Annotated in this window: 105 protein-coding genes, 3 tRNA genes, 1 pseudogene and 1 riboswitch (2 of these 110 only partly in view); of the genes and pseudogenes, 62 read left to right on the top strand and 47 right to left on the bottom strand. The window is 67.1% G+C overall.

Annotated features, from left to right (window positions below; all coding sequences use genetic code 11):
- The 3 genes from mtgA to MIC98_RS13260 all read left to right on the top strand — a co-directional run.
- On the top strand, positions 1-704 hold the 3' portion of the coding sequence (gene mtgA, locus MIC98_RS13270) for a monofunctional biosynthetic peptidoglycan transglycosylase (protein WP_239737447.1). 28 nt of this gene lie to the left of the window's left edge; only the last 704 of its 732 coding nucleotides appear in the window; its start codon lies off the left edge, out of view; it ends in the stop codon at positions 702-704.
- A gap of 125 nt (positions 705-829) precedes the next feature.
- On the top strand, positions 830-1849 hold the full coding sequence (locus MIC98_RS13265; protein WP_239737446.1) for a glycosyltransferase family 2 protein: 1020 nt from the start codon (positions 830-832) through the stop codon (positions 1847-1849).
- The gene (locus MIC98_RS13260) at positions 1809-2240 is read left to right on the top strand and encodes a CBS domain-containing protein (protein ID WP_239737445.1); all 432 of its coding nucleotides are present in this window, start codon (positions 1809-1811) and stop codon (positions 2238-2240) included. The genes MIC98_RS13265 and MIC98_RS13260 overlap by 41 nt, the downstream gene beginning before the upstream one ends.
- 24 nt (positions 2241-2264) lie before the next feature.
- Here MIC98_RS13260 and MIC98_RS13255 read toward each other — a convergent pair whose 3' ends face one another.
- From MIC98_RS13255 to MIC98_RS13240, 4 genes are all read right to left on the bottom strand, one after another.
- A complete protein-coding gene (locus MIC98_RS13255; RefSeq protein ID WP_239737444.1) occupies positions 2265-4223 on the bottom strand; it encodes an AsmA family protein in 1959 nt (652 codons plus the stop codon).
- A gap of 106 nt (positions 4224-4329) precedes the next feature.
- The gene (locus MIC98_RS13250) at positions 4330-4980 is read right to left on the bottom strand and encodes a hemolysin III family protein (protein WP_239737443.1); all 651 of its coding nucleotides are present in this window, start codon (positions 4978-4980) and stop codon (positions 4330-4332) included.
- Positions 4981-5059: 79 nt separating this feature from the next.
- Positions 5060-6664: a peptide chain release factor 3 gene (locus MIC98_RS13245; RefSeq protein ID WP_239737442.1), complete on the bottom strand. Its 1605-nt coding sequence runs from the start codon at positions 6662-6664 to the stop codon at positions 5060-5062.
- Positions 6665-6721: 57 nt separating this feature from the next.
- Entirely contained in the window at positions 6722-7546 is an 825-nt protein-coding gene (locus MIC98_RS13240; RefSeq protein WP_239737441.1) for a M23 family metallopeptidase, read from the bottom strand.
- Positions 7547-7660: 114 nt separating this feature from the next.
- Positions 7661-7780, top strand: a riboswitch (SAM riboswitch).
- Positions 7781-7847: 67 nt separating this feature from the next.
- On the opposite strand from MIC98_RS13240, the gene MIC98_RS13235 reads away from it, so the two are divergent.
- Genes MIC98_RS13235 through MIC98_RS13225 form a run of 3 tightly spaced genes read left to right on the top strand, consistent with a single transcriptional unit; the run spans position 7848 to position 11181 of the window.
- Positions 7848-8876: a homoserine O-succinyltransferase gene (locus MIC98_RS13235; protein WP_239737440.1), complete on the top strand. Its 1029-nt coding sequence runs from the start codon at positions 7848-7850 to the stop codon at positions 8874-8876.
- Entirely contained in the window at positions 8873-10120 is a 1248-nt protein-coding gene (locus MIC98_RS13230) for an O-succinylhomoserine (thiol)-lyase (RefSeq protein WP_239737439.1), read from the top strand. Before MIC98_RS13235 ends, MIC98_RS13230 begins: the two co-directional genes overlap by 4 nt.
- Entirely contained in the window at positions 10117-11181 is a 1065-nt protein-coding gene (locus MIC98_RS13225) for a homoserine dehydrogenase (protein ID WP_239737438.1), read from the top strand. Before MIC98_RS13230 ends, MIC98_RS13225 begins: the two co-directional genes overlap by 4 nt.
- Positions 11182-11446: 265 nt before the next feature.
- On the opposite strand, the gene MIC98_RS13220 is transcribed toward MIC98_RS13225, so the two are convergent.
- From MIC98_RS13220 to MIC98_RS13210, 3 genes are all read right to left on the bottom strand, one after another.
- A complete protein-coding gene (locus MIC98_RS13220) occupies positions 11447-14464 on the bottom strand; it encodes a ligand-binding sensor domain-containing diguanylate cyclase (RefSeq protein ID WP_239737437.1) in 3018 nt (1005 codons plus the stop codon).
- Positions 14465-14640: 176 nt separating this feature from the next.
- Positions 14641-15510 (bottom strand): hypothetical protein, encoded by an 870-nt coding sequence (locus MIC98_RS13215; protein ID WP_239737436.1) that lies wholly within the window; start codon positions 15508-15510, stop codon positions 14641-14643.
- 46 nt (positions 15511-15556) lie between these two features.
- Positions 15557-16939, bottom strand: a complete 1383-nt coding sequence (locus tag MIC98_RS13210) for an L-serine ammonia-lyase (protein ID WP_239737435.1) — start codon at positions 16937-16939, stop codon at positions 15557-15559.
- A 99-nt stretch (positions 16940-17038) separates the two neighbouring features.
- On the opposite strand from MIC98_RS13210, the gene MIC98_RS13205 reads away from it, so the two are divergent.
- Positions 17039-17266 (top strand): glutaredoxin family protein, encoded by a 228-nt coding sequence (locus MIC98_RS13205; RefSeq protein WP_239737434.1) that lies wholly within the window; start codon positions 17039-17041, stop codon positions 17264-17266.
- A 197-nt stretch (positions 17267-17463) separates the two neighbouring features.
- On the opposite strand, the gene MIC98_RS13200 is transcribed toward MIC98_RS13205, so the two are convergent.
- Genes MIC98_RS13200 through MIC98_RS13190 form a run of 3 tightly spaced genes read right to left on the bottom strand, consistent with a single transcriptional unit; the run spans position 17464 to position 19240 of the window.
- Positions 17464-18030 carry a YceI family protein gene (locus tag MIC98_RS13200; protein ID WP_239737433.1) on the bottom strand — a complete coding sequence of 189 codons (567 nt, stop codon included), beginning with the start codon at positions 18028-18030 and terminating at the stop codon, positions 17464-17466.
- Positions 18027-18605 (bottom strand): cytochrome b, encoded by a 579-nt coding sequence (locus MIC98_RS13195; protein ID WP_239737432.1) that lies wholly within the window; start codon positions 18603-18605, stop codon positions 18027-18029. The genes MIC98_RS13200 and MIC98_RS13195 overlap by 4 nt, the downstream gene beginning before the upstream one ends.
- Positions 18602-19240, bottom strand: a complete 639-nt coding sequence (locus MIC98_RS13190) for a YceI family protein (protein WP_239737431.1) — start codon at positions 19238-19240, stop codon at positions 18602-18604. Before MIC98_RS13190 ends, MIC98_RS13195 begins: the two co-directional genes overlap by 4 nt.
- A 241-nt stretch (positions 19241-19481) precedes the next feature.
- Here MIC98_RS13190 and MIC98_RS13185 point away from each other — a divergent pair, with 241 nt between their 5' ends.
- Entirely contained in the window at positions 19482-23024 is a 3543-nt protein-coding gene (locus MIC98_RS13185) for a two-component regulator propeller domain-containing protein (protein WP_239737430.1), read from the top strand.
- 142 nt (positions 23025-23166) lie between these two features.
- On the opposite strand, the gene MIC98_RS13180 is transcribed toward MIC98_RS13185, so the two are convergent.
- Entirely contained in the window at positions 23167-24063 is an 897-nt protein-coding gene (locus tag MIC98_RS13180; RefSeq protein ID WP_239737429.1) for a LysR family transcriptional regulator, read from the bottom strand.
- 94 nt (positions 24064-24157) lie between these two features.
- Here MIC98_RS13180 and trpB point away from each other — a divergent pair, with 94 nt between their 5' ends.
- The 3 genes from trpB to trpA are packed head-to-tail and all read left to right on the top strand — an operon-like array spanning position 24158 to position 26791.
- A complete protein-coding gene (trpB, locus tag MIC98_RS13175; RefSeq protein ID WP_239737428.1) occupies positions 24158-25375 on the top strand; it encodes a tryptophan synthase subunit beta in 1218 nt (405 codons plus the stop codon).
- A gap of 8 nt (positions 25376-25383) precedes the next feature.
- Positions 25384-25980 (top strand): hypothetical protein, encoded by a 597-nt coding sequence (locus tag MIC98_RS13170; RefSeq protein WP_239737427.1) that lies wholly within the window; start codon positions 25384-25386, stop codon positions 25978-25980.
- Between the two features lie 7 nt (positions 25981-25987).
- Positions 25988-26791 (top strand): tryptophan synthase subunit alpha, encoded by an 804-nt coding sequence (trpA, locus tag MIC98_RS13165; protein WP_239738179.1) that lies wholly within the window; start codon positions 25988-25990, stop codon positions 26789-26791.
- A gap of 123 nt (positions 26792-26914) precedes the next feature.
- Here the strand turns inward: trpA and MIC98_RS13160 are convergent, their stop codons facing one another.
- Entirely contained in the window at positions 26915-27427 is a 513-nt protein-coding gene (locus tag MIC98_RS13160) for a methylated-DNA--[protein]-cysteine S-methyltransferase (RefSeq protein WP_239737426.1), read from the bottom strand.
- A 126-nt stretch (positions 27428-27553) separates the two neighbouring features.
- Here MIC98_RS13160 and accD point away from each other — a divergent pair, with 126 nt between their 5' ends.
- From accD to MIC98_RS12960, 40 genes and pseudogenes are all read left to right on the top strand, one after another.
- Positions 27554-28441, top strand: coding sequence for an acetyl-CoA carboxylase, carboxyltransferase subunit beta (accD, locus tag MIC98_RS13155; RefSeq protein ID WP_239737425.1), 888 nt, complete (start codon positions 27554-27556; stop codon positions 28439-28441).
- Positions 28441-29817 (top strand): phosphoglucosamine mutase, encoded by a 1377-nt coding sequence (glmM, locus tag MIC98_RS13150; RefSeq protein ID WP_239737424.1) that lies wholly within the window; start codon positions 28441-28443, stop codon positions 29815-29817. The genes accD and glmM overlap by 1 nt, the downstream gene beginning before the upstream one ends.
- A gap of 70 nt (positions 29818-29887) precedes the next feature.
- Complete coding sequence (locus MIC98_RS13145; protein ID WP_239737423.1) at positions 29888-30826, top strand: 2-oxoglutarate and iron-dependent oxygenase domain-containing protein; 939 nt, start codon at positions 29888-29890, stop codon at positions 30824-30826.
- Positions 30827-31117: 291 nt separating this feature from the next.
- Positions 31118-31873 carry a triose-phosphate isomerase gene (gene tpiA, locus MIC98_RS13140; protein WP_239737422.1) on the top strand — a complete coding sequence of 252 codons (756 nt, stop codon included), beginning with the start codon at positions 31118-31120 and terminating at the stop codon, positions 31871-31873.
- A gap of 24 nt (positions 31874-31897) precedes the next feature.
- Positions 31898-32323, top strand: coding sequence for a preprotein translocase subunit SecG (gene secG, locus MIC98_RS13135; RefSeq protein ID WP_239737421.1), 426 nt, complete (start codon positions 31898-31900; stop codon positions 32321-32323).
- A 50-nt stretch (positions 32324-32373) separates the two neighbouring features.
- Positions 32374-32458 (top strand) — tRNA-Leu (locus MIC98_RS13130).
- Between the two features lie 109 nt (positions 32459-32567).
- Positions 32568-32924, top strand: a complete 357-nt coding sequence (locus MIC98_RS13125; protein ID WP_239738177.1) for an NADH-quinone oxidoreductase subunit A — start codon at positions 32568-32570, stop codon at positions 32922-32924.
- Entirely contained in the window at positions 32915-33469 is a 555-nt protein-coding gene (locus MIC98_RS13120) for an NADH-quinone oxidoreductase subunit B (protein ID WP_057640706.1), read from the top strand. The genes MIC98_RS13125 and MIC98_RS13120 overlap by 10 nt, the downstream gene beginning before the upstream one ends.
- Positions 33470-33501: 32 nt before the next feature.
- A complete protein-coding gene (locus tag MIC98_RS13115; RefSeq protein WP_057640709.1) occupies positions 33502-34257 on the top strand; it encodes an NADH-quinone oxidoreductase subunit C in 756 nt (251 codons plus the stop codon).
- Positions 34254-35561 (top strand): NADH-quinone oxidoreductase subunit D, encoded by a 1308-nt coding sequence (locus tag MIC98_RS13110; protein WP_057640712.1) that lies wholly within the window; start codon positions 34254-34256, stop codon positions 35559-35561. The genes MIC98_RS13115 and MIC98_RS13110 overlap by 4 nt, the downstream gene beginning before the upstream one ends.
- A gap of 91 nt (positions 35562-35652) precedes the next feature.
- Entirely contained in the window at positions 35653-36180 is a 528-nt protein-coding gene (gene nuoE / locus MIC98_RS13105; protein ID WP_239737420.1) for an NADH-quinone oxidoreductase subunit NuoE, read from the top strand.
- A gap of 3 nt (positions 36181-36183) precedes the next feature.
- The gene (nuoF, locus tag MIC98_RS13100) at positions 36184-37521 is read left to right on the top strand and encodes an NADH-quinone oxidoreductase subunit NuoF (RefSeq protein WP_057640716.1); all 1338 of its coding nucleotides are present in this window, start codon (positions 36184-36186) and stop codon (positions 37519-37521) included.
- Positions 37518-39764 (top strand): NADH-quinone oxidoreductase subunit NuoG, encoded by a 2247-nt coding sequence (nuoG, locus tag MIC98_RS13095; protein ID WP_239737419.1) that lies wholly within the window; start codon positions 37518-37520, stop codon positions 39762-39764. Before nuoF ends, nuoG begins: the two co-directional genes overlap by 4 nt.
- Positions 39761-40852, top strand: coding sequence for an NADH-quinone oxidoreductase subunit NuoH (nuoH, locus tag MIC98_RS13090; protein WP_239737418.1), 1092 nt, complete (start codon positions 39761-39763; stop codon positions 40850-40852). Before nuoG ends, nuoH begins: the two co-directional genes overlap by 4 nt.
- 3 nt (positions 40853-40855) lie before the next feature.
- Positions 40856-41344, top strand: coding sequence for an NADH-quinone oxidoreductase subunit NuoI (nuoI, locus tag MIC98_RS13085; protein WP_057640722.1), 489 nt, complete (start codon positions 40856-40858; stop codon positions 41342-41344).
- Positions 41345-41354: 10 nt separating this feature from the next.
- Complete coding sequence (locus tag MIC98_RS13080; protein ID WP_239737417.1) at positions 41355-42011, top strand: NADH-quinone oxidoreductase subunit J; 657 nt, start codon at positions 41355-41357, stop codon at positions 42009-42011.
- Positions 42008-42313 carry an NADH-quinone oxidoreductase subunit NuoK gene (gene nuoK / locus MIC98_RS13075; RefSeq protein ID WP_057640727.1) on the top strand — a complete coding sequence of 102 codons (306 nt, stop codon included), beginning with the start codon at positions 42008-42010 and terminating at the stop codon, positions 42311-42313. Before MIC98_RS13080 ends, nuoK begins: the two co-directional genes overlap by 4 nt.
- A 7-nt stretch (positions 42314-42320) precedes the next feature.
- Complete coding sequence (gene nuoL, locus MIC98_RS13070) at positions 42321-44432, top strand: NADH-quinone oxidoreductase subunit L (RefSeq protein ID WP_239737416.1); 2112 nt, start codon at positions 42321-42323, stop codon at positions 44430-44432.
- A gap of 19 nt (positions 44433-44451) precedes the next feature.
- On the top strand, positions 44452-45963 hold the full coding sequence (locus MIC98_RS13065; RefSeq protein WP_057640731.1) for an NADH-quinone oxidoreductase subunit M: 1512 nt from the start codon (positions 44452-44454) through the stop codon (positions 45961-45963).
- 37 nt (positions 45964-46000) lie between these two features.
- Positions 46001-47461: an NADH-quinone oxidoreductase subunit NuoN gene (gene nuoN, locus MIC98_RS13060; RefSeq protein ID WP_057640753.1), complete on the top strand. Its 1461-nt coding sequence runs from the start codon at positions 46001-46003 to the stop codon at positions 47459-47461.
- Positions 47462-47669: 208 nt separating this feature from the next.
- Positions 47670-47746: transfer RNA gene (locus tag MIC98_RS13055), tRNA-Met, on the top strand.
- A gap of 200 nt (positions 47747-47946) precedes the next feature.
- Positions 47947-48534 carry a ribosome maturation factor RimP gene (gene rimP, locus MIC98_RS13050; protein ID WP_239737415.1) on the top strand — a complete coding sequence of 196 codons (588 nt, stop codon included), beginning with the start codon at positions 47947-47949 and terminating at the stop codon, positions 48532-48534.
- A 4-nt stretch (positions 48535-48538) separates the two neighbouring features.
- Entirely contained in the window at positions 48539-50047 is a 1509-nt protein-coding gene (nusA, locus tag MIC98_RS13045) for a transcription termination factor NusA (RefSeq protein WP_057640734.1), read from the top strand.
- 130 nt (positions 50048-50177) lie between these two features.
- The gene (infB, locus tag MIC98_RS13040) at positions 50178-52796 is read left to right on the top strand and encodes a translation initiation factor IF-2 (protein ID WP_239737414.1); all 2619 of its coding nucleotides are present in this window, start codon (positions 50178-50180) and stop codon (positions 52794-52796) included.
- Between the two features lie 75 nt (positions 52797-52871).
- Entirely contained in the window at positions 52872-53249 is a 378-nt protein-coding gene (rbfA, locus tag MIC98_RS13035) for a 30S ribosome-binding factor RbfA (protein ID WP_057640738.1), read from the top strand.
- A 103-nt stretch (positions 53250-53352) separates the two neighbouring features.
- Positions 53353-54261 (top strand): tRNA pseudouridine(55) synthase TruB, encoded by a 909-nt coding sequence (gene truB / locus MIC98_RS13030; protein WP_239737413.1) that lies wholly within the window; start codon positions 53353-53355, stop codon positions 54259-54261.
- A gap of 192 nt (positions 54262-54453) precedes the next feature.
- Positions 54454-54714 (top strand): 30S ribosomal protein S15, encoded by a 261-nt coding sequence (rpsO, locus tag MIC98_RS13025; protein ID WP_057640742.1) that lies wholly within the window; start codon positions 54454-54456, stop codon positions 54712-54714.
- Between the two features lie 147 nt (positions 54715-54861).
- Entirely contained in the window at positions 54862-56970 is a 2109-nt protein-coding gene (pnp, locus tag MIC98_RS13020) for a polyribonucleotide nucleotidyltransferase (RefSeq protein ID WP_239737412.1), read from the top strand.
- Between the two features lie 228 nt (positions 56971-57198).
- A pseudogene (locus MIC98_RS13015) lies at positions 57199-59726 on the top strand (DNA internalization-related competence protein ComEC/Rec2); the annotation flags it as partial.
- Positions 59620-60279, top strand: a complete 660-nt coding sequence (locus MIC98_RS13010) for a MotA/TolQ/ExbB proton channel family protein (protein WP_057640745.1) — start codon at positions 59620-59622, stop codon at positions 60277-60279. The pseudogene MIC98_RS13015 and the gene MIC98_RS13010, both read left to right, overlap by 107 nt.
- Before the next feature lie 6 nt (positions 60280-60285).
- Positions 60286-60708 (top strand): biopolymer transporter ExbD, encoded by a 423-nt coding sequence (locus MIC98_RS13005; RefSeq protein WP_057640747.1) that lies wholly within the window; start codon positions 60286-60288, stop codon positions 60706-60708.
- Positions 60705-62450, top strand: coding sequence for a lipid A export permease/ATP-binding protein MsbA (gene msbA, locus MIC98_RS13000; protein ID WP_239737411.1), 1746 nt, complete (start codon positions 60705-60707; stop codon positions 62448-62450). The genes MIC98_RS13005 and msbA overlap by 4 nt, the downstream gene beginning before the upstream one ends.
- Positions 62450-63472: a tetraacyldisaccharide 4'-kinase gene (gene lpxK / locus MIC98_RS12995; protein WP_239737410.1), complete on the top strand. Its 1023-nt coding sequence runs from the start codon at positions 62450-62452 to the stop codon at positions 63470-63472. Before msbA ends, lpxK begins: the two co-directional genes overlap by 1 nt.
- 321 nt (positions 63473-63793) lie before the next feature.
- Entirely contained in the window at positions 63794-64567 is a 774-nt protein-coding gene (gene kdsB / locus MIC98_RS12990) for a 3-deoxy-manno-octulosonate cytidylyltransferase (RefSeq protein WP_239737409.1), read from the top strand.
- Positions 64564-65052: a low molecular weight protein-tyrosine-phosphatase gene (locus tag MIC98_RS12985; protein WP_239737408.1), complete on the top strand. Its 489-nt coding sequence runs from the start codon at positions 64564-64566 to the stop codon at positions 65050-65052. The genes kdsB and MIC98_RS12985 overlap by 4 nt, the downstream gene beginning before the upstream one ends.
- Positions 65049-66464 carry a hypothetical protein gene (locus tag MIC98_RS12980; protein ID WP_239737407.1) on the top strand — a complete coding sequence of 472 codons (1416 nt, stop codon included), beginning with the start codon at positions 65049-65051 and terminating at the stop codon, positions 66462-66464. The genes MIC98_RS12985 and MIC98_RS12980 overlap by 4 nt, the downstream gene beginning before the upstream one ends.
- A complete protein-coding gene (gene uvrC, locus MIC98_RS12975; RefSeq protein ID WP_239737406.1) occupies positions 66461-68389 on the top strand; it encodes an excinuclease ABC subunit UvrC in 1929 nt (642 codons plus the stop codon). Before MIC98_RS12980 ends, uvrC begins: the two co-directional genes overlap by 4 nt.
- A 4-nt stretch (positions 68390-68393) precedes the next feature.
- Positions 68394-69008: a CDP-diacylglycerol--glycerol-3-phosphate 3-phosphatidyltransferase gene (gene pgsA / locus MIC98_RS12970; protein ID WP_057641666.1), complete on the top strand. Its 615-nt coding sequence runs from the start codon at positions 68394-68396 to the stop codon at positions 69006-69008.
- A gap of 50 nt (positions 69009-69058) precedes the next feature.
- Positions 69059-69134, top strand: a tRNA-Gly gene (locus MIC98_RS12965).
- Positions 69135-69360: 226 nt separating this feature from the next.
- The gene (locus MIC98_RS12960) at positions 69361-71304 is read left to right on the top strand and encodes an integrase arm-type DNA-binding domain-containing protein (protein WP_011347495.1); all 1944 of its coding nucleotides are present in this window, start codon (positions 69361-69363) and stop codon (positions 71302-71304) included.
- A gap of 49 nt (positions 71305-71353) precedes the next feature.
- Here MIC98_RS12960 and MIC98_RS12955 read toward each other — a convergent pair whose 3' ends face one another.
- A complete protein-coding gene (locus MIC98_RS12955; RefSeq protein WP_239737405.1) occupies positions 71354-71995 on the bottom strand; it encodes a substrate-binding domain-containing protein in 642 nt (213 codons plus the stop codon).
- A 104-nt stretch (positions 71996-72099) separates the two neighbouring features.
- On the opposite strand from MIC98_RS12955, the gene MIC98_RS12950 reads away from it, so the two are divergent.
- Positions 72100-72393: a helix-turn-helix transcriptional regulator gene (locus tag MIC98_RS12950; RefSeq protein WP_011347497.1), complete on the top strand. Its 294-nt coding sequence runs from the start codon at positions 72100-72102 to the stop codon at positions 72391-72393.
- Between the two features lie 6 nt (positions 72394-72399).
- On the opposite strand, the gene MIC98_RS12945 is transcribed toward MIC98_RS12950, so the two are convergent.
- From MIC98_RS12945 to dsbD, 8 genes are all read right to left on the bottom strand, one after another.
- Positions 72400-73290, bottom strand: a complete 891-nt coding sequence (locus tag MIC98_RS12945) for a LysR family transcriptional regulator (RefSeq protein ID WP_011347498.1) — start codon at positions 73288-73290, stop codon at positions 72400-72402.
- A 36-nt stretch (positions 73291-73326) separates the two neighbouring features.
- The gene (locus MIC98_RS12940; protein ID WP_011347499.1) at positions 73327-73650 is read right to left on the bottom strand and encodes a hypothetical protein; all 324 of its coding nucleotides are present in this window, start codon (positions 73648-73650) and stop codon (positions 73327-73329) included.
- A 37-nt stretch (positions 73651-73687) separates the two neighbouring features.
- Entirely contained in the window at positions 73688-75055 is a 1368-nt protein-coding gene (locus MIC98_RS12935) for a dihydrolipoyl dehydrogenase (RefSeq protein WP_011347500.1), read from the bottom strand.
- 40 nt (positions 75056-75095) lie between these two features.
- On the bottom strand, positions 75096-75902 hold the full coding sequence (locus MIC98_RS12930; RefSeq protein WP_011347501.1) for a sulfite exporter TauE/SafE family protein: 807 nt from the start codon (positions 75900-75902) through the stop codon (positions 75096-75098).
- Positions 75903-75920: 18 nt separating this feature from the next.
- The gene (locus MIC98_RS12925) at positions 75921-76433 is read right to left on the bottom strand and encodes a DUF302 domain-containing protein (RefSeq protein ID WP_011347502.1); all 513 of its coding nucleotides are present in this window, start codon (positions 76431-76433) and stop codon (positions 75921-75923) included.
- Between the two features lie 95 nt (positions 76434-76528).
- Entirely contained in the window at positions 76529-77302 is a 774-nt protein-coding gene (gene dsbG / locus MIC98_RS12920) for a thiol:disulfide interchange protein DsbG (protein WP_011347503.1), read from the bottom strand.
- 2 nt (positions 77303-77304) lie between these two features.
- On the bottom strand, positions 77305-78141 hold the full coding sequence (locus MIC98_RS12915) for a TlpA disulfide reductase family protein (RefSeq protein WP_011347504.1): 837 nt from the start codon (positions 78139-78141) through the stop codon (positions 77305-77307).
- A complete protein-coding gene (gene dsbD / locus MIC98_RS12910) occupies positions 78141-79994 on the bottom strand; it encodes a protein-disulfide reductase DsbD (RefSeq protein ID WP_228903360.1) in 1854 nt (617 codons plus the stop codon). The genes MIC98_RS12915 and dsbD overlap by 1 nt, the downstream gene beginning before the upstream one ends.
- Before the next feature lie 131 nt (positions 79995-80125).
- Between dsbD and MIC98_RS12905 the strand changes: the two genes are divergently transcribed.
- Positions 80126-80794: a response regulator transcription factor gene (locus tag MIC98_RS12905; protein WP_011347506.1), complete on the top strand. Its 669-nt coding sequence runs from the start codon at positions 80126-80128 to the stop codon at positions 80792-80794.
- On the top strand, positions 80791-82149 hold the full coding sequence (locus tag MIC98_RS12900; RefSeq protein WP_011347507.1) for an ATP-binding protein: 1359 nt from the start codon (positions 80791-80793) through the stop codon (positions 82147-82149). The genes MIC98_RS12905 and MIC98_RS12900 overlap by 4 nt, the downstream gene beginning before the upstream one ends.
- Before the next feature lie 63 nt (positions 82150-82212).
- On the opposite strand, the gene trxB is transcribed toward MIC98_RS12900, so the two are convergent.
- The 3 genes from trxB to trxA all read right to left on the bottom strand — a co-directional run bounded on the left by trxB (position 82213) and on the right by trxA (position 84136).
- Positions 82213-83172 (bottom strand): thioredoxin-disulfide reductase, encoded by a 960-nt coding sequence (gene trxB / locus MIC98_RS12895; protein ID WP_011347508.1) that lies wholly within the window; start codon positions 83170-83172, stop codon positions 82213-82215.
- Positions 83173-83213: 41 nt separating this feature from the next.
- Positions 83214-83732, bottom strand: a complete 519-nt coding sequence (locus MIC98_RS12890) for a carboxymuconolactone decarboxylase family protein (RefSeq protein ID WP_011804723.1) — start codon at positions 83730-83732, stop codon at positions 83214-83216.
- An 83-nt stretch (positions 83733-83815) separates the two neighbouring features.
- Positions 83816-84136, bottom strand: coding sequence for a thioredoxin (gene trxA, locus MIC98_RS12885; protein ID WP_011347510.1), 321 nt, complete (start codon positions 84134-84136; stop codon positions 83816-83818).
- A gap of 190 nt (positions 84137-84326) precedes the next feature.
- On the opposite strand from trxA, the gene MIC98_RS12880 reads away from it, so the two are divergent.
- A complete protein-coding gene (locus MIC98_RS12880) occupies positions 84327-85010 on the top strand; it encodes a metalloregulator ArsR/SmtB family transcription factor (RefSeq protein WP_011347511.1) in 684 nt (227 codons plus the stop codon).
- 17 nt (positions 85011-85027) lie between these two features.
- On the opposite strand, the gene MIC98_RS12875 is transcribed toward MIC98_RS12880, so the two are convergent.
- The 8 genes from MIC98_RS12875 to MIC98_RS12840 form a co-directional block, all read right to left on the bottom strand.
- Entirely contained in the window at positions 85028-85672 is a 645-nt protein-coding gene (locus tag MIC98_RS12875; protein ID WP_011347512.1) for a thiol:disulfide interchange protein DsbA/DsbL, read from the bottom strand.
- A gap of 63 nt (positions 85673-85735) precedes the next feature.
- Complete coding sequence (locus tag MIC98_RS12870) at positions 85736-86635, bottom strand: MBL fold metallo-hydrolase (protein ID WP_011347513.1); 900 nt, start codon at positions 86633-86635, stop codon at positions 85736-85738.
- Between the two features lie 138 nt (positions 86636-86773).
- The gene (locus tag MIC98_RS12865) at positions 86774-87238 is read right to left on the bottom strand and encodes a DsrE family protein (protein WP_011347514.1); all 465 of its coding nucleotides are present in this window, start codon (positions 87236-87238) and stop codon (positions 86774-86776) included.
- Between the two features lie 109 nt (positions 87239-87347).
- Complete coding sequence (tehA, locus tag MIC98_RS12860) at positions 87348-88406, bottom strand: dicarboxylate transporter/tellurite-resistance protein TehA (protein ID WP_239737404.1); 1059 nt, start codon at positions 88404-88406, stop codon at positions 87348-87350.
- A 6-nt stretch (positions 88407-88412) separates the two neighbouring features.
- Positions 88413-88670, bottom strand: a complete 258-nt coding sequence (locus MIC98_RS12855) for a heavy-metal-associated domain-containing protein (RefSeq protein ID WP_011347516.1) — start codon at positions 88668-88670, stop codon at positions 88413-88415.
- A 158-nt stretch (positions 88671-88828) separates the two neighbouring features.
- Positions 88829-89992: an MFS transporter gene (locus MIC98_RS12850; protein ID WP_200143507.1), complete on the bottom strand. Its 1164-nt coding sequence runs from the start codon at positions 89990-89992 to the stop codon at positions 88829-88831.
- A gap of 243 nt (positions 89993-90235) precedes the next feature.
- Positions 90236-91237, bottom strand: coding sequence for a cation diffusion facilitator family transporter (locus tag MIC98_RS12845; RefSeq protein WP_011347529.1), 1002 nt, complete (start codon positions 91235-91237; stop codon positions 90236-90238).
- Between the two features lie 188 nt (positions 91238-91425).
- On the bottom strand, positions 91426-91779 hold the full coding sequence (locus tag MIC98_RS12840; protein ID WP_011347528.1) for a metalloregulator ArsR/SmtB family transcription factor: 354 nt from the start codon (positions 91777-91779) through the stop codon (positions 91426-91428).
- Positions 91780-91946: 167 nt separating this feature from the next.
- Here MIC98_RS12840 and MIC98_RS12835 point away from each other — a divergent pair, with 167 nt between their 5' ends.
- Both MIC98_RS12835 and cueR read left to right on the top strand, forming a co-directional pair.
- Positions 91947-94448 carry a heavy metal translocating P-type ATPase gene (locus tag MIC98_RS12835; protein WP_011347527.1) on the top strand — a complete coding sequence of 834 codons (2502 nt, stop codon included), beginning with the start codon at positions 91947-91949 and terminating at the stop codon, positions 94446-94448.
- Positions 94449-94463: 15 nt separating this feature from the next.
- Positions 94464-94943 carry a Cu(I)-responsive transcriptional regulator gene (gene cueR, locus MIC98_RS12830; RefSeq protein ID WP_011347526.1) on the top strand — a complete coding sequence of 160 codons (480 nt, stop codon included), beginning with the start codon at positions 94464-94466 and terminating at the stop codon, positions 94941-94943.
- 73 nt (positions 94944-95016) lie between these two features.
- On the opposite strand, the gene MIC98_RS12825 is transcribed toward cueR, so the two are convergent.
- The 8 genes from MIC98_RS12825 to MIC98_RS12790 form a co-directional block, all read right to left on the bottom strand.
- A complete protein-coding gene (locus tag MIC98_RS12825; protein ID WP_011347525.1) occupies positions 95017-96246 on the bottom strand; it encodes an MFS transporter in 1230 nt (409 codons plus the stop codon).
- A gap of 52 nt (positions 96247-96298) precedes the next feature.
- The gene (locus MIC98_RS12820) at positions 96299-97327 is read right to left on the bottom strand and encodes an alcohol dehydrogenase (RefSeq protein WP_011347524.1); all 1029 of its coding nucleotides are present in this window, start codon (positions 97325-97327) and stop codon (positions 96299-96301) included.
- 36 nt (positions 97328-97363) lie between these two features.
- Positions 97364-98542, bottom strand: coding sequence for a MalY/PatB family protein (locus MIC98_RS12815; RefSeq protein WP_239737403.1), 1179 nt, complete (start codon positions 98540-98542; stop codon positions 97364-97366).
- Positions 98543-98560: 18 nt separating this feature from the next.
- Positions 98561-99709: an FAD-dependent oxidoreductase gene (locus MIC98_RS12810; protein ID WP_011347522.1), complete on the bottom strand. Its 1149-nt coding sequence runs from the start codon at positions 99707-99709 to the stop codon at positions 98561-98563.
- A 2-nt stretch (positions 99710-99711) separates the two neighbouring features.
- The gene (locus MIC98_RS12805) at positions 99712-100380 is read right to left on the bottom strand and encodes a cupin domain-containing protein (protein WP_046934841.1); all 669 of its coding nucleotides are present in this window, start codon (positions 100378-100380) and stop codon (positions 99712-99714) included.
- Positions 100381-100453: 73 nt separating this feature from the next.
- The gene (locus MIC98_RS12800; RefSeq protein ID WP_206540221.1) at positions 100454-100795 is read right to left on the bottom strand and encodes a carboxymuconolactone decarboxylase family protein; all 342 of its coding nucleotides are present in this window, start codon (positions 100793-100795) and stop codon (positions 100454-100456) included.
- Positions 100796-100863: 68 nt separating this feature from the next.
- On the bottom strand, positions 100864-101145 hold the full coding sequence (locus tag MIC98_RS12795) for a hypothetical protein (protein WP_041836231.1): 282 nt from the start codon (positions 101143-101145) through the stop codon (positions 100864-100866).
- A 72-nt stretch (positions 101146-101217) separates the two neighbouring features.
- Positions 101218-101991, bottom strand: a complete 774-nt coding sequence (locus MIC98_RS12790; RefSeq protein WP_011804727.1) for an SDR family oxidoreductase — start codon at positions 101989-101991, stop codon at positions 101218-101220.
- A gap of 200 nt (positions 101992-102191) precedes the next feature.
- Here MIC98_RS12790 and gcvA point away from each other — a divergent pair, with 200 nt between their 5' ends.
- Positions 102192-103127 (top strand): transcriptional regulator GcvA, encoded by a 936-nt coding sequence (gene gcvA / locus MIC98_RS12785; RefSeq protein ID WP_011347541.1) that lies wholly within the window; start codon positions 102192-102194, stop codon positions 103125-103127.
- A gap of 181 nt (positions 103128-103308) precedes the next feature.
- On the top strand, positions 103309-103881 hold the full coding sequence (locus MIC98_RS12780) for a DsrE family protein (protein WP_228903378.1): 573 nt from the start codon (positions 103309-103311) through the stop codon (positions 103879-103881).
- A gap of 64 nt (positions 103882-103945) precedes the next feature.
- Here the strand turns inward: MIC98_RS12780 and mobH are convergent, their stop codons facing one another.
- A complete protein-coding gene (gene mobH, locus MIC98_RS12775) occupies positions 103946-105778 on the bottom strand; it encodes a MobH family relaxase (RefSeq protein ID WP_239737402.1) in 1833 nt (610 codons plus the stop codon).
- A 313-nt stretch (positions 105779-106091) separates the two neighbouring features.
- On the opposite strand from mobH, the gene MIC98_RS12770 reads away from it, so the two are divergent.
- From MIC98_RS12770 to MIC98_RS12760, 3 genes are all read left to right on the top strand, one after another.
- Positions 106092-106718: a hypothetical protein gene (locus tag MIC98_RS12770; RefSeq protein WP_011347544.1), complete on the top strand. Its 627-nt coding sequence runs from the start codon at positions 106092-106094 to the stop codon at positions 106716-106718.
- A gap of 12 nt (positions 106719-106730) precedes the next feature.
- The gene (locus tag MIC98_RS12765) at positions 106731-107348 is read left to right on the top strand and encodes an RES family NAD+ phosphorylase (protein WP_011347545.1); all 618 of its coding nucleotides are present in this window, start codon (positions 106731-106733) and stop codon (positions 107346-107348) included.
- 99 nt (positions 107349-107447) lie between these two features.
- Complete coding sequence (locus MIC98_RS12760; protein WP_011347546.1) at positions 107448-107810, top strand: DUF3742 family protein; 363 nt, start codon at positions 107448-107450, stop codon at positions 107808-107810.
- A gap of 6 nt (positions 107811-107816) precedes the next feature.
- On the opposite strand, the gene MIC98_RS12755 is transcribed toward MIC98_RS12760, so the two are convergent.
- The 6 genes from MIC98_RS12755 to MIC98_RS12730 form a co-directional block, all read right to left on the bottom strand.
- The gene (locus MIC98_RS12755) at positions 107817-109340 is read right to left on the bottom strand and encodes a conjugal transfer protein TraG N-terminal domain-containing protein (protein WP_011347547.1); all 1524 of its coding nucleotides are present in this window, start codon (positions 109338-109340) and stop codon (positions 107817-107819) included.
- A gap of 14 nt (positions 109341-109354) precedes the next feature.
- Positions 109355-109726: a hypothetical protein gene (locus MIC98_RS12750; RefSeq protein ID WP_011347548.1), complete on the bottom strand. Its 372-nt coding sequence runs from the start codon at positions 109724-109726 to the stop codon at positions 109355-109357.
- Positions 109723-111120, bottom strand: a complete 1398-nt coding sequence (locus MIC98_RS12745; protein ID WP_011347549.1) for an integrating conjugative element protein — start codon at positions 111118-111120, stop codon at positions 109723-109725. The genes MIC98_RS12750 and MIC98_RS12745 overlap by 4 nt, the downstream gene beginning before the upstream one ends.
- A 9-nt stretch (positions 111121-111129) precedes the next feature.
- Complete coding sequence (locus MIC98_RS12740; protein ID WP_011347550.1) at positions 111130-112077, bottom strand: TIGR03756 family integrating conjugative element protein; 948 nt, start codon at positions 112075-112077, stop codon at positions 111130-111132.
- Positions 112074-112520 (bottom strand): TIGR03757 family integrating conjugative element protein, encoded by a 447-nt coding sequence (locus MIC98_RS12735; protein ID WP_011347551.1) that lies wholly within the window; start codon positions 112518-112520, stop codon positions 112074-112076. Before MIC98_RS12735 ends, MIC98_RS12740 begins: the two co-directional genes overlap by 4 nt.
- Before the next feature lie 162 nt (positions 112521-112682).
- Positions 112683-112802, bottom strand: the end of a protein-coding gene (locus MIC98_RS12730; RefSeq protein WP_011347552.1) for a JAB domain-containing protein. The gene runs 375 nt beyond the window's last position; only the last 120 of its 495 coding nucleotides appear in the window; the start codon falls outside the window, past its right edge; it ends in the stop codon at positions 112683-112685.

Raw genomic sequence — 112802 nt, 5'->3', positions numbered from 1 at the left:
CGGACGGGGGGCGGCCACGCCGTCGCTGGTGGCGCTGGTTGTGGCGGATTCCCTGCGCGTTGCTGGTGTTCAGCATCGTGCAGGTGGGGGTGCTGCGCGTCGTCGATCCGCCGTTTTCCAGCGTGATGGCACTGCGCCAGCTGGAAGCCTGGGGGCAGGGCGACTGGGCGTACCGCATCCATTACCAGTGGCGCGACCTCGATGCGATGGCCGCCAGCGTGCCGATTTCGCTGGTGGCGGCCGAGGACCAGCGCTTTCCGTTGCACAACGGCTTCGACCTGGATGCGATCGAAAAGGCGCTGGACCACAACGCCAAGGGCAAGCGCCTGCGCGGCGGCAGCACCATCAGCCAGCAGGTCGCCAAGAACCTGTTCCTGTGGCAGGGCCGCAGTTGGCTGCGCAAGGGGTTGGAAGCCTGGTACACGGTGCTGATCGAGGCGTTGTGGCCGAAGCAGCGGATATTGGAGATATACGCCAACGTGGCCGAGTTCGGTGATGGCGTCTATGGCGTGCAGGCGGCGGCGCAGCGTTTCTGGCACAAGGATGCGGCGCGTTTGAGCGCGGGCGAGAGCGCGCGGCTGGCCGCGGTGCTGCCGTCGCCGCGGCGTTACAGCGCGACCCGGCCCGGTCCCTTCGTGCAGCGCCGCGCGGACTGGATACAGCGGCAGGCGCGGCAGCTGGGCGGGCCGGGGTATGTCGAGTAGGTCGGGGTTACATCCCCGACGCGATTGTGCAAGGCGTCGGGGATGTAACCCCGACCTGCCGCGACAGGGTGTTCCCGGCAATGCCCCGTCGCGCGCCAAGGCGCGCTCCTCCGTAGAATCGATGCATGACTTCCCGTGAACGCCTGACCATCGTCGTCGCCGCCTGCAACGAGCAGGACACCCTGCCGTTGCTGCACCCGCGCATCCGTGCCGAACTGGAGCGCATGCCCGACATCGACGGCCGCGTGCTGTACGTGGACGATGGCAGCGGCGATGGCACCTGGGCATTGATGCAACGACTGGCGGCCGACGATCCGCAGGTGGCGGCGCTGCGCCTGTCGCGCAACTTCGGCAAGGAGGCCGCGCTCAGCGCCGGGCTGGATTTCGTCGACGACGGCGCGGTGCTGATCCTCGACGCCGACGGCCAGGACCCGCCGGAACTGATCCCGCAGTTCGTCGCGTTGTGGCGGCAGGGGTACGACGACGTGTATGGCACGCGCCTGGCGCGCGATGGCGAGGGCTGGCTGAAGCGTGCCACCGCGGCGGCGTTCTACCGGGTGATCGGGCGCCTGTCGAAAACGCCGATCCCGGCCGACACCGGTGATTTCCGCCTGCTCTCGCCGCGTGCGCTGGCCGCGCTGCGGCAGTTGCGCGAGCGCCAGCGCTTCATGAAGGGGCTGTTCGGCTGGGTCGGTTTCCGCCGCGTCGCCTTGCCCTACCGGCGCGCGCCGCGCATGGCCGGGCGCAGCAAGTTCGGTTTCTGGAAACTGTGGAATTTCGCGCTGGAAGGCATCACCAGTTTTTCCACCGCGCCGTTGCGGGTGGCGACCTACCTGGGCCTGTTCACCGCCGCCTCGGCATTCGGTTTCGGTGCCTGGGTGGTGGGCAAGGCGGCGCTGTACGGCGACCGCGTGGCGGGTTGGCCGACGATGATGGCGGTGATCCTGTTCCTCGGCGGCGTGCAGCTGATCGCGCTGGGCCTGATCGGCGAATACCTCGGCCGCCTCTACATGGAGGCCAAGCAGCGGCCGCTGTACCTGGTTGACACCTGGCGGCCGGCGGACGTGGCAGTATCGGTTCCATCGACCAACACGGGAGAACGCCATGCAGACCGTTCGACAGTTGCTCGGGAACAAGACGCCTGAGATCCATGCGGTGACGCCGCAGGCCGCGGTGATCGACGCGATCCGGCTGATGGCCGAGAAGGGCATCGGCGCGGTGCTGGTGATGGAAGGGGCGCGGCTGGCCGGCATCCTGTCCGAGCGCGATTACGCGCGCAAGATCGTGCTGCGCGAGCGCTCCTCGCGCGACACGCCGGTGGCGGAAATCATGACCGCCGAAGTGGTCACGGTGGCGCCTTCGGCCACGGTGGAGCACTGCCTGCAACTGGTGACCGACCGCCGCATCCGCCACCTGCCGGTGGTCGAGGAGGGCGGCGTGGTCGGCGTGATCTCGATCGGCGATCTGGTCAAGGCGGTGATCGAGGAGCAGCGCCAGGAACTGGGGCAACTGCAGCAATACATCACCGGCGGCTGAGCCGGTCGCTTCGCCGCGGCGGCGCTATTTCGCGTAGTGGCCGCCGCAGTCCGCATCCTTGCCGGGGCCGGTTTCGATGGTGGCCAGCAGTGCCGCCGGCGGGGCGATGCTGCCCAGGGTCAGGGCGACCGCGCCGCGCAGGCCCAGTGCCTTGAAGTCGGGACGGAACGAGGGATCCTTGAAAGTGCCGCCGATGCGCAGCGGCGAGCGCAGGGCGAGGATGCTCTTGTCCTTGGGCCGTGGCCGCAGCAGCAGGTCCAGCTCCTCGCGCTTGAGGCTGACGCTGCCTTCGCCCACCACCAGCGTGTCGGTGGTGTCGAAAGCCAGCGACTGCGCCTGCATCAGGCCGTCGCGCACGCCGAAATCGGCGAAGGTGCAGCGCAGCGGGATCTGCTTGTCGCCGGTGAACAGGAACTTCAACGATTCGGCCACGTCCAGCCCGGCCAGTTCCATCAGCAGGTTGCCGACGTGGCCGCGGCCCATGCCGAGGGCCACGTTGCCGTTGCTGCCGCCGAGCATGGCGGCGATGGAGTTGCCGGTGCCCGACAGCCGTACCTGCCCGCCGATGCCGCCGGAGGCCTGTTCGGCCAGTTTCGCATCGGGAAACAACTGGCCGAGCTGCACGCCGCGCACGCTGGCGTCGAGCGCAGTGGCGATGCGTGGCCGGCGCGCGTCCATGCGGATGGTGCTGCGGATGTCGCCGCCGGCCACGCCGAAGTCCAGCGGCTCCAGCCGCAACAGGCCGTCGTCGAGCAGCAGGTGCGCGTCCATGTCGTCCAGCGGCAGCGACGGTGAATTGATGCGGTGGGCCTTCCAGCGCACGTCGGCATCCATCGCCCGCAGCTTGCCGAGGTCGTACGGCGTGTCGGGCAGGACCGTGGGCCTGGCCGCCTGCGCGGTGGCCCTGGCCTTCTGTTCGGGATTGGCGGTTTCGCCGCCGCCGGTACCGGGCTGGGCGCCGACGAAGCCGGCAAGGTCGTCGAAATCCAGCCGGCGCGACACCAGATTGGCGGTCAGGCGCGGGCGTTCGCCGGCCACGTCGATGCGCACGTCGCCGGCCAGGTCGCTGTCGCCCACCTGCCCGCTGAAGCCTTCGTAGCGCCAGACTTCATGGTCGCGCTTGAGCCGGCCGTCGAGCCGGTAGGGGGGCGAGGAAGGGATCGCGATGCCGATCAGCGGATACAGGTCCTCCAGATCCTGCCCGCTGAGGCGGAACTCCAGGTCGAACACCTGCAGCTGGAACGGGTTGGTCAACGTGCCGCTGGCCACGGCGTGGGTGGCGCCGGCATGGCCGTCGAGGTGGAGGCGGAAGGGGTGTCCGCTGTCGGCCAGCTGCAGCGGCGACTCGGTGCCGCCGCGCACGGTGAAGGAGGCACCGCGCCAGCGGCCCTCGCCTTCCAGCAGCAGGGGCGGCGCGGCGCCGGGCTGCTTCGCCTTGCCGCTGCGGACGTCGAGCCGGACGTCGGTGCGGCCGGCCTCGTCGAGGAACTGCAGCTTGCCGTCGTCGACGCGCAGGCGCTTGAGCTGCAGCGGCTGGCCGCCACCGCCGCCGGGGAAATTCCAGTTGCCCGGTTCCCCCGGTTGCGGGGCGGCCTGCAGCAGTATGTCGGGGCGGACAAGGCGTATCTCCGGCAACTGCACGCTGCCGCGCAGCAGTGGCCACAGGCGCAGGTCGATCTCCACCCGGTCGGCGCGGGCCATGTCCGGTCGCTTCGCCCAGCCGGCATTGGCGAAAGTGATGCGATCGGCGCGGAGGGTGCTGGTGCGGCCGAGATCGACGTCGAGGTTGCCGATGTGCAGGGCGCGTCCGGTGCGTGCCTGCACCATGCGTTCCACCGGGCCCTTGAACCAGTTCCAGTCCCACAGTGCCAGCAGCACGAGGAGGGCCGCGAGCAGCACGGCGGCAGCCACCAGCCAGCGCTTGCCGGGGCGATGGCGCCGGCGCGACACACGCGGCGCGGAGGGAGCGGCCGGAGTATTCATGCGGCCATGATTGCCGCTGCACCGTGGACGCGGCGCGAAGCGTTCATTCGTGCCGCGTGCAGGTTCCGTTGCCGCCATGCATGAAACGGCGGCGATGGAGCGTTCGCTAGAGGATCTGCGCCGTCACCGAGACGAAGTGGCAGACGCTGCCGGCGATGACGAACAGGTGCCAGATGGCGTGCGAATAGCGCACCGATTCGCGGTGGTAGAAATACGTGCCCAGCGTGTAGAACACGCCGCCGGTGAACAGCCAGCCGAGGGTGAAGCCATCCAGTTCGCGCCACATCGGCTTGATCGCCACGATCACCAGCCAGCCCATCGCGATGTAGATCAGCGTCGAAAGGCGCTTGAAGCGGCCGGTGTAGAACAGCTTGAACACCACCCCGGCCACGGCCAGCGTCCAGATCGCGGCGAACAGCCCCCAGCCCCACGGGCCGCGCAGGCCGATCAGGGTGAAGGGTGTGTAGGTGCCGGCGATCAGGATGTAGATCGCGCAGTGGTCGAAGATCTTCAGCCGGCCCTTGGCGACCGGGTGCTGGATGGCGTGGTACAGGGTGGAGGCGGTGTAGAGCAGCAGCAGGGCGACGCCGAAGACGATGGCGCTGGCCAGCTGCCAGCCGTCGCCGTAGATCGCGGCCAGCGTTATCAGCACTGCGCCGGCGCCCAGTGCAGTGACCGCACCGAGGCCGTGGGTGAGGGCGCTGGCGATTTCCTCGCGGATGTCGGCGACGCGCTGTTGCAGGCTGGAAGGAGGCATGGCGGGCACGTTACCGCAACGCAGCATGCGGCGCATCCGTGCGCTTGGGGCTGATTCCGGATGGTGCGCTCCTACGGGGTCACTCGACCGAGATGCTGTGCGCGGCCTCGCGGGTGGCGGCGAAGCGCACGTCCGGCGCGCGTTCCTGCGCCAGTTGCAGGTTGACCCGGGTCGGGGCCAGATAGACCAGATGGCCGGCGGCATCGACGGCGAGGTTGTTGGCGTTCTTCTCGCGGAACTCTTCCAGCTTCTTCTCGTTGCCGCAGCTGACCCAGCGTGCGGTGACCACGCCGACAGGCTCGAACACCGCCTCCACGCCGTATTCGTCCTTCAGCCGGTAGGCGGCCACGTCGAACTGCAGCACGCCGACCGCGCCGAGGATCAGGTCGTTGCTCATGATCGGGCGGAAGAACTGGGTGGCGCCCTCCTCGGACAGCTGCGCCAGGCCCTTCTGCAACTGCTTGAGCTTGAGCGGGTCCTTCAGGCGCGCGCGGCGGAACAGTTCCGGGGCGAAGTTGGGGATGCCGGTGAAGGTCACCTGCTCGCCTTCGGTGAAGGTGTCGCCGATGGAGATGGTGCCGTGGTTGTGGATGCCGATGACGTCGCCCGGCCAGGCCTCGGCGGCGATCTCGCGGTCGGAGGCCATGAAGGTCAGCGCGTTGGCCAGCTTCATTTCCTTGCCGGTGCGCACGTGGAAGGTCTTCATGCCGGCGGAGAACCTGCCCGAGCACACGCGCATGAACGCCACGCGGTCGCGGTGCTGCGGGTCCATGTTGGCCTGGATCTTGAACACGAAGCCGGTGAGCTTTTCTTCCTGCGGGGCGACGTCGCGGCCGGTGGTGGCGCGCGCTTGCGGCGCAGGCGCGTGTTCGACGAAGAAGTCCAGCAGCGGCTGCACGCCGAAGTTGTTGACGCCCGAACCGAAGAACACCGGGGTCTGCTCGCCGCGCAGGTAGGCGTCCTTGTCGAACGGGTGGCTGGCACCCTGCACCAGTTCCAGTTCCTCGCGCAGGTCGGCCAGCATCTTCTCGCCGATCTTTTCGGCCAGGCCGGGGGCATCCAGCGACGGGAAGATGGTCGAATCCTGGCGGGTGAAGTTGCGGCCCGGTTCGTACAGGTGCACCTCGCCGGTCAGCAGGTGCACCACGCCCTTCAGGCGCTGGCCCATGCCGATCGGCCAGGTCACCGGCGCGCACTGGATGCCGAGCACGGTCTCGACCTCGTCCAGCAGCTCGATCGGGTCCTTGCCCTCGCGGTCGAGCTTGTTGATGAAGGTCATGATCGGCGTGGTGCGCAGCCGGCACACCTCCATCAGCTTGATGGTGCGCTCCTCGACGCCCTTGGCGACGTCGATGACCATGAGCGCGCTGTCCACCGCGGTGAGCACGCGGTAGGTGTCCTCGCCGAAGTCGGCGTGGCCGGGGGTGTCGAGCAGGTTGACGATCTTGCCCTCGTAGGGGAACTGCATCACCGACGAAGTGACCGAGATGCCGCGCTCCTTTTCCAGCGCCATCCAGTCCGAGGTGGCGTGGCGCGCGGCCTTGCGGCCCTTGACCGAGCCGGCCATCTGGATCGCGCCGCCGAACAGCAGCAGCTTTTCGGTCAGCGTGGTCTTGCCCGCGTCGGGGTGGGAAATAATGGCGAAGGTGCGGCGGCGCGCGGCTTCGGTGGCGACTTCGGGCATGGCGGCTGCGCCTGCGACGGGCGCGCTGAGGGAAGGGAAGCCGGCGATTATAGCGGGTCAGGGCAGGGCGCCTGTTTCCCGTGGAAAGCGCAGCTCGCCCTGCGGGCCGGCCATGCGGAACGGGATCGAGGCCAGCGCCAGCCCGGTGTTGGCCTGTACCGCGAAGTGCAGGTGCGGGCCGCTGCTGCGGCCGCTGTTGCCGGAGCGGGCGAGCGTATGCCCGGCCTCCACGCGTTGGCCGGGGCGGACGCGGAAACTGCCGGCCTGCAGGTGGGCGTACACGGCCATGCTGCCGTCGGCGTGCAGCACCCTCAGCAGGCTGCCGTCGTCCGGGGCGTCTTCCACCACCTGCATCACCGTGCCGGCGCGCGCGGCGAGGACCGGCGTGCCCTCGGCCAGCGGGAAATCGACGGCGTGGCGGTTCTGCGCGTCGGTGTGGCTGTAATGGCCGCCGAAGCCCTGGCTCACGCGCACGCGCATGGCGTCGAACGGCAGGCGGTAGAGGTGGTCGTCGGGACGGGCGGCCGGGTCGCCGGGGAAGGCGTCGAGCAGCCAGCGGACCGGGCCGGCCCCGTCGTCGCGCCAGAGCAGTTCGCGTTGCCCGCCGGCGGCCAGCAGTGTCGCCGGCGCGGCCTCGCCGCCGCTGGCGGCGTCGCGCAGCCGGACCTGCACCGGGCCGGCCAGCAGGTTGCGTACCCGGGCCGCGTGGCCGCCGCCGCGCACCTGCAGTTGCAGGAGGACGAAGCGGGAGTCGTGGCGGGTTTCCGCAGCAGGTGCCGTACCCGCCAGCCCCCAGCCCTGCCGCCATTGCGGACCGGACGCGCCGCCGGAGGCCGGCAGTACGAGCAACGCGGACAGGAACAGGAACGGCAGCCGGGGCATGGCGGGTCGGGGAGCGGGGACGCGCGGATTATGCCGGGGTGGTTGCAGCGGAAACTCCATCGCTCCATCCGAATAAAGAGATTGACATTGGCGGAAGGGGCTGGCATCGTGGCGCCACCATCGAGACCGGCAGAGGGACAGGCCCTTTGAAGCCGGGGCAACCAGCAGACGCGAAAGCGCCTGTGCTTGGTGCCAAATCCTGCGGTGACCTCTGTGTCCGCCGAAAGATGGTTCGATCCGTGCCACGCACGGCGAACACGGGCCCGCGAAGCTCGATGGCTGCTCCTCACCGGATACCGCCATGCGTTTCGCCACTGCCACCGCCGCCCGAGAATTCCCGGCCGTCCCCCTCGACAGCGCCCCGCGTGCGCTTCCCGCCGTGCGCGGGGAAATCGAGCTGCGGCTGGCGATGCGCCATGCCGGCGAGCGCAGCCTGCGCCTGCGCTACGAGCTGGTGGGCGCGGCCGAGGCGCCGGTGGTGCTGGTGGCCGGCGGCATCTCCGCGCACCGCCACGTCGCGGCCAATGCGGTGTTCGACGAGAAGGGCTGGGCCGAAGGGCTGGTCGGCGTCGGCCGTGCGCTGGACCCGCAGCGCCGTCGCCTGCTCGGTTTCGACTTCATCGGCGCCGACGGCGAGCTGGACGTGCCCATCGACACCGCCGACCAGGCCGAGGCCGTCGCCCTGCTGCTAGATGCGCTGGGCATCGAGCGCCTGCACGGTTACGTCGGCTATTCCTATGGCGCGCTGGTCGGCATGCAACTGGCCATCCGCCACCCGCGGCGCCTGCACAGGCTGGTCGCGGTCAGCGGTGCGCACCGCCCGCATCCCTATGCCTCGGCGTGGCGTGCGCTGCAACGCCGCGCGGTGGCGCTGGGCCAGCTGCAGTGCGCCGAAACCCACGGGCTGGCGCTGGCCCGCCAGTTCGCCATGCTCAGCTACCGCACGCCGGAAGAATTCGGCGAACGCTTCGACGCCGCTCCGGAAGTGGTCAACGGCCGCGTGCGCGTGGCCGCCGAGGACTACCTCGACGCCGCCGGCGCGCAATACGTTGCCCGCACCCGCGTCAATGCCTACCTGCGCCTGTCCGAATCCATCGACCTGCACCGCATCGACCCGGCCGCCATCGACGTGCCGACGCTGGTGGTCGCCGTCGAGGGCGACCGGCTGGTGCCGCTGTCCGACCTCGTCTCGCTGGTCGAAGGGCTGGGCACGCGCGGCAGCCTGCGCGTGCTGCGCTCGCCCTACGGCCACGATGCCTTCCTCAAAGAAACCGATCGCATCGACGCGATCCTCGCCAACGCCCTGAGCCTTCCCGGAGAAACCGCATGAGCCTGTCCAACGCTTCCGACGTGTCCTGTTGCCGCGCCACCGCCGCGGTGCGCGCCGGCATCGACCGCGATACCGCCTTTGGCGCGGTGACGCCGCCGATCGTGCTGTCGTCCAATTTCAGCTTCGACGGCTTCGGCAACAAGCGCCAGTACGACTACACCCGCAGCGGCAACCCCACCCGCGACCTGCTGGGCGAGGCGCTGGCCGAGCTGGAAGGCGGTGCCGGCGGCGTCATCACCTCCACCGGCATGGGCGCGATCAACCTGGTGCTCAACGCGCTGTTGCAGCCGGGCGACAAGCTGGTGGTGCCGCACGACGCCTACGGCGGCAGCTGGCGCCTGTTCAACGCGCTGGCGACCAAGGGCCATTTCGAGCTGATCACCGCCGACCTGACCCAGCCGCAGTCGCTGGCCGACGCGCTGGCGCAGTCGCCGGCACTGGTGCTGGTGGAAACCCCGTCCAACCCGCTGCTGCGCATCACCGACCTGCGCTTCGTCATCGACGCCGCGCACAAGGCCGGGGCCAAGGTGGTGGTGGACAACACCTTCTTGTCGCCGGCGCTGCAGAACCCGATCGCCTTCGGCGCCGACGTCGTGCTGCATTCGACCACCAAGTACGTCAACGGCCACAGCGACGTGGTCGGTGGCGCGGTGATCGCGCGCGATGCAGAACTGCACCAGCAGCTGACGTGGTGGGCCAACGCGCTGGGCCTGACCGGCTCGCCGTTCGATGCCTTCCTGACCCTGCGCGGCCTGCGCACGCTGGACGCGCGCCTGCGCGTGCATCAGGAAAACACCCGCACGCTGGTCGATGTGCTGGCCGCCAGTGATGCGGTCGCCAAGGTCTATTACCCCGGGCTGGAATCGCACCCCGGCCATGCGGTGGCCGCGCGCCAGCAGAAGGGCTTCGGCGCCATGCTGTCCTTCGAGCTGGCCGAGTGCGCCGGCGCCGATCCGCAGGGGGCGGTGCGCGCCTTCGTCGACGGCCTGCGCTACTTCACCCTGGCCGAGTCGCTGGGCGGCGTGGAAAGCCTGGTCGCGCACCCGGCGACCATGACCCATGCGGCGATGACCGCCGAAGCGCGGGCCAAGGCCGGCATCAGCGATGGCCTGCTGCGCCTGTCCGTCGGCATCGAGGCCAGCGAGGACCTGGTGGCCGACCTGCAGGCCGGGCTGGCGCGGGCCGCGCAGGTGCTGGCCGATGCCGGCAATGGCGGGGCCGCACGCAAAACGGTGGAGGCGTGAGCGCCTGTCTGAACGAGGTGCAGGTGGCGCAGCCGCGGCTGCTGCTGCTCGGCACCGGCACGGTCGGCTCGGCCTTCGTCGCGCGCTACCAGGCATTGCGGCAGCGGCAGCTGGCGTTGCCCAGCCTTGAGGTCGTCGCCAATTCGCGCATCGCGCTGGCCTGCACCGATGCGCCGGACGCGGCGTTGGCGCAGGCGCGCGACGCGCAGGGCGGCGGCGCGCAACAGTGCCGGGAAATCGGCCGCCTGCATGCCGGCGACATCGTCGTCGACGCCACCGCCAGCGAGGACGTGGCCGCCGAGCATGCGCAGTGGCTGGCGCAGGGCGTCCACGTGGTCACCGCCAACAAGCTGGGCAATGGCACCACGCTGGCGCGCGCGCGGCGGATCGACGGCATCGTCGCCTCCGGCACCGCGTGCTATGGCGATGCGGCCACCGTCGGCGCCGGCCTACCGCTGCTGTCGAGCATCCGCGCGCTGGTGGCCGGCGGCGACCACATCCACGCGATAGAAGGCGTGTTGTCCGGCTCGCTGGCATGGCTGTTCCACCGCTTCGACGGCAGCCAGCCGTTCTCGGCCTGCGTGCGCGAAGCGGCGGCGGCCGGCTACACCGAGCCGGACCCGCGCATCGACCTGTCCGGCGAGGACGTGCGCCGCAAGCTGCTGATCCTCGCCCGTGCCGCCGGCGTGGCGCTGGAGCCGGCGCAGGTGCAGGTCGAATCGCTGGTGCCGCCGGCACTGGCTGCGCTGCCTGCGGCGCAGGTCGGTGCGGAACTGGAGCAACTGGACGCGCCGCTGCACGAAAGGCTGCGGCAGGCGCGCGGGCAGGGGCAGGTGCTGTGCTTCCTCGGCCGCTTCGACATGCGCGGGGCCAGCGTCGGCCTGCGCGCGCTGCCGGCCGACCATCCGCTGGCCGGCGGCCGCGGCACCGACAACCGCGTGGCGATCCACAGCGACCGCTACAGCCGGCAGCCGCTGCTGATCCAGGGGCCGGGCGCGGGCGCGGAAGTCACCGCGGCGGCGCTGCTGGATGACGTGCTGCGCATCGCCGCGGGCAGGTAGCCCGCTCCGCCGACCTTTCGTCGCGCCGGGTTTCATCGGGACGACCCCATGCGGGGCGAGCCCCGCATCTACAACAGATGGCCTCGCGACTGGTAGGTGCCGGGCTTGCCCGGCACAGAGGTTTTCCCGGCACGGCTCCATACGAGGTGAGCTCCGCATCCATGGCAGGTGGCCCCGCATTTCGTAGCGTCGGGTTCGCCCGGCAAGGGGCATTCCCGAGATTGCCGCCCGCAGGGGAAACGCCCGTGCGGGGCATGCCCCGCACCTACGTGATCGTGCAGCGGGTTTCGCCGTCGAACATTTCCAGCAGGCCGTTTTCCACCAGCCACCATGGGTCGCCGCTGCTGGCGGTCAGGTCTTCCGGCAACTGCGCGCCTGGTGCCGGGCGGTAGGCGACCCAGCCGTTGCGGCCGCTGCTCTTGGCGCGGTACAGGGCGCGGTCGGCTAGGGTGACCAGTTGCTCCCAGCCGAGCAGTTGCGGGTAGGCGGGGAACAGCGGGCACTCGATCAGGCCGACCGACACGGTGATGCGGTGGTGCAGGCCGTTGCCGAGCTCGAAGTCGTGTTCGGCGATGCGGCTGCACAGGCGCTGCCCGATCTGCCCGAGGTCGCCGCGCGGCAGCGGGCGCAACACCAGCAGGAACTCCTCGCCGCCCCAGCGCGCCACGTAGTCGCCGCTGCGCTTGAGTTCGTTCAGCAGTTGCCCGAGCTGCTCCAGCACGCGGTCGCCGGCGGCGTGGCCGTGGGTGTCGTTGATCGTCTTGAAGTGGTCCACGTCGAGCAGCGCGAACACCACCGCCTCGCTGCCGTCGCGGTAGCTTTCGTCGCGCTCGTAGAAGGCCAGGTCGGCGGGGATCTGCTGGGCCAGGTAGCGCCGGTTGTGCAGGCCGGTGAGCGGGTCGGTGAAGCTGATGACTTCCAGCCGCGCGTTGGCGGCCTGCAGGTCGCGGGTGCGTTCCTGCACCAGCCGCTCCAGTGCGGCGCGCTGGCGCTTGTAGCGGTGCTTCAGGCCGAGGTAGCCCAGCCATATCGAGCCGGCCAGCAGCAGGACCGCCAGCAGCCGGAAGGCCAGGGTTTCGTGCGGGCGCGGCGGGATCTCCAGCTGCAGGCGGGCCATGCCGGCCTGCGGGTCGCTGCTGCCGAAGTCGGCCACCTCGAAGGTGTAGCGGCCCGGCGGCAGGTTGCTGTAGCTGACCGAACGCATGGCCGGGCTTTCCGGCTCGCGCCAGCCGTCGTCGTAGCCGCGCAGGCGGTAGCGCAGCTGCGGGGTGTGCATCGCCTCGAAGGTGGGCAGGGAAAACTCGATGCGCGGGCTGCGGGCGTTGAGCGGCAGCTGGAACTTGCCGGTACTCGGGTGGACCCACTGGCCCTGCACCTGCAGGCCCTCGATCCGCACCTTGCGGGTGAAGGGCTGCTGCGGGGTGACCACGTCCACCAGCAGGGCGCCGTCGCGGGTGGGCAGCCACAGGCGGCCGTCGCGCAGCAGGCCGCGGCTGTTGCCGGAGCCGTTGCAGCACTTGTCCTGCTGGCCGCCGCCCTGGTCGGCGCCGGAGTTGATGACCATCTGCACCGCCAGCGGGATTTTCGGGTCGGCCAGCGACTGGTCGATCGAGGCCAGCGGCAGGCGGTAGACGCCCTGCATGCCGGCCACCCACAGGTCGCCGTCCTTCTCGGCCAGGTGGAACGGGATGTTGGCCGGCAGGCCGCGGTCGTGGCTCAGGTGGTGCCAGCGCCGGCCATCGAACACGCGCAGGCTTTCGTCGGTATTGCTGCCGAGCACCCAGCGGCCGTCCTGCAGTTCCAGCAGGGCGGTGACGGCGATGCCTTCGCCCAGCCCGGTGTCCTCGCCGGTGGCAAGGAGGTGGCCGTCGCGCCATTCGTACAGGCCGTCGTAGGTGCCGACCAGCAGCCGGTTGCCGCGGGTTTCCAGCACCAGCCGGATGCGTGCGTCGGCCAGCCCGTCCTTCTCGTCGTAGTGGGTGAGCCGGTTGTCGGCATCCAGCAGGTACAGCCCCTGGGTGGTGGCGAACCAGTGGCGGCCGCTGTGGTCGCGGACGATGCCGTTGATCTGCGCGTTGCGCAGCGGGGCCAGCACCGCCGGTTGCTCGACCCTGCCCTGGCGCAGCACGGCCACGCCGGCGCGGGTGCCGATCCAGGTCTGCTCGCGCTCGGGCAGCAGGCTGTAGGCCTCCGGTTGCGGCAGCTGGGCGCCGCCGACGCGGTGCTGGAAGCGCCCGCCCTGCCATTCGTACACGCCGTTGTTGCTGCCGACCCAGATGTTGCCGTCGGGCCCGGCGGCGATCGACCACAGCAGCGGGTCGTTCAGGCCCTCGGGCTGGCTCAGGCGCCGGGTCCAGCCGTTCCACACGCGGGTGACGCCCTCGATCATGCTGCCCAGCCAGAGGTTGCCGGTGTCGTCCTCGTGGATGGAGCGGATGGCGATGCTGCCGGCCATGTTCTGGATGCGCTCGGCGGGCATGCCGTCGTGCAGCCGCTGCAGGTATTGCTGGGTCGCCACCCACAGGTTGCCGTCGCGGTCGGCGGCCAGGGCTTCCACCGCCTGCGGTGCCTCGCCGGGGCGGTTGCCGGCCGCTTTCCAGGTATGGCCCTGAAGCCGGAACAGGCCGTGGCGGGTGCCCGCCCACAGCTTGTCGCCGATTTTGGCCAGCGCGGTCACCGAGGTATCGCGCACCGTGGCCGGCAGCGGATATTTCTCGATCCCGTCGCCGGTGACGTGGAAGACGCTGCCGGTGCTGCCGGCCCACAGGCCATCGTCCGCGTGCAGCAGGCTCAGCGTGGGGCCGGGCAGGGCGTGCAGGCATTGCAGGTGCTTGTCGGCGACCACGTAGATGCCGTCCGGGCCGGTGACCAGCACCTGCCCGTCGGCTCCCCGGGCCAGTGCGTTGACCGGGAAGCTGCGTTCGGGCGCGTCGGCGGTGGCGCTGGCGGGAATGGACTGGAAGTGGCCGTCCTCGAACAGCACCAGCCCGCGCGCGGTGCCCACCCACAGCCGCTGCGGCCCGTCGGCCTGCAACGCCAGGATGTTGTTGCCCAGTTCCGAGGCGTCGTGCCGGGTGTAGCGCTGGAAGTGCACGCCGTCGAAGCGCGCCAGCCCGGCCTGGGTGCCGAACCAGAGGTAGCCGGCCGGGTCCTGGGTGATGGCCAGCACGCTGATCTGCGGCAGGCCCTGCTCCACGCCCCAGTTGTCGGTGACGTAGTCGCGGAACGGCTTGTCCGGGTCCAGCGCGGCCGCCGGGTGCGCCAGCGACAGCGAAAGGAGCAAAGCGGCACACCACCGCTGGATGGTGCGCCGGAATGGCCGCTGGCAACTGGCAAACGACGGGTCGATCAGGACTCCCCCCGGATCCTTGATGAATGTCAGATTACAACGAGATCGTTAACGGCCTTCGTGCGGGCAACTTGAGAGGTATCAGACAAACCCGCATGGCGTGGTCGGCATCAGCCGCGGCCCGCCCTGCGGTATTTCGCGGCCAGGAAATCGCGTACCTGTTCGCGGCTCATGCGCCGGCCTTCGGCGTCGACGGCGGTGAAGTCCACGCCGTTGTCCCACAGCTGCGGCGCGGTGAGCACGGCGATGTCGTCGGCCGAGGTGGTTTCCTGCAGCGCGAGCAGGCGTGCGTTGAAGCCGGCGCTGCGCAACCAGGCGTCGTAGGCGGCGTCGTGCTGGGTCAGGAACTGCACGGTGTATTCGCATTCCCGGCGGTCCTCGGGCGGCAGCGTGGCGCAGGGTGCGCGCCACTGATGCAGGCCGATGACCGCGTCCGGCTCCAGTTCGCGGGCCGCGGCCGCCGCCCACAGGCCCACGCACATGCTGGCGCAGTGCGAGCGGACCCGGACGATCAGGTTGCGGCGGCTGATCTGCCGCGCTGCTTCCAGCCCGGGGCCGGCATAGCCGCCGCCGCTGGTGATGACGATGCGCTGCAGTGATGGATGGGCGGCCAGTGCCGCATTCAGGTCGGTGGCGAAACGGCGGCCGACGTCGCCGTCAATGCGCAGCTCCCGCCCGTCGCTGCTGACCGAGAAGCTCGCGTCCCGTGGTGCCGAAGGCGGTGGCGGGGTGCCGCCCCGCGGCTTGAGGATCATGGCCGCGGTGGGCGTGGCCTGCGCGGTTTCCTCCACGGCGGTGTCCACGGTATCGGCGCGGGCAGGCTTGCGCTGGCCGATGTAGGCGGCCAGCACCAGCAGGCAGGCCACGGCGGCCAGCAGCTTGAACAGGCCGCCGTGGCCGCGGTTGCGGCGTGTGGCGGCAACCGGGCGCCGCGGTGGCGAGGGGGGCGGCAGTGGCGGGGTGTCGGGAGACGGGTTCATCGTCCGGAAGCTCCTTGCGCGGGACATGGGGGCGGGGTGTGGCCGCTCAGCACTCGATGACGTTGACGGCCAACCCGCCGCGGCTGGTTTCCTTGTACTTGTCCTGCATGTCGCGGCCGGTGTCGCGCATGGTCTTGATGACCTTGTCGAGGCTGACCTTGTGCTTGCCGTCGCCGCGGCTGGCCATGCGCGCGGCGTTGATCGCCTTCACCGAGCCCATCGCGTTGCGCTCGATGCAGGGGATCTGCACCAGCCCGCCGATCGGGTCGCAGGTCAGGCCGAGGTTGTGCTCCATGCCGATCTCGGCGGCGTTCTCGATCTGCCCGGGGTTGCCGCCCAGCGCCGCCATCAGCCCACCGGCGGCCATCGAGCAGGCCACGCCGACCTCGCCCTGGCAGCCGACCTCGGCGCCGGAGATGGAGGCGTTCTCCTTGTAGAGGATGCCGATGGCGGCGGCGGTGAGCAGGAAGTCGAACACGCCCTGCTCGTTGCTGCCGGGGCAGAAGCGGTCGTAGTAGTGCAGTACCGACGGGATGATGCCGGCCGCGCCGTTGGTGGGCGCGGTGACCACGCGGCCGCCGGCGGCGTTTTCCTCGTTGACCGCCAGTGCATACAGGTTGACCCAGTCCAGCGTGGTCAGCGGGTCGCGCATGGCCGCTTCCGGGCGCGAGGACAGCTCGCGGTACAGCATCGGCGCGCGGCGGCCCACGTGCAGGCCGCCGGGCAGGGTGCCTTCGGAGCGGATGCCGCGCGCCACGCAGGCCTGCATCGCCGCCCACAGCTCGCGCAGGCCGTCCCTGATCTCGTCCTCGCCACGCCAGCACTTTTCATTCTCGAACATCATCTGCGCGATGCTCAGGCCGCTGCGCGCGGCCTGCGCCAGCAGCTCGTCGCCGCTCTTGAACGGGTACGGGAGCGGGGTCTGGTCGGGGACGATGCGGTCGTCGGCGGCATCGTCGGCATTGACCACGAAGCCGCCGCCGACCGAGTAGTAGTCGCGGGTGGCGATGACGTCGTCGTTGCCGTCGAACGCGGTGAAGCGCATGCCGTTGGTGTGGTAGGGCAGCTTCTGGCGCTTGTTCAGCGCGAGGTCGCGCTTCTCGTCGAAGGCGATCTCGTGCCGGCCCATCAGCTTGATGCGCTTTGACGAGCGGATGCGGGCCAGCGTGTCCGGGATGATGTCCGGGTCGATCAGGTTGGGGCGGTTGCCCTCCAGTCCGAGCAGCACCGCGGTGTCGGTGCCGTGGCCGCGGCCGGTCAGGGCCAGCGAGCCGAACACCTCGGCGCGGATGCGCGCCACCTCGGGCAGGCGGCCGGGGTCGAGCAGCCAGCGGTGGACGAAACGCTCGGCCGCGCGCATCGGCCCGACGGTGTGCGAGGAACTGGGGCCGATGCCGATCTTGAACAGGTCGAACGTGCTGACGGACATGCTGCTTCTATGGTTGCGGCTGAAACGGAGCGGCTATTCTACGGACTTGCCGTTGCCGGCCATGTCCGCAGCGCAGCAATTCCCCCGATGGAGCGATGGATGAACGGCCTGGTCCTCTACCAGCGTGACGATTGCCACCTGTGCGACCAGGCGCTGGCGGTGCTGGCGCAGGCGCGCGCGCCCGATTTCGACAGCATCTTCATCGACGATGACGACGCACTGGAGGCGCGCTACGGCGTGCGCGTGCCGGTGTTGCGCGATGCCGCCGGGCGCGAGCTGGACTGGCCATTCGATGCGGCTGCGCTGGCGGGTTGGCTGGCCCGGTGATGCCCTCGACGGGGCAAGCCCCGTCGCTACAACCTGCTTGGCACGGTTTTCCCGGGAAAGCCCGATGCGGGGCAAAGGGCTCTGCGTCCCGTAGGTACCGGGCTTGCCCGGTACGGGGCTTCACCGGGAAGGCTTCATGCGGGGCAAGCCCCGCATCTACGGCAAAGGGGCCTGCATCCGCGGGGCACCCTCCTGCTTTACCTGGTGTTGAAGCGGACGATGGTGCTGATCGCGGTCTCGTCGGGAATGGTCTTGGTATCGCTCCAGTCGCCGCCGCCGATGCCGAAGTCCAGCCGCTTCACCGTCGCCCGGCCGGTCAGCACCGGCTGCGCGCCGGGCGTCCAGGTAAAGGTCAGGGTGACCGGCTTGCTGACGCCGTGCAGCTCCAGCGCGCCGTCGGCGGCGTACTGGTTGTCGCCCAGCGCGCGGAAGCCGTTGGCGGTGTAGCGCGCCTGCGCGAAGCGGGCGACGTCGAAGAAGTCCTTGCCCTGCAGGGTCGAGTCGCGGTCGCTGTTGCCGCTGCTGGCGCCGGCCAGCGGGATGGTCACGTCGAGCCTGCCGGCGGCCGGGTCGGCCGGGTCGAAGCTCAGTTCGGTGCGGAAGCCGGGGAAGCTGCCGGTGAAGATCTCGCCATCGTATTTGCTGGCGAAGGTCAGCGCCGAGCCGGGGGCCTGTTCGTAGTCCGCGGCCAGTACGGGCGTGGCGGCGAGCATGCCGGCCAGGGCGGCGGCCACGGCGGCCGGGGTGGTGAGCTTGATGTTCATGCGGATTCCTTCTGGGGGGCGGCGAGCCAGCCTCGCGGCAGCATGCGCGACAAGGTGGCATCGCCTTGGTGAACGTGGTGGTAGAACGCGGCACCGGCATGCGCCAGCACCGCCAGGATCAGCAGCCAGAAGCCCCACTCGTGCAGTACGTGCGAGAGCTGCGCGGCCCGTTCGTCGGGCGCCACCAGCTTGGGCATCTCGACCAGGCCGAACAGCTTGAACGGTCGCAGCCCGCTGGCCGAGTCGTACAGCCAGCCCGACAGCGGGATGGCGAACATCAGCACGTACAGCAGCCCGTGCGTGGCGCCGGCGATGCGCTCCTGCCAGCCGGGCGTGCCCGGGACCGGCTGCGGCGCGCCGGCGTACAGCCGCCAGCCCAGCCGCAGCGCCACCAGCGCCAGCACGGTGATGCCGAGCGACTTGTGCGCGGTGTAGACCCAGAAATACTTCGGCGTCTTCGGCAGCTCGCCCATGAGCAGGCCGACGATGCCCAGGGCGAGGATCAGCAGGGCGATCAGCCAGTGCAGGGTCTTGCTGACGCTGCCCCAATGCTGGGGCGTGTTCTTCAGGTTCATGGACGCGGTTCCGGTTCGGGAGAGGTGGGCTCGGCGGGAGCCGGAGGAGTGCCGGCGGCGGCGCCGTGGTTGTCGAGCACTGCTTCGGCCTCGATGCGCAGCTGCACGCTGTCGCCGATCATCGATTTCCATGCGTCGATGCCGAAATCGGCGCGGCTCAGCGTGGCGGTGGCGGAGAAGCCGGCGGTGCGGCGGAACGGCGGCAGCGGGTGGCGCTTGATCGCGTTGAGGGTGACGTCGAGCACGACTTCGCGGCTGACCCCGCGCAGGGTCAGCAGGCCGTGGACGCGGGCGTGTCGAGGATCCAGCGGTTCGACGCGGGTGGAGACGAAGCGCGCTTGTGGGAAGCGCTCGCCGTCGAGCAGGTTGCGCGCCAGCGTGGCGCGGTTCCACTTGTCGTCGCCCAGCTCCAGCCGTGCGATGGGGATGATGACGTCGAGCTGCGCGCCGGCCCAGTCGTCCGGGTCGAAGTCGAGCATGCCCTCGCTGCCGGACAGCGTGCCCAGCGCCTGCGAGAAGCCGGCGTGCTCGACGGCGAACAGCACGCGCGTGTGCACCGGGTCGAGCCGGTAGCGCTCGGCGCCGGCCGACAGCGGCAGCAGGCACAGCAGGAGCAGGGCGAGGCAGCGTGGCAAGGTTCGGCTCCGCGACGGGTTGCGGGGATTCTAGACATGTCGCCGCCGCGGTTTGTTCCTGCGCCGCGCAATGGATTGTTGCGCGGGCGCCGGTGGCCTTCGCGTCGCGGAGGTTGAAGCCCCGCGGTGACTTCGGTCTAATCGGGCGGTCCCGTGGGGGCGCGTGCGCCGGGGCGAGGGGATTCCGGATGGTTCGGGAGAGGGTGCCGACATCGGGCTGCCTCTGCGAGGAGGTCGTGCGGTGAAACGCGGGTGGCTTGCATTGTTGTGGCTGTTGCCGGTCTTCGGCACGGTCGCGCGCGCCGAAGTTCCGGCCACCCCGCAGCCGCGCCAGCTGGAAGTGGTCGATGGCCTGCCTTCCACCGGCATCAACGCGTTCGCCGAAGACCACCTGGGTTACCTGTGGCTGGCCAGCCGCGATGGCCTGGCGCGTTTCGACGGGCGCAACTACCGCATCTGGCGGGCCGAGGACGGCCTGCGCGACAACCTGGTCTGGAGCCTGCACGTCGATGCGCAGAACCGGCTGTGGATGGGCACGCAGAGCGCGGGGCTGGTGATGCTGTCGGCCGACCGCCGCAGCTTCCGCTATTTCGACCGGGACACGCTGCCGCAACTGGGCAGCAACACGATATGGAGCATCACTTCCACGCAGGACGGCAGCGTCTGGTTCGGCACGCCGACCGCCGGCCTGTACCGCCTGGCGGCCGATGGCGGGCTCCGGCATTTCATGCCCACGCCGGGCCGGAGCGGCGGCCTGCCGTCGGCGTCGGTGGCGTACCTGGCGGTCACCCCTGACGGCGTGCTCTGGGTGGGCACCAAGGGCGGCCTCGCGCGCTGGACCGGCAGCGGCTTTGAGTGCGAGGGGCTGGACGTGCTGCCTTCGCCGCGCATCAACGGCTTGAAGGTGGACCGCGAGGGCCGCCTGTGGATCGCCACCAACGACGGCGTGGTGGTGCGCCAGGCCAATGGCCGCTTCGAGCGCATGGCCTGGCCGGGCGCGCAGCCGGCCGACGTGCTGAACATGATGCAGTTCGCGGCCGACGGCAATTACTGGCTGGACACGCGGCAGGGCCTGGGCCGCAGCCGTGACGGCGGGCCGGTGCGCGACGTGGCGCTGTACAGCGTGCAGGAACGCGGGCGGGTCCGGCCCAACTGGGTCACCGCCCACGAGGATCGCGACGGCGGCCTGTGGTTCGCCAGCACCAACGCCGGGTTGTGGCACCTGCCGCCGAACTGGCGGCAGTTCTCGGTGCTGACCCGGCGCCTGGACGACCCGGCCTCGCTGCGCAATCCCTACGCGTTGGCGCTGGCCGCTTCCGCATCGGGCGGGATATGGATGGTGGGCACCCGCGGCGCGCTGGACCGGCTGGATCCGGAGACAGGCGAGGTCGAGCACCACCTGCAGCCGGTCGACGGCAGCAACTGGCCGCAGTCGGTGGTCGAGGATGCGAACGGGCGGGTGTGGATCGGCAGCCTCGACGCGCTGGTGCGCTATGACCCGCGCGACCGCAGCGTGCGCCGCTGGCACGACGGCGATGCGGCGGATGCGGCGATGCCCGGCGACAGCGACATGCTGCGCTCGTGCAACGGCGGGCGGCTGTGGGTGTATTCGGAGGATGGCGGCCTGCAGCAGCGCGATGCCGGGGGGCGCGTGCTGCTGCGTGTCCATCCTGGCCAGCAGGGCCTGCCCGTCGCGGCGCTGGAGGACATGCAGTGCGGACCGGACGGCCACCTGTGGCTGTCCAGCGCCGCCGGGCTTGTGTCGTGGCAGCCGCAGGCACGGCGCTTCCTGCCGGTGCGCGGCGGGCCGTCCGACCATGCCTACGCCTTCGATGCCACTGCCGCCGGCGTGGTCTGGGTTGCGGCGCTCGGCCGGCTCGACCGCTATCGCTGGAATGACGGCAGATTGCTGCGCGAAGCCAGCATCGGCGCCGGACAGGGCTTCCCGGGATTGGCGGCCAACGGGCTGGCGGTGGATGCCGACGGCGTGGCCTGGGCCAGCAGCGCCCGCGGCCTGATCCGGGTCGATCCGGCCAGCCGCTCGGTGCGCCTGTACGGCGTGCACGACGGCCTGCCGGGGCAGGAATTCCGCCGCCGCAGCCTGGTGCGGGCGCGTACCGGGCAGATGGCCGGCGGCACTCCGGAAGGCGTGGTGCTGTTCGAGCCGGCCCTGGTCAGGCCGTCGGGCCGGCAACCGCCGCTGGTGATCGAGCGGGTGAGCGTGCGCCGCGGCGACGTGGAGCACGACCTGACCTGGCAGAGCCCGCTGGAAATCAGGGATGGCGACCGCGACCTGCACATCGTCACGCGCCTGCTGTCCTTCGCCGATTCGGCCAACAACAGCTATCGCTTCCGGCTCAACGGCTACGACACCGGCTGGGTGGAGGTGGGGTCCAGCGGCGAGCGCGTGTTCTCGCGGTTGCCGCCGGGGCATTACCGGCTGGAGGTGCAGGCGGCCACCTCCGACAGGGTCTGGTCGCAGGTGCAGACGCTGGCGTTCGACGTGCAGCCGCCGTGGTGGCGCAGCGCGTGGGCGCTGGTGTTCTGGCTGGCGCTGGCTGGAGTGGCGATCACGGCGCTGGTGGCCGTTTACCGCGCGCGACTGCGGCGCCGCAACGAATGGCAACTGGCGGTGCAGAAGCGGCAGCTGGCCGAGCAGGCATCGCTGGCCAAGACCCGCTTCCTGGCCACGCTCGGCCATGAGGTGCGCACACCGATGACCGGCGTGTTGGGCATGACCGAGCTGCTGCTGGACACCCCGCTGGACACCACCCAGCGCCGCTACGCCGATTCGATCCAGCAGGCCGGCACCCATCTGCTGCGGTTGGTCAACGATACCCTCGACCTCGCGCGCATTGAGGCCGGCCGGCTGGAACTGGAGGCGCGCCCGTTCGAGCTGACGCCGCTGCTGGACGGCATCGCCGGGTTGATGGCGCCGGTCGCGGAAAAGCGTGGCCTGCACTTCGTGCGCGAACGGCTGCCGCCGATGCCGGTGGTCGTCACCGGCGACGCGACGCGTCTGCGGCAGATCCTGATGAACCTGCTGAACAACGCGATCAAGTTCACCGAGCGCGGGCAGGTCGGGCTGGACGCCGAACTGCTGCCCGACGGCGCCGGCCTGCGGCTGGTGGTCAGCGATACCGGCCCCGGCATCCATCCCGACCAGCAGAAGCGGCTGTTCCACCGCTTCGAGCAGGCCGATGGGCCGCGTACCGCGTCGCGCTACGGTGGCAGTGGGCTGGGGCTGGCGATCTGCCAGGAGCTGGCGGTGGCGATGGGCGGGCGTATCCGCATCGACAGCCGGCTGGGGGCCGGCGCCCGTTTCATCGTAGAGTTGCCGCTGCCGTGGCGGCTGCAACCCGCCGCGGCCAGTGCGGCGGCCACGCCGGTCGCGGCCCCGAAGCAGGCCCTGCGGATCCTGCTGGTCGAGGACGACCCCACCGTGGCCGACGTGATCTCGCACCTGCTGCACGCCCGCGGCCACGAGGTCGTGCACGTGCTGCACGGGCTGGCGGCCTTGTCGGAGGTGGCCGCGCAATCCTTCGACGTCGGCCTGCTCGACCTGGACCTGCCGCTGCTGGACGGGCTGGCACTGGCCCGGCAGTTGCGCGAGCTCGGCTGTAGCTTCCCGCTGATAGCGGTGACGGCGCGTTCGGATGCCGATGCCGAGCGGCAGGCATCGGCCGCCGGTTTCGACGGCTTCCTGCGCAAGCCGGTCACCGGCGAAATGCTGGTGGAGGCGATCGGCGCGGCGTGCGCACAGGCAGCGCAGGAACATCCGTAGATGCGGGGCTTGCCCCGCATGGGGCTTTCCCGGTGAAGCCCGTACCGGGCAAGCCCGGTACCTACAACGGAGAGGCCGTAGATGCGGGGCTTGCCCCGCATGGGGCTTTCCCGGCGAAGCCCGTACCGGGCAAGCCCGGTACCTACGGCGGAGTAACAAGCTGCTGGCGCAGCCAGCCCGCCAGCGCCTCGATCCGCGGGTGCCCGTCGCCGGCGGTGCACAACGCCCATTGCCCTTCGGTATCGACGAAGCCCCACGGTGCGACCAGCCGCCCGTTGGCGAGGTCGCCGGCCACCAGCGGTTCCGGCGCGATGGCGATGCCCAGCCCGGCGACGGCGGCTTCCAGCAGATAATACAGGTGCTCGAAACCGGTGCCGTAGCGCAGCTCGCCGGCATCGATGCCGTAGCGCGCCGCCCAGGTCGGCCATGCCTGCGGGCGCGAGCGGGTGTGCAGCAGCGGCTGCTCGCACAGGGCGGCGGCCGGTTGCCGTGCCAGCGCCGTGGCGCCGGGCAGCGCGGGGCTGAACACCGGGCCGATGCGCTCGGCCGCCAGCGGATGCACGCGCCAGTTGGCGGGCCACGGTGCCTGGCCCAGCATCAATGCAGCATCCAGCCCATCCAGGCGCGGGGTGAAATCGCCTTCCTGCGCGGCCAGGTGCAGGGTCAGGCCGGGCAGGTCGCTTTGCAGCACTTGCAGGCGCGGGATCATCCAGCGTGCCAGCACGCTGCCGGGGCAGCCGAGCACGAGGGCGTCGCCATGCTGGCCCCGGCGCAGCGCGGCCACGCAGTCACGCAGCTGCGAGAACGCGCCCGAAGCCGCTTCGAGCAGGCGCCTGCCGGCGGCGGTGGGGCGGATGCCGCGGCCGTCGCGCTCGAACAGGGCGAGGCCGAGTTCTTCCTCCAGCGCCCGCAATTGGCGGCTGACCGCGCCGTGGGTCACGTGCAGTTCCTCGGCGGCCAGGCTGACGCTGCGCAGCCGCGCGGCCGCCTCGAAGGCACGCAGGGCATTGAGCGAGGGCAGGGCGCGTTCATCGTTCATGTGAGTTTTTCTAACACATGAAGGCGTATTTATCGATTTTCATCGCATGGCATGTGCGTTACGGTGCGTGCCTGTCCTGCTTGTCCGTGATGCCATGACCGCCGCGCCGACCACCGATTTCCACGCCTATCCCGATGCCCGTGGCCATTTCGGCCGCTACGGCGGCAGTTTCGTCGCCGAGACGCTGGTCGGGCCGTTGCAGGAACTGGCCGCCGCCTATGACCAGGCGCGGGTCGATCCAGCCTTCATCGCCGCCTACGACAAGGACCTGAAGCACTACGTCGGCCGCCCCAGCCCGATCTACCACGCCGAGCGGCTGAGCCGCGACGTCGGCGGCGCGCAGATCCTGCTCAAGCGCGAGGACTTGAACCATACCGGCGCGCACAAGGTGAACAACACCATCGGCCAGGCGCTGCTGGCCGCGCGCATGGGCAAGACCCGGATCATCGCCGAGACCGGCGCCGGCCAGCACGGCGTGGCCAGCGCCACCGTGGCCGCGCGGCTGGGGCTGGAATGCGTGGTCTACATGGGCGCCACCGACATCGAGCGGCAGAAGATCAACGTCTACCGGATGAAGCTGCTCGGCGCCACGGTGGTGCCGGTGAGCAGCGGCTCGGCCACGCTCAAGGACGCGCTCAACGAGGCCATGCGCGACTGGGTGACCAACGTGCGCGACACCTTCTACATCATCGGCACCGTCGCCGGCCCCGACCCGTACCCGCGCATGGTGCGCGACTTCAACGCCATCGTCGGCCGCGAGGCGCGCGCGCAGATGCTGGAGGACTACGGCCGCCTGCCCGATGCGATCACCGCCTGCGTCGGCGGTGGCTCCAATGCCATCGGCCTGTTCCACGCCTTCCTCAACGACCGCGAGGTGAAGATCTACGGTGCCGAGGCGGCGGGCGACGGCATCCATACCGGCCGTCACGCCGCGTCGATCTCGGCCGGCCGCCCCGGCGTGCTGCACGGCAACCGCACCTACGTGCTGTGCGACGACGACGGCCAGATCACCGAAACCCATTCGATTTCCGCCGGCCTGGACTACCCCGGCGTCGGCCCCGAGCATGCGTTCCTGTCCGACAGCGGCCGCGCGCAGTACGTCGGCATCACTGATGACGAAGCGCTGGCCGCGTTCCACCGCCTGACCCGCACCGAGGGCATCCTGCCGGCGCTGGAATCCAGCCACGCGGTGGCGCAGGCGATCAAGCTGGCGCGCGAGCTGCCGAAGGACGCGCTGGTGTTGTGCAACCTGTCCGGCCGCGGCGACAAGGACGTGCACACCATCGCCGCGCGCGAAGGGCTGTCGCTGTGAACGGGCGCTTGTTCCGCATGGGCGCGCTGGCCTGCCTGGGCATGGCGTTGACGGCCTGCAAGCCGCCCGAGCCCGAGGTGCGGCCGCTGCCGGCAGGCGCGCAGGCAACGCCGCCGGAAGCCACGCAACCGGCCCCGGCGACGGATGCGGCAGCGCAACTGGCCGGCGTGGGCGAACTGCAGGTCGGCGCGGCGTTCGGCCAGGGGCCGGGCGACGACGCCTTCGCCTCCGCCGGCATGCGCGAGCTGATGGAAGGCGACTGCGAATACTACGAAGGCGGCACGCTGCCGGCGGGCCTGTCGATGATGGTCATCGCCGACCATATCGCCCGTTTCGACGCCCACGACGAGCGCGCGCCGGACGCCGACGGGCCGCCGCTGCCGTTCGGGTTGTGGGTCGGCATGACCGAAGCCGAGGCACGCGGACGCCTGCCCGCCGGCGTGGTGGCCAGCCCGCACGCTTACGCCTCGCCCGATGGCGAGTACCTGACCTGGACCGACCCGCAGGCCCGGCTGGCCCTGCGCCTGGAAACCCTCGATGGCGTGGTGACCGCGATCTACTGGGGCCAGCCCGAAGCGGTCGAACTGATCGAAGGATGTGCCTGAGATGCCCGTGACCCGAATCGACGAATGCTTCGCCCGCCTGCGCGCTTCCGGCCGCAAGGCGCTGATCCCCTTCATCACCGCCGGCGACCCGGCGCTGGAAGCCACCGTGCCGGTGATGCACGCGCTGGTTGCCGCCGGCGCCGACGTCCTCGAACTGGGCGTGCCGTTCTCCGACCCGATGGCCGACGGCCCGACCATCCAGCGCAGCTCCGAGCGCGCGCTGGGGCGGGGCGCCGGGCTGCGCTACGTGTTCGACAGCGTGGCCGCGTTCCGGCAGCGGGATACGGCCACGCCGGTGGTGCTGATGGGCTACCTCAACCCGGTGGAAATCCGCGGCGCGGCACGGTTCGCCACCGAGGCGGTGGCCGCCGGCGTGGATGGCGTGCTGCTGGTGGACCTGCCGCCGGAAGAAGCCGCCGAAACCCGCGCCGCGTTCACCGCCGCCGGGCTGGCGCTGGTCCTGCTGGCCTCGCCGACCAGCAGCGAGCAACGGCTCGCCGGACTGTGCGAGGCGGCGCAGGGCTACCTCTATTACGTCAGCTTCGCCGGCGTCACCGGCGCCTCGGAGCGGCTGGACAGCGCCGCCGCCGGCGAGCGCCTGCGGCTGCTGCGCAGCCGGGCGAAAACGCCGGTGGTGGCCGGTTTCGGCATCAAGGACGCGGCCAGCGCCGCGGCGATGGCGGTCGATGCCGATGGCGTGGTGGTCGGCAGCGCACTGGTCGCGGCGATGGCCGAGGCCGGCACGGTCGAAGCCGCCGTGCGCGATGCCAGCGAGTTCCTCGCCCCGTTGCGGCAAGCATTGGATGCCTGATTTATGCGGGGTCGCTCGCAGGTTACGTCGTCGTGCAAACCAGCCGCCGCCCAACCGTAGCTGCCGGGCTTGCCCGGCAGGGAACTTCACCGGGCAAGCACCCGTGCGGGGCAAGCCCCGCATCTACGTTGTCTGCTCGAACAGATCGGCTGCCGGTCGTGGCAATGCCCCTTCCAGCTCCAGCAAAAACCGCTTGGCCTCCAGCCCGCCGCTGAACCCGGTCAACGCGCCATTGGCGCCGACCACGCGGTGGCAGGGCAGGAGGATGCCCAGCGGGTTGCGGCCATTGGCCGCGCCCACCGCGCGGCTGGCGCCGGGGCGTCCCAGCCGTGCGGCCAGCTGCGCGTAGGTACTGGTCTGTCCATAGGGAATGTCCGCCAGCGCGAACCAGACTTCGCGCTGGAACGGCGTGCCCTGCGGCGCCAGCGGCAGGTCGAAGGCGCGCCTGCGCCCGGCGAAGTATTCGTCCAGCTGCACCCGCGTCCGTGACAGCAGCGGGTGGTCGGCCTCGCGCCAGCCGTCGCGGGGCAGGAACCAGCTGTCCTGCGGGAATTCGAGCGCATGCAGCCCGTGTTCGGACGCGGACACGGTGAGCGGCCCCAGCGGGCTGTCGATCTGGCGGAAATGGATGGTCACGGCGGTTTTCGGGCGATACGGGGCAGGGGCGCCGGACTCTGTACGCTACCGTCGGTTTGCCGCCGCGCGCTAGACTGTCGGCCTTCTCGCGGCCCCCGGCCGCCCTGAACGGAACCGTCATCCCGCATGAGCTGGATCAGCAAATTGATGCCGTCCGGCATCCGCACCGACAACTCGCCGACCAAGAAGCGCAGCGTCCCCGAGGGCCTGTGGGAAAAGTGCAGCAGCTGCGGCGCGGCGCTGTACCGGCCGGAGCTGGAGGAGAACCTGGAGGTCTGCCCGAAGTGCGGCCACCACATGGCGATCCGCGCCCGCGCCCGCCTGGCGGCGCTGTTCGATGCCGACAGCACCACCGAGATCGCGGCCCGGCTGGGGCCGACCGACCTGCTCAAGTTCAAGGACCAGAAGAAGTACGCCGAGCGGATCAAGGCCGCGCAGAAGAACACCGGCGAGTACGACGCGCTGGTGGCGATGCGCGGCACCCTCAAGGGCCGCCCGCTGGTGGCGTCCTCGTTCGACTTCGCCTTCATGGGCGGCTCGATGGGCTCGGTGGTCGGCGAGCGCTTCGCGCTGGCCGCCGAAACCGCGCTGGAGCTGGGCTGCCCGTTCGTCAACTTCTCCGCCAGCGGCGGCGCGCGCATGCAGGAAGGCCTGTTCTCGCTGATGCAGATGGCCAAGACCTCGGCCGCGCTGGCCAAGCTGCGCGAGGCCGGGCTGCCGTACATCTCGGTGCTCACCCACCCGACCACCGGCGGCGTGTCGGCCTCGTTCGCGATGCTGGGCGACATCAACATCGCCGAGCCGCAGGCGCTGATCGGCTTCGCCGGCCCGCGCGTGATCGAGCAGACCGTGCGCGAGAAGCTGCCCGAAGGCTTCCAGCGCTCGGAGTTCCTGCTCGAACACGGCGCCATCGACCAGATCTGCGACCGCCGCCAGATGCGCGAGCGCCTGGCCGAGCTGCTGGCGATGCTGATGCGCCAGTCGCGCCCGGGCGACGACACGGCGGCAGCCTGATGGCCGCGCGCAGGTATTTCGGCACCGACGGCATCCGTGGCCGGGTCGGCGAAGGGGCGATTTCCGCCGATTTCGTGCTGCGCCTGGGCAACGCCTACGGGCAGACGCTGGTGAAGGCGCTGCAGGCGCGGGGCACCGGCCGCAAGCCGCTGGTGGTGATCGGCAAGGACACCCGCATCTCCAACTACATGTTCGAGGCCGCGCTGGAAGCCGGGCTGGTCGCCGCCGGCGTGCACGTGCAGCTGATGGGGCCGATGCCGACCCCGGCGGTGGCGCACCTGACCCGCTCGCTGCGCGCCGACGGCGGCATCGTCATCTCCGCCTCGCACAACCCGCACCACGACAACGGCATCAAGTTCTTCTCCGCGCAGGGCGAGAAGCTCGACGACGCCACCGAGCTGTCGATCGAGGCCGCGCTCGACCTGCCGTTCTCGACCGTGCCGTCCGAGCAGCTGGGCAAGGCGGTGCGTACCCGCGACGCCATCGGGCGCTACGTCGAGGCCTGCAAGAACTCGGTGCCGCGCGACTTCGACCTGTCCGGCATGCGCATCGCGGTGGACTGCGCGCATGGCGCGACCTACCAGGTGGCCCCGCTGGTGCTGCGCGAACTGGGTGCCAGCGTCGATGCCATCGGCGTCGAGCCCAATGGCGTGAACATCAACGACGGCGTCGGTTCGCTGCATCCGGAGGCGTTGGCCGAACGCGTGCGCGCGGTTGGCGCGCACCTGGGCATCGCCTTCGACGGCGACGGCGACCGCCTGCTGTTCGTGGACGGTGACGGCAACGTCCACGACGGCGACGACCTGCTGTACCTGCTGGCGCTGGACTGGCAGGCCAGCGGCCGCCTGCGCGGCCCGGTGGTGGGCACGCTGATGACCAACTTCGGCTTCGAGCAGGCATTGGCGAAGGCGGGCATCGGCTTCATCCGCGCCAACGTCGGCGACCGCTACGTCCACCAGGCGCTGCTGGAGCACGACGGCGTGCTCGGCGGCGAAGCCTCCGGCCACCTGCTGTGCCTGGACCGGGCGACCACCGGCGACGGCATCATCAGCGCCCTGCAGGTGCTGGAAGTGCTCAAACACCGCGGCATCACCCTGCAGCAGGCGCTGGCCGGCCTGAGCCGGGTGCCGCAGCAGACCGTCAACGTGCGGGTCGGGCAGGGCGTGCCGGCCAAGGCGATGGTGCAGTCCGACGCGGTGGTGGCGGCGCTGGCGGCCGCGCAGCAGGCGGTGGCCGGCCGCGGCCGCGCCTTCCTGCGCCCGTCCGGCACCGAGCCGGTGGTGCGGGTGACGGTGGAGGCCGACGATGCCGGGCTGGTGCAGGCCACGCTCGAGCGCCTCGCCGACGCGGTCAGGGCCGCCGCAGGGGCGGCCTGAGCCGGATCAATGCATTCCCCGGGGCGCGGCGGCAACGTCGGCGCCCTGAACCTTTCCCAGGAGTAGTCCCGTGAGTTCCCGCATTCCCACCCTCGACATCACCCGCTTCGACAGCGACCGCGAGGCCTTCGTGGCCGAGCTGGGCGCGGCCTACCGCCAGTGGGGCTTTGCCGGCATCCGCAACCACGGCATCGCCCAGGCCGACATCGACGCCGCCTACGACGTGTTCAAGGCGTTCTTCGCCCTGCCCGAGGAAGTGAAGAAGCAGTACCACGTCCCCGGCGGCGGTGGCGCCCGTGGCTACACTCCGTTCGGCGTGGAAACCGCCAAGGGTTCCAAGCACTTCGACCTCAAGGAGTTCTGGCACATCGGCCGCGAGATCGCCGACGACTCGAAGTACCGCGCGGTGATGCCGCCGAACCTGTGGCCGGCCGAAGTGCCGGGCTTCCGCGAGCATGGCTACGGCCTGTACCAGAAGCTCGATGCGCTGGGTTCGCGGGTGCTGTCGGCGCTGGCGCTGCACATCGGCCTGCCGCAGGATTATTTCGCCGACAAGACCAACAACGGCAACTCGATCCTGCGCCCGATCCACTACCCGCCGATCACCACCGACGACATCCCCAACGTGCGCGCCGGCGCGCATGGCGACATCAACTTCATCACCCTGCTGGTCGGCGCCAGCGCCGCCGGGCTGGAGGTGCAGTCGCACGAGGGCGAGTGGGTGCCGTTCACCTCGGACGCGGACACCATCGTGGTCAACATCGGCGACATGCTGCAGCGCCTGACCAACCATGTGTACCCGTCCACCATCCACCGCGTGGTCAACCCGCCGGGCGACCTGGCGCGGCAGCCGCGCTACTCGGTGCCGTTCTTCCTGCACCCGAACCCGGATTTCCTGATCGACGTGCTGCCCTCGTGCATCAGCGCCGACAACCCCAGCCGCTACCCGGAGCCGATCACCGCCCACGGCTTCCTCGAAGAGCGCCTGCGCGAGATCAAGCTGAAGTAAGCAACGGAGGCCGCTGCGAGGCGGCCTTTGTACTTGCGGGTAGTGCCGGCCGCTGGCCGGCAACCTCGCACTCCTCGCCATCCGCAGGTCGGGGCTACGTCCCCGACGCTCCATGCATTCGACATCAAGCGTCGGGGACGCAGCCCCGACCTACCCTGTCATTGTTGCGGTTGCCGGCCAGCGGCCGGCACTACCCGGAATATCGGGTTTGTCCCGGGTTGTCCGCCGCTTGTCCTGCGGCTGTCTGTAGTGGGCTATCCTTCGCCCACTTTTCATGGGAGTCGTTCCTGAATGCGCCGCAAGATCGTTGCCGGTAACTGGAAGCTGCATGGCAGCCGTCAATTCGCCAGCGAGCTGGTGGGGCAGGTGGCCGCCGGCCTGCCGCTGGAAGGGGTGGAACTGGTGATCCTGCCGCCGCTGCCCTACCTGGGCGACCTCGTCGAGGATTTCGAGGGCACGGCGCTGGCCTTCGGCGCGCAGGATGTCAGCAGCAACGAAAAGGGCGCCTATACCGGCGAGGTGTCGGCGTCGATGCTGGTGGACGTGGGCGCCGGCTACGGTCTGGTCGGCCATTCCGAGCGCCGCCAGTACCACCATGAAAGCAACGAACTGGTGGCGCGCAAGTTCGTCGCCGCGGCCAATGCCGGGCTGGTCCCGGTGCTGTGCGTGGGCGAGACGCTGCAGCAGCGCGAGGCCGGGGCGACCGAGCAGGTCATCGCCGCGCAGCTGGCGCCGGTGCTGGAACTGGCCGGCGTGGCCGCCTTCGCGCGGGCGGTGGTGGCCTACGAGCCGGTCTGGGCCATCGGCACCGGCCGCACCGCCACCCCGGGGCAGGCGCAGGCGGTGCATGCGTTCATCCGTGGCGAAGTTGCCGGGCGCGATGCTAGAATCGCCGATTCGTTGCCGATCCTGTATGGCGGCAGCGTCAAGCCCGACAACGCCGCCGAGCTGTTTGCGCAGCCGGACGTCGATGGCGGGCTGGTGGGCGGCGCCTCGCTGGTGGCTGCCGATTTCCTGGCCATCGCACAGGCGGCGGCCAGCCGCTAACGAAATGTCCGGGACGGTTTTGCGATGTTGATGACGATCCTCAATGTGATCTATGTGCTGGTGGCGATCGCGATGATCGCGCTGATCCTGATGCAGCGCGGTTCCGGTGCGGCCGCCGGTTCGGGGTTCGGTGCCGGTGCCTCGGGCACGGTGTTCGGCGCGCGCGGCGCGTCCAACTTCATGTCCAAGAGCACCAAGTGGCTGGCCGTGGTGTTCTTCGGCATCAGCCTGTTCATGGCCTGGTACGCCAGCCGCGGCAACCGCCCCGCCGACGAGGGCCTGGGCGTGATGTCGCAGATCGAAGCGCCGGCGGCGCCGGTGAGCGAACTGCAGGCCGTGCCGCAGGCGGCCGTGCCTGCCGAGGTCGAAGTGCCGCAGGCCGCGGCGCCGGCCGCCGACGTGCCGCAACAGGGCGAAGAAAAGCCCGCCGAAAGCGCACACAAAGACTGAAGACGGTTACAATGCGCGGCGCACTGCGCAGGCAGATGCGCGGATGCAAAGCCCAGGTGGCGGAATTGGTAGACGCACTACCTTGAGGTGGTAGCGACGAGAGTCGTAGGGGTTCGAGTCCCCTCTTGGGCACCATTGTTCGTACGCGGGTACGCGGGTTGCGGCAGCGCCCGCCGTGGCAAATCCCGTCAACCCCATGCCTTGGCACCCGCAGGTGCCCGGGCAGAGGCAAGAGAGAATCGCTGTGCTGGCCGAATATTTGCCGTCCCTGCTGTTCCTGATCGTCGCCACCGGCATTGGCATCGCCCTGATGCTGGTCGGTCGCTTCCTTGGTCCCCGCAGCCCCGACGAGCAGAAACTCTCGCCGTATGAATGCGGCTTCGAGGCGTTCGAGAACGCGCGCATGAAGTTCGACGTGCGCTACTACCTGATCGCCATCCAGTTCATCGTCTTCGACCTGGAAATCATCTTCATCGTGCCCTGGACCCAGGTCTTCATGGAACTGGGCGCCCGCTCGCTCGTCACCATGGGCCTGTTCGTGGGCATGTTGTTCCTCGGCTTTGTCTACGTGTGGAAGAAGGGAGCGCTGGAATGGGAGTGATTCAGACGCTCGATGGCCTGATGAACAACCCCATCCCGGAAGGGCGGGTTGACGACATCCTGCGCCCCGAAGGCGACAACCCGCTGCTCGACAAGGGCTACGTGACCACCAGCGTCGACGCCCTGCTGAACTGGGCGCGCACCGGCTCGATGTGGCCGATGACTTTCGGCCTGGCCTGCTGCGCGGTGGAAATGATGCACGCCGGCGCCTCGCGCCTGGACCTGGACCGCTACGGCGTGGTGTTCCGCCCGTCGCCGCGCCAGTCCGACGTGATGATCGTCGCCGGCACCTTGGTCAACAAGATGGCCCCGGCGCTGCGCAAGGTCTACGACCAGATGCCCGACCCGAAGTGGGTGATCTCGATGGGCAGCTGCGCCAACGGCGGCGGCTACTACCACTATTCCTATTCGGTGGTGCGCGGCTGCGACCGCGTGGTGCCGGTGGACGTGTACGTCCCGGGTTGCCCGCCGACCGCCGAGGCGCTGGTCTACGGCATCCTGCAGCTGCAGAAGAAGATCTGGCGCACCCAGACCATCGCCCGCTGATTTCCCTTCAAGTTCAAGAGCACGCCAGCCTCATGGCCCAGCAAGCAGCACCACTCATCGACCGACTTCGCGCGCGCTTCGCCGGTGCGCAGATCACCGTGGTCGAACCGCGCGGCGAAGTGACGCTGGAGGTTCCCGCGGCCGATTGGCATGCCACGGCGCTGGCGCTGCGCGACGAGCTCGGCTTCGAGCACGCCACCGACCTGTGCGGCGTCGATTACCTCGGCTACGGCAGCGACGAGTGGGACACCGCCGACGTGTCCTCGCAGGGCTTCAGCCGCGGCGTCGAGGGCAAGGCCACCGGCCGCTTCGCCTGGGGCGAGTTCCCCAGCCACGAGGAAGGCGGCGAAGGGGCGCAGCCCGACACGATGCCGCAGCAGCGCTTCGCCGTCGTCGTCCAGCTGCGCTCCTATAAGCACAACCAGCTGCTGCGCATCCGCTGCTTCGCGCCGAGCGAGTCGCTGCCGGTGGTGGCTTCGCTGACCGGCGTGTGGCCGGGCCTGAACTGGTTCGAGCGCGAGGCGTTCGACCTGTACGGCGTGATCTTCGAGGGCCACCCGGACCTGCGCCGGATCCTGACCGACTACGGCTTCGTCGGCCACCCGTTCCGCAAGGATTTCCCGCTGATCGGCAACGTCGAAGTGCGTTACGACGAAGAGAAGAAGCGCGTGGTCTACGAGCCGGTGACCTCGGTCGAGCCGCGCGTCGGCGTGGCCCGCGTGATCCGCGACGACGCCCGCTACCAGACCGCCGAAGGCGAGCGCGCGCAGACGGAGGCAAGCAAGTGAACGAGTTCCAGCAGGCGCACGAAGCGTTCGCCAGCAATCCCGCCGAAGCCCGGCAGGAGATCCGCAACTACACCATGAACTTCGGCCCGCAGCATCCGGCCGCGCACGGCGTGCTGCGCCTGATCCTGGAGATGGACGGCGAAACCATCGTTCGCGCCGATCCGCACGTCGGCCTGCTGCACCGTGCCACCGAGAAGCTGGCCGAGTCCAAGCCGTTCAACCAGTCCATCGGCTACATGGACCGGCTGGACTACTGCTCGATGATGTGCAACGAGCACGCCTACGTGCGCGCCATCGAAACCCTGATGGGCATCGAGGCGCCGGAGCGCGCGCAGTACATCCGCACCCTGTTCGACGAGGTCACCCGCATCCTGAACCACCTGATGTGGCTGGGTTCGAACGCGCTCGACCTCGGCGCGATGGCGGTGATGCTGTATGCATTCCGCGAGCGCGAGGAGCTGATGGACTGCTACGAAGCGGTGTCCGGCGCGCGCATGCACGCGACCTACTACCGTCCGGGCGGCGTCTATCGTGACCTGCCGGACGCGATGCCGAAGTACAAGGAGTCGCGCTGGCACAAGGGCGGCGCGCTCAAGCGCCTGAACGCCGCCCGCGAAGGCTCGCTGCTGGACTTCCTGGAGAACTTCACCAACGAGTTCCCCAAGCGCGTCGACGAATACGAAACACTGCTCACCGACAACCGCATCTGGAAGCAACGCACCGTCGGCATCGGCGTGGTCACCCCGGAACATGCGCTGGCATGGGGCATGACCGGCGTGATGCTGCGTGGCTCGGGCATCGAGTGGGACCTGCGCAAGAAGCAGCCCTACGCCAAGTACGACGCGGTGGACTTCGACATCCCGCTGGGCAAGGAAGGCGACTGCTACGACCGCTACCTGGTCCGCGTCGCCGAGATGCGCGAATCCAACCGCATCGTCAAGCAGTGCGTGCAGTGGCTGAAGGCCAACCCCGGCCCGGTCATGGTCAGGAACTTCAAGGTCGCGCCGCCGAAGCGGGCGGAAATGAAGGAAGACATGGAAGCCCTGATCCACCACTTCAAGCTGTTCAGCGAAGGCTATTGCGTGCCGGCCGGCGAAACCTACGCCGCGGTGGAAGCCCCCAAGGGCGAGTTCGGCTGCTACCTGGTGTCCGACGGTGCCAACAAGCCGTTCCGCGCGCACCTGCGCGCGCCCGGCTTCGCCCACCTGTCGTCGATCGACTCGGTGGTGCGTGGCCACATGCTGGCCGACGTGGTGGCGATGGTCGGCACCTACGACCTCGTGTTCGGCGAGGTCGACCGGTAATGCCGGGCCATCGCACAACGCCCGGTGCCTGCGCGGCTTCGCTGCCGCGGGCATCGGTTTCCAAGAATCCGGTATTCGTTGAGGTCGGCCGATGAAGGCGACAGGCAATTTCGAGGCGGCGCGCGACGTCGACCCGATGGTGGTGTTGAGCGACAAGACCCGTGCTCACATCGATCACTGGCTGGCGAAGTTCCCGCCTGAGCGCAAGCGCTCGGCGGTGCTGCAGGGCCTGCATGCCGCGCAGGAGCAGAACCAGGGCTGGCTCAACGACGAGCTGATCGCCGCGGTGGCCAAGTACCTGGACCTGCCGTTCGTGTGGGCCTACGAGGTCGCCAGCTTCTACTCGATGTTCGAGACCGGGAAGGTCGGCCGCAACAACGTCGCCATCTGCACCAACATCAGCTGCTGGCTCAACGGCGCCGAGGACATCGTGCGCCACTGCGAGAAGAAGCTGGGCATCAAGCACGGCGAATCGACCGCGGACGGCCGCATCTACCTCAAGCGCGAGGAGGAGTGCCTGGCCGGCTGCGCGGGCGCGCCGATGATGGTCATCAACGGCCACTACCACGAGCGCCTGACGCTGGACCAGGTCGACGCGCTGCTGGACGGGCTGGAGTAAGGCATGGCACACCACGAATCCAAGGGCCCGGTCGGACCGGCGCCGCTTCCGCACCAGGTGGTCTACACCACGCTGCACTACGACACCCCGTGGTCGTACGAGAACTATCTCAAGACCGGCGGCTACGCCGCGCTGCGCAGGATCCTCGAAGAGAAGATCGCGCCGGCCGACGTCATCGAGATGGTCAAGCAGTCCGGCCTGCGCGGCCGCGGCGGCGCGGGCTTCCCGACCGGCCTGAAGTGGTCGTTCATGCCCAAGGACGCGCCGCAGAAGTACATCCTGTGCAACTCGGACGAATCCGAGCCGGGCACCTGCAAGGACCGCGACATCCTGCGCTACAACCCGCATTCGGTGGTCGAGGGCATGGCGATCGCCTGCTACGCCACCGGCTCCACCGTGGCCTACAACTACCTGCGCGGCGAGTTCCACCACGAGCCGTTCGAGCATTTCGAGCAGGCCCTGGCCGATGCCTACAAGCACGGCTGGCTGGGCAAGAACGTGCTGGGCAGCGGCGTGGACATCGACATCTACGGCGCGCTGGGCGCCGGCGCCTACATCTGCGGCGAGGAAACCGCGCTGATGGAGTCGCTGGAAGGCAAGAAGGGCCAGCCGCGCTACAAGCCGCCGTTCCCGGCCAACTTCGGCCTGTACGGCAAGCCGAGCACGATCAACAACACCGAGACCTATGCCTCGGTGCCGGCGATCATCCGCAACGGCCCGGAGTGGTTCAAGGGCCTGAGCCTGACCGCCAACGGCGGCCCGAAGATCTTCTCGGTCTCCGGCTGCGTGCAGAAGGGCGGCAACTTCGAAGTGCCGCTGGGCACCACCTTCGACGAGCTGCTGGAAATGGCCGGCGGCCTGCGTCCGGGCCGCACGCTGAAGGCGGCGGTGCCGGGCGGCGTGTCGATGCCGGTGCTCAAGGCCGAGCAGCTCAAGGGCCTGCAGATGGACTACGACACCCTGCGCGCGCTCGGCACCGGCCTGGGCTCGGGCGCCATCGTGGTGCTGGACGACAGCGTGTGCTGCGTCAAGTTCGCCTGCCGCATCAGCCAGTTCTTCCACAAGGAATCCTGCGGCCAGTGCACCCCGTGCCGCGAGGGCACCGGCTGGATGCACCGGGTGCTGGAGCGCATCGTCGCCGGCAAGGCCACGATGGAGGACCTGCACCAGCTGCGCACCGTCGCCGGGCAGATCGAGGGCCACACCATCTGTGCCTTCGGCGAAGCGGCGGCGTGGCCGATCCAGGGGTTCCTGCGCCAGTTCTGGGACGAATTCGAGTACTACATCGTCAACGGTCATTCGATGGTTGACGGCAAGAAGGTGGAGGCTGCTGCCGCATGAGCGCGCAACCCGTGAACCCGAGCGAGGCGCCGGTGGCGCCGGAAGGACACGTCACCATCGAGATCGATGGGCAGACGCTGTTCGCGCCCAAGGGCTCGATGATCATCCAGGCCGCCGACAAGGCCGGCATCCCGATCCCGCGCTTCTGCTACCACGAGAAGCTGCCGATCGCGGCCAACTGCCGCATGTGCCTGGTGGACGTGGAGAAGTCGCCGAAGCCGTCGCCGGCCTGCGCCACGCCGGTCATGGACGGCATGAAGATCCAGACCCGCAACGAGAAGGCGCTCAAGTACCAGCGCTCGGTGATGGAGTTCCTGCTGATCAACCACCCGCTGGACTGCCCGGTCTGCGACCAGGGCGGCGAATGCGAGCTGCAGGACGTCTCGCTCGGCTATGGCCGTTCGGTCAGCCGCTTCAACGAGCGCAAGCGCGTGGTCGCCGACGAGGACATGGGCCCGCTGGTCGCCACCGAGATGACCCGCTGCATCCAGTGCACCCGCTGCATCCGCTTCACCGCGGAGATCGCAGGCACCTATGAACTGGGCGGCATGTACCGCGGCGAGAACCTGCAGATCGGCACCTACGACGGCAAGCCGCTGACCACCGAACTGTCCGGCAACGTCATCGACGTGTGCCCGGTGGGCGCGTTGACCAACAAGGTGTTCCAGTTCCGCGCCCGCCCGTGGGAGCTGACCGCGCGCGAATCGCTGGGTTACCACGACGCGATGGGCTCGAACCTGTTCCTGCACGTGCGCCGCGGCGAAGTGCTGCGCACCGTGCCGCGCGACAACGAGATGGTCAACGAGTGCTGGCTGTCCGACCGCGACCGTTACTCGCACCAGGGCCTGTACGCCGCCGACCGCGCGGTCAAGCCGCTGCGCAAGGTCAATGGCGAGTGGCAGGAAGTGAGCTGGGCCGAGGGCCTGGCCGCCGCCCGTGAAATCCTCGAAGCCCACCGTGGCGACGACCTCGGCGTGCTGGTGCACCCGTCCACCTCGAACGAGGAAGGCGCGCTGCTGGCGCGTTTGGCGGCGGGGCTGGGTTCGCAGAACATCGACCACCGCATCAACAACCGCGATTTCTCCGACGCCGCCGTGGCCGAGCCGTTCGGCCTGCTGATGGCCGAGATCGAGAACGCCGACCGCATCGTGCTGCTGGGCAGCAACATCCGCCACGAGCTGCCGCTGCTGCACGCCCGCCTGCGCAAGGCGCAGACCGGCAGGAGCGCGCAGATCTTCGCGGTCAACCCGGTCGATTTCGATTTCGCCTTCACCCTGGCCGGCAAGCAGATCGTCGCCCCGTCGAAGTTCGTCGAAGCGCTGGGCAACGCGGAACTGCGCGAGGCGGTGAAGGCTGGCGGCAACACCGTCGTCATCGTCGGCGCGATCGCCGAGAACCACCCGCAGGCCGCCGCGATCCGCGCCGCCGCGCGTGACTTCGTCATCGCCACCGGCGCCAGGCTGTGCCGCATCCCGCAGGGTGCCAACGCCGTCGGCCTGTCGCGCGTCGGCGTGCTGCCGGCCGGCAAGGACGTGGGTGCGATGCTGGCGCAGCCGCGCAAGGCCTACGTGCTGTACGGCATCGAGCCGGGTCTGGACTTTGCCGATGCGCCGGCCGCGCGCAAGCCGCTGCTGGAAGGCAAGGTCGTGGCGTTCAGCCAGTTCGCCTGTGTCTCCACCCGCGACGTCGCCGACGTGATCCTGCCGATCGGCGCGCTGCCGGAAATCGACGCCACCCTGACCAACCTCGACGGCCGCGACCAGCAGGCCCGTGCCGGCGGCAAGTTGCCGGGCGAGGCCCGCGAGGGCTGGCGCGTGCTGCGCGCACTGGGCGGCGAACTGCAACTGGCCGGTTTCGACTTCACCGACCTGGCCGGCCTGCGTGCCGGCCTGCAGCCGGTGCAGGTCGCCGTGGCCGCCTCGGCGCAGCCGCAGGTGGCGGGCGAGGGCCTGGAAGTGGCCTGCACCCCGGCGATCTACCGCACCGACGCGGTGGTGCGCCGCGCCGAAGCGCTGCAGGCGCATCCGCTGAACAACGCGCCGTGCATCGTGCTCAACGCCGACGATGCCGCGCGCCTGCAACTGGTCGAAGGGCAGATGGCCAAGGTCGGCACCGATGCCGGCAAGGCGGCCCTGCCGGTCGTGGTCGATGCCCGCGTCGCCGCCGGCACGGTCTGGATTGAATCGGGCCACGGCGCCACCGCGCCGCTGGGCGCCGCTCGGGTAACGGTGGTGGCTGCATGAACGAGTTGCTGTTGAACGCGGTCGACCCGCTGTACCAGTGGTTCCTGTCGCTGGGCGACATCGGCTTGGTGCTGTGGACCGTGCTGAAGATCCTGCTGATCGCCATGCCGGTGATCATCTCGGTGGCCTTCTACGTGGTCTGGGAACGCAAGCTGATCGGCTGGATGCACGTGCGCCACGGGCCGATGTACGTCGGCATGGGCATCTTCCAGGCGTTCGCCGACGTCTTCAAACTGCTGTTCAAGGAAATCATCCGCCCGGCCAGTGCGCACAAGGCGATCTACGTGCTGGCGCCGTTGATCGTGCTGGCGCCGTCGTTCGCGGCGTGGTCGGTGGTGCCGTTCGACTACAAGCTGGTGCTGTCCAACGCCAACGTCGGCCTGCTGTACCTGCTGGCGATGACCTCGCTGGGCATCTATGGCGTGATCCTGGCCGGCTGGGCGTCGAACTCCAAGTACGCCTTCCTCGGCGCGATGCGCTCGGCCGCGCAGATGGTCAGCTACGAGATCGCGATGGGCTTCGCCCTGGTCGGCGTGATGATCGCCGCCGGCAGTCTGAACCTGAGCCAGATCGTGCTGGCGCAGCAGGGCAACTCGGGCTTCTTCGACTGGTTCCTGCTGCCGCTGCTGCCGCTGTTCGTCGTGTACTGGGTGTCCGGCGTGGCCGAGACCAACCGCTCGCCGTTCGACGTGGTCGAGGGTGAGTCGGAAATCGTCGCCGGGCACATGGTCGAGTACTCCGGCAGTGCGTTCGCGCTGTTCTTCCTGGCCGAGTACGCCAACATGATCCTGGTTAGCTTCCTGATCTCGATCTTCTTCGTCGGCGGCTGGTTGAGCCCGTTGCAGGGCTGGATCACGGCCGACGTGTCGCCGTGGGTCAACTGGATCTGGACCGGCGGCTGGCCGTGGCTGCTGCTGAAGGTGCTGTTCTTCGCAAGTTCGTACATCTGGTTCCGTGCCACGTTCCCGCGCTTCCGCTACGACCAGATCATGCGTCTGGGCTGGAAGGTGTTCATCCCGCTGACCATCGCGTGGATCGCGGTGACCGCGTTGATGGTGTTCTACGGCGTGATCCAGAGGGGCGTTTGATTCATGAAAAAGATCACCCACTATTTCAAGAGCCTGCTGCTGCTGGAGCTGATCGCCGGCATGTGGCTGACGCTGAAATACGCGTTCCGGCCGAAGTACACCGTGCTGTACCCGATGGAGAAGTTCCCGCAGTCGCCGCGCTTCCGCGGCCTGCACGCGCTGCGCCGCTACCCGAACGGCGAGGAACGCTGCATCGCCTGCAAGCTGTGCGAGGCGGTGTGCCCGGCGCTGGCCATCACCATCGACTCGGCCAAGCGCGAGGACGGTACCCGCCGCACCACCCGCTACGAGATCGACCTGTTCAAGTGCATCTTCTGCGGTTTCTGCGAGGAGAGCTGCCCGGTGGATTCGATCGTGGAAACCCACGTCCTCGAATACCACTTCGAGAACCGTGGCGAGAACATCGTCACCAAGCCGCAGCTGCTGGCGCTGGGTGATCGGCTGGAAGCCGAGATCGCCGAGCGCCGCGCCGCCGACGCCGCTTACCGCTGAGGACCGGAAGATGGATTGGTTGAATATCGCTTTCTGGTTCTTCGCGGTCGTGGCCGGCGTCGCCGCCGCCTCGGTGATCAGCGTGCGCAACCCGGTGTACGCCGTGCTGTGCCTGATCCTGACCTTCTTCTCCGTCGCCTGCGTGTGGCTGCTGGTGGGCGCCGAGTTCCTCGGCGTGACCCTGGTGCTGGTGTACGTCGGCGCGGTGATGGTGCTGTTCCTGTTCGTGGTGATGATGCTCGACGTGGACACCTCCAGCCTGCGCGAAGGCTGGGTGCGCTACCTGCCGGTCGGGCTCGTGGTCGCGGTGGTGATGCTGGTGCAGATGCTGACACTGATCGGCATCAAGGCGCGCTCGGTCGATGCGTTCCCTGCCGACAACGCCGCCGCGCTGGCCGCCGACAGCTCCAACATCACCTGGCTGGCACGCAGCCTGTTCACCGAATACCTGCTGCCGTTCGAGTTCGCCGCGGTGATCCTGACCGTGGCGGTGGTCGCCGCGGTGATGCTGACCCTGCGCCGCCGCACCGGCGTGAAGACGCAGGACCCGACCGCGCAGACGATGGTCAGGGCCGGCGACCGCCTGCGCGTGATCAAGATGGCGGCCGAGAAGCCGGCCGCGCCGGCCGCAACCAAGAACGAAGGCGGCGAGGAGGCCAAGCCATGATTTCCCTGGGCCACATGCTCGCGCTGGGCGCGGTGATGTTCTGCATCTCCGTGGCCGGCATCTTCCTCAACCGCAAGAACATCATCGTGCTGCTGATGTCGATCGAACTGATGCTGCTGTCGGTGAACATCAACTTCGTCGCCTTCTCGCGCGAGCTCGGCGACACCGCCGGCCAGCTGTTCGTGTTCTTCATCCTCACCGTGGCCGCGGCCGAGGCCGCCATCGGCCTGGCTATCCTGGTGACCCTGTTCCGTACACGCCACACCATCAACGTGGGCGAAGTCGATTCGTTGAAGGGCTGAACCGCAGATGGAAATCACTCTCTCCAAGAGTCTGTTGATTGCAGTGGTGCTGGCGCCGCTGTTCGGCAGCATCATCGCCGGCCTGTTCGGTCGCCAGGTGGGGCGCAAGGGCGCGCAGTACGTCACCATCCTCGGCGTGGCGGTCAGCTGCGCGCTGTCGCTGCACGTGCTGTACCAACTGCTGTGGGGTGGGGTGCAGCCGTTCAACCAGAACGTCTACACCTTCTTCGAGGTCGGCCAGTATTCGGCGCACGTCGGCTTCATGGTCGACCGCCTGACCGCGATGATGATGGCGGTGGTGACCTTCGTGTCGCTGCTGGTGCACATCTACTCGATCGGCTACATGGCCGACGACGACGGCTACCAGCGCTTCTTCAGCTACATCTCGCTGTTCACCTTCTCGATGCTCGCGCTGGTGATGAGCAACAACTTCCTGCAGCTGTTCTTCGGCTGGGAAGCGGTGGGCCTGGTGTCGTACCTGCTGATCGGCTTCTACTTCAAGAAGCCCAGCGCGATCTTCGCCAACATGAAGGCGTTCCTGGTCAACCGCGTCGGCGACTTCGGCTTCCTGCTGGGCATCGCCGGCGTGCTGTGGGTGTTCGGTTCGCTGGACTACGCCACCGTGTTCGCCAATGCCGGCGCCGCGCTCGGCAACGACGTGGTCGGCCACGCCACGATCCAGCTGATCGGCAACCACCAGTGGAGCATCGCCACGGTGATCTGCATCTGCCTGTTCGTCGGCGCGATGGGCAAGTCGGCGCAGGTGCCGCTGCACGTGTGGCTGCCGGACTCGATGGAAGGCCCGACCCCGATCTCGGCGCTGATCCACGCCGCGACGATGGTGACCGCGGGCATCTTCATGGTCACCCGCATGTCGCCGCTGTTCGAGTTGTCGCAGGCGGCGCTGGACTTCATCCTGTTCATCGGTGCGACCACGGCCTTCTTCACCGGCCTGATCGGCATCGTGCAGAGCGACATCAAGCGCGTCGTTGCGTATTCCACGCTGTCGCAGCTGGGCTACATGACCGTGGCGCTGGGCGTGTCGGCCTACTCGGGCGCGGTGTTCCACCTGATGACCCACGCCTTCTTCAAGGCGCTGCTGTTCCTCGGCGCCGGCTCGGTCATCATCGGCATGCACCACGAGCAGAACATGCTGAAGATGGGCGGCCTGCGCAAATACATGCCGATCACCCACATCACCATGTGGATCGGCACGCTGGCGCTGGTCGGCACCCCGTTCTTCTCCGGCTTCTACTCGAAGGACACCATCATCGAGGCGGCCGAGCTGCATGCCCACACTTCGCACGGCTGGGTGGCCACCTATGGCTACTGGGCGGTGCTGGGTGGCGTCATCGTCACCAGTTTCTACAGCTTCCGCCTGCTGTTCCTGACCTTCTTCGGCAAGGAACGCTTCCGCGACGCGCACGACGATCACGGCCACGGTCATGACGCGCATCACGACGACCACCACGGCCACGGCGCGCACGAGCCGCACGAGTCGCCGTGGGTGGTGACCCTGCCGCTGGTCCTGCTGGCGATCCCGTCGGCGCTGATCGGCTTCTTCACCGTCGGTCCGATGCTGTTCGGCACCGACTGGACCGGCCATGCCGGCGGCCACGGCATCCCGGGGCAGGCGATGTCGTTCTTCACCGGCATCGTCGATTTCAACAACCCGGCGCGCGACACCATCGCCGAGCTGGGCAAGGAAGGCTGGCATGGCGCGGTGCAGTTCGCGCTGCACGGCCTGACCGCGCCGGCGTTCTGGCTGACCGTGGCCGGTTTCGCGCTGGCCTGGGTGTTCTACGTCTGGAAGCCGGAACTGGCCGGCAAGGCCCGCAAGAGCCTGTCGCCGCTGGTCTCGGTGCTGGAGAACAAGTACGGCTTCGACAAGCTGTGGATCGACGGCTTCGCCGGCGGCAGCGTGCAGTTGGGCAAGGCCTCGCGCGCCATCGACAGCAAGGTGGTGGACGGCGTGGTGGTGAACGGCACGGCCCGCGTGGTCGAGCTGGCCGCCAACCTGCTGCGCCGCACCCAATCCGGTTTCCTCTATCACTACGCTTTCGTGATGATCATCGGCCTGATCGCCCTGCTGGGCGTGCTGATGCATTTCTGGCGTTGACCTGTACGGAATAGAAAACGTGTCGAACTGGCCCCTGCTTAGTCTCCTCATCTGGCTGCCGATCCTCGGCGGTGCGTTGATCCTTGCCGTGCGCAACGCCCAGGCCGCCCGCTGGGCGTCGCTGGCGGTGGCACTGCTCACCTTCCTGCTGAGCATCGGCCTGCTCACCGGTTACGACCGCGGCGCCGCCGAGGTGATGCAGTTCGTCGAGCAGCGGCCGTGGATCCCGGCCTTCGGCATCGGCTACAACCTGGCCGTTGACGGCATCGCCATCGCGCTGGTGCTGCTGACCACGCTGGTGGGCGTGCTGGTGCTGATCGGCGCCTGGGGCGTGATCAACAAGCGCGTCAACCAGTACGTCGCCGCCTTCCTGATCCTGGAAGGCGTCACCGTGGGCATCTTCGCCGCCACCGACGCGATGCTGTTCTACGTGTTCTTCGAGGCGATGCTGATCCCGATGTTCCTGATCATCGGCGTCTGGGGCGGCCCGCGCCGCATCTACGCGGCGATCAAGTTCTTCCTCTACACCTTCCTCGGCTCGGTGCTGATGCTGGTGGCGCTGGTCTACCTGTACATGAAGGGCGGCAGCTTCCAGCTGGCCGACCTGTACCAGCTGCAGCTGTCGGCCAAGGAGCAGACCTGGATATTCTTCGCGTTCCTGATCGCCTTCGCGGTCAAGGTGCCGATGTTCCCGGTGCATACCTGGCTGCCGGACGCGCACGTGGAGGCGCCGACCGCCGGTTCGGTGATCCTGGCCGCGATCGCGCTGAAGATCGGCGGCTACGGCTTCCTGCGCTTCAACCTGCCGATCGTGCCCGACGCCAGCCACGAGTGGGCCTGGCTGGTGATCGCGCTGTCGCTGGTGGCGGTGATCTACGTCGGCCTGGTGGCGCTGGTGCAGGACGACATGAAGAAGCTGGTCGCCTATTCGTCGATCGCGCACATGGGCTTCGTGACCTTGGGCACCTTTATCGCCCTGTGGCTGGTGCGCGAGGCTGGCAACAGCGACGCCGCGCGGCTGGGCCTGCAGGGTGCGATGGTGCAGATGGTCTCGCACGGCTTTGTCTCCGGCGCGATGTTCACCTGCATTGGCGTGCTCTACGACCGCCTGCACACCCGCCGCATCGCCGACTACGGCGGCGTGGTCAACGTGATGCCGTGGTTCGCCGCGTTCGCGTTGCTGTTCTTCATGGCCAACTCGGGCCTGCCGGGCACCAGCGGCTTCGTCGGCGAATTCATGGTGGTGCTGGCCAGCTTCCAGTGGCATCCGCTGGCGGCCTTCGGCGCGGCGACCACGCTGATCATCGGCGCCGGCTATTCGCTGTGGCTGTACAAGCGCGTGTTCTTCGGTGAGGTGGGCAACGCGCACGTGGCCGAGATGAAGGACATCAACGGCCGCGAATGGTTGGTGCTGGGCGTGTTCGCCGTCGGCACCCTGGTGCTGGGCTTCTACCCGCGGCCGCTGACCGAACTGATGGAGCCGTCCATCGCCAAGCTGGCGATGCAGATCGCTTCGAGCAAGCTGCTGTAAGCGGCCCCGTCGAGAGTATTGATTCCAGGATTTGATGATGACCACGCCGACGCTCCTGCCGTTGACCGCCGCCGACCTTCCGCCGTTGCTGCCCGAACTGGTGGTGGTCGGCGGTGCCTTCGCCCTGCTGATCCTCGACCTGTTCATCAGCCAGCGGCACAAGGTCTGGACCCACTTCCTGTCGGTCGCCGTCCTCGTCGTCGCCTTCGCGCTGCTGCTGGGCGGCGTGGGCGGGCAGGGCGAGGTGTTCCAGGGCATGTTCATCCGCGACGCCGCCGCCGATGCGATGAAGATCGTGGTGGTGCTGGTCACCGGCCTGACCCTGCTGTACGGCTGGAGCTACCTGCGCGAGCGCAACCAGTACCAGGGCGAGATTGCGGTGCTGTTGCTGTTCGCCTGCGCCGGCATGATGGTGCTGGTCTCGGCCGGCAGCCTGCTGATGGTCTACCTGGGTCTGGAACTGCTGGCGCTGAGCTCCTACGCGCTGGTCGCCAGCAACCGCGAAAACAAGCTGGCCGCCGAGGCCGGCATGAAGTACATCGTGCTCGGTTCGCTGGCTTCGGGCCTGCTGCTGTACGGCATGTCGCTGGTCTACGGCGCCACCGGCTCGCTGCACCTGGACGCGATCCGCGCGGCCGCCGTGCATTCGGACGAGCGCCTGCTGCTGTTGACCGGCGCGGTGTTCATGGTCGCCGGCGTGGCCTTCAAGCTCGGCGCGGCACCGTTCCACATGTGGCTGCCGGACGTCTACCAGGGCGCGCCGGCACCGATCGCGCTGTTCATCAGCTCGGCACCGAAGCTGGCTGCGTTCGGCATGGCCTACCGCCTGCTGGAGGCCGGCGTCGGCCCGTTGTCGGCCGAGCTGCAGTACGTGCTGGCCGGGCTGTCGGCGCTGTCGCTGGTGGTCGGCAACCTGATGGCGATCGCGCAGACCAACCTCAAGCGCATGCTGGCCTATTCGACCGTCTCGCACATCGGCTTCCTGCTGATGGGCATCGCCGGCGGCGGCGCGCAGGGCTACTCGGCGGCGATGTTCTACGCGATGGCCTACGCGCTGATGTCCACCGCCGCGTTCGGCGTGATCATCGCGCTGTCGCGCGCCGGCTTCGAGGCCGAGAACATCGAGGACTTCAAGGGCCTGAACGCGCGCAACCCGTGGATGGCCGGGCTGATGCTGTGCGCGATGTTCTCGCTGGCCGGCATCCCGCCGTTCCTCGGCTTCTGGGCCAAGCTGGCGGTACTGGGCGCGACGATCCACGGCGGCCTGCTGTGGCTGGCGATCCTCGGCGTGATCAGCGCGGTGGTAGGCTGCTTCTACTACCTGCGCGTGGTCAAGGTGATGTACTTCGACGAGCCGGTCGGCGAGCCGCTGCCGCGCCACAACGACCGCGTGCTGGGCATCGTGCTGGGCGTGAACTGCGTGGGCCTGCTGGTGCTGCCGCTGGGTCTGGGCGTGTTGGCTGAATGGGTGCGTACCGCGTTCACGCATTTGTCCTGAAGTGGACACAAAGCGGTGCGCGTCGTGTAAGATGCGCGCCCTGAGTTGACGGCAACGGCGCGATCCGCGGTTGCCGAGGGTCGCCGGGAGGCGATCCGGCGGAAGGCCCCGGCCTTCCGTGTTTCTCCGGAGCTTTCCGGTTCGGGAGAAACAATGTGGCAATGAAGCTTGCAATATCGGCGACATTGCCCCATAATTCCGCTTCTGCTGCGGGGTGGAGCAGTCTGGCAGCTCGTCGGGCTCATAACCCGAAGGTCGCAGGTTCAAATCCTGCCCCCGCTACCAGTTTCGGCCTTCTTCAACATCCGTTGTCGAAGGCGCGATCTGGGCTCGCAGGAACGTTTGCTTCCGTTCCTGCAACCGGAATCCAGTCACCGGATTCATACCGGACAAAGGGCCCAGTCGGGCCCTTTGTTGTTTCCGCAAAACGAAAAGTCCGGCCGGGTCTTCCACGTTTTCCCCATTACCGAAATCAAGAGCAGGCTGTGAGCGACAAGGCTACTGAAATCGCGAATCTGCTGGGCCCCACCGTGCAGGCGCTGGGGCTGGATCTGCTGGGCGCGGAGTATCTGCCGGCGCCGGGCGGCGCTACGCTGCGCCTGTACATCGACGTGCCGCTGGCCGAGCAGCCCGAGCGCGTGGTCAACATCGACGACTGCGAGCGGGTCAGCCGCGAGGTTTCCGCGCAGCTGGACGTGGAGGACCCGATCAGCGGCAACTACACGCTGGAAGTGTCCTCGCCGGGCGTGGACCGCCCGCTGTTCACGCTGGAGCAGTTCGAGCGCCACCTCGGCGAGTCGGCCAAGGTCGGCCTGAAGCTGCCGCAGGAAAACCGCCGCCGCCTGCAGGGCGGGATCGTCGCGGTGGACCATGCACAGGGCACGGTGACCTTCGAGGTCGACGGCAAGCCGTTCGTGGTCGCTTTCGACAACATCGACAAGGCGCGCATCATTCCGGACTGGGCCGCCCTCGGCCTGGCTCCCGTCAAACCCGTTGGCCCGGCCCCCAAGGGCGGCAAGGCCGGCAACAAATCCAACAACGAAACCGCGGCCGGCAAGCCGCGTGCGGAGTAAGCCGATGAGCAAGGAACTTTTGCTGGTAGTCGACGCGGTCGCCAACGAAAAGGGCGTGCCGCGCGAAGTGATCTTCGAGGCGATCGAGGCCGCATTGGCCTCGGCGGCGAAGAAGCGTTACCCCGACCAGGACGTGCTGGCGCGCGTGTCCATCGACCACAAGGACGGCAGCTACGAAACCTTCCGCCGCTGGGAAGTGGTGGCCGACGACGTGGTGATGGAATCGCCGGACCGGCAGATCCGCCTGATGGACGCGGTCGACGAGGCCGACGGCGTCGAGGTCGGCGACTACATCGAAGAGCAGATCGAGAACCCGGACTTCGGCCGCATCGCCGCGCAGGCCGCCAAGCAGGTGATCGTGCAGCGCGTGCGCGAGGCCGAGCGCCAGCAGGTCGTGGACGCGTGGAAGGATCGCGTCGGCGAGCTGGTCACCGGCGTGGTCAAGCGCGCCGAGCGCGGCAACATCTACGTCGACCTGGGCGGCAACGCCGAGGCGTTCATTCCCAAGGACAAGGGCATCCCGCGCGACGTGCTGCGCGCCGGCGACCGCGTCCGCGGCTACCTGGCCGAGGTGCGCTCGGAGCCGCGCGGCCCGCAGCTGTTCATCAGCCGCGCCGCGCCGGAGTTCATGATCGAGCTGTTCAAGCTGGAAGTGCCGGAAGTCGGCCAGGGGCTGGTCGAGATCAAGGCCTGCGCCCGCGACCCGGGCGACCGCGCCAAGATCGCGGTGCTGGCGCACGACACCCGCACCGACCCGATCGGCGCCTGCATCGGCATGCGCGGCTCGCGCGTGCAGGCCGTGTCCAACGAGCTCAACGGCGAGCGCGTGGACATCGTGCTGTGGAACGAGAGCCCGGCCAACTTCGTCATCAACGCGATGGCGCCGGCCGAGGTGCAGTCGATCATCGTCGATGAAGAAAAGCATTCGATGGACCTGGCCGTGGCCGAGGACCGGCTGGCCCAGGCCATCGGCAAGGGCGGGCAGAACGTGCGCCTGGCCAGCCGCCTGACTGGCTGGCAGCTCAACGTGATGACCCAGGATCAGGTCACCGCCAAGTCCGAGGCCGAGCAGGCCGTCGCCCGCCAGCTGTTCATGGACAAGCTGGAAGTGGACGAGGAAATCGCCGGCATCCTGGTCAGCGAGGGCTTCAGCACCGTCGAGGAAATAGCCTACGTGCCGATCGGCGAGCTGCTGGCGGTGGAGGGCTTCGACGAGGACATCGTCGAGGAGCTGCGTGCCCGTGCCCGCGACGCGCTGCTCAACGAGGCGCTGGCGGTGGAGGAGGGCGCCGACGGCGCGCCGGCCGACGACCTGCTGGCGCTGCCGGGCATGGACCAGGCCACCGCGCATGCACTGGCGGCCAATGGCGTGTGCACCAGCGAGGACCTGTCGGACCTGGCGGCCGACGAGATCGTCGAGTTCGGCATCGAGGGCGTGGATCTGGAGCGCGCCGCGGCGCTGGTCCTGGCCGCCCGCGCCGAAGAAATCGCCAGGTTGGAGCGTGGCGAATGATCGCCACGCAGGCACGTCTGGAGCGCGGCGAATGAGCCAGCGATGAACAGTGCCCTGAGCCGCTCAGGGCGTAGACTCCGCGCTGCCTTCGTACCTGTCGAGGGGGCGCCCAAAAGATCATAGGATCCGAATGTCGCAGCAAACCACCATCCGCAAGCTCGCCCAACTGGTCAACACGCCGGTGGAGAAACTGCTGGAACAGCTGGCCCAGGCCGGCATGAAGTTCAGCGGTCCCGACCAGGTCGTGACCAGCGCCGAGAAAGTGAAGCTGCTCGGTTTCCTTCGCCGTTCCCACGGCAAGGACGAGCAGGTTGCCGACGAGGCCGACGCCGCGCCGAAGAAGATCACCCTGAGCCGCCGCACGCAGCAGGAAGTGACCGTCAGCACCGGCCGCAGCAAGGCCACGGTGAATGTCGAGGTGCGCCAGAAGCGCACCTACGTCAAGCCGGGCAGCGGCGCCGGCGCGCCGGTGGTGGACCCCAGCGCCGAGCGCGAGGAAATCCTGCGCAAGCTCGAGGAGTCGCGCCAGCGCAACCTCGACGAGCAGCGCATGCTGGCCGAGAAGGACCGCGCGCGCGCCGAGGAAGCCGCCCAGCAGAAGGCGGCCGAAGAGGCTGAGCGCCTGCGCGCGGAGGCCGAGCAGAAGGCCGCCGAGGCCGCGGCGCAGGCCGCCAGCGCCCCGGCAGCGGCGGACGAGGGCGACGAGCCCGCGGCCAGGAGCGTGCGCCATGCGCCGCCCCCGAGCCGCGCCGCCGAACGTCCTTCCTCGCACGCCAAGCCGGGCAGCCGTGCCCGCGGCGCGGCGGGTGATGACAACGGCCGTTTCGGCGGCCAGCTGCACCTGTCGGCCTCCGACCGCGCCCGGCGCGGCAGCAACAACGGCAACACGCGCGGCCGCCCGGGCGGGCGCCCGCAGCATGGCCGCCGCGGCTCCGAGCAGTCGCGCGGCGGTGGCGGCAGCCACGGCTTCGAGCGTCCGACCGCACCGGTGGTGCGCGAGGTCGCCATCGGCGAGACCGTCACCGTGGCCGACCTGGCGCAGAAGCTGGCGCTGAAGGGCGGCGAGGTGGTCAAGGCGCTGTTCAAGATGGGCGTGATGGCCACCATCACCCAGTCCATCGACCACGACACCGCGGTGCTGGTGACCGAGGAGCTGGGCCACAAGGCCGTGCGCGCCGACAACAACGACGCCGAAGACGCGCTGCTGGCCATGACCGATGCCAACCAGGGCGACGCGGTGTCGCGTCCGCCGGTGGTCACCATCATGGGCCACGTCGACCACGGCAAGACCTCGCTGCTGGACTACATCCGCCGCACCAAGGTCGCCACCGGCGAGGCCGGCGGCATCACCCAGCACATCGGTGCCTACCACGTGACCACGCCGAAGGGCGTGATCAGCTTCCTCGACACCCCCGGCCACGCCGCGTTCACCTCGATGCGCGCCCGCGGCGCGCAGCTGACCGACGTGGTGGTGGTGGTGGTGGCCGCCGACGACGGCGTCATGCCGCAGACCAAGGAAGCCATCCAGCACGCCCGCGCCGCGAACGCGCCGATCGTGGTGGCGATCAACAAGATCGACAAGTCCTCGGCCGACCCGATGCGGGTCAAGAACGAACTGCTCGCTGAGCAGGTCGTGGCCGAGGAGTTCGGTGGCGACATCCAGATGGTGGAGATCTCGGCCAAGACCGGCCAGGGCATCGACGACCTGCTGGACGCGATTTCGCTGCAGGCCGAAGTGCTGGAGCTGAAGGCGGTGGCCGAAGGCCGTGCCGCCGGCGTGGTCATCGAGTCCGCGCTGGACAAGGGCCGCGGCCCGGTGGCGACGGTGCTGGTGCAGCAGGGCCAGCTCAAGAAGGGCGACTACCTGGTGTGCGGCATCCAGTACGGCCGCGTGCGCGCGCTGTTCGACGAAACCGGCAGCCAGGTGGCCGAGGCCGGCCCGTCGATCCCGGTGCAGGTGCTGGGCCTGTCCGGCGTGCCGGATGCGGGCGATGACTTCGTGGTCGTCGAGGACGAGCGCCTGGCCAAGGACGTGGCGCAGCAGCGCGAGACCAAGCGCCGCGAATCGCGCCTGGTCGCCAGCGCGGGCAGCCGCATGGAAGACATCATGGCGCAGCTGGGCAAGGGCGACGGCCAGCAGGTGCTGAACCTGCTGATCAAGGCCGACGTCCAGGGCTCGGTGCAGGCGCTGTGCCAGTCGCTGGTGGGCTTGTCCAACGACGACATCCGCATCAACGTGATCCACTCCGGCGTGGGCGGCATCACCGAATCGGACGCCAACTCGGCGGTCGCCTCCAAGGCCACGGTCATCGGCTTCAACGTGCGTGCGGACGCCTCGGCGCGCCGCATCATCGAATCCAACGGCGTCGACCTGCGTTACTTCTCGATCATCTACGACGTGATCGACCAGGTGAAGCAGGTGGCTTCGGGCCTGCTGGGCGTGGAAATCCGCGAGGAGATCATCGGCATCGCCGAGGTCCGCGACGTGTTCCGCAGCTCCAAGCTCGGCGCCGTGGCCGGCTGCATGGTCGTGGAGGGCGTGGTCAAGCGCAACAAGCCGATCCGCGTGCTGCGCGACAGCGTGGTGGTGTTCGAGGGCGAACTGGAATCGCTGCGCCGCTTCAAGGAGAACGTGGACGAGGTGCGCAACGGCACCGAGTGCGGCATCGGCGTGAAGGCCTACAACGACGTCAAGGCCGGCGACCAGATCGAGTGCTTCGAGCGCATCGAAGTGCCGCGCACCCTGTAACAGGCAACACCGGCCGGCCCGCGTCGTGCGGGCCGGCCGCGCTTCCCGACGCAGCAACCAGACGAGCGAGATTCCGTGCCCAAGACTTTCCACCGTACCGACCGAGTTTCCGCGCAGATCCGCCGCGATCTGGGCACGCTGGTGCATGCCATGGTGCGCGAGCACGGGCTGCCGTCGGTCAGCGTCTCGGACGTGGAAGTCACCCGCGACATGGCCCATGCCAAGGTGTTCGTCACCGCGCTGATGCCGGAGCGTTCGGCCGAGGCGGTCAAGGGCCTGCGCGAGCTGGCCGGCGAACTGCGCACCGGCCTGGCCCGGGCGATGAAGCTGCGTCACGTGCCGGAACTGCATTTCCATTACGACGACTCGGTCGATCGCGGCGAGCGCATCGACAACCTGCTGCGCGACTTGCCCGATGCGCAGCCGGCACAGCCCGAGGCCGACGAAGAGTAGAAGCCGAGGCAGCCCGCGAGGGCTGTTCTGGTATCCGGCCGATCCTCCCGATATCCGCTGGCCGCGGTGGCGTCCCGCCGTGGCCGGCCCGACAAGGGTTCCCATGCGTCCCCGTATCCAATTCCGCCGCCTGGACGGCATCGTCCTGCTCGACAAGCCCGCCGGCATGAGCTCCAACACCGCCCTGCAGGTGGCGCGGCGCCTGTTCCGCGCGGAGAAGGGCGGGCATACCGGCAGCCTCGACCCGCTGGCCACCGGCCTGCTGCCGCTGTGCTTCGGCGAGGCGACCAAGATCGCCGGCCTGCTGCTCGGCTCGGCCAAGGCCTACGACGCCGACATCGCGCTGGGCACGACCACCGACACCGACGATGCCGATGGCGCGGTGCTGTTGCAGCGGCCGGTGCCGGCGATCGACGCGGCGACCCTGCAACGGGCGCTGGACGCGCTGACCGGCCACATCCGCCAGCGCGCGCCGATCTATTCGGCGCTGAAGCAGGGCGGCGAGCCGCTGTACGTGAAGGCGCGCCGCGGCGAGGCCATCGAGGCGCCGGAGCGCGAGGTGCACGTGCACGCCATCGAGGTGCTGGAGCGGCAGCCGGAGCGCCTGCGCCTGCGCGTGACCTGCGGCTCGGGCACCTACATCCGCAGCCTGGCCCGCGACCTGGGCGAAGCACTCGGCTGCGGCGCGCACATCACCGCGCTGCGCCGGCTGTGGGTGGAACCGTTCCGGTCGCCGCGGATGATCGGCCTGGACGCGCTGCGCGCCGTGGCCGAAAGTGGCGACGATGCGGCCCTGCTGCAGTGGCTGCTGCCGCTGGAGGCCGGGCTGGGCCATTTCAGCCGGGTCGACCTCGACGCCGGGCAGGCCACCCGCTTCAACATGGGCCAGCGCCTGCGCAACCCGGCCTGGCCGCAGGGGCAGGTGGTGGTGTTCGACCCGCAGCGGGCGCTCGGCCTGGGCCAGGTGGACGCGGCCGGGCTGCTGGCGCCGCAGCGCCGCTTCAATGCCTGAGCACCCTGCCTGAATGGCGCCGGCAGCCCCGCTCCTTGTGGCGGGTGCGCCGGGTCGCTACAATTTTGCGGCCCTTCGACGGGCGCCGGCCCGCCCGCAGCGGGCCATCTTCCGAAATCCCCGTAAACGGCGAGCTGCGCGGTGCGTCATCAGCACGTTCCTGCCGGCCACGCATCCAAGAGAAAAAACACCATGTCGATCGACACCCAGAGCGTCATTGAAAACAACAAGCGCGGCGCCAACGACACCGGTTCGCCGGAAGTCCAGGTGGCCCTGCTGACCGCCCGCATCGGCCAGCTGACCGAGCACTTCAAGGTCCACAAGAAGGACCACCACAGCCGCCGCGGCCTGCTGCAGCTGGTCAACCGCCGCCGCAGCCTGCTCGACTACCTGAAGAAGAAGGACGTCGAGCGCTACAAGGCCCTGATCGAAAAGCTTGGCCTGCGTCGCTAAGCAGCTCTCCCGCCGCGGCGCAGCGATGCGCCGCGGTTTTGTTTTTGCAGCATCGAAGTACCCAGCGGCCGGGATGACCGGCCACCCGCCGACCGGCAAGGGCCGCAGGCGGTCCATTCGCAGACAGCATCCCCAAGGACACCCTCCGTGGCAAAAATCACCAAAACCTTCCAGTACGGCAAGCACACCGTCACGCTCGAAACCGGCGAAGTCGCCCGCCAGGCCAGCGGCGCGGTCATCGTCAAGATGGACGACACCGTACTGCTGGTCTCCGCCGTCGCCGCCAAGAGCGCGCGTGAGGGCCAGGACTTCTTCCCGCTGACCGTCGATTACCAGGAGAAGTTCTACGCCGGTGGCCGTATCCCGGGTGGCTTCTTCAAGCGCGAAGGCCGCGCCACGGAGAAGGAAACGCTGATCTCGCGCCTGATCGACCGCCCGATCCGCCCGCTGTTCCCGGACGACTACAAGAACGAAGTGCAGATCATCGCCACGGTGATGTCGCTGAACCCGGACATCGACGGCGACATCGCCGCGCTGATCGGTGCTTCGGCCGCGCTGTCGCTGGCCGGCACCCCGTTCAAGGGCCCGATCGGCGCCGCCAAGGTCGGCTACAAGAACGGCGAGTACATCCTCAACCCGACCGTGTCGGAGCTGAAGGAATCGCAGCTGGAGCTGGTCGTCGCCGGTACCGCCAACGCCGTGCTGATGGTCGAGTCCGAGGCCGCGCTGCTGTCCGAGGATGTGATGCTGGGTGCGGTCACCTTCGGCCACCGCGAGATGCAGAAGGTCATCAACGCGATCAACGAGCTGACCGTCGAAGCCGGCACCAAGCCGAGCGACTGGGTCGCCCCGGCCAAGAACGACGCGCTGATCTCCGCGCTGAAGGAAGCCGTCGGCACCAAGCTGGCAGAAGCCTTCCAGGTGCGCGACAAGCTGCAGCGCCGCGACGCCATCTCGGCGATCAAGAAGGACGTGATCGAGCAGCTGGCTGGCCGCGTCGAGGCCGAGGGCTGGGACAAGGCCGAGCTGTCGAAGGAATTCGGCGAGCTGGAATACCACACCATGCGCGATTCGGTGCTGGACACCAAGGTCCGCATCGACGGCCGCGCGCTGGACACCGTGCGCCCGATCAGCGTGAAGGCCGGCGTGCTGCCGCGCACCCACGGCTCGGCGCTGTTCACCCGCGGCGAAACCCAGGCGATCGTGGTGACCACGCTGGGCACCGCCCGCGACGGCCAGATCATCGACGCCGTTGCCGGCGAGTACAAGGAAAACTTCCTGTTCCACTACAACTTCCCGCCCTACTCGGTGGGTGAGTGCGGCCGCATGATGGGCCCGAAGCGTCGCGAGATCGGTCACGGCCGCCTCGCCAAGCGCGGCGTGCTGGCGGTGATGCCGAGCCTGGAAGAGTTCCCGTACACCATCCGCGTGGTGTCGGAAATCACCGAATCCAACGGCTCCTCGTCGATGGCCTCGGTGTGCGGCTCCTCGCTGGCGCTGATGGATGCCGGCGTGCCGGTCAAGGCGCCGGTGGCGGGCATCGCAATGGGCCTGGTCAAGGAAGGCGACAAGTTCGTCGTGCTGTCGGACATCCTGGGTGACGAAGACCACCTGGGCGACATGGACTTCAAGGTCGCCGGTACCTCCGAAGGCGTGTCCGCGCTGCAGATGGACATCAAGATCGAAGGCATCACCGAAGAGATCATGAAGCAGGCGCTGCAGCAGGCCAGGGCCGGCCGCCTGCACATCCTCGGCGAGATGGCCAAGGCGCTGACCGCGCCGCGCGAGGAGCTTTCCGACTACGCGCCGCGCCTGCTGACCATCAAGATCCACCCGGACAAGATCCGCGAAGTGATCGGCAAGGGTGGTTCGGTGATCCAGGCGATCACCAAGGAGACCGGCACCCAGATCGACATCCAGGACGACGGCACCATCACCATCGCCTCGGTCAACAACGCCGCCGCGCAGGAAGCCAAGCGCCGCATCGAGCAGATCACCTCGGACGTCGAGCCGGGCCGCATCTACGAAGGCAAGGTCGCCAAGATCATGGACTTCGGCGCGTTCGTGACCATCCTGCCGGGCAAGGACGGCCTGGTGCACGTCTCGCAGATTTCTTCCGAGCGCGTGGAGAAGGTCGGCGACAAGTTGAAGGAAGGCGACGTGGTCAAGGTCAAGGTGCTGGAAGTGGACAAGCAGGGCCGCATCCGCCTGTCGATGAAGGCCGTGGAAGAAGGCGAGGGCGTTTCGGCCGAATAAGCCGGGCATCCTCCAGCTCCACACCGGGAAAGCGGGCCTCGTGCCCGCTTTTCTTTTGTTTCATCTCCCTGATGCCACGTAGGTGCCGGGCTTGCCCGCGCATTCCCGGCAAGCGGCATGCGGGGCAAGCCCTGCATCCACATGGGGCCGGATTTCCCCCATGTTGCGCATCGACCTTGCCTGATGGCTGCCTCGGTGCAGCGCCGCACAGGATGGTGCCGATCTGGAATGGAGTCGGCGGGCGTGGTTGGATGGCAGCGATGGGGGTGGGCGCAAACGCAGGCTTTGCCGGCATTTGGCAAGGCCGTGGCCGCGGGTTTCACCGCCGGGGTCTGCCTCGCGCTGTGGGCGCCGGTGCTGCCGCCGGGCTGGCTGCGTTGGGGCCTGCTGCTGTTCGGCTTGTGTGCATGGCTGCGCATGCGCCGGTGGCGCTGGTCCGGTGCATTGCTCGCCGGCGCCGGCTGGGCCGCGCTGCATGCCGGCTGGGCGCTGGACGCGCAGTTGCCGTACCGGCTGGAAGGCAGCGAAATCGCCGTCGTCGGTACGGTGGTCTCGCTACCGGAGGTCGAACCGCGGCGCACGCGTTTCCGCTTCCATGTCGATGACGTGGCCAACCAGCATCCCGCCCTGCGTGGGAGGCAGCTGCAACTGGCTTGGTACGACGACTTTTCCGCCACGCAGGCGGGGCCACGGATGCAACTGGAGGCTGGCGCGCGCTGGCATTTCACGCTGCGGCTGCGCGCGCCGCGCGGGCTGGCCAATCCCGGTGGTTTCGATGCCGAACGGCATGCGCTGGCGCAGCGGATCGCCGCCAGCGGGCTGGTGCGGGCGGAGACGGCGCGGCGGCTGGCCGCATCGTCCGGCCTGCAAGCGTGGCGCGAGCGGATGGCGGCGCGGATCGGCGAAGCGGTCGGCCGGCCATCGGCGCGATATGTGCAGGCCCTGGCGGTGGGCGATACCCGCGGGCTGGACGATGCCGACTGGCAGATGCTGCGGGCCACCGGGCTGACCCACCTGATCGCCATCTCCGGTTTCCATGTCGGCATGGTCGCCGGCTTCGCCGCGCTGCTGGCGGGCGGCGTGTGGCGCCTGCTGCCGTGGCTGGGGCGGTATTGCCCGCGCCCGCATGCCGCTGCCCTGGCCGCGCTGTGTGGGGCGATGGGCTACGCGGCGGTCGCCGGTTTCGCGCTGCCGACGGTGCGCACGGTGCTGATGATCGCGGTGGTGGTACTGGCACGGTTGGGGCGGCGCCCCGGCAGTGTCGCCGGGGCGTTGGCGCTGGCCGCGCTTGCGGTGCTGGCGTGGGACCCGCTGTCGGTGTTGATGGCCGGCTTCTGGTTGAGCTTCGCCGGCGTGGCCTGGCTGGTCTGGTGCCTGCCGGGGCGGCTGCACTGGCTGCGTGGTTTCCTGTCGGCGCAGATGGTGGCGACGGTGGGCCTGCTGCCATTCACCGCGATGCTGTTCGACCAGGCCTCGCTGGCCGGGCCAGTGGCCAACCTGTTGGCGATACCGTGGTGGAGCCTGGTGGTGGTGCCGTTGGCACTGCTGGGTACCGGCCTGGAGGCGCTCTGCCCCGGTGCCGGGTTGTGGCCGTGGCAGGCCTCGGCCTGGTGTTTCGAACTGAGCATGGCGCCGCTGTCGTGGTTGGCGGAAAGCCGTTTCGCATTGTGGTGGCTGCCGGAGGCGCGCGGGTTCGCATTGCCGCTGGCACTGGCCGGGGCACTGTGGCTGCTGCTTCCGCGCGGGATTCCCGGCAAGCCGCTGGCATTGCTGCTGTGGCTGCCGTTGCTGTGGCCGCGACAGGAGTTGCCGCGGCGGGGAGAGGTCGAACTGGTGTTGTTCGACGTCGGGCAGGGGTTGTCGGTGTTGGTGCGTACCGCCGGGCACCGCCTGCTCTATGATGCCGGGCCGGCGGTGCGCGACGGCTTCGATGCCGGCGAACGCGTGGTGGTGCCGGCCTTGCACGCGTTGGGCGTGGGGCGGCTCGATGCGCTGGTCGTCAGCCACGGCGACAACGACCATGCCGGCGGTGCGGCAGCGGTGGTCGCCGCGCTGCCGGCGGCGGCCCGTTATGCGCCACCGGGCATGCCATCGGCACTGGCGATGGAGGCCTGCGTGGCCGGGCAGGGCTGGCAGTGGGAGGACGTCCGTTTCGAATTCCTGCATCCGCATGCCGGTTTCCCCTACCTGCGCAACGAATCCAGCTGCGTGCTGCGGGTGCAGTCGCAATACGGTGCGGTGCTGCTGACCGGGGACATCGGCGAGGTCATCGAGGACGGGTTGGCCAAGCGCCAGCGCGGGCAGTTGCGTGCCGACGTGGTGCTGGCGCCGCACCACGGCAGCGGCGGCTCCTCGCTGCCGGCGTTCGTGGCCGCCACGCGGGCGCGGCTGGTGCTGGTATCGGCCGGCCACCGCAACCGTTTCGGCCATCCGCGGCCGGAGGTGGTCGAGCGCTGGCGGCGTTCCGGTGCGGAGGTGCTGGTCACCGCCGACAGCGGCGCGATCAGGGTCTGGCTGGGCGGGGAAGGCCTGCAACTGCGCGAACGCCGGGCCTGGCGCCGCCGTTCGTGGGACGCCGCCGGGCGGGAACGGGCGGCTGCTATCCTATCGGCCGACGAACAGGCGGCCTCGGCGCCGGAGGGTTGAAACGTGTGGGAACTGGTCAAGGCCGGCGGTTGGCCGATGGTGCCGCTGCTGCTGCTGGGCGTGCTGGCTTTGGCGATTGTCCTGGAGCGTTTCTGGAGCCTGCGCCGCAACGAGGTGCTGCCGCCAGGGCTGGGGCAGGAGGTGCGCAACTGGGCCGCGCGCGGCAAGCTCGACGCCTCCCACATCGAATCGCTGCGCGCCAACTCGCCGCTGGGCGCCCTGCTGGCCGCGGCGCTGGAAGCGCGCAACCGCCCGCGCGACCAGCTCCGTGAGCGCATCGAGGACGCCGGCCGCCACCTGGTCCACCGCATGAGCCGCTACCTGAACGCGCTGGGCACCATCGCCTCGGCCGGGCCGCTGCTGGGTCTGCTGGGCACGGTGATCGGCATGATCCAGATGTTCCTGGGCATCCTCGACCACGGCGTGGGCGACGTGAACCAACTGGCCGGCGGCATCGGCAAGGCGCTGGTGTGCACCGCCACCGGCATGATCGTGGCGATCCCCGCGCTGATGTTCCACCGCTATTTCCGCGGCCGCATCGACGGCTACGTGATCGAGATGGAACACGAGGCAAGCGCGTTGCTGGACACGCTCGACGGCCGCCCGGCGGTGATGGCCGCCGGCCGCAAGGCGGCGCAGGCGACGGCACCGGCCAAGGCCTGACCCGGCATGCGCATCCGCAACGACCGTGCCCAGGACGAACCGCACATCGATCTGGTGCCGCTGATCGACGTGATCCTGGTGCTTATCATCTTCTTCGTGGTAACCACCACCTTCGATGCGCGCTCGACCCTGCAGGTGCAGCTGCCCACGGCCAGCCAGCAGCAGAACAGCGAGCCGCCGCGCGCATTGAGCGTGCTGGTCAATGCCGAGGGCCGCTATTTCATCAACGACCAGGAAGTGCTGCGCAACGACGTCGAATCGGTCAAGCGCACCATCGTGCAGGTGGCCGGCGACGACCGCGAGCAGACCGTATTGCTGCGCGCCGACGCGCGCACGCCCTACCAGGCGGTGGTGACGGTGCAGGATGCGCTGGGCCAGCTCGGTTTCCGCCGCATCGCCATCGCCACCGCGCCGGACGTGCAGCGATGAACACCAGCGAGAGCGCGTGGCGGATCTACCGGCGCCTGCTCGGCTTCGCGCGCGCCTATCGCGGCCTGCTGGTGCTGGCCGGGCTGGGCATGCTGGTCGAAGCGGGCGCGGGCAGCTATTTCGTGGCGATGATGAGCCCGGTCACCAACAGCCTGGTGAACCCGGAAGACATCAACCTGTGGATGCCGGTGGCCATCGTTGGCCTGTTCCTGCTGCGCGGTGTGGCCGGCTACCTGACCGACATCGGCATGGGCAAGGCCGCGCGCAGCATCGCCCGCGACCTGCGGGTGCGCGTGCTCGACAAGTACCTGCGCCTGCCGGGGCAGCGCTTCGACGCCGAGCCGGTGCCGTCGATGCTGGTGCGGCTGGGCTCGGACAGCGACCAGGTAGCGCAGGCCGCGGTGGACGCGATGAAGGTGGTGCTGCAGCAATCGCTGCAGGCGCTGGGCTCGCTGCTGGTGATGCTGTACCTGAGCTGGCAGGTGACGCTGGCGATCTTCGTGCTGGCGCCGCCGCTGGCATGGGTGATGAACAAGGTCGCCAAGCGCTACCGCCGGATCAGCCACCGCATCCAGGAAAGCGGCGCGGAATTGCTGCAGTCCGCCGACCAGACGCTGTCCGCCAACCAGGAAGTGAAGGTGTATGGCGCCCAGCGCAGTGAGCTGGAGCGTTATTCGGTACTGGCCAACACCAACCTGAAGCTGGCGATGAAGGTGGAGGCCACCCGCAGCATTTCCTCGGCGATGGTGCAGCTGATCGGCTCGGTGGGGTTGGCGGCACTGCTGCTGATCGCCGGCCATGAGGCCGCCGCCGGACGCCTGACCGTGGGTGATTTCGTCGGCCTGATGATGGCGATGATGGCGATCATCCCCGCGCTCAAGCAGTTGACCAACGTGCAGAACATGACCCAGCGCGGCATCGCCTCGGCGCAGCGCCTGTTCCTCGTGCTCGATGCCGAGGACGAGCCGGATGGCGGCACCCGCGCACTGGCGCGGGCCGAGGGCGTGCTGGAATTCCGCCACGTCACCGCACGCTACCCGGAGCAGGCGCAGCCGGCGCTGGAGGACGTCAGCTTCGTCGCGCATCCGGGCACGGTGACGGCCATCGTCGGCCGCTCCGGCAGCGGCAAGTCCACGTTGATCAAGCTGATCCCGCGCTTCTACGAGCCGGAATCCGGGCAGATCCTGCTCGACGGCCACCCGTTGCAGGACTACCGGCTGGCCGACCTGCGCCGGCAGATCGCGCTGGTCGGGCAGCAGGTGGTGCTGTTCGACGGCAGCGTCGCCGACAACATCGCCTATGGCGAGCTGCAGGACCGCAGCGCCGGACAATTGCAGCAGGCCATCGACAACGCCAATGCGCGCGAATTCGTCGAGCAGCTGCCGCAGGGCGTGGGCGCGTCGGTCGGGCCCAAGGGCGGGCGCCTGTCCGGTGGCCAGCGCCAGCGCCTGGCGATCGCGCGGGCGATGCTCAAGGACGCGCCGGTGCTGATCCTCGACGAGGCCACCGCGGCGCTGGACAACGAATCCGAACGGCTGGTGCAGGAGGCATTGCAGAAGCTGATGCCGGACCGCACCACGCTGGTCATCGCCCATCGCCTGTCCACCATCGAGCATGCCGACCAGGTGCTGGTGATGGACCAGGGGCGCATCGTCGAGCGTGGCACGCACCGGGAGCTGCTGGCGCTGGGCGGGCTGTACGAGCACCTGTACCGCATGCAGTTCCGGGAAAGGCAGGAGTGATGGCAGGGAAAGGGACGCAGACGCCGGCGTGGTGGTACGACGGCGCGCCGGTACCGTTGCCCGCGCGGCTGCTGGCGCCGCTGTACGGCGCCGTCGCCGGCCTGCGCCGCGGCCTGTACCGGCGCGGCTGGCTGCGCAGCCGGCAGGTGCCGGTGCCGGTGATCGTGGTCGGCAACATCACCGCCGGCGGTACCGGCAAGACGCCGTTGACCATCGAACTGGTCGAACGCCTGCGCGCGGCCGGCTGGAAACCGGGCGTGGCCAGCCGCGGCTACGGCCGCGACGACGCCGGCACCGCGCGCTGGATCATCCCGGAGCTGGCACCGGAACTGGGCGGCGACGAGCCGGTGCTGATCGCGTGGAAGACCGGCGTGCCGGTGCGCGTGGACAAGGACCGCGTCGCCGCCGCCAAAGCGCTGCTGGAAGCAGGTTGCGACGTGGTGGTCTGCGACGACGGCCTGCAGCATTACCGGCTGGCGCGCGACATCGAGATCGAGGTGGTCGATGCGCAGCGCCGCTACGGCAACGGCCGGCCGATGCCGGCCGGGCCGCTGCGCGAGCCGGTGGAGCGCGCGGCCGACTGCGATTTCCGCGTGGTCAATCTGGGCCAGGCCAGCGACGACGTGCAGGCCCCGGCGGCATCGGGTTTCGGCGAATGGGCGATGCGGCTGCGCATCGACGTCGCCCGCCCGTTGCGCGGCGGCCGCGAGCGACCGTTGCAGGGCTTTGCCGGGCTGCGCGTGCATGCGGTGGCCGGCATCGCCCACCCGCAGCGCTTCTTCCAGATGCTGCGTGCGCGCGGCATTGGCGTGGTCCCGCATGCCTTCGCCGACCACCATCGCTACCAGGCATTGGACCTGTCCTTCGGCAGCGAGTTGCCGGTGCTGATGACCGAGAAGGATGCGGTCAAGTGCCGGGCCTTCGCCAACGACTGGCATTACGCGGTGCCGCTGCAGGCCGAACTGCCGGCCGCGTTCTGGGTGGCGCTGCTGGACCGGCTGGGCAAGCTGGCGCGCGCTTGATCCTTCTCCCTTCGGGGTGAAGGCGTGTTGCTTGCGGGCCATTGGCTCGCACACGCCTGAACGCCTAGCGCGCCGGGCCGGGCCGGGGCGCGGAGCGAGGTGCCCCGAAGGGGCGGATGAGGGTACGAGTGAAGTTTCATGCACCATTTTGTTCAAAAAGCGGTGTCCTGATTGTTTTCCGCCCGGGCGCGTGGCGACGCGTTCATCATCGCGCTCCCGATAATTCCTTGCGGCGCGGCTTCGCCTCGTACCCTCTCCCCAACTGCTCTCCCGGAGGGAGAGGGATTATCGAATTCGGCCCGTGATGGGCGAGGAGTTGAGATGAACAACGTTCCCGATTTCGTGGTGGCAATCCCGGCGCGCTACGCCTCAACGCGGCTGCCCGGCAAGCCGCTGGCCGCGTTGGCGGGCGTGCCGATGGTGGTGCACGTGGCCCGGCGCGCGCTGGCGGCGGGTGCGCGCGAGGTCTGGGTGGCGACCGACGATGCCCGCATCGCCGCCGCGCTGGAAGGATTCGACGGCGTGCGCGTGGCGATGACCCGCGCCGACCATGCCTCCGGCACCGACCGGCTGGCCGAGTGCGCGCGGCAGGCCGGCTGGGGCGAGCAGGACATCGTGGTCAACCTGCAGGGCGACGAGCCGTTTGCCCCGGCTGCCGGCATCCGCGCGGTGGCGGCGACGCTGGCCGGCAGCGGCGCGCCGATGGCGACGCTGGCCACGCCGGTCGAGGATGCGCCGACCCTGTTCGACCCCAACGTGGTCAAGCTGGTGCGCAATGCGCAGGGTGACGCGCTGTATTTCAGCCGGGCGCCGATCCCGTGGCACCGTGACGCCTTCGCCCGGTCGCGCGACGCGCTGCCGCCGGGGCAATGGCTGCGCCACATCGGCATCTACGGCTACCGCGCCGGGTTCCTGCAGCGTTTCGCGGCGATGCCGCCGGGCACCCTGGAGCAGGTCGAGTCGCTGGAACAGCTGCGCGTGCTGGAGGCGGGCTTCCGCATCGCGGTGTCGCTGTCGCCGGAGCCGTTCCCGCCGGGCATCGACACGCCGGAAGACCTGGCCCGCGCCGACGCGCTGATGAGGGCCACGGCTTGAAGCTGCTGGTGATCTGCCTGGGCAACATCTGCCGCTCGCCGATGGGCGAGGGCGCGCTGCGCGCGCGGCTGGCGGCGTCGCCGCTGGCCGGGCGGGTCGAGGTGGATTCGGCCGGCACCTCGGGTTGGCACCGCGGGCAGGCGCCGGACCCGCGCGCCATCGCCTGCGCCGCCCGCCACGGCGTGGACATCGCCGGCCTGCGCGCGCGGCCGTTGCAGCACAAGGATTTCCGGCATTTCGACTACATCCTGTGCGCGGATGCCCGCAACCTGGACGACGCGCGGGTACTGGCGCCGCCGGACGCCCATGACCGGGCCGTGCTGTGGCTGCCGTGGGCCGGCATTGCCGGCACCAGCGAGGTGCCCGATCCCTGGTACGGCGACGAGGCCGATTTCGAGCACAGCTGGGCCCTGCTGGACGCCGCGGCGCAGGCCACGGTGCGACGTCTGGCGGATGCGGTCGAGTCCGGCATAATCGGCCCATGAATGCTCAGAGCACGATGGAACTCCCCCGGTCCGGCATCTGGCTGAACGCGGCGCCGACCACGTTGCAGGACCATGCCGGGCGCCCGCTGGTACTGGCCTTCGTCAATGGCGCCTCGGTCTGGTGCATGCAGCGGCTGGCCGAAGTGGCGCAATGGCAGGCGCGCAACCCCGGACGGCTGCAATTGCTGGTGATGCAGGTGCCGCGCTTCGATTTCGAGCGCGAGCCGCAGCCGGCGCTGAAGCTGCTGCGCCGACACGGCATCGCCGCGCCGATCCTGCTGGATGCGCAGTGGGAGGCCTGGCGTGCCTTCGGCGTCGAGGCATGGCCGACGCTGCTGCTGCTCGATGCGCAGGGGCAGGAGCGCGAGCGCCTGGTGGGTGCCGCCGGCGACCTGGAGCGCGCCCTGAACGCGCTGTGTGAAGGACTTTCACCGCCGCTGGACGAAGACCTGCGCGGCAACCGCGAAACCAGCCCGGAGCCGCGCCTGCCGCTGCGCTTCCCGGCCGGGCTGGTGGCCAGCGCCGACCGCCTCTACGTCGCCGACACCGGCCACCACCGCATCCTCGAATGCACCCATTCCGGCCGCGTGCTGCGCCAGTTCGGCGTCGGCAGCGCCGACCTGGTCAACGGCCCGGCCGGCGAAGCCGCGTTCAACCGCCCGCATGGCATGGTGCTGGAGCGCGAGACGCTGTACGTGGCCGACACCGGCAACCACGCGCTGCGGCGCATCCACCTGCCCAGCGGACAGGTCGAGACCCTGTGCGGCAACGGCCGCGCCGGCGAGCCGGTGGCAGGGGTGCTGGCGCAGCCGTGGGACAGCCCGCTGAACCATCCGCAGGACATCGCCATCGCCGACAACCAGCTGTACATCGCGATGGCCGGCGACAACCGTGTCTGGAGCTACGACCTCGGCCTGCGTTCGCTGCGCTGGCGCGTGGGCGCGGGGGTGATGGAAGTGCGCGACGGCGGCGGCCACCTCGCCGCGCTGGCGCAGCCCTGCGGGCTGGTGGCGGTGCAACAGGTACTGTATGTCTGCGACGCGCTGGGTTCGGCGATCCGCTCGGTGCAACTGCGCGGCGACGTGGTGCAGACGCTGGTCGGGCAGGGGCCGTGGGAATTCGGCAGTACCGATGGCGCGCGCGCGCAGGCCCACCTGCAATACCCGCAGGCGATCGCGATGGGCAGCGAATCGCCGCTGCTGTGGATCGCCGATGCTGGCAACGGCTGCCTGCGCACGCTGCGCCTGGGCGGCGGCGACCTGACCACCGTCAACCTGCCGCGGCGCCTGCATGGCCCGGCGGCGCTGGCGGTGGCCGCCGGCGCGGTGTGGATCGCCGAAAGCGACGCCCACGCCATCCTGCGTTTCGATCCGGTCAGCGGCGAATTGAGCAACGTGCCGATCGAGGAATGAGCGGCAAGGCAACCAGCGGCTTCGACGGCAAGGCATTTGCGGCGGCGCTGAGCACCGCGCCGGGCGTCTACCGCATGTACGCGGCCGACGACACCCTGCTGTACGTCGGCAAGGCGCGCGCGCTGCGCAACCGCGTCGGCAGCTATTTCAACGGCTCGCCCAAGACCCGGCGCATCATGCTGATGCTGGCGCAGGTGGCGCGGATGGACGTGACCGTCACCCGCACCGAGGCCGAGGCGCTGCTGCTGGAAAACCAGCTGATCAAGTCGCTGGCCCCGCGCTACAACGTCTCCCTGCGTGACGACAAGACCTACCCGCAGGTGCTGCTGACCCGCGAGCAATGGCCGCGCATCGCCCTGCACCGCGGCCCGCGCTCGATCCCGGGCAGTTATTACGGCCCGTATCCGGGCGTCGGCGCGGTGCGCGAGACGCTCAACCTGATGCACAAGCTGTTCAAGCTGCGCAGCTGCGAGGACAGCGTGTTCCGCAACCGCTCGCGGCCGTGCCTGCAATACCAGATCGGCTGCTGCAGCGCGCCGTGCGTGGGGCTGGTGGCGCAGGACGACTACGACGAATCGGTGCGGCGCGCGGCCTTGTTCCTCGAAGGCAGGAGCGACCAGCTGGCCGACGAACTGGTGCAGGCGATGCAGCAGGCCAGCGACGCGCTGGAGTTCGAGCGCGCCGCGCGCCTGCGCGACCTCGTCGCCTCGCTGCGCAGCATGCAGAACCGGCAGTACGTGGACGGCCGTGCCGCCGACCTCGACGTGCTGGCCTGCGCGATGCAGGGCGCCAGCGCCTGCGTGCTGCTGCTGGCGTTCCGCGATGGCCGCAACCTCGGCACCCGCGCGTTCTTCCCGCGCACCAACGGCGAGGACAGCGCCGCCGAAGTGCTGGCCGCGTTCGTCTCGCAGTACTACGTCGAGCACGCGCCGCCGCCGGAAGTGCTGCTGGACCGCGAAATTCCCGAGGCGGAGATGATCGAGGCGGCGTTGGGCGCGGCGGCCGAGCGCAGGGTTGCGCTGAAGTGGAACGTGCGCGGCGAGCGCGCCGGCTACGTCGAACTGGCCGCGCGCAATGCGCAGATCACCCTGGTCGCGGAACTGGACAGCCGTGGCACGCAGCACGCGCGCAGCGAGGCGCTGCGCGAAATGCTGGGGCTGGCCGAGCCGGTCAAGCGCGTGGAGTGCTTCGACATCAGCCACACGATGGGCGAGGCGACGGTGGCCTCGTGCGTGGTGTTCGACGCCGCCGGCCCGGTGCGCGCGCAGTATCGCCGCTACAACATCAGCGGCATCGAGCCGGGCGATGACTATGCCGCCATGCATCAGGCCATCGACCGCCGCTTCCGCCGCGCGGTGGAAGGCGAGGAGGCGCGTTCGCGAGCCACTGGCTCGCGCGCCGACGAGCGCCCTCGTGCCATGCACGAGGGCCGTATGGGCGATTTCCCAATACTTCCGGACGTGCTGCTGATCGACGGCGGCGCCGGCCAGCTGGCGCAGGCGCAGGCCGCGCTGGCCGACCTCGGCGTCGAAGGCATGCTGCTGGTCGGCGTGGCCAAGGGCGTGGAGCGCCGCGCCGGCCACGAGGCGCTGGTGCTGCCGGACGGACGCGAGCTGCGCCCGGGCGCGGCATCGCCGGCGCTGCAGTTCATCCAGCAGGTGCGCGACGAGGCGCACCGCTTCGCCATCACCGGCCACCGCGGGCGCCGGCAGAAGGCGCGCATGACCAGCAAGCTGGAAGACATCGAGGGCATCGGCCCGAAGCGCCGCGCCAGCCTGCTCAAGCATTTCGGCGGCATGGCCGGGCTCAAGGCCGCCGGCGAGGCCGAGATCGCGCGCGTGGAAGGCATCAACGCGGCGCTGGCCGCGCGCATCTACGCTAACCTTCATGGACTGTCGGTGCCCGATCCGACGGCGGAGCAGTAACGCAATGAAGTTGACCATTCCCACCTGGCTGACCCTGCTGCGGATCGTGATGATCCCGGTGCTGGTGCTGGTGTTCTATCTCCCCTACAAGTGGACGAACTTCGCCGCCGCGGCGATCTTCGGCCTGGCCGCGATCACCGACTGGCTCGACGGCTGGGTGGCGCGCCGCTACGAGCTGCATTCGGCGTTCGGCGCCTTCCTCGACCCGGTGGCCGACAAGCTGATGGTGGCGGTGGCGTTGTTCCTGATCGTGCAGGGCCACCCGACGCCGTGGATGGCGTTCTGGGCGGCGGTGATCGTCGGCCGCGAGATCGCGGTGTCGGCGCTGCGCGAGTGGATGGCCGAGATCGGCCAGCGCGCCAAGGTACGGGTGGCGATGATCGGCAAGGTCAAGACCACCGCGCAGATGGTCGCGCTGCTGTGCCTGCTGTATTCGGTTTCGCCCAACACCTCGGTGGTCGAGATCTGGATGGGCGGGCCGATTTTCCACGTCGGCGACTGGATGCTGGCGATCGCCGCGGTGCTGACCCTGGTGTCGGGCGTGCAGTACCTGCACGCGGCCTGGCCGAGCCTGCGCGAGGACGAGATCGCGGCGCGCGCGCAGTCGCGGAAAAAGTGAAAACGGCGTGTTGACAGGTAGGCGATTGCATGTAGAATTTCGCCTCCCAAGCGGGAATAGCTCAGTTGGTAGAGCGCAACCTTGCCAAGGTTGAGGTCGCGAGTTCGAGTCTCGTTTCCCGCTCCAAGTTATGATCTACAGACTTCTACTGACGTCTGTAAGTCGTTGAAAAGAGGGGCTTCGGCCCCTTTTTTCATTCCAGCGAGCGCCACGGAAATCCACCCACAGCCAGCCTTTTTTAGGCGCCAATTTAGGCACAGGAATACGGGTGAGGCGGCTTCCGTATAGTTGCTGGGGCTGAGCGGGAACCATGACGAGCATAAGGCCTAAGTCATCACTTAGGAGCCTCGAAATGGCACTCTCTGATCTGATCGTCCGGCAGGCCAAGACCACCGGCAAACGCTATACCCTCCACGACAACGACTGCCTGAGCCTGATGGTCTCTGCCGCAGGCGGCAAGTCATGGATCTTCCGCTATTCCTGGCTGGGCACGCAAAAGCGCATGTCCCTGGGCAGTTATCCCGCCCTCAGCCTGCGGGAGGCCCGTGCCGAGCGGGACAAGGCCCAAGCCCTGATCGCCAGGGGGATCGATCCCCGGATCGAGCGTGATCAGCGCCGGCACGCGGCCAGGCTGGCAGGCGAATACACCTTCAAGAACGTCTTCGATGCCTGGGTCGAGCATCGCCGCAAGGAACTCAAGGAAGGCCGTCAAAGCACGCTGTCGCAGATCCTGCGCATCTTCAACAAGGACGTGCTGCCTACCTTGGGAAAGATGTCGATCTACGACATTCGCCGGCCCCAGCTGGTGGGCGTGGTGGCGGCGATCGAGAAGCGCAAGGCGTTCACCACCGCCGAGAAGGTGCGTACCTGGTTCAACCAGATGTTTCGCTATGCCCTAGTCATCGCCGAGGGGCTGGAAGTCAACCCGGCTGCGGACCTGGACGTGGTGGCCGAACCTAAGCCCCCAGTGGCGCACAACCCCTACCTGCACCTGCCCGAGCTGCCCGAGTTCCTTCAGAAGCTCCGGCGCTACAACCCCCGCGGCTGGCAGACCCAGCTTGGCGTCCGGCTGCTGTTCCTGACGGGGGTGCGCACGGGCGAACTGCGGCTGGCCGAGCCTGAGCAATTCGACCTCGACCGCGGTTTGTGGATCATCCCGCCCCAGGTCGTCAAGCAGCTCCAGGACGAAATGCGCAAGGCCGGCAAGCGGCCGCAGGACGTGCCGCCTTACATCGTGCCCCTGTCCCTGCAGGCCATCGAGATCGTCCGCTATCTCCTGGGCGTGATGCGGCCGGCGCAGAAGTACCTGCTGTCGCACCGCAGCGAACTCAAGAAGCGCATCAGCGAGAACACCCTCAACAAGGCCGTGCAGCTCATGGGCTACGAGGGGCGCCTGACCGGCCACGGCATCCGCGGCACCATCTCGACCGCACTCAACGAGATCGGATACCCGAAGATTTGGGTGGACGCGCAGCTTTCGCACTCCGATCCAAACAAGGTCAGCTCGGCCTACAACCACGCCAAGTACGTGGAGCCGCGCCGCCGGATGATGCAGGACTGGGCCGATCGCCTGGACCTGCTCGAACAGGGCGAAGTGGAAGCTGCGAGCGCGCACCTGACCATTCGTATCGACGGGGTGCCGGTGATGGCAGAAGCGGAGGATGTGGTGAGTGCGGCCCCCACGGTGGCCGAGCCTGTTGCCTCCGGTGTCTCGCCCGTGGTGGCCACGCCCATCGTCGTGACCCCCAACAGCGGCGGAATCACGTTCCAGAGGCTGTCGCAGGTGCCGCCACCCCCGACGCATGCCCCGGAGCCGGAAGTCTCCGCCATTCAGCGCGAGCGCGAGGAAATGCTGGCGATGTACGAGTCGCCGAACAACCTGCCGGTCCCGCTGTTCGGCAAGCTGGCTGGGAAGTCCAAGGATCAGATCAATCGGGAGCTGAAAGCGGGCAAGCTGCTGTCCATCAGTCTGGGCAACCGGGGGCAGCGGGTTCCCGACTGGCAACTGGTGCCGCTCAAGCACAAGCTGGCCCAGGTGCTCATGAACCAGTGCCCTCGCGCGGATTCGTGGGAGCTATACCGCATGCTGACCCAGCCACACCCCGATCTGGGGGATCGCGCGGCCATCGATGCGGTCACGCCGACCAATGTGCCCACAATCATCCGGGTCATCATGGGCGACTACCAGCGCCATGCGGATGCGCCCGAGGCCGTTGCCATATGGCCCACCCCCGGCGATGTGCGGCAGAGCGTGCGTCGGCTGGTGGACAGCGCGGTAGTGTTTGAGGGGGCCTGATCCTGCGCGTCAGCTATGGCCGGGATGATGGCCCCGGCCGTAGGTGCCACTATGTGACGCCAGCCCCGGTGACTTGCAGCGCTCTGCGCTCGAACCGCTCCGAAGTGGAATTGGCATGCGCGTGGGGCCGCTGCAGGTATGTCGCGATCTCGTAGGGACCGCCGGCGAGCGGTCGCACGGTGATTCCCCATTCATGGGCACGCTCAATGCGCGATCGCGTAGATACCCCGACGCCATAGCCCGCTGCGACCCATAGCGCCATCATCTCGAAGGAAGTCACCCGTTGGAGGTTCTCCTGGTCCACTGGCATGAGGGAGGCCAGCCTCTCATCCAGCAGGGGGCAGGCTTCTGCCTGCCAGCGATAGACGGGATAGTCCCGAAGATCGGCGATGGCGAGCTTCGCCTCGTCGAATAAGTGGAACCGTGTCGGCATGGCGACAGCCATGGTCTCGGTCCATAAGAGCTGCGTTTTGAGAGCGGGGTCGCTATACCCCTGAAGCGACATCCCGACGTCATAGCGGCCTTCAAGAAGCCCCTCAAGCAGGACGTCACCTGCAACCTCGAAAATCGCGAGGGTGACGCCCGGCTCCTCTGCGCGTTGACGCGCGAGAAGCGCCGAGAGTTGAGATGACGATACGCCCGGTGCTACCGCAAGCCTAAGACGGGGGGACGGGCTGGTGGCATCGTGCATAAGAGCCCCCAAGAAGAGAATTGATCAAGAAACCAATCCGACATGATACCCATGAGTTAAATTTAACGTGGTTAAATTCTAGTGACTGCCTGACGCTTCTGCCGATGCAGAGGCGTACTGTTCAACGGGGGCGTCCCCCTGGCACAACCAGATATGAAGCCGAGCCAGCCCAGGCTTTTGGCAAGGCTGTGCGCGCGTTCCGCATGGACCAGGGCATCGCTCAGGAGGAACTGGCCGGGCTGGCTGGAATAGAGCGTTCCCACATGGGCAAGATCGAACGAGGGGAGCATTTGCCCTCCTTGGCCCTGATACTGAAAATCGCCACTGCGCTGAAGATGAGTGGGACCGATCTAATGGCCGCCACAGAGCGCAATATGGATTCCACTGTCGAATCTTGAGCCAGGTTAGTTACCCAGCCCTTCGCGCAGGCGCGCGATAAACCGCTCCAGAGAGGCCGAAGAGGCGCTATTGTCGGGCCGAAGCACGTAGGTCGTAATAATTGCGGATTCAACAGCCAACGGGCGTATTACGACATCAGGCCGCTGTGTGGCTGGAGTTCTGTTCGCGGCCATGAAGCCAACACCATAACCGGCACCGACCAGCGTGAGCATCATGTCCAAAGAGGTTACATGCTCAACGACGTTTTTCTGGTGTCCCAGAGGTCCTAGAAGGCGCGCCAGCTCGCGGCAGTAACCCTCGCAGACTTGCGGATCGCACAAGACAAGCGGGTGACCGCTAAGTTCATGAAGTGGCACTTCCTTGTGAGCGAGTAGCGCGTGCCGTGCCGGTACGGCAATTACCAGCGGGTCTCGCCATATTGGTTCGGCAACGATACCGTCGTTGACATCCGCGGTGTGTGCGAAGCCGATCATGAAATCGCCGGATCGAAGCCCCCGCATCTGTTCGGCCAAGGGTACTTCGGACAGGCGTATTTCGATCTCTGGTTCTTCGGCGCGGCAACGGGCCAGGAACGATGAAAGCCTAGGGTCGATTGCTCCATCAGACACCGCGATACGCAGGCTACCCCGCAAACCCGCCGCGACGGCCTTGACGTTCTCCCGGGCTTGTTCGAGAACGGTGAAAAGCCTGCGAGAGTCTTGCAGGAAGGCAACTCCTGCGGCGGTCAGCCGCGTTCCTCTGCGATCACGATCAAAGAGTACGACCCCTAGTTCGTCTTCCAGCTCTTTGATCGCCCGAGACAAGGGCGGTTGTTCGATATGCAGCCGCTCCGCGGCGTGCGTGAAATGCAGCTCGTCAGCCAAGACGACAAAGTAGCGAAGATGTCGCAGTTCCATGTCCCCAGCCCCTTCTGCCGCCTGGGCGGCCTGTTGCTATGATCTGATATAGACCCATCCTGTCCGCTGCATGCGCGCGATTTCGATCACGGCTGGGCCTGCCATCACCTGGAGCGGCGGCCGGTTCTCCCTGCCGATCCGGGTCAGCGTCGTCGGGCACACCCAGGTGTGGATGTCCACCTCGGCATGCGCTTGATCGAGTGCTGCCTTGACAGCCTCTGCATTGAGAATGATGCGCAGCTCGGCATCAGGCGCTTCGCGCAGGAGATTGACCGCATTCTTGCGTGCGCGCTCCAGTGCTGCGGGAGTTGGCGCATGCAGGATCACTTTCAATGCTTGGTTCTGGATGTTTTGGCTCATGATGGTTCGGGCGTGATGGCGGAAAGAAGGAGTCCGTTTACGGGTTGAGTTGCTGGGATGCCGACTTCAAGGCGCTCTGCAGCATCTCCTCGATGGATGGGTGGTAGAACGGCATCGTCAGCAGGTCATTGACGGTCTGCTTGGCCTGGATTGCCCAGGCGAGCAGGTGCGCCAGATGCTCGCCTTGCGTCAGCAACATGCTGGCCCCAAGCAACAAGCCAGTGCCGGGTTCGACGTAGATGCGCAGCAGGTTGTCCTGGGCACCGAGAATCTTCGAGCGCCCGTTGCCACTACCTTCCGCGATGCCGACCACGGCATCTTTCTTCATTGCGGCCTGGTAGGACATGCCGACAGCGCAGACGTCGGGATCGGTGAACAGGATGCTGATCGGCACCCGACGCGGCGCCCCCTGCCATTGTTCGCCACGCAGGCGCGTCAAGGCGGCCTGGGCCGCCATCTGGCCTTCGTCGGCGGCCTCGTGCATCAGCGGACGATCCGGCTGCACATCGCCCGCGAAGAAGATCGGTGCATCCGATGCCTGCATGGTGGAGGCGTCGATGTTCGGCCGGCCTGCCTTGTCCAATAGGATGCCTGCCGCTTGCAGATTGAGCGCTTCGGTATTGGGCTGGCGGCCAGTCACGACCAGCAAGCGATCCACGAGCGCTTCATGTTTGTCGGTGCGCATGCGCACCTTGTCGCCTGCCAGGGTAACTTCGACGGGTGCTCCCAGCCACATGGGAAACTCGCCGCCGAACCTCGAAAGCGCCCGATCCTGCACCTCGGGATCTTGAATACCGCCGATCGTGTCCTGTTGGTCGGCACCGATCACCTGCACGTCAAGCCGCGACAGGGCCAGGCCAAGTTCCAGGCCGATCGCTCCCAGTCCTAGAATCCCCAGGCGCTGCGGCAGTTCTTTCTGCTCGAAAAGGGTGTCGGTGGTGAGGATGTGGGAGGCCGCGCCGTCCAGCGACTTGGGCACCACCGGATGCGAGCCCGTGGCCACGATGAAAGCCTTCGCTTCGATACGCTGGTCGCCGACTTCCAAGGTGCCTGGCGCGACAAAGCGAGCCTCGGCCATGATCAGGTTTTCGCCGACGGCCTTGCGCGTGCGCTCCGCGGCAGCACCGGCCAGAGCATCCCGCGTCTGGCGGGTATGCCGCCACAAAGCCTGCGGCCCTTGTGCGGAGAGCGTGACGCCCGCGGGCAACTCCTTGGCCGTCGTCCAGCGCATCCCCGCATGCAAAGCGGCCTTCGACGGCATGCAGCCTACGCGCGCGCAGGTCGTCCCCAGCGGTCCACGATCGATCAGGACGACATCCTTTCCTGCCGCCTTGAGTGCATGAAATGCCGTGATGCCGGCGGTTCCAGCACCGATGATGGCGATATCTACTTTCCTTGCCTGCATTGGAAATCTCCGTCCAATCAATTAACCAAATAGCGAATCTCTAGCCCACGTTGCGCATGAGCATGAGAGCCGCCACGGACACGCAGGTGATCGAGAACACCCGCTGCAGCATCTTTGAAGGAATCCTTAGCGCCACAGCGCGACCACCCGCCATGCCCACCAGCGCGGTGAGTACGAATGCCCAAGTAGGCGCGGTAAGCAGCAGGCCATGACTCCATGCGATGAACACGGTCACGGCGGACAACAGCGCGATCACCATGAGCGAGGTCGCGACGATGCTGTGCATGCGCAGCTCGCTGAAATGCGCCAAGGCTGGGACGATAATGAAGCCGCCGCCTACGCCCAGCATGCCCGTGGCCAAGCCGGACACGACGCCGATACTCCCCAGCGTGGTCGCGGTTCGCAGGTTCCAGAGAAAGCGCCCCGTGTCTTTGGAGACCTTGCACGCCTTGGCCTGCTCGTCGCCCAAGTCGCTATCGGCTTGGGGGCTGCGCGAGGACAGGAACATCCGGTACGCGATGATGAGCATGATGGCCACGAAGACCATGTTCAGCCACCGCGGCGAAAGCCAGTGCGCGAGCTGAACACCCAGCGGGGCAGTCACGGTGCCGGCGGCCGCCAGCACCATCGCGGCCTTGTACCGGACAATACCCCGCCGCAGTCCCTGTACAGCGCCCAATGCCGCCGCCGCACCCACCGCAAGCAGCGCCACGGGTGCGGCACTACGTATGTCCATGCCCAAGCCGAAAACCAACGCCGGCACCGCGAAGATGCCGCCGCCGGCGCCGGTCAATCCCAGCACGGCTCCGATGATGAGGCCCAGCAGCCCACCTGTCAGTGAGAGCATAGTGAACGCCCCTTTCAGCTATTTTCCTTGTGCAGCCTCGGATGCAATCCGAGAGAAGCGAGCATCGAGTTCCTCCGCCTCCTGACGCAGCATTTTTGCGTCATCGCTGCTGCCAACGTCCTCGATATATGGCGCGAAAATATGACTGGGTTCGACCCACGACAGCGTTGCATGCCCGTCATCCCGCTCAGTCACATAAAACCGGATTGGTGCCTCGATCATCGCCGGCACACTGAGGCGCAAAATATCGACGGCAAACTTGTTGTTGAAGACCCCCACCACCCGGTTTCCCGGAATGTGGATGCCGCGCTTTGCAGCAGCCTCCGTCGGGCCAACATCAAAGACAACATTCAAGTCGTTCGCGGAGACCGCTTTCTTGAGATTGGCGAGCAATTCCGAATAGCTCTGGCTCGTCTCAATCACCCTCCAGCCATCCTTGGGCCAATCGACTCCTGCGGCCGACGGAGCGGCGACAAGCAGGCACACCAGGCCAAAAAACAAGCCAGCAATCAGGCGATGGTTAGTGGACATGATTCACCTCCTTGAATTGCAGTTGGTTAGCCCAGTAGGTGCAGCTCTGGCGCGCGATGCGGCACATATCGCATTCGCGCGCCAAAGGATGGGTCTCAGCGTGGTCCCAGCACCTCGGCCAACTGGGGCCCCTGAGGCATGCCGTTATATTTCTTGAGTACGCCATCGGGGCCACGAACGACGATGCCAGGAGTTCCGCGGAAGCCCATGCTCAACATCAGCATCTGGTTGTCATCGAGGGTCTTCCGTACATTTGCTGGAATGCTCTTGGCCGGTGTAATCCCGCCCTGGGAATACTTCCGCTCGTTTTCCAGCAACGCTGCCGAGGGATCAGCGGCACCCAGGATTGCCGCAGCTTTGGCGGGACTGTCTTCCCTGATGATTCCGACCATGATGTGCCGAATCTGGACCTTGCCAGCATCGACCCAAGGACGTGCGGCTTCCCAGAAGCGATGGCAATAGGGACAGTTGGCGTCGGAGAAGGCATACACGATGCGCGGGGCATTCGCTTGCCCGTCCCGGACAGAGGTTGCAGATTGGAGCTGCGCCCATTCCTTGTCGCTGAGCGGCTTGGCCGCCAGATTGTTCAGGGCTGCCTCATCGATCGGCTCTCCCTTGGCATTCAGGCGTGTTCCCACGATGGCATTGCCATCGCTCGTGATGTAAATGGCGACGGGCCTGTCACCGGCAACTGCCGCGAAAGCGCGCAGTCCGCCTCCGACCTTGAATTCCTGCATGACGGTCAGGCCCTGATCCTCCAGCGCCTTCAGGGCGGGCGGCTGGTTGGCGGTTTCCGCCTGGCTGCAGCCGGTGACCAACAGCAGGCTGGCGGCCAAAAAGAGGGAAATGCGAGAGCGTTTTGCAAACATGGTTATTCCTTTTCTGTCTTGATCTGTTGGGATTGCGCGAAACGGCGCGACACCGTGTTTTTGAGGCTGGCCATCGAGAGTTCGCCCAGGTGCGTATCCACCAGGCGTCCGTGCTCATTGAAGAACAACGTGGTGGGCAGGCCTCGCGAAGCAACCGCCTGCATGGTTTGGGAAGCCGGGTCGAGCAACACATCCTTGAGCTGCAGGCCTTGGGCTTCGAGAAAAGCACGCGCCTGCTGGGCGCTTTCACCCTGGTTGACCATGACGAAAGCGATCTCGGGATACTGCGCTTGCGCCTGCTCGAACACCGGCATTTCGCGACGGCATGGCGGACACCATGAAGCCCAGAGGTTGAGCACGACTGGCCGTCCGATATAGGAGTTCAGGACAACAGGCTTTTCGTCGAGCGTGGCGAGCGCCAAGGCTGGCAGCGGCGGTGCCGAGCGCTGCAACAGCTCAAGCACGCCACCTGCGGCAAACCACGCCAAAAGTCCGGCTGTAACACCTACCAGTACAGGGCGGCGCAATGCCCGGGTCGAACGGGTGCGCCACCAGATGAACACCAGCGTTGCCGCGACACCTATCCACCAGGTGAAGCCTTGGTCGCCGATGAAGAACATGGACATTGGCGACTGCGCGTACTCGTCCCACCACTGCGCGATATAGCCCAGGCGAGCTGCTACAAATCCCAGGAACACCGCGTCCATAAGCATTCCGCCGGCCGCCTTGTACGGCGAGTCGGGCAGTCGCTTGGCAACCATGCGAGCTACTGCCCAGGCCAGCAGCACGGCAGCGAAGACAGCCACGACCTGGACGGAGAAAGGCCCCACGCTGATCATCAGGAGCCCGCCTTGTCCAGATGATCCAGGAAGGTGCGAGCATCGATCTCACCCACCACGCGCAGATCCCGGCGTTCCTTGCCGTCCGGGCCAACCAGAATGAGTGTGGGCGGTCCCATGACGCCCCAGCGCTTGAGCAGAGCCTGGTCGGTTGCATCATTGCGCGTGACGTCCGGCCGCACCACCTGCATGCGCGCCAGCCGGGACGCGACAGCGGGGTCTCCGAATACGTTGCGCTCGATCACATGACAACTGACGCACCAGTCGGCGTAGAAGTCGATCAGGGTCCATTGGTCGCGCGAAGCCGCCTGGGCCAAATGCGCATCCACGTCCTCGACCGATTTCGCCTGGACGAAAGCGACACCAGCCTCAGCGGATGCGGCCGAAGTCGATCCACCGCGCAGATGCGCCAACGGCTGCAAAGCGGATTCGCCCCCGGATGCAGCGCCGACCAGCATCAGGACGGACCACAAGCCGGCGAAGACAGCACCGGACCGCAGCGTCCATGCCAGCCGATGCTTCGCCGCCACGGCCTGACCCCAGGCGATCAGGCCAATCGCCACGGACAAGACCCAGGCCCCCCAAAGCACCAGGCCCACGGTGCCGGGCAGGAAGCGCGTTAGCATCATCACGGCCATGCCGACCATGACGTAGCCGAATGCCACGCGCACGCGATCCATCCATGCGCCCGGGCGAGGTAGGACCCGGGCACCGAACACGGCGATGGCCAACAGGGGCAATCCCATGCCCAAACCCAGCGCGAACAATGCCATTCCGCCATAGACCGCGCTGCCGGTCTGTCCGATGTACAGCAATGCACCCGCCAATGGCGCGGTCATGCAGGGGCCGACCAGGAGCGCCGAGAGGAAGCCCAGTGCTGCAGCGCCGGGGATGCTGCCGCCCGAGCGGTCTCTGCCGGCAGACTCGACACGATTGACCAGGGCCGAAGGCATCTGCAGCTCGAACAGGCCGAACAACGAACTCGCCAGGACGAGGAACAGGGCCGCGAACGCTCCCAGCAGCCAAGGCGATTGCAGGGTGGCCTGCAGGTTGGCACCGGCCATGCCAGCGGCCACACCCACCACCGCGTAGGTGCCCGCCATTGCCACGACATAGGACAGCGAGAGGAAGAAGGCCCGTCGCGGCTTGGCTTGGCTGCCTACGACCATGGAGGAGACGATGGGGATCATCGGCAGCGAGCATGGCGTGAAGGCCAACAGCAACCCGAAGCCGAAGAACAGCAGCGTTCCCCATACGGGGCCGAGTGCGGCAAGCCGCTGCGCTGCCGCTTGATCCTCGGCGATCTCGGTCGCCCCCGCCACGCTGCCTTGGCTGGCGGGTGCCGCGGTTGGGCTCTCGTGTGTGGAGCCATTGCCTGCGGTAGATGTGCCTGCTGCCACTTCCGGCAGTGCCAGGTTCACGGTCTGCGGCGGATAGCAGATGCCTGCTTCGGCGCACCCTTGCCAATGGAGTGTCAGCGGGCCGGCGGCAGTGACGGGAAAGCGCAGATTGAGCGCATCACCCTTATAGATTTCCGTGTCGCCAAAGAACTCGTCGTGCTTGGCAGTTCCTGCTGGAAGGGTCAGGCTGATCTCATGGCCCCGCGCATCGACCAATTTGATGGCATGGCGGTAAACGTAGTAGCCATCGGCGATATGTCCTGCAATTAAGAACGAGTCGCCTTGTTGCTGCGCTGGGTCCAGCTTGAATACTTCGGCAACGTCCAAAAACTGCCGTTCGCTACTGCCCCAGGAGGGAAGAAGGCCATTCGCCCAGGCGCTGCCGACCATGCAACAACACAGTAGAAAGATCGCAACTATGCGCCGATAAAAAGCCAAATCCGAATCCTCCAAGCAAAGCTGCTTGAAGGATGCGCTCGCTCGATTAAGCGAAACTAAAGTGCCGTGAGGGCCTATCTTTTCGCTGACGTGAAAGGGATTTCTGTCCTACCATGAGCATTTGATCGAGGCAAGGTGAAGCGGAAATGCGGGTACTGCTGGTAGAGGATGACGAGTTGATCGGCAAGGGAATCGTCGCCGGTTTGCGAAAGCACGGCATTTCCGTCCAGCATGTCCTCACGGCACAGGACGCGGAAACCGTGCACGCAGAAGAAACCTTTCATGCCTTGGTACTCGATCTCGGTCTGCCCGACCGGGATGGCATGGAATTGCTGGCCAGCATGCGGGCGGTCGAACCGCAGTTGCCCGTCTTGATCCTCACCGCACGCGACGCCATCGAGCACAGGCTCAAGGGGCTGCATGACGGTGCCGACGACTACATGGTCAAGCCGTTCGACCTGCGGGAACTCGCGGCCCGGTTGCACGCGCTGGTCAGGCGCACGCAAGGTCGCGCTGCCCAGGTCATCTCGGCCGGCCCTTTGCGATTGGAGCCGGAGAGCGGGCTGGCCTGGTTCCAGGGCGAGGCCGTCACCTTGTCGCGCCGCGAAGTCGATTTGCTGGCCCATCTCGCCAACGCCGATGGCCGGTGGGTGCCCCCCGACATGCTTAACGAACGCCTGTACGGACTCGGGGAAGAAATCGGCAGCAATGCGCTCAACGTGCATATCCACAACATCCGCCGCAAGCTCGGGGCCGAGGCGATCGAGACGGTTCGCGGACTCGGTTATCGGCTGGGCTGGAGGCTTACGTCATGAGCCTGCGCCTTCGCGCCGTTCTGATCGCCGGCATTTCGCTGCTGGTTCTGTGGAGCGCTGCCGCGGGCTGGATGATGCGCGGCGTTCATTCCAATCTCGACCGAACGCTCGACGGTCGCCTTGCCATGTCGGCACGCATGGTGTCGGGGCTTCTTGAACGCGCGGCACTGGCCCCCAACTCGGCCTCCACCGACTTCACCGAGGCCGTGCGCGTCAGCGGCAAGGAAGGCATCGCATGCGAAATTCGATCCCTGCGTGGGGAGATCCTGGCACGCACGACCACTGGACCTCATTCGGAATTTGAGTCGCTGCCGACAGGCTTCAGTACGCGGGAGGTTCTGGGGCACCAGTGGCGGGTCTACGTTCTTCGTGCCGATGGCTATCAGATCACTACGGCCGATCGCGTGGATCAGCGGGACATGCTGATCAACGAATTGCTGAGCGTGGCTGGCGTACCGTTCGTGATCGCCTTCCTCGGCGGCTTGGCTGCGCTTTGGATCGGCATCGGCCGGGGGCTGTCCCCGCTGAAGGCGCTTTCACAGCAGTTGCGCGACAAGCATGCGGACGATACATCCCCGATCGCCGTCAACCACTCGCCCTCCGAACTGCGTCCGGTTCTGGATGCGATGAATGGGCTTCTCAGGCGCTTGGCACGGGCGCTCTCCAGCCAACGGGCATTCACCGATGCCGCGGCGCACGAACTGCGCACGCCGCTGACCGTAATCGACACGCACCTGCAGGTAGCCAGGATCAGCGAGGGCGACGAGGTGGCGTCCTCGCTTTCCAGTGCAGAGGAAGGGGTGAAGCGACTGCGGCGCACGCTGGACCAGATGATGACCCTGGCCCGTGCCGAGGCACCTGCCGATAAAGCGGACGGCTGCACCTGCGTGGCCGATTGTGTCCGTGGCGTGCTGGGGCAATGGAACGCCGACGAAGGCAAGCGCCTGTCGCTGACCGTCAACGGCGAAAGCATCGGAACTCCAGTGCCCAGGTCGATGCTGGAAACGGCGGTTCGCAACCTGGTTGACAATGCGATGCGCTATTCGCCCCAAGATGCCGTGATCGATGTCAGCGTGCTCTTGGAACAGGATGCGCCGCGGTGCTTGATCACTGTATCGGACCGTGGCCCTGGCCTCACTACCGAGCAGGCAGCGCAAATCGGCCAGCGCTTTTGGCGTGGCGACCAGGGCCGGAACAGCAAGGATGGGTCAGGCCTGGGCATTTCGATCGTGCGTGCGATTGCGGCGCGTTTCGGTGGCAGTCTTGAATTGAGGCCAAGGGATGGAGGCGGCCTGATCGCGGAGATTTCCCTGCCGGGAACAAACGCACCGAGGGACAGCACTTTCCCTGGATAGAGGCTCGATGCCTCGATGCAAGGGGTTGATCGCCTGCCTCTCCATCCGGCCATGGCGCGTTCCTTATCGGACAACGGCCGAGTCGAGGAATCGCTCCGCGTCCAGTGCCGCCATGCAGCCGAAGCCGGCCGAGGTAATGGCCTGACGGTAGTGCTGGTCGGCCACGTCGCCGGCGGCGAACACGCCTTCCACCGAGGTCTGGGTGGCGTTGCCGCCCAAGCCGGAACGGATTTCCAGGTAGCCGTTGTTCATCGCCAACTGGCCCTTGAACAGCTCGGTGTTCGGGCTGTGGCCGATAGCGACGAAGAAGCCGTGGGCGTCGATGTCGCGGGTGCTGCCGTCCAGGGTGGACTTCACCCGCACCCCGGTCACGCCCATGTCGTTGCCCAGCACCTCGTCCACCTCGTGGTGCCAGACGGTCTCGACCTTGCCGGCGGCGACCTTGGCGAACAGCTTGTCCTGCATGATCTTCTCCGCGCGCAGGGTGTCGCGGCGGTGCACCAGGTAGACCTTGCGGGCGATGTTGGACAGGTACAGGGCCTCCTCGACCGCGGTGTTGCCGCCGCCGACCACGATCACGTCCTGGTCCTTGTAGAAGAAGCCGTCGCAGGTGGCGCAGGCCGAGACGCCGCGGCCCTTGAACGCCTCCTCGGACGGAATGCCCAGGTACTTGGCGGTGGCGCCGGTGGCGATGATCAGCGCGTCGCAGGTGTACTGCGCGCTGTCGCCGGTCAGGGTGAACGGGCGCTTGGACAGATCGGCGGTGTGGATGTGGTCGAATACCACCTCGGTCTCGAAGCGCTCGGCATGGGCCTGCATGCGCGTCATCAGGTCCGGCCCCATCAGCCCATGGGCATCGCCCGGCCAGTTGTCCACCTCGGTGGTGGTCATGAGCTGGCCGCCCATTTGCAGGCCGGTGAGAACCAATGGCTTGAGGTTGGCACGGGCGGCGTAGACCGCGGCGGTCCAGCCGGCCGGCCCGGAGCCGAGAATGATGAGCTGATGGTGTGTTGCCATGGTCATGATGAGTGTCGGTTGATCAATTGGAAGGCGGGTCGGCATGCTCAGATCGCAAGGGCGACCAAGAAGCGGGACACCATGTTGTAGGCGGCGACCGTCGCGACCGCCTCTACCGTCTGCTGCTCTCCGAAGAAGGCCTTGAGCTTCTCGATGACGGCAGCATCGACTTCGACGTTGCGGGTGGACTGGTCCGTCAGTTCCAGCAGCGCTCGCTCCTTGCCGTCGAAAAGCGAAGCGATACCGTCGGCGCGCATCGCATCGCATTTTTCTGGCGTGCCCCCGGCCTGCAGGTAGGCGGGCTTGTGGACATTCCACTCGAATTCGGCCCGGTTGAGCACGGCAACGCGGCACATGATGAGTTCTCGGTATTCGAGGGGCAGCTCAAACTCTGCCCGCACGCGACCGAGCAAACCGTTCCAGCCGGTCGCCAGGGGAAAGCTCTTGAGCAAGACGCGATCGATACCGATCAGCTCGCCGTTCGGGCGACGGGCTTGCATGTTTTCCAGAAGCTCGGGGGGAGCGTTATCGCCGTCCTGCCAAGGTTTCACTCTTACATGGGTCATTGGTGTTGTTCTCTATGGGCGGTCGGGGGGCTGCAGGTGCGCTACGGCCGACGCGGTGATGCCGAGCGGTCGCACCGTCCGGTTCAATCGAGGTGGTTGTTGATGAAGCGAAGGACGTTGGGCTTGGGCGCTGCGCCGGTCATCCGGTCGATCACCTGGCCATCCTTGAACAGCACCACCGTTGGGATGCTCTGCACGCCGAAGCGGCCAGCCAATTCCGGGGCCTGGTCGATATCGACCTCGCCGAAGTGCGCGCGATCCTGCATGTCGCGGGCGACGTCCTTGAAGATCGGGGACATCACCCTGCACGGGCCGCACCATTCGGCCCAGAAGCGGACGGCATAGACGCCGGGCACCTGGCCGAGCGTCGTATCGAAATTGTCGTTGTTCAGCTCTTGAAGCATGGGGGGTCCTGAAGTTGGAAAGGAGTCACTGGCGCAGCCAGTGCGGATCGCTGCAAGCAGAGAGGCTTGGTTGAGCAGCGGATGGGAGGGATGGCTGCCGGTTGCGGCAGTCGTGCGCGGGCGGGGATATGCTTTGCAATATACGTTCAATTATTTGATTGAATGATAGTGCGATGGTATCGTGGCGTCAATGAACCCGCCCGCCCACATCGACGGCAGCAGCCGTCTGGACCCATTGGCCGAAGTCGCCAAGACCTTGGGGCATCCGCATCGCCTGGCGCTGCTGGAGCAGATCGTGCGAGGGGAAAGGTCGGTCGAGAAACTGGCCGAGTTGACCGGGATCACGGTGGCGAACGCCTCTCAGCACCTTCAGCACCTGAAGCGTGCTGGCTGCGTGCAGACGCGGCGCGATGGCAAGCACATGCTCTATCGCCTCGGGCCGGGACCGTTGGCCTCGGTGGTCGTGGCGCTGCATGACTACGTGGAGTTCCAGCATTCCCGCATCCGCGAGGCCATCGCCGATAGCCGTCAACGGCCCCAGGAGATGGAATCGGTCTCGATCGACGGCCTGCTTGATCGCATGGATGAAGGGGCCGTGGTGCTGCTGGACATTCGCGGCGATGAGGAGTTCGCGCAGGCTCATTTGCCGGGCGCGATCAATATCCCGCTGGAGCAACTGGCCGACAGGATCGGTGAACTGTCCCGGGATACGGAGGTCGTGGCCTACTGCCGCGGTCCGTACTGTGTGCTATCCATGCAGGCCGTGAGCATCTTGCAGGCTCACGGGATGCAGGCCACGCCACTGGCGGGGGGCGTGCCCGAATGGCGGGCGGCGGGCCTTGCGCTGCAAGGCAGCACCGGCCCCGTCTCCTGAGCAGTACCGGGCAATCCTCACGCCCGGCTTGCTTCCCGAATCAGGAAACTGGTTACCTGAAGCGCGCGCTCGGGGCTGCCGGCGGTTTCTCCGTCCGCGTACCAACGTCCGGCGATGCCTAGCGCCGGCACACCCGCCACCTTGAAATCACTGGTCGTCTGCGTTGCGCGTTTGGCTCTGGTCATGGTCGAGAACGAGTGATACGCCTCGGCGAACTTCTTGCCGTCCAGTCCAGGTTGCTTGTCGGCCCAAGCTAAGATGGCATCGTCGCCGAACAGGCGTTGGTGCTCTTGATGGATGGCCCGGAAGATCCTGGGTCGGAATTCGTCCTCTTTGCCCAGAGCCTGCAGTGCGTAGTACATGCGCTGTTTGGCTTCCACGTCACTGCCTACAAAGGGCACAGGAACGCGCCGGAAGGATGCGATGGAGGGAAGTTGCCTCGTCCAGATTTCGAGCTGCGGCTCGAAGGCAGCGCAGTGCGGACAGTTGTACGAGAAGAACTCAATGACCTCCACCTTGCCAGGCGGCGCATCGACCGGCACGGGTTTGTCCAGCTCCAGGAAATCCTTGCCCGCTTTGAAAGCCTCTTGGGCGGAAACGCTATTGGCCAGCGGCGCCAAGGGCACCATCGCAGCGGCAATCAGAAAATGACGTCGTTTCATGCGGGGGGTATCTCCAGGGTCGGGACTGCTCCGATACCACTGTCGGTCTGGTGAAAGGGCCATTCAGAAGCTGTAGCTTTCGCCATCATCGGGAACGAGGACTCGCTGAGGGTCGAGCGATTTCTCCTTGATGTAATCCTTCAGTTCCTGCCGGCTTTGCGTCGCATGGTTCAGGGATTCCAAGTGCACCGCCACGATATAAGCGCCAGGGGCGGCTTGATTCACTCGATATAGATCCTCTTTGCCCATGATGATGGCGCCATCGATATCGTTGAATCGCACATAGCCCGCGTTCAGGACGATGACGTCCGGGCGGTATGTGGCGAGAGCGTCCTGGACGTGGGTATTCCAGACGGTATCGCCAGCCACGTAGAGCGACTTGAAGCCTGGGCGCTGGAAGACCACGCCAGACACCGTGCCCAGAAGTTTCCCGCGGACGGCCATTGCAGCGTCGCTGCCATGCTGGCCGCTTGTCTTGATCAGGCGGACTCCCTTGAATTCGGTTGCCTCATTCAAGACGCGCACGTCCCGAAAGCCGGAGCCTCGGATCGTCCTGGCATCCTCATCGTTCTGCGCAAAGATCGGCATGTCTTTCGGGATGCGTTCTTTGGCCTCGTTGTCCCAATGATCGAAGTGCAGATGCGTGACGATTACCGCATCCACGTCGATCACTTTTTCAAGGGGTATGGGAAGGTCTACGGTAGGGTTGCGGATTTCGCTGTTGAAGCTTCCCGGTGCCGCGGGATATGAGCCTTTTTTCGCCAGCATCGGATCGACCAGAAACCTGACGTCGCCGTAGTCGATCTTGATCGTCGCGTTCCTTATCTGCTGCAGCACAAACGATTTCGTTCCAGCACTGGACGCTGGTGCCGATTCGGCGGACGCGCTGGCAGCAGCTCCTGCGGCGATAAAGCCCGCAATGAGCAGGCTTGCATATTTGCGTATCAGTTCTTTCATGGACATGGATAGGGTTCTCCTGAAGTAATGGCTTGGCGAAGTGAATTGCACAGCCGCGAGCCCGGATATTTGCCGGGCCCACCAAGCCGAAAAAGTGAACGAAAGCGGTTTCCCGGCAAACATCCGTGCCCAGTTCAATAGGAACTAGATGTGCAAGGTGTTGTATCCCTTGTCCTTAAGCTCAAGCAGATGGATGGTTCCGCTTCGGGTTGTGCTCAGTCTCTTGTCCAGTTGGTCCTTCGTGACCCCGAACACGGCCATCGCGTTCTCGCAGACAACGATCTTGGCACCGTAGTCCTCGCTTTTTGCAAACCACTCGGCCAGTGAATGGTCGTTTGCAAGATCCTTGACCACCGCGCCTACGGCCACGATTTCAAAGGTCAGTCCTTTCTTCTTCACGTCCATTTGCTTGGCGGTCAACACCGCGGCCTTGAAGTGCAGCACGTCCGAAACCATCAGCGCGAACTTGGTGGAGGTGCCTTCATAGGGAATTACGATGTCCGGCATCTTGTTGATGTCGGGCATCTGCGGGCCTTGGGCAAAGCCGTTCGTTGGGGAGGCGAAAAAAGCCAGTACTGCAAGAAGGAGGGAAAAGACTGTTGTTTTCATTTTTCGTTTCCTCGCGTGGTGAAAGAGAACTGGCCAAAAGCCGGATGCTGGGCTGGTCCGATTAAGCGAAAATAAAGCCGTGCCTGGGGGGCTGGACCGCCGGCCATCTTCATCGCTGTCCCCCGGTAGCCCGTTGCGGTGTGTCCTTGCTTGTAATGAGCAGGTGGACCGTCCGTATGACCAGGTAGCCGATGAACACGTTGGCGCCGACGAAAACCGGCACGGCCAGAACCTGTGCCGAATGGATGCCGGCCTGTGCCAGCTTCAGGCCGCTGACGGTTGCAGCGGCCACACCGAACGTATAGGCCCAGTAGGCGGGGATGAAGGGCTGCACGCCCAACCAAAGGCCAAGGCGCAGGCCAAGCAATAGCTGGAAAAGGCCATAGCCCCACAGCATGAGAAGCCAGTGGTCCGTGCTGCCGGGAGACAGGGCCAGCCAGGCCATGGCGCAAACGACGGGTGGCGCGAATTGAATACCAATCAGCGGACGTTGCGGCGCCGGTATCGATGTCGAGTGCCATAGGCGATGGATGACCAGGGATTCGAGGGCCAGCCACGAGAAGAATCCCGCGCCCAGGAAAATCCATCCCCAATCAGCGCTGCCTAGCGCGCCCAGCGCGGCCGCCGTGGTGAGATTTCCTGCGACCGTGGGCAGGTACAAGGTCGGAAGCATGTCCTCCGAGTTCCTCCCGCCTTGCCAGAGCGTGCCGGTGTGCCAAAGCGCGAAGCCGATATTCCAGGCAATGCCGCCGATCGTCAGGAGCCACGCAAGGGCCATGGAATACGGGATCACCGCGATGGCGATGAGCAAGGTGGAAACCGCGATCAGTGCGGGCGTTCCACCCTGGACCGGATGCAGGAACTCGGCCTTTGCCGCCTCGAAATTCCGAATCGACTGCCAGACGTAGCCGATGATGAGCGCAGCCCAGATCAGTCCGGCCATCGCGAGCAGGGCTTCGCCAATGGCAGAAGGCAAATGCCAGAGCTGCACAGCGGAGCGCCAGGCCTGTCCCAGGCCGGCGACTCCAAGGACGACCCCAAAATACGATGCCGGAATTTGCCTCCGCTTGATGCGATGGGCTTCCATCTCCAGACCCCTATCGTTCACAGGTGGTCTAGGCCCGCTGCGCAGCGCCGCCGAGGAGTCGGCGAGCCTGATGACGGTCAAGCGGTGTCACTTGCCGCCGCCGCAGCAGGTCTTCGCCGAAGCCGATGCGGCGGCGCGGTTTTGTTCGATCAGGACGGGGGTATAACCCGCATCGGCGATGGCGTCCTGGAGTTCCTTCGGATCAGCGCTACTCGATTCGATTTGCACCAGGCTCTGGCTTTGATCGATGGTGAACTTGGCATCCTGATCCGCTGCCTTCAGCGCCTTCGTGATCATGCTGACGCAGTGCCCGCAGGTCATGTCCTTGACTTCAAAACTGATCATGAGATTTCTCCAATGGAGTTACTGGTAGGGAACTGGCACTGTGGGCCTTGTCACGGTGGGAAGGTCAAGGGGTATTTTTTCTCGGTAATCCATGCCGCCAGATGCCGCGCGTCGCTGGTCCAGAAGTGACCTGCGGCACGATATGCAATGGTTTCGGATCATCCGATCCGCTGCTTGCGCACGGGGATCACGGTGGCAAGGCCAACGGCTGCCGAGAGAGCGAACATCGCAGTCTTCGGGATCGCGGGCGCAAGGACGTTGACGAGGATGGGCCAGAAGAATCCGCTGTATGCGAGCACGTAGAAGATGCCGGTGAGCAGCGAGCGGTCTTCAATTCGAGCGATGAGCGGGATTGCCCGCAGGCCAGCGGTGAGCAGGAACCCGTAGGCGCAACCCAGAAGCACAGCCGCGGGGAACAACAGAGGCGTGTACCGAGTAAATTCCATTCCCGCACCGGCGATCATGCCGAGGCACAGAAGCACCAGGCCGCCGACGAATGCGGTGCCGAGTCCCTGGCGTAGCGCCAGCCGCGAAGCGACCGGCTGCACCAGGACGCCGCTCAGCAAGGTCAAGGCGGCTACGGCCCCCGTTGCGGCAATGCCGGCCTCCCCGAGATCCGCGGTCTGCGGGAGCACGACAATGGCTGCGGCTATGCTTCCGAACACCCAGGGAGCGGTGGGAAGCACCAGGCGAAGAAATAGCGGGTTCCGAAGCGCCGCGCCGATTGTCGGCCGGTTCTTCGCCGACGTGCGCGGCGCGGTCTCCGGGGCGGACCAGACGATCGGAGCGACACAAAGCATCAGTCCGATATGGACGAGATACGGAAGCGCTGCAGGGAGGATCAGCCATTGAGCCAGTCCGCCCGACACCAGCGGCCCCAGTGCGAAGCCGCTGGTAAGCGCGACCGCCGTCAGGATGGGGGCCGACCGTCGGGAGCCGGAGCGGTCGTTCAACTCGCTGAGCCACACCGTTCCTGGACCAAAGGCAGCGCCGGCAGCAAGGCCGACGATCACTCTGCCGAGGGCGAGCAGCCCGAAGGAGCTGCCGGCGAATAGCAGCACGCCGGAGCCGACGATCGACACGAGGATCACCGCCCGCATCAGGTTGCGTCGCCCCCAACGGTCCGACAGCCGCGCACCGAAGAGCAAGGACGGAAAGAGCCCGAGCCAGTAGGCGGCGAACACCACGGCGATGGCGGTACCGCTGAGGACCTTCGCGTAGACGAGGAGCATCGGGGCGAACATGTTCGCTCCCCATCCGACGGCGAACATCGCAACGGCGGGACGGTACGGGCTCTTTGAGGTGATTTGCTGTTCTTGCATGCCGATCCTGGTGGTGCGACGCCACAGGTTCGGTTCAACGAACGGGAAGGATTTCGAGTGCGGGCGTGTCGAATCGACCCGTTCACCTCAATCGGCCGGATTTCGGCGATGCCTGGCGACGCCCTGCGATGGTCGGCCTTGCCATCGTTGGAATGTCAACGGGGGCGTGGAAACACGGTCATGCGTCACTGCGGCCAGGCGGGACATCGTCCCCGCCCAAACCGTGGTTTTCCTTGCATTGCTTCAATGCCGGTGACCGAACGCCGGGTGATCGTGGTCGTGGTCGTGGTCGTGCCGCCCCGGACTCTGGCGCAGATTGCAGGCGTTCTCGTCCACCTCCGAGTTCCAGTCGATCGCAACGGTGGCGTGCTGGATGTTGAACTGCTCGCGTAGTGCCTTGTTGACGAGCTTGACCACCGCCTTGGCTTCATCGTCGCTCTGCGGACGGATGTGCAGCGTTGCCATCGTCCGGCCGGAGGTGAGCTGCCACACATGGACATGGCTGACGGCCGCCAAGCCGGGCACGGCGCCCAGCAATCCACGCTCCACCTTCTCTGGAGAAGCGTCCTCGGGCGCGCCTTCCAGCAGGATGTGCAGCGACTTGGCCAACAGCTTCCAGGCACTGCGCAGGATCAGTGCTGCCACGGCCACCGAGAGGATGGGATCGATGGGCGTCCAGCCCGTGTAATAGACCACGATCGCAGCGACGATCGCGCCCACCGAGCCCAGCAGGTCGCCCATTACATGCAGGATGACCCCCTTGACGTTGACGTGGTCGGTCTCGCCGCGCGTCATGATCCACAACACCAGGAAATTGACCAGCAGGCCGACGATGGCCACGATCAGCATGGGGCCGGCCAGGATTTCAGGCGGCGCGAAGAAGCGCTGCCAGGCTTCGTATGCGATCCAGCCCACGATGGCGAACAGCGTCACGGCGTTCACGAATCCGGCGATCACCTCGAAGCGTAGATAGCCGAAGGTGCGCTTGCTGTCGGCAGCGCGCCGGCCGAACCGGAATGCGGCATAGGCCAGGGCCAACGCCGCCGCATCGGTCAGCATGTGGCCTGCATCGGCCATCAGGGCGAGGGAGCCAGAGAAGGCTCCGCCGAGCGCCTCCACCACCATGAAGGTGAAGATCAGGACGAAGGACAGCAGCACCTTGCGCTCGTTCGTGCTGGTGACGGTCGGCGCGTGCGAATGGTCGTGGTCATGACTGTGACCATGATGAGAGTGGGAGTGGGACATCGGGGGCCTCGGCCGCTTGGATTGACGATGCAAGAAAATATAACACATGAACATATGTTCATATGAACTATATGAATCAAGCTCGCTCGCAACGTGGCGGCGGTATCCGGGGCATAAGGCTTGGGGTTGGGCAACAGCGACCCTCGACGGGCCGCTGTTTGGCATGACCGACCTGGCGTCGCGCCCGGCTATTCGTCGCCGTGGTCTTCGGCGATGTGGATGGCCATATCCAGCAGCACGTGGCTCACGTGCTTGTCCGCCACTTCGTAGAAGATCTGCTTGGCTTGGCGCACGCCTTTGACCAGGCGAGCCCCGCGCAGCAGGCGCAGATGGTGGCTCACCAGCGATTGCGAGAGTTCGAGGCTTTCCGCGATGTCGCCCACCGCGGACGGCCCTTTCATGCAGAACAGCAGGATGCGCAGCCGCGACGGATCGCCCAGCAGCCGGAACGTCTCGGCCAGGATGGTCACGTCGTTGCCGGACAGCGATGCCAGATCGATGCTACTGCGGGGACTGTCGGTTGATTTCTTGCTTTTGGTCATTTCTCGGAGACTCCTATCCTTGGAAGGTCGTCCCTGCCTTCCCGGGACCGACGAAGCTGCGGCCATCGACAGGGAACGGTGCCCATCTGCAACATAGTGCTTTACCTTCCCACGATGGTAAGCCGCAAGCTATGCCCATGTCGAACTTCAACTGTGGAAAGTAAACCATGAGCATGCCAAGCATCTCAGATAGCCGGGCCGCGTTAGCCCCTATCAGTCTGCCCATCGAGGGCATGACCTGCGCGAGCTGTGTCGGCCGCGTGGAGGCTGCCCTGACCAAGGTCGAGGGCGTGGACAGCGTGTCCGTCAACCTTGCCACCGAGAAAGCGGAGATCCGCCTGGCCGGCCCGGTGGATCGCGCGGCGCTGATCCAGGCCGTGGAGAAGGTGGGCTACGAGGTGCCTGCCAGCGTCGTGGAGCTGGCGGTCGAGGGCATGACCTGCGCCTCGTGCGTGGGCCGTGTCGAAAAGGCACTTAAGGCGGTGCCCGGCGTTGCAGAGGCTGCCGTTAACCTTGCGACCGAGCGCGCCACCGTGCGCGGAACGGCCTCGATGGATGCCTTGGTGGCCGCGGTCCAGAAAGCCGGCTACGAAGCCAGGGCTGTCGATAACAGCGCCCAGGCCGACGACGAGGCTGCGGAGAAGAAAGACGCCGAACGGGCCGGACTCAAGCGCGACCTGATCCTGGCCGCCGTGCTGGCGCTGCCGGTGTTCGTGCTCGAAATGGGCTCGCACCTGGTCCCCGGGGTGCACCATTGGATCAAGTCCACCATCGGCATCCAGCAGAGCTGGTATCTGCAGTTCGTGCTGACGGCGCTGGTGCTGGCCTTCCCTGGACGGCGCTTCTACACGAAAGGCTTCCCGGCCCTGATGCGCCTGGGGCCGGACATGAATTCGCTGGTCGCGGTCGGCACGGCCGCGGCGTTCGGCTACTCGGTGGTGGCTACCTTCCTTCCCAACCTGCTGCCGGCGGGAACGGTCAACGTCTACTACGAAGCAGCCGCGGTCATCGTGGCGCTGATCCTGCTCGGGCGGTTCCTGGAGGCGCGCGCCAAAGGCCGCACCTCGGAGGCCATCAAGCGGCTGGTCAAGCTGCAGGCCAAGGAAGCGCACGTGCTGCGCGATGGCCGCGCGGTGGATATCCCGATCCAGGATGTGGCGTTGGGCGACATGGTGGAGGTGCGTCCTGGCGAACGGGTGCCGGTCGATGGCGAAGTGACCGACGGCCGCAGCTTCGTGGACGAGTCGATGATCACCGGCGAGCCGATCCCCGTCGAGAAGACGATCGGCAGCACGGTGGTCGGCGGCACCGTCAACCAGAAGGGGGCGCTGACGCTGCGCGCCACCGCCGTGGGTGGTCAGACGATGCTCGCGCAGATCATCCGCTTGGTCGAACAGGCGCAAAGCTCCAAGCTGCCGATCCAGGCCGTGGTGGACAAGGTGACACTGTGGTTCGTGCCGGCGGTGATGCTGGCAGCGACGCTGACCTTCTTGGCCTGGCTCATCTTCGGGCCGTCCCCGGCGCTGACCTTCGCACTGGTCAACGCGGTGGCCGTGCTGATCATTGCCTGCCCCTGCGCCATGGGGCTGGCCACGCCCACGTCAATCATGGTCGGCACCGGCCGGGGCGCGGAAATGGGCGTGCTGTTCCGCAAGGGCGAGGCGCTACAGTTGCTTCGGGACGCCAAGGTGGTCGCGGTGGACAAGACCGGCACGCTCACCGAAGGCCGCCCGGTGCTCACCGACCTGGAGATCGCGCCCGGCTTCGACCGCAGGCAGGTACTCATGCAGGTCGCTGCCGTGGAATCGCGTTCCGAGCACCCGATCGCCCGGGCCATCGTCGAATCTGCGACGGAGGGAGGCACCACGCTGCCGACCATGGCCGATTTCGATTCGGTCACCGGCATGGGGGTGCGCGCCACCGTGGATGGGGTTCGTGTCGAAGTGGGTGCCGATCGCTTCATGCGCGAATTGGGTTTGGACGTCGGCGGCTTCGCCGGAACGGCCGAGCGGCTGGGCAACGAAGGCAAGTCGCCTCTGTATGCCGCCATCGACGGCCGGCTGGCCGCCATCATCGCGGTTGCCGATCCGATCAAGTCCAGCACGCCCGCCGCCATCGCGGCCCTGCACCAGCTCGGCCTGAAGGTGGCGATGATCACCGGCGACAACGCGCGCACGGCGCAGGCCATCGCCAGGCAATTGGGCATCGACGAGGTGGTGGCCGAGGTGCTGCCCGAGGGCAAGGTCGAGGCGGTGCGCCGGCTGAAGGCCACCCACGGCCAGATCGCCTATGTGGGCGACGGCATCAACGATGCGCCTGCGCTGGCCGAGGCCGACGTGGGTCTGGCGATCGGCACCGGCACCGATGTGGCAGTGGAATCGGCCGACGTGGTGCTGATGTCCGGCAACCTGCAGGGCGTGCCCAATGCCATCGCGCTGTCCAAGGCCACCATCGGCAACATCCGCCAGAACCTGTTCTGGGCCTTCGCCTACAACACGGCGCTGATCCCCGTGGCCGCCGGGGCGTTGTACCCGGCCTGGGGCGTGCTGCTGTCGCCGGTATTCGCCGCTGCGGCCATGGGCATGTCGAGCGTGTTCGTGCTCGGCAACGCACTGCGCCTGCGCCGCTTCCAGCCGCCGCTGGATACGGCCTCCGCGGCTTCACACTGAGAAAGGAGGACGACCATGAACATCGGTGAAGCGTCCACGGCATCGAAGGTCTCGGCCAAGATGATCCGCTACTACGAGGAAATCGGCCTGATCCCGCCGGCGAACCGAACCGACGCGGGCTACCGCGCCTACACGCAGTCCGATGTGCACCGGCTGCATTTCATCCGGCGCGCGCGTGATCTCGGATTCTCGGTCGCCGAGATCAGGGACCTGCTGGGCCTTTGGAACAACAAGTCGCGCCAGAGCAGCGACGTCAAGCGCCTGGCCCAAGAGCACATCGAGGACCTTGAGCGACGCATCGAGAGCATGTTGCAGATGGCCGAGACGCTTAAGACGCTGATCAGTTGCTGCGCGGGCGATGACCGGCCTGACTGCCCCATCCTGCATACCCTTGAGCAGCCGGACGACAACGATGGAGAACCCGAGGCGCGCACGGGGGCAGTGCAACGCCGACGGCGCACTCCTGCATCAAAGAAGGGCTCACGAGCACGCTGAGGACGTCGGGCGGGACAGGAACTCTCCATCAGGATCAGTGAAATGTTCCTGCCGCTGAGCGACTAGAGCGTCCTTAGCCAGCGAGAGATACGGGTTTCCTCCTCAAGGCGACCGCCAGCGACAGCACGGCCAATGCCAGAGGAATGAAAGACACCCAGAGTACCGTGGTCCAGCCATAGGTACTGAGCAATCCACCGGACAAGAAGGAGCCTACGGCCATCAATCCAAAGACGATGAAATCGTTGAGGGATTGAACCCGTGTCTTTTCCTCGGGGCGGTGGCATTCCAGGACCATCGCGGATGCTCCCAGAAAGCCGAAGTTCCACCCCAGGCCCAGCAGGATCAGCGTTGCCCAGAAATGGGCGACGTCGATACCTGCAAGGCCCACGGCAGCGGAGAGCCCGGTCAGCAGCAGACCCACGGTTGCCACGCGGCCCGCGCCGAAGCGTTTGATCAGGCTTCCGGTAAAGAAGCTCGGCCCGTACATGGCGATGACGTGCCATTGAATTCCCTGGTTGGCCGATTCCTGCGAATGGCCGCACATGTGCATCGCCAGCGGCGCGGCCGTCATCAGGAAGTTCATCAGCATGTAGGTCACCGCGCCGGTGATGGCCGCCGCAACGAAGCGCGGTTGTCGCGCAATCACCGCCAGCGGCCTGCCTCCGGCCACCTCGGCCGCCGTGGGCATCGGCAACCGAACCCCCAGCAGGATGAGCGCCGACACCGCTGCGACAGCGCCTTGTGCGAGGAAGGTGGCCGCAAACATGTAGGGCGGCCACATGTTCATCGTGTAGTTCACGAGCTGCGGCCCCACGACTCCGGCCGCAACGCCGCCCGCCATGACGAGCGATAGCGCACGCGCACGCCGATCCGGTGCCACGCCGTCAGCCGCCGCGAATCGGAAGGTCAGCACTACGGCGGCGTAGCCGCCACCCAGGAAGGTTGCCAGGCAGAACAGCCAGAACGAGCCGATGATGACCGCGAGCATGCCCAGCAGCCCAGTCAGCACGCCGGCCCCGGTTCCCACGAGGAAGGCTGTGCGACGCCCGTGACGCCGGGCTATCGCTCCCGCAGGCAAGATGCACGCGGCCATGCCCACCACGAAGATCGAGATGGGCAAGGTAGCCAACACGGGAACCGGCGCGAGCATGTCGCCGACGATTGCCCCGGTGGCGTAAAGCACGGTCGAGTTGGCCCCCGCCAGCGCCTGCGCGATGGAAAGGCGCCAGATGTTTCCGCTCTGCACTTTCTCGGGCAGTTCGTCCGAAGCGCCTCCGATGGAGGCTGTACCGTTATCTGTCATAAGTTCTGGCTTTCGCTCGGAAGCCCTGCGCGCAGGGCTGGATTGGTCAAATTCAATCTGGGCGGTTCATGGTCAACACCATGCGGAACTTCACGTCGCCGGATTTCATCCGCTGATAGGCGTCGTAGGCCTTTTCCAGAGGCATGGTTTCGATCCAGGGTCGCACGTCTGCCAGGACGCTGAAGTTCAATGTCTTCTCGTTCTCGTAGGGCGTGCCGGTGATCGAGCCGAGGATGCTGCGCTGGCCGCCGACCAGCAGGCCGGCGGGCACTTGCAGGGGCTGCTTGCTCGGGTTGAGCACCACCAGTCGCCCCTCGGGTGCCAGACCGGCCAGTAGCCCCGATACCGTTTCGGCATGGTCGATCATGGTCACGATGGCCTGTGCGCCGCCCAGGCTCTTGAGCCGGGCGGTCGCGTCCTCCTCGTTGGTGTCGATGTAGAGGTGGGCACCCAGCTTCAGTGCATCTTGCGCGATGTCGCTGCCCCGGCCAATGGCGATGACCTTGAATCCCATGCGACGCGCGTACTGCAATGCCATGTGCCCCAGGCCGCCGATGCCCAGGACGGCCACCGTGTCGCCGGCCTGCGCGCCGCATTTCTTGAGCGCGTTGAAGGTCGCAATGCCGGCGCACAGAATCGGCGCGGCTTCCTCGGCATCGAGTTCGTCCGGGATCGATACCAGCCCGGTGGCCCGCGCCAGCATCATTTCGGCGTAGCCACCGTCGCGGCTCGCTCCTGTGATGGGCTGGTTCAGGCAAAGCTGGAAGCGTCCCTGCCGGCACTGCACGCATTCATTGCAGTGTCCTCCCATGCGGCCCACGCCCACGCGCTGTCCCACCTTCCAGATCGAGGGGGTGTGCTCGCCGAGCGCGGCAATGCGGCCGACCACCTCGTGTCCCGGTACGCGCGGAGGTTGCAGTGCGGGATCGGCTCGCTCGATGTCGCTGGCATCGGCACCGCAGATGCCGCAGGCTTCGACCTCGATCAGCACCTCGCCGATACCCGGCAGCGGTGCCGGGCGCTCCACCAGCTCAAGGAAGCCCGGCCGGGTGACTTGCATCGCGCGGTAGGTAGTCTTCATGGTCGCTCCAAAAATCGTTGAAATAGGCCAAGGGCGTCAGGGCAAGGCCGAGGCCAGGCGGCTCAATGCCTCATCGACCACGCTGCGCGGGCAAGCCAGGTTGATGCGCATGAAACCTTCGCCGGCCGCTCCGAACTTGTGCCCCGGGTCCAGCCAGAGCCGCGTGCGACGCAGCAGGAAGTCATGCAACTCGGCCGGCGGCATCCCGAGTGCGCGGAAGTCCACCCAGGCCAGGTAGAGCGCGTCGGTGGGCGTGACGGTCAGCGGTAGCCCCAAGGCCTCGACCTGCGCGGCGAAGTGCCGCTGGTTGCCGCGCACGTAGTCGAGCATGGCGTCCATCCATGGTTCGCCGTGCCGGTAAGCCGCTTCACAGGCCGCCGTGCCCATCGTGTTGACGAGGAACACGCCGTTGCGCTCGCACTGCGTCCAGTACCGCTGCCGATGGCGTTCATTGGGGATGAAGATGTTGGCGCAGGAAAGCCCGGCGATGTTGAAGGTCTTGCTCGGTGCCGTGCAGACGATGGTGTTCGATGCGATCTCTTCGTCGAGCATCGCCAGCGGAACATGACAGCGCCCCTCGCCGAACACCAGATCCTGGTGCACCTCGTCGGAGACGATCAGGATGCCGTGCCGTTCGCAGATTGTGGCCATCGCCAGCAACTCTTCGGCCGTCCATACATTGCCGGTCGGGTTGTGCGGATTGCAGAGGATGAACAACCGGGTGCCCGGCTGGATGGCGGCCTCGAACGCCTCGGGATCGAAGCGGTAGCGGCCCGCATCCAGCGTCAGCGGTGCCAGGGCCAGGCGGCGGCCGTTGTTGACGACATCGTGCAGGAAATGGAAATAGACCGGCGTCTGCACCAGCACGTGGTCGCCTGGCTGGGAGAACGCCTGGACCGCCATGTTCAGCGCGCTGATGACGCCCGGCGACTGCACCAGCCATTCGGGCCGGGCCTGCCAGCCGAAGCGGCGCGCTTGCCAGTCCACCGCGGCTTCACGGTAGCTGTCCGGTGTGCCGCCGTAGCCGAGCACGCCCATCTCCACCTGTTTGCGCAGGGCGTCGAGGATCGGTGGAGCTACCCGGAAATCCATATCGGCCACCCACATCGGCAGCGGATCGGCCGCTTGTTGCTCGGGCGTCAGGAACGCTCGCCCATGTTCCCACTTCATGGAGTTGGTGGTGCGCCGGTCGATGAGGGTGTCGAAGTCGTACATCGCTGTTTCTTTCCTCTGTCAATGCAGGACGGACGCCGCCGTGTTGGGGGCGCACAACGCTTCGACCCCAAGGCGTGCTGCCTCGATAGCTCCGGCCACGTAGCCGGGGAAGTTGGGCGACCATTCGCTGGCGATCCCGACGATCCGGTTTCGCCAAGGGCCCTCGGTCGAACTCCTGGGCGGTGGAATCGGATGGTTGAGGTCCGGGTTGTCATCGCCGGCAACCGCGGTGTACGGGTCGGCGGCCCAGTCCTTCAAGAATTCCGCCTTCGGCCGCGCTGCCTTGTCTCCGAACAGCCGGACGAACTGGGCGCGACAGTGGGCAAGCAATACCGCGTCCGGTGTCTGGCGCCGCACCTGGGCGGGCACGCCCAGAAACCCGAACAGCGCGGCGTCGCCCTGGTTGGACGAGGCGTCGTGGATCTCGCCCATCGGCCCGACCGCGCTGCGCGCCTCGCCGGACAGGCCTTGCTCACGCCAGAACGGCGCGTCATAGACAGCGACGTACTTGGCATGGGGCGCCATCCAGGTTCCACATGCCTGCCATCGCCGCTGCAGCACGTCCGGCAGGGCCGGCGTAAACTCGATGGTGCTGGTGGCGAGCTTGGGCGGGACCGCCAGCAGGACATGCGCGACGTGGTAGGAGGCGGCTTGTCCGAGCGCGTTGTCGGTTTGCACCTCGATGCGATCGTCATGCTGCCGCAGACCCGTCACCTGGCGACCGTGCACGAGCCGGTCGGCAGGCAGGCGGGCGCGGATGGCGTCCACGAGCGCGCCCATGCCGCCAGCCAGGCGCAGCGCGGGCGGCGCGGAGGTAAAGCCATCGACACGGCTTGGCGCATGCGCCCTGGACCGCTCGATCAGCATCTGGCCGTCTTCATGCTGCTGGACGGTCTCCAGGCCGAGCTGTTGCACGAGCTGCTGCAGGGTCGGGTGCATTGCCGGCCAGTACCAGGTCGCACCCAGGTCGAAGCGCCCCATGATCGACCTCTCGGCCGTGCCATCGTCATGGTTTCTGGAAGCATCCGGCCAGGAAACGATCCGGCCGCCGAAGGTCCCTCGGGCCTCCAGCACCACGTAGTCGTGGATGCCGCGCTCCTCAAGCAGCGCAGCCGCGTACAGTCCGCTGAGGCCGCCACCGACGATGGCGATGCGTGCATGCTGCATGGCTATACCTCCACCGCCGCCGCGGCCAGATGGCCGGTCTTGAGATAGACCGTGGCACCGTGTTCACCGGCGCTGATCTGCGCACGATCACCCACGGGCAGGCGTATCCAGCTTCTGCTGTCGCAGCGCTGGTCATCCACCATCATCTCGCCGGACAGTACCAACAGCTCGGTGCCGCCGTCGGGATCTGCCGGCAGCACCTCATGCGCTGCCAACCGCTGCAAGCTGACCTGCTCAACAGCACTGGAGAACAGCCGGCAGACCTGGCGGCCATCCTGATGGGACCAGGCGGCCGGGTCCAGCGTATCGATGCGCACACTCTGCCGGTCGTCCGGCTGCATCTGCCAGAGCTTGACGAAGATCAGCGCGCCTTCGCCGCTAGAGGGCTGATGGCTGGAGCCAGGCGGGTTGCGCAAGTACCAACCTGCCGGGAAGTGGGCGTCACCTTCGGAGAAGGTCCCCGACAGCACGAGGATTTCCTCTCCACCCGGATGCGGGTGATGCGGGAACCAGGAATCCGGTGCGTAGCGCACGATGCTGGTAGCCCGGGCTTTCTCCGCACCCACGCGGTCCAGCATTACGCGCTCGACCCCTCCTTGGGGGGAAGCGACCCACTGATGCTGGCTGGGCGTCACGATGGCTCGGCGCGAGAAATCGGCGTTGATGCGCATTGGGAATATTCCTGTCGCAGCAGAAACGCGAATTGGCCCGGATCGCGGGCCAACCCGTCGTTGCCTGCATGGCTTACTTGCTGGGCAGTTGCGCGTGGGTATCGAGTACCCGCGCCGAATAGACGAGTGCTGCACCGGCATTCAGGGCAATGGCGACCCCAAGCGCTTCAGCGATCTCTTCCTTGGTGGCACCGTACTCCGCTGCCTTTTGCGTGTGCACGGAGATGCAGCCATCGCAGCGCGTGGTCACGGCGACGGCCAGGGCGATCAGCTCGTGAACCTTGGGGTCCAGGTGCCCGGGCTTGGCGACGAATTCACTGAACTTGGCCATGCCCTCCATCACGTCGGGGACCAACGCAGCGAAATCGCCCACACGCTCTTGCAGCGCGCCTCGGTATGCGTTCCAGTCTTGCATCATGAGATCAACCTTTCTTTGTCAAAAAATGCCGGGTGGGCGGTGGGCACACCCGGCAACGATGAGCATCACGCAACCTGGTAGATGCGCACGTCGGGATCGGCTTCGAGCAGGGGCTTCAGACCCGCCACCACGTCGGCGGTGAACAGCTCGCTTTGCAGGTAGGCGCTTGCGTTCTCCTTGGTGTCGAACCCGTGCAGCACCTGCACGTCTTCGTCGCGCACGAGCAATTCCTTCGACTTCGCGCCGGCGATGGTGTCGAGGAACGGGCCCTTGTACTTCTGGTAGACACCGGCGGCGGCCGCGCGGTTGGCGTCGGCGATCTTGAGGGTGATTTGCAGATAGACCATGTGCATTTCTCCTAGATAGGGTGATGAAACAAACGCAGGTAGGGGCAAGCGCCAATGCTTACCCGTCGTGCCTCAATTGCGGCCAGCCATGACGCCGCCGTCCACGTCCCAGATCGCGCCAGTCACCCAGCCCGCCTTGTCGGAGAGCAGGAAGACCACAGCCTCTGCGACATCCTGCGGGGTGCCGACGCGGCCAATGGGATGGAAGCTGTTGAAACCTTGCATCGCGCCATGCACTTCGGCTTTCGGAATGAAGCCCTCGTAGATCGGGGTTTCGACCACCGCTGGCGACACGGCGTTGACGCGGATGTGCTTGGGAGCCAGCTCCATCGCCAGGTGCTGGGTCAGGGAGTGCAGGCCTGCCTTGGCCATCGAATAGGCGGAAGACGGGGTGGCGGCGATGGCCTGCTTCGCCCACATCGAGCCGATGTTGACGATGGCGCCCGGCTTGCCCTTGGCGGCAAGATTGCCGGCGACCTTCTGGGTGATGAAGAAGAACGCCTTGTTCAACTTCATGTACTGGTCATAGTCGGCGTCCGAGTGTTCCAGGAAGGGCTTGGGGAAGAACACGCCGGCAGCGTTCACCAGCAGGTCGATGTCGGGGTGCTGTTCGTCGATGGCCTTCAGCAGCGCGGCCACGTCCTCGTCCTTGGTCAGGTTCGCGGTCAGCGCCGACACCTGGCCCAGCGCGGCCAGCTCCTTGCGCGCTTCCTCGGTTTTCTCGGGGCGGTTGCCCACGATCACCACGTTGCCGCCCTGCGCCAGCACCAGCCGGGCCGTTTCCTTGCCCATGCCGCTGGTGCCGCCGACAACGAGTAGCTTCTTGCCGCTAAATTGATTGCTCACTGTGAATCCTCTCTATGCTGGGGATCGCGGCGTTGCCGACAAGAAAAGCTGTCGTGCGTCGTTGGGACAATTGGCCTGTGCCGGCCGCCGCCTTCGTAACGGATATATTCAATCCACTGGGGTATATGAATTTTTCCTCGATTCCCATTCCTAGACAAATGAGATAAAGTTTTTCTGTGTAGAAGAAAAACTTTATTGCAATGAAATCACCCGTCCACCTGAATGCCTTGCGGGCGTTCGAGGCCAGCGCGCGCCACCAGAGCTTTTCCGCGGCAGCGGCCGAACTGAACGTGACGCCGGCAGCCGTTGGTCAGCTTGTGCGCACGCTGGAGGACGCGCTGGGGGCGCCGCTGTTCGAGCGGAGCAGCAGTGGGAAGGTGCGGCTGGTGCCGACCGAGGCGGCCGAGCGCGCGCTACCCGATATCCGGGCCGGGTTCAGTCGGTTGACGCTGGGTATGGAGCGATTGCGCGAGGGATCGACCAGCGGGGTGCTCACCGTGACGGTCAGCCCGGCGTTCGCCGCCAAGTGGCTGCTGCCGCGCATCGACCGATTCCAGGCCGCGTGCCCGGATACCGACGTGCGCCTGGACACCAATCACAAGTCGGTGGATTTCGTGGCCCAGCGGATCGATATCGGCGTGCGCTACGGCCTGGGGAACTGGCCGGGCCTGCAGGCCGACAAGCTCATGGATGAAGAAGTGTTCCCGGTGTGCTCCCCGGATCTGCTGCGCCAGCGCGGAAAGCTGCGTAAGCCGGGCGATCTGGCACGGCAGACCCTCATCCATGACCTGTCGATGGTCGGCCATGCGGGCTTCCCCACATGGGAGGCGTGGATGGAGAAAGCCGGAGTGGCAGATGCCGCGATGATCTGGCGCGGCTTGCAGATCAACAATTCAGCGGCCGTCCTGCAGGCGGCAATCGAGGGACACGGCATCGCGCTCGCGCGCAGCGTCATGGCGCGCGACGACCTGGCAAGTGGCCGCCTGGTGCGGCTCTTCCCCGACGTCAGCTTTGCTCTGGAGGTCGCCTACTACGTGGTTTATCGCCCCGAGTGCGCCAGCCTGCCAAGGCTGGTGGCTTTCAGGAACTGGCTGTTGGATGAGGCGGCGTCGCAGAACGAGCCATCCGCTATCTAGGCGATCCCTTCGCGTGGGCCGCCAGAACGCCGGGGCGGTGCCTTCGTATGTTCGCGTTTTCGGGACGATTGCCCCGTTCCAGATCGCCCGGCATGGAACGCTTGAGGCGAATCTGCCCGCCGTGGGACGATGGTGCCAATGTATTAGGCTGAATTGTTCAGAAGAGCATACGGAGGGATTCATGCAATCGAGCAAGATTCGCGGGCTGGCGCTTTCTTGGCGGGTGGCTGTAGCAGGACTGGCTCTGGGATTGACCATGACAGGTGGGGCCGCTGCCCAGGATGCAAGCCATCCCGTCATCGCTGGCTATGGCGCGATCATGCCTGCGAAGGATGTCGCCAATGCCCCAGACCCATCGCTGCGCTATCGGGTAGCGTTCGAGGTTACGCGGTCGGCAAGCGACAACAAAGAGGTCAACCCTGCGCTTGATCGGGTTGCCCGCTTCGTGAATTTGCTGGGAGCATCGGGAGTCCATCCCGCTCAGGGCGACATCGTGGTGGTGATTCACGGCCCGGCCACACCGTCGATTCTGACCGATGCCGCTTATCAAGCGCGGTTCCACACGGAAAATCCGAATGCCGCGCTGGTAGCGGCACTGCAACAGGCCGGCGTCAGCGTCCACGTGTGCAGCTACGCACTCGCCAATCAGAAGATTGAGAGGAGCGCCGTTGCCAAGGATGTAACCATCGACGTCGCAGCGATGACTACGCTTGCGACCCTTCAGTTGAAGGGCTGGGCGCTGATCTCCGGTTGACGATTCAAGCATTGGGCAGGCCCGTTCAAGAAACATCGCTGGACCGGGGTGCCGAGCCAAGGTGCTACGGCTGCACGGATAGGTAGGGGTTGTTCGGCGGGAGTTCGCCGAACAGTCCCGCAGGGTCTTGCAGCAGGTAGCCATGCAATCGGCGGGACTTCCTCGGGCCAGTGACTTCGCAGGTCCAGATGTTCAGGCCGTTGGCATGTTTACGGTGCAATTGCAGCCGCTCGAAGCGCTTTTGCACCCACTGCCAATCCTGCAGGTTCTCCTGCTTGGCCAGCGCGCCTACCTGCAGGTGCTCTTGCGCATACCGCTGGAACACGCCGGGACTGACCAGGTATCCGGTATCGCTCACGGTATGCACCAGCGCCTTCGCATCGTTGATGATGAGCCGGTGGGAGGCGATGCCCTGTTGCAGCCATGCCATGAAGTGCTCGCCAGACGGTTGCGTCGCCGAGGACGTGGGTACGGGTACAGGAGCCGGAACCGGCGCGGCTGTATTGGGTGGTGCGGCAGGCGCCTTGTCCAAGATGGCTTCCGCGTTCTGCGTGGCGTGGGGCGAATCGCCCATTCCCACCATCGCCAGCATGTCTTCCATCACGTCGGGCATGGCCGGGGCCTTGGCTTGGGGAGACGGCGCGATGCTGCCGCCTTCCCACGGCGGAGCCTCTTGGCTTTCCACGGTGGACGTCTTGCCGTCCACAGGAAGGGGAAGCGATGCCTCGGCCTCTTTGTCCGCGGGTGCCGTATCGATCGCTACCGTGCCTGCGAACGGAGGCGGCCGCTCGTCAGGCTCCCAAATCAGTGCCGGTGCGAGGCGCAACAGGGTGAACGAGTGGGACCAGCCGGTCGAACTGGTCACGGTCGCGCGCCAGATCGCCTTGCCTTCGGCCGTCGGCTGCAACATGCGGTGGTCCTGGAGCACATTGAACACGGCGGTGTTGTTCGCAGGGATGCCATCGACGCCCTGGGACAGTAGGTGTGCGCGGAGCTTGTCGGAAACGGTCTTGCTCACCAGCCATAGCGCATCCTCGGTGAGCCAGCCATCGGAGGCTTCGGGTTGGTTCAGTTTCAGCTCTTCCTTGAGCAGGTAGCGCAGCCCGTTGACCAGCTTGCGTTGGAGCGAGTGCTTGGGTGCGGCCATGGCGCGCGCGGGATCGCCGCCCAGCTCCTGGGCGACGGAGGCGCGGTCGGCTTGCACGACCAGCTCGCCCAGCACCCCGGCGTGCTCATATTGCCCAGCCAGCACGTAGAGCAGCGGTGCCCACAGGGACGGATAGCCGCTGAGCCAGTCGAGCAGATCTCGGTCGAGCAGTTGCCGGTAGAGCAAGCCCGTCGCGGCGCTGTGGAGCCGGTACTCGCGATCGTCGCGGTAGCGGAAGCGGTACGGCTGACGTAGGGGGCCGTGCCATGGGTGCCAGGTGCTGCCATCGGCCAGCTCGACGTGCAGATCGACCGCCACCTTGCCGATGTCGTGCAACAGTGCCGCGTAGGCGACGGCCGCAGTCCAGGCTTCGGCCTGCGCCGCCTGATCCTCGGGGCTGGCACCGACGGGTAGCAGATGGGACTGCCGCAGCTTCAGGCCGTAGGCGACGATTTCCAGGCCGTGGTCGAGCATGCCGCCCAGGTAGGCATGGTGATGTGCCTCGGAGGCCGGAAAGCCCTGGACCAGCTCGGCGTAACGCTCCAGCGGCGCACGGTACAAGGTGGCGAACTGTCTGCGCGAAAGAGAGGTGCGTTGCCAGATGTGCTCCAGCAACTTCTGCCGGCGCGGGGTGGCCAGCAGCGATGCGGCCGACTCCGGCCGCATCAACCCTTTCGGGAGGTCGATGGCGGGCGGTGGCGATGGAGCGGCGGCGACCGGGGGCCGTTTCCGCTGGAACAGGGAGAGCATGTCGATGTCCTCATGGCGGGCCGGCCAGGAGGCCTTTTGGCCTTTTCGAGGTAGGGCCTTTCCCCTTGCGCCCCATTCCCGTGCCGTTTCGGCCCTTTGGCCTTTCACCGTTTTGGTATAGCGGGGCTTGAGCTGCGGCTCCAGCGTCAATGCGGAACTCGCTTGAATGGATTGGACGGGGACCCAGCACCGCCCTCGGCCTATGCTCCGAGAGCGCTTTCACCAGGTAGGTCGTTGCCAAGGCGACAAAGTTGACAAAGGCGACAAAGGCGACTAGAGTGAATCCTGTCTCAAACCTACTTGGGAGATGACCATGCCCACTGCGATCGAATTCATTGCCGACCGTCTGCCGCGCGTCACCGTGGAGGATGTGCGCCGTTTCGCGGATACCGTCGAAATCCGCAATGCCCCGGCTTTCGCGGCCGAGTTGCAGGCGTTCATTCACGAGCGCGTGGAAGCGGTGAAGCTGCCCGCCAACCTCGAAGGCGAAACGGTGGCGCAGGCCTTGGAGCGCAAGGCGGCTGCGCTGCGCGCCGACACGCGCTGGGCACCGACTGAAACCGACGTCCAGCGAGGCCGCGCCGTGCTGCTCGAAGCCTTCAACCAGCCGCACAACCTGCCGCCCGCCGAGTTCGCCAAGCTGGCCGACAAGTCGCGCCAGCAGATCTACAAGGACATCCTCGCGCGCCGGTTGCTGGCGCTGAACGTGGGGCCGCGCGGCCAGAAGCTGCCCGACTGGCAGCTCGACCCGGTGAAGCAGCAATTGACCCAAACCGTGCTCCAGGAGATCGATGGTATCGACCACTGGACGATCTATCGCGCGCTGTCCGAACCGCTCGAAGGCTTGGGCGGCCGCTCGCCGGTGGATGCGGTGACGCATGGCACGATCGACGACGTGGCCGAGGCCGTGTTCAACGTGCTGGGCGTGCAGGTGCATTGAAGCGAGACCGTCATGAGCCACGAGCTGCCTTCGTTCCTGATCGATGCCGGTGAACTGCTCCAGCATGTGAGCCGCGTCGCCTATCGGGGCAGCCCCCTTTACTACGGCCGCAGCGGCACGAATCGCTACGATGACCCGGCACGGGCCTATGGCGTGCTCTATCTGGGGCGCGACCTGCCTACGGCGCTGATGGAGTCGGTGTTTCACAAGCACCAGTGGCTCGCGGACACGCAACGCTCGATCGCGCTGAAAGAAGTCCAGAGCCGGTTGGTGCGTGCCGTAGGCGTTCTGGAAGACGTGCGCCTGGCCGACCTCACGGCACCGGGCGTCATGGCGGGCTACTTCGGCCTGAACCTGGAGCAGTTGGCCAGCCGCGACTACACGTACACGCAGCAGGTGTCTGCCCAGGTGCATGCGATGTGCCGAGACGACCGCCAGCCTCTGTTCGACGGCGTGCTCTATCCGTCGCGCAACAACTATCCCGACAAGAGCATCGCACTGTTCGAGCGGACGGGATCGAAAGTCGGCGTTGTCGAGGACATCGACCTGGTTGACCATGTGGACTGGCCGCGTTTCGTTGCCACCTACCGCATCGGCGTGGAGCCCGATCCCGGTCCGGCTGGGCCATAGGACGAAGCGTCCTGAAGTAGCAAGAAGACACGTTGACGCCACGAACCGAATGAAGTGGAGCAAACTGGAATAGGTATTCCTCAGTAGTAGGAGACGACCATGAACACCACCACCACCCGCATCAGCACCGCAGAACGCCTCGGCCGCGCATTTGGCCGCGGATGGCGTGCGTATGCGCGAGGCGAACGGCGTGTGTCGAACTGGTTGGCATCCAAGGGGATGCCGCTGGCCGCCGCTGCCGTGCTGGTGTGGATGGTCAAGCTGGCCGCGCTGGGGGTATTGCTCTACACCGCCTTCTGGCTGGCTCTGTTGCTGTTGTTCGTCATGGTGGTTGCCTGGATGGCCCGCAACGCCGACTCGGGCGAAGCGTTGCCCGAGCCAGAGTGGCGAAACGGACCGGCAGGTTTCGGCCTTTACACCTACGATGGTTTCCGCATCGATCCTCATGTCGAGGATGACTAGCGGTGTTCACTTCTTCGCCACTGCATTGATCGCGATACTTCCGCCTTTCCCGCCGGCGGCCTTGGCATCAGCGGTCGCCCCGGCGAGGCCTTGCAGGACGTTGCCGGCGCGAACGCCCGCCCAAGCCAGCGCCATGATCCAGAACGTAGGCAGCACGATGAACATCGTGCCCATGACGAACATCATGAGCATGTCGCCGAAGGCGTTGTTCAGCCCCACCAGCGGATCGAAGTTGGTATGCGGCCGGTTCCACCCGAAGCCCCACCCATAGAGCGCATCGAGGATGGTGCTGTCGATCCAGCGGGCGAGTTGGAACCAGAAATCCGTGAAGAACAGCGCGAACTGCACGACGCTGACGGTAACGACTGTCTTGAGGTCGTAGGTGCCCACGAGCAGCACAAGCGGGATGCAGATGACCAGCGCCATCTTGAGCAGGGCGAGCACCATCGGTACGGCCTGGCGTACTACATCCATGGCGGGGAATGCGGCGATCGCCCCGACTGTCATCCCCACATCGCCCGCGGCACGGGTGACGATGTTCGGTAAGGACTTGTCGATCTGACCGCCGTAGTCCGTATAGACGCTGCCCTGGTTCAATTTCTGCTGCCGCGGTGACGCGATGGCGCGGATCACCGAATCGTCCACCTCGGCCCGGCTCAGGAACCCGGCCCAGCCCGCCAGGCGATTCAGCAGGCTCGGGTCCACTTGCCCCAGCAGCCGCGCGCGCAGGCCGTTGCTGCCGTCTGACCACCACTGCCTGCAAGTCGGGTAGCCGCCGCCATTGGCTACCTGCGCGAGCCCCGCATCGCGGGTGTCGTCATAGGGCCATGCTTCGCGCGCCGTGCTGGAGCGGTAACTGTCGTAGTAGCCACCCGTGTCCGTGAAAAAGCGCGAGCCGATCCAGGTCACGTCGTGCATCTGTTGCTCATCGAGATCCGGGCGCTGCATGAACAGCTTGGCGCGCGCCGGCCCGTAGCAGTCCCGCGAGAAATCCGCCACTTCCTGGGCCAGCACCGGGTCGTCGATACGGGTCGCGTCGATCTCCATCCGCATCTGCCGCAGGTCAGTGCCGCACGGGATCGCAGCCACCGAGGCGCTCGTGACGGCACGCGAAAGCGCGTGCATGAAGGCCCACCAGACCGGCACCTTCGCCGACTGGTTGTTGATGGTGCTGAAAGACTGCGACCAGCCGGTCTCCGCGGGCTGCGGCACGCTGACTTGGCACTGTGCCGAGCGTGAGCTGTCGTATTGGATGGTGCTGAGGTCCACGTCGATGAACGGAATGCCGGCGAACATCACCACCACGATGGCGACGAAGACCCGGTTCTCGATGCGCGCGGCCGAGAGCACACCCTTGTTACCTTCGTCAGCGCCTTCTGCGCGGGCCTTCAGCCATTCCTGCACGACGATGGCGACGAACGGCAGCGCGAACACACCGCTGGACACCAGTACGGCCCAGATGCCGTTGTTGACGATCCAGGACACGAGGGTGAGGTAGTACTCCAGGTAGTCGGTCGTGAAAAGCGTCATGGCCTTGATCTCCCTCAAGCGGCCTGGGTCAGCAGGCCGGCCTCCAGCGCGACGATGGCGGCGACGCCGGCGATCTCGGCGCGGATCAGCCTGCGCCGCGCCTGCCCATCTGTCCCGCTTTGGTCTTCGCGGGCCAGCACCCGGCGGCGCATCCAGAGCCATCCGTAGGCCGTTGCCCCATACACGCCCAGCCGCCAGATGAAGAAATACCCTGCCGAGGCCGCCAGCCACCGCTCCCAGGCCGAAACACTGCCGACCAGGTAGATGCCCGCGACGTTGACCCCCACAGCGGCGGCAACGGCCAGCACAAACCACAGCAGGGTTTTCGCCGCGCGCCGGCTGAACAGCCAGCGCAGGGGGCGCCAAGTCATGCGCGCCTGGTTCATGGCTGACTCCCCGGATTGCCCTTCTGGAGCTGGTCGAGACGATCAGGCACCGGGTCGCCCTCGTAGATGCCGCGCGAGCCAGTCGCGCGCGCGCCGTGGCGCTGGATGATCGCCATGGGCGAATTGTTCGCCAGCTCGCGCCGCAGCTCCAGTTCCGTCTTGAGGTTGCGGATTTCGCGGTCGAGTGTGTCGCTCTCCTTGTTTACGGCATCCACCGCAAGCTCGTTGGCCGCGACGTTGGGCTCCTTCTTCCCCGTGAGCAGCGTGCGCTGCAGCAGCAGCGCTTTCTCCAGCACGGACGACAGCGCGACCTCGGACGCCAGGCGCTGCGACAGCAGATGCTGGTCGGGCTCGTCGCGCAGTGCTTCGATCACGCCGCGCGTGATCGGCAGCGATGCACTGCCGGCCTCGCGCAGGTTCTCCGGCGTCGTGTTCTTCGCCTTGGAGACGAGACCCTGGAGCGCCTGCAGCTTCGCGTCGTACTCTTCCTGGATCAGCGGCGTCAGCCCGACGCCGGGCGTCGTCTCGGTCTTTGTGCAGGCATCGCAAGTGCGTTGTTCCTTCTCGCCGAGCACGCGCGTGGCCCACTCGACGGCCGCCTGCGGCGAGGCCCAGGTCTGGCACGAGAGGCTGCTGCAACTGGACGGCGCGATGGACGACGTATCGGTCACGCCGCGGCCGTTGACCAGGTTGTAGCCGGCGCGGGTGACATCGCCGACGACCTTGATTGCGGGCTGACCGGAGCCGCCCGCGTTGCTGCCCCCGATCCACGGCACGCCGTCATTGCCGCGGCGCGTCTCGGCCTGCTCGATGGCCGAGACCGCATCCGTACTCGACACAGCATCGCGCAGCGCCAAGCCTTCGGCCATCTGGCTCCAGCCGAGCTGGCCGCCTGCCGTGTCGGCCATCTTCTCGGCCATGGCACGGCACGTCAGCTTGGAGCGGTCGAAATCGAGACGTGCCTGCAGCACGCCATTGGTAAGCAGGTTGTAGAGGCCGGGATCGGCGCGCTGGATGATCAGCGCAGGCAAAGACGCCACCGCGCTGGTGGCGCTCTGGATCACTGACGACATGATTTGCTGGAAGCCGTTGGTGATGCCGTTGAGCTGGTTCTTCAACGTGGTCTGGATGCTCATGTCGCCGCAGATCAAGTTGCTGTTCCAGCCCACGCCCACCCCGAGGGAGCGCATGCCGGCCGCGCGTCCCATCGACACGGCACTGCCGCCGCCGATCGAGTACATGACGTCATCGCCGATGACGCTGCCGCTGGTCTGGTAGCCCAGTTGGCCCCAGGCCACGCCGCTGGCCAGCGCGAGCGTGCCGGCCAGCGCCAGGACGATCTTCGTGTGGCGTGCCTGGCGGGAGAGCGGATTGAGTGCGGTACGAATCTTCATGGTGCCACCTCAGTTGAAATCGACGCTGCCGAGGAAGACCTGGCCCTTGCGTTCGCAGCAGGCATAGGGCCGCCACAATGCCCAGGCGTAGTCGCCTTGCTGGGCCTGGGTCAGGAAATCGTTACGCGGGAAAACCGTGCAGGACGAGGACAGAACGGGCGTGAGTTCCTGCCACTTCCCGGTCGATGCGTCGCCCTCCACCAGCGCGCCGGCAGGCCAGTAGCCGGGCCGCGAATCGGCGAGCAGCGGCTGATAGACGTGGATCTGCCCGCGGCGCGTGACAACATCACCTGCACGTTGGGCCACCACGGCACCAGCTTTGTGGTCGTCGGTCTGGTGCAGGAAGCCGCCACGGGGATACACGTTGCCCCAGAGGTTCATCGTGGTGCGTGCGCCGACCTCGCGCATGCCTGGAACCAGCGCTTCCGGGTAGGCCATCTCGGGCACGTTGTAGCGCCAGGCCAGCGTATCCAGCGTGCTGAGCAAGTACGGCATGAACGCCGTACCCGCGCCCTCGCAGAAGTAGCCCGACGACGAGACGAACTGGTTGAACACCTCGACGCCAGGGTGGCCGATCACGTCGGCGTTCTTGAACTTGGCGAGGTCGTTCTCGTGGTCTTCGTTCGTGGTTCCGTCGCCGCCTGCTTGGGCGGATGGGTTGGGCGTGCTCATCGCCCGGACTTCGACCCAGGGGTTCTCGCCGGTATTGCTGTAGCTGGAGACGACGGCATCGGGGATGTAGTGGCGAACCTTGATAGACGTGCGCACGGTGCAGCCGGTCCAAGTGCAGTAGAGCCAGTAGCAGATGCCGACGACCCGGTATTCGAGGCAGTCGGGCGATGCCACCGAGCCGACGACGGTGGCGGTGTCGAGGGCGTAGCTTCCGGTGGCACTGAGTAGCAGCACGGACGCCACGCCAGCGCGCAGGCGCCTCAACAGGTCGAATGGTCGGGTCACGGCTGGTTCCTCCGGTACTGCTCGATGCGCGCGACGGCGCGAGCCACGTCCGGTTCGCCGTAGACCACGTAGCGTTGGTCTACGACGACGGCCGGGATGCCGGTGATGCCCAGGCTCCATGCGTCTGTGACGCCCTGGTATGCGGAAGCGATGTGTCGCTGGAGATCGGCACCGCCGCTGGAGAGCCGGCGCCTGACGATGACTGTTGCCTGTTCGGAGTCGGCGGACAGTCCCGCCGAAAGCTCCGCTTCAATCCGGTGGGCTTCGTCCAGTTCGATCAGCCGTTCGCCGCCCATGGTCTTGACCGGGTGGCGACTGTCGGTGACGACCACTACGTCGGCGGCGAAGGTGGCCGGGCTGAAAACGGCCAGGGCGGCCGGCAGCGCGACGGCCAGGCCGAGGGTTCGCCAGCCCGGCGCGAACCTGGAAAGAGATGCTGGCATGTCGCGTGCCCTTGAAGTTGATCAGGACAGTAGTCAAACGCGAAGCCGATGCGGCCCCAACAAACAATGCGCATCGCGGACTGCCCGCATACCTGCTTGTCTTCCACCCATGAAAAAGCGGAGGCCGAAGCCTCCGCATAGATCAAGGAGCCGATGTCATTGCTACAGCATGTCGGATTCCGCGAACGAGTACGGTGTACCCTGGCCGACGATGAGGTGATCCAGCACCCTCACATCGATCAGTGCCAAGGCAGTCTTCAATGTTTGCGTTATCGCGCAGTC

The sequence above is a fragment of the Stenotrophomonas sp. NLF4-10 genome (genome assembly GCF_022359915.1).
Lineage (GTDB): Bacteria > Pseudomonadota > Gammaproteobacteria > Xanthomonadales > Xanthomonadaceae > Stenotrophomonas > Stenotrophomonas daejeonensis.
This window is presented reverse-complemented; position numbering and strand designations above follow the sequence as displayed.

What these genes read in the sequence shown, in the direction of transcription:
- MIC98_RS13265 (WP_239737446.1), top strand. Translation starts at nt 830, where the DNA reads ATGACTTCCCGTGAACGCCTGACCATCGTCGTCGCCGCCTGCAACGAG.
- MIC98_RS13260 (WP_239737445.1), top strand. Translation starts at nt 1,809, where the DNA reads ATGCAGACCGTTCGACAGTTGCTCGGGAACAAGACGCCTGAGATCCAT.
- MIC98_RS13255 (WP_239737444.1), bottom strand. Translation starts at nt 4,223, where the DNA reads ATGAATACTCCGGCCGCTCCCTCCGCGCCGCGTGTGTCGCGCCGGCGC.
- MIC98_RS13250 (WP_239737443.1), bottom strand. Translation starts at nt 4,980, where the DNA reads ATGCCTCCTTCCAGCCTGCAACAGCGCGTCGCCGACATCCGCGAGGAA.
- MIC98_RS13245 (WP_239737442.1), bottom strand. Translation starts at nt 6,664, where the DNA reads ATGCCCGAAGTCGCCACCGAAGCCGCGCGCCGCCGCACCTTCGCCATT.
- MIC98_RS13240 (WP_239737441.1), bottom strand. Translation starts at nt 7,546, where the DNA reads ATGCCCCGGCTGCCGTTCCTGTTCCTGTCCGCGTTGCTCGTACTGCCG.
- MIC98_RS13235 (WP_239737440.1), top strand. Translation starts at nt 7,848, where the DNA reads ATGCGTTTCGCCACTGCCACCGCCGCCCGAGAATTCCCGGCCGTCCCC.
- MIC98_RS13230 (WP_239737439.1), top strand. Translation starts at nt 8,873, where the DNA reads ATGAGCCTGTCCAACGCTTCCGACGTGTCCTGTTGCCGCGCCACCGCC.
- MIC98_RS13215 (WP_239737436.1), bottom strand. Translation starts at nt 15,510, where the DNA reads ATGAACCCGTCTCCCGACACCCCGCCACTGCCGCCCCCCTCGCCACCG.
- MIC98_RS13210 (WP_239737435.1), bottom strand. Translation starts at nt 16,939, where the DNA reads ATGTCCGTCAGCACGTTCGACCTGTTCAAGATCGGCATCGGCCCCAGT.
- MIC98_RS13205 (WP_239737434.1), top strand. Translation starts at nt 17,039, where the DNA reads ATGAACGGCCTGGTCCTCTACCAGCGTGACGATTGCCACCTGTGCGAC.
- MIC98_RS13200 (WP_239737433.1), bottom strand. Translation starts at nt 18,030, where the DNA reads ATGAACATCAAGCTCACCACCCCGGCCGCCGTGGCCGCCGCCCTGGCC.
- MIC98_RS13195 (WP_239737432.1), bottom strand. Translation starts at nt 18,605, where the DNA reads ATGAACCTGAAGAACACGCCCCAGCATTGGGGCAGCGTCAGCAAGACC.
- MIC98_RS13180 (WP_239737429.1), bottom strand. Translation starts at nt 24,063, where the DNA reads ATGAACGATGAACGCGCCCTGCCCTCGCTCAATGCCCTGCGTGCCTTC.
- trpB (WP_239737428.1), top strand. Translation starts at nt 24,158, where the DNA reads ATGACCGCCGCGCCGACCACCGATTTCCACGCCTATCCCGATGCCCGT.
- accD (WP_239737425.1), top strand. Translation starts at nt 27,554, where the DNA reads ATGAGCTGGATCAGCAAATTGATGCCGTCCGGCATCCGCACCGACAAC.
- glmM (WP_239737424.1), top strand. Translation starts at nt 28,441, where the DNA reads ATGGCCGCGCGCAGGTATTTCGGCACCGACGGCATCCGTGGCCGGGTC.
- tpiA (WP_239737422.1), top strand. Translation starts at nt 31,118, where the DNA reads ATGCGCCGCAAGATCGTTGCCGGTAACTGGAAGCTGCATGGCAGCCGT.
- secG (WP_239737421.1), top strand. Translation starts at nt 31,898, where the DNA reads ATGTTGATGACGATCCTCAATGTGATCTATGTGCTGGTGGCGATCGCG.
- MIC98_RS13120 (WP_057640706.1), top strand. Translation starts at nt 32,915, where the DNA reads ATGGGAGTGATTCAGACGCTCGATGGCCTGATGAACAACCCCATCCCG.
- MIC98_RS13115 (WP_057640709.1), top strand. Translation starts at nt 33,502, where the DNA reads ATGGCCCAGCAAGCAGCACCACTCATCGACCGACTTCGCGCGCGCTTC.
- nuoE (WP_239737420.1), top strand. Translation starts at nt 35,653, where the DNA reads ATGAAGGCGACAGGCAATTTCGAGGCGGCGCGCGACGTCGACCCGATG.
- nuoF (WP_057640716.1), top strand. Translation starts at nt 36,184, where the DNA reads ATGGCACACCACGAATCCAAGGGCCCGGTCGGACCGGCGCCGCTTCCG.
- nuoG (WP_239737419.1), top strand. Translation starts at nt 37,518, where the DNA reads ATGAGCGCGCAACCCGTGAACCCGAGCGAGGCGCCGGTGGCGCCGGAA.
- nuoH (WP_239737418.1), top strand. Translation starts at nt 39,761, where the DNA reads ATGAACGAGTTGCTGTTGAACGCGGTCGACCCGCTGTACCAGTGGTTC.
- nuoI (WP_057640722.1), top strand. Translation starts at nt 40,856, where the DNA reads ATGAAAAAGATCACCCACTATTTCAAGAGCCTGCTGCTGCTGGAGCTG.
- MIC98_RS13080 (WP_239737417.1), top strand. Translation starts at nt 41,355, where the DNA reads ATGGATTGGTTGAATATCGCTTTCTGGTTCTTCGCGGTCGTGGCCGGC.
- nuoK (WP_057640727.1), top strand. Translation starts at nt 42,008, where the DNA reads ATGATTTCCCTGGGCCACATGCTCGCGCTGGGCGCGGTGATGTTCTGC.
- nuoL (WP_239737416.1), top strand. Translation starts at nt 42,321, where the DNA reads ATGGAAATCACTCTCTCCAAGAGTCTGTTGATTGCAGTGGTGCTGGCG.
- nuoN (WP_057640753.1), top strand. Translation starts at nt 46,001, where the DNA reads ATGACCACGCCGACGCTCCTGCCGTTGACCGCCGCCGACCTTCCGCCG.
- nusA (WP_057640734.1), top strand. Translation starts at nt 48,539, where the DNA reads ATGAGCAAGGAACTTTTGCTGGTAGTCGACGCGGTCGCCAACGAAAAG.
- infB (WP_239737414.1), top strand. Translation starts at nt 50,178, where the DNA reads ATGTCGCAGCAAACCACCATCCGCAAGCTCGCCCAACTGGTCAACACG.
- truB (WP_239737413.1), top strand. Translation starts at nt 53,353, where the DNA reads ATGCGTCCCCGTATCCAATTCCGCCGCCTGGACGGCATCGTCCTGCTC.
- rpsO (WP_057640742.1), top strand. Translation starts at nt 54,454, where the DNA reads ATGTCGATCGACACCCAGAGCGTCATTGAAAACAACAAGCGCGGCGCC.
- MIC98_RS13005 (WP_057640747.1), top strand. Translation starts at nt 60,286, where the DNA reads ATGCGCATCCGCAACGACCGTGCCCAGGACGAACCGCACATCGATCTG.
- msbA (WP_239737411.1), top strand. Translation starts at nt 60,705, where the DNA reads ATGAACACCAGCGAGAGCGCGTGGCGGATCTACCGGCGCCTGCTCGGC.
- lpxK (WP_239737410.1), top strand. Translation starts at nt 62,450, where the DNA reads ATGGCAGGGAAAGGGACGCAGACGCCGGCGTGGTGGTACGACGGCGCG.
- kdsB (WP_239737409.1), top strand. Translation starts at nt 63,794, where the DNA reads ATGAACAACGTTCCCGATTTCGTGGTGGCAATCCCGGCGCGCTACGCC.
- MIC98_RS12980 (WP_239737407.1), top strand. Translation starts at nt 65,049, where the DNA reads ATGAATGCTCAGAGCACGATGGAACTCCCCCGGTCCGGCATCTGGCTG.
- uvrC (WP_239737406.1), top strand. Translation starts at nt 66,461, where the DNA reads ATGAGCGGCAAGGCAACCAGCGGCTTCGACGGCAAGGCATTTGCGGCG.
- pgsA (WP_057641666.1), top strand. Translation starts at nt 68,394, where the DNA reads ATGAAGTTGACCATTCCCACCTGGCTGACCCTGCTGCGGATCGTGATG.
- MIC98_RS12960 (WP_011347495.1), top strand. Translation starts at nt 69,361, where the DNA reads ATGGCACTCTCTGATCTGATCGTCCGGCAGGCCAAGACCACCGGCAAA.
- MIC98_RS12955 (WP_239737405.1), bottom strand. Translation starts at nt 71,995, where the DNA reads ATGCACGATGCCACCAGCCCGTCCCCCCGTCTTAGGCTTGCGGTAGCA.
- MIC98_RS12950 (WP_011347497.1), top strand. Translation starts at nt 72,100, where the DNA reads ATGCAGAGGCGTACTGTTCAACGGGGGCGTCCCCCTGGCACAACCAGA.
- MIC98_RS12945 (WP_011347498.1), bottom strand. Translation starts at nt 73,290, where the DNA reads ATGGAACTGCGACATCTTCGCTACTTTGTCGTCTTGGCTGACGAGCTG.
- MIC98_RS12940 (WP_011347499.1), bottom strand. Translation starts at nt 73,650, where the DNA reads ATGAGCCAAAACATCCAGAACCAAGCATTGAAAGTGATCCTGCATGCG.
- MIC98_RS12935 (WP_011347500.1), bottom strand. Translation starts at nt 75,055, where the DNA reads ATGCAGGCAAGGAAAGTAGATATCGCCATCATCGGTGCTGGAACCGCC.
- MIC98_RS12930 (WP_011347501.1), bottom strand. Translation starts at nt 75,902, where the DNA reads ATGCTCTCACTGACAGGTGGGCTGCTGGGCCTCATCATCGGAGCCGTG.
- MIC98_RS12925 (WP_011347502.1), bottom strand. Translation starts at nt 76,433, where the DNA reads ATGTCCACTAACCATCGCCTGATTGCTGGCTTGTTTTTTGGCCTGGTG.
- dsbG (WP_011347503.1), bottom strand. Translation starts at nt 77,302, where the DNA reads ATGTTTGCAAAACGCTCTCGCATTTCCCTCTTTTTGGCCGCCAGCCTG.
- MIC98_RS12915 (WP_011347504.1), bottom strand. Translation starts at nt 78,141, where the DNA reads ATGATCAGCGTGGGGCCTTTCTCCGTCCAGGTCGTGGCTGTCTTCGCT.
- MIC98_RS12905 (WP_011347506.1), top strand. Translation starts at nt 80,126, where the DNA reads ATGCGGGTACTGCTGGTAGAGGATGACGAGTTGATCGGCAAGGGAATC.
- MIC98_RS12900 (WP_011347507.1), top strand. Translation starts at nt 80,791, where the DNA reads ATGAGCCTGCGCCTTCGCGCCGTTCTGATCGCCGGCATTTCGCTGCTG.
- trxB (WP_011347508.1), bottom strand. Translation starts at nt 83,172, where the DNA reads ATGACCATGGCAACACACCATCAGCTCATCATTCTCGGCTCCGGGCCG.
- MIC98_RS12890 (WP_011804723.1), bottom strand. Translation starts at nt 83,732, where the DNA reads ATGACCCATGTAAGAGTGAAACCTTGGCAGGACGGCGATAACGCTCCC.
- trxA (WP_011347510.1), bottom strand. Translation starts at nt 84,136, where the DNA reads ATGCTTCAAGAGCTGAACAACGACAATTTCGATACGACGCTCGGCCAG.
- MIC98_RS12880 (WP_011347511.1), top strand. Translation starts at nt 84,327, where the DNA reads ATGAACCCGCCCGCCCACATCGACGGCAGCAGCCGTCTGGACCCATTG.
- MIC98_RS12875 (WP_011347512.1), bottom strand. Translation starts at nt 85,672, where the DNA reads ATGAAACGACGTCATTTTCTGATTGCCGCTGCGATGGTGCCCTTGGCG.
- MIC98_RS12870 (WP_011347513.1), bottom strand. Translation starts at nt 86,635, where the DNA reads ATGTCCATGAAAGAACTGATACGCAAATATGCAAGCCTGCTCATTGCG.
- MIC98_RS12865 (WP_011347514.1), bottom strand. Translation starts at nt 87,238, where the DNA reads ATGAAAACAACAGTCTTTTCCCTCCTTCTTGCAGTACTGGCTTTTTTC.
- MIC98_RS12855 (WP_011347516.1), bottom strand. Translation starts at nt 88,670, where the DNA reads ATGATCAGTTTTGAAGTCAAGGACATGACCTGCGGGCACTGCGTCAGC.
- MIC98_RS12850 (WP_200143507.1), bottom strand. Translation starts at nt 89,992, where the DNA reads ATGCAAGAACAGCAAATCACCTCAAAGAGCCCGTACCGTCCCGCCGTT.
- MIC98_RS12845 (WP_011347529.1), bottom strand. Translation starts at nt 91,237, where the DNA reads ATGTCCCACTCCCACTCTCATCATGGTCACAGTCATGACCACGACCAT.
- MIC98_RS12840 (WP_011347528.1), bottom strand. Translation starts at nt 91,779, where the DNA reads ATGACCAAAAGCAAGAAATCAACCGACAGTCCCCGCAGTAGCATCGAT.
- MIC98_RS12835 (WP_011347527.1), top strand. Translation starts at nt 91,947, where the DNA reads ATGAGCATGCCAAGCATCTCAGATAGCCGGGCCGCGTTAGCCCCTATC.
- cueR (WP_011347526.1), top strand. Translation starts at nt 94,464, where the DNA reads ATGAACATCGGTGAAGCGTCCACGGCATCGAAGGTCTCGGCCAAGATG.
- MIC98_RS12825 (WP_011347525.1), bottom strand. Translation starts at nt 96,246, where the DNA reads ATGACAGATAACGGTACAGCCTCCATCGGAGGCGCTTCGGACGAACTG.
- MIC98_RS12820 (WP_011347524.1), bottom strand. Translation starts at nt 97,327, where the DNA reads ATGAAGACTACCTACCGCGCGATGCAAGTCACCCGGCCGGGCTTCCTT.
- MIC98_RS12815 (WP_239737403.1), bottom strand. Translation starts at nt 98,542, where the DNA reads ATGTACGACTTCGACACCCTCATCGACCGGCGCACCACCAACTCCATG.
- MIC98_RS12810 (WP_011347522.1), bottom strand. Translation starts at nt 99,709, where the DNA reads ATGCAGCATGCACGCATCGCCATCGTCGGTGGCGGCCTCAGCGGACTG.
- MIC98_RS12805 (WP_046934841.1), bottom strand. Translation starts at nt 100,380, where the DNA reads ATGCGCATCAACGCCGATTTCTCGCGCCGAGCCATCGTGACGCCCAGC.
- MIC98_RS12800 (WP_206540221.1), bottom strand. Translation starts at nt 100,795, where the DNA reads ATGCAAGACTGGAACGCATACCGAGGCGCGCTGCAAGAGCGTGTGGGC.
- MIC98_RS12795 (WP_041836231.1), bottom strand. Translation starts at nt 101,145, where the DNA reads ATGGTCTATCTGCAAATCACCCTCAAGATCGCCGACGCCAACCGCGCG.
- gcvA (WP_011347541.1), top strand. Translation starts at nt 102,192, where the DNA reads ATGAAATCACCCGTCCACCTGAATGCCTTGCGGGCGTTCGAGGCCAGC.
- MIC98_RS12780 (WP_228903378.1), top strand. Translation starts at nt 103,309, where the DNA reads ATGCAATCGAGCAAGATTCGCGGGCTGGCGCTTTCTTGGCGGGTGGCT.
- mobH (WP_239737402.1), bottom strand. Translation starts at nt 105,778, where the DNA reads ATGCTCTCCCTGTTCCAGCGGAAACGGCCCCCGGTCGCCGCCGCTCCA.
- MIC98_RS12770 (WP_011347544.1), top strand. Translation starts at nt 106,092, where the DNA reads ATGCCCACTGCGATCGAATTCATTGCCGACCGTCTGCCGCGCGTCACC.
- MIC98_RS12765 (WP_011347545.1), top strand. Translation starts at nt 106,731, where the DNA reads ATGAGCCACGAGCTGCCTTCGTTCCTGATCGATGCCGGTGAACTGCTC.
- MIC98_RS12760 (WP_011347546.1), top strand. Translation starts at nt 107,448, where the DNA reads ATGAACACCACCACCACCCGCATCAGCACCGCAGAACGCCTCGGCCGC.
- MIC98_RS12755 (WP_011347547.1), bottom strand. Translation starts at nt 109,340, where the DNA reads ATGACGCTTTTCACGACCGACTACCTGGAGTACTACCTCACCCTCGTG.
- MIC98_RS12750 (WP_011347548.1), bottom strand. Translation starts at nt 109,726, where the DNA reads ATGAACCAGGCGCGCATGACTTGGCGCCCCCTGCGCTGGCTGTTCAGC.
- MIC98_RS12745 (WP_011347549.1), bottom strand. Translation starts at nt 111,120, where the DNA reads ATGAAGATTCGTACCGCACTCAATCCGCTCTCCCGCCAGGCACGCCAC.
- MIC98_RS12735 (WP_011347551.1), bottom strand. Translation starts at nt 112,520, where the DNA reads ATGCCAGCATCTCTTTCCAGGTTCGCGCCGGGCTGGCGAACCCTCGGC.